The following is a 114112-nucleotide window of genomic DNA, read 5'->3' as shown; positions in this document are numbered from 1 at the left end:
TATCGAACGTCCAGCCCGGAATCAAAAACTGCATCGCCACGCTGTCATCCCGCGCACCGAGGCCCATGCCTTTGTACAGTTCGTGGGCCTTGGCCACTTGATCCATGTCCAGTTCCACGCCCAGCCCCGGCTTGTTCGGCACTTGAACGCAGCCGTCGACAATTTGCAGCGGTGCCTTGGTCAGGCGCTGGCCGTCCTGCCAGATCCAGTGGGTGTCGATGGCGGTGATGTCGCCTGGCGCCGCCGCCGCGACATGGGTGAACATCGCCAGAGAGATATCGAAGTGGTTGTTGGAGTGCGATCCCCAGGTCAGCCCCCACTCATGGCACAACTGCGCGACACGCACCGAACCCTGCATGGTCCAGAAGTGCGGGTCGGCCAACGGGATGTCCACCGACTGCAACTGGATGGCGTGGCCCATCTCGCGCCAGTCGGTGGCGATCATGTTGGTGGCCGTCTTCAGTCCGGTGGCGCGGCGGAATTCGGCCATGACTTCGCGTCCCGAGTAACCGTTTTCCGCACCGCAGGGGTCTTCGGCGTAAGCCAGCACGTGATGCTGGTCGCGGCACAGGCGGATCGCTTCTTTGAGTGACCAGGCGCCGTTCGGATCGAGGGTGATGCGCGCATCCGGGAAGCGTTCGGCGAGGGCGGTGACGGCTTCGATTTCCGCATCGCCGCTGAGCACGCCGCCCTTGAGTTTGAAGTCCTTGAAGCCGTATTTCGCCTGGGCCGCTTCGGCCAGGCGCACCACCGCTTCGGCGGTCATGGCCTTCTCGTGACGCACGCGGAACCAATCATTGTCGGCGTCCGGTTCGCTGCGGTAGGCGAGGCTGGTTTCGCGCGGGTCACCGACGTAGAACAGATAGCCGAGCATTTTCACTTGATCGCGTTGCTGGCCTTCGCCCAGCAGCGCCGCGACCGGGACGTCGAGGTGTTGCCCGAGCAGATCGAGCAGCGCGGCTTCGAGTCCGGTCACCGCGTGAATGGTGATCCGCAGGTCGAACGTCTGCAGGCCACGGCCGCCGGCATCACGTTCGGCGAAGGTCTGGCGCACCTGGTTGAGGATTTTCTGATAGTTGCCGATCGGGCTGCCGAGCACCAGGCTGCGGGCGTCTTCCAGGGTCTGGCGGATGCGCTCGCCACCCGGCACTTCACCGACGCCGGTGTGACCGGCGTTGTCCTTGAGGATGACGATGTTGCGGGTGAAAAACGGCCCGTGGGCGCCGCTCAGATTGAGCAGCATGCCGTCGTGGCCGGCCACTGGAATCACCTGAATGTCGGTGATGATCGGGGCTTTTGCAGTGTCGTGTGCGGTCATGTTCTTATCCTTGTCAGCATTCAGCAAAACGTCAGTCAGGCGTGTTTCGGCGCGGCTGCGGCCACGGCGAGGTCAGCAGCGGGTTTCGGTGTGGTGCGCGCGGCGAAGACGATGATTGCGGCGATGATCGAGGTCGCGGCCAAACCGTAGAGGCCGCCTTGAATCGAGCCGGTGTGTTCTTCGAGCAGGCCGAAGGTGGTCGGCGCGACGAAGCCGCCGAGGTTGCCCACCGAATTGATCAGCGCAATCACCGCCGCCGCGATCCGTGCATCCAGATAGGCCTGCGGAATCGGCCAGAACAGCGACGACGCGGATTTGAAGCCCAGCGCGGCAAAACAGATCGCGACGAAGGCGAAGATCGGTCCGCCCGTGGTGGACATGAACATCCCTGCCGCCGCGATCAGCAGTGCGGTCGCCACCCAGGCCTGCTGGTGCTTCCACTTGGCCGAGCAGGAGGCGAAGGCATACATGCCGACGATCGACAGCAACCATGGAATCGAATTGAACAACCCGACCTGCAAATCACTCATCTCGCCCATTTTCTTGATGATGCTCGGCAGCCAGAAGGTCGCGGCGTAGATGGTCAGCTGGATGAAAAAGTAGATCAGGCAAAACAGAATGATCTGGCGGTCCTTGAGCAGTTTGCCCATCGACGGCCGGATCGGCGTCGCGGCTTCGCGGGCCTTCTGTTCATCGTCGATGACCGTAACCAGCGCGTCCTGCTCGGCGCGGCTCAGCCATTTCGCGTCGTGGGGTTTGGCGTCGAGCCAGAACCAGACGAACACACAGAGCCCGACCGAGAACATCCCTTCGATGAAATACATCCATTGCCAGCCGTGCATGCCCAGGCCGTTGATCTGCAGGAGCAGGCCGGACAGCGGGCCGGAGATCAGCGAGGCCACCGCCGAACCACTGAGGAAGATCGCAATCGCCTTGCCGCGTTCGACACCGGGCAGCCAGCGAGTGAAGTAATAAATCACCCCGGGAAAGAACCCGGCCTCGGCCACACCGAGCAAAAAACGCAAAATGTAGAAGTGGGTCTCGGTCTGGATGAACGCCATGCCGGCGGCGACCAGGCCCCAGGTGAGCATGATGCGGGTCAGCCAGATACGCGCGCCGACTTTCTGCAGGAGCATGTTGGAAGGCACTTCGAACAGCGCGTAACCGATAAAGAACAGCCCGGCGCCGAAACCGTAGGCGGCGGCGCCGATGCCCAAGTCATGTTCCATGTGGGTGCGGACGAAACCGATGTTCACCCGGTCAATGTAATTGACGATGAACATGATCACGAAGAGTGGCAGGACGTGGCGTTTCACTTTCGAGATGGCGGACGCGAGTGTCGAGTCGACGCCCTCGTTCATCCCGGAGACGGAGGTTTTCACTTGGTTTTCTCCCACTGATTATTTTTATGCGGGGTAGGGCTGGGTGCTGCGTTGTTGATAGACATCATACAACTCAAATTTTTTGTCCTACAAGTGGGATGGGACGATTAAATTCGTCTTGGAAGCAGATTTTTTATGCCTTTTTATCGGAATGTGCCGCATTTGCGGCAGTTTACGGGCGGGGCTTGCTGTGCCGCATAGCTGTCAGCACGAGGCTTGTGATGGAGGCGTCATCTGCCGTAGGGATGATTTTTTTGATTTTATTGAGTGTTGTCATACAAGTTGACGGCTGTTTCAGCGCTAAAATCAAACTCGTCAGCCACCAAGCAGTGCTACGATCCGCAAGTCCCGACGAACGGAACCGACCATGCAAGAAGACCTCGACGCCCCCGCCCGCAAACGTGCGCACAACCTTGCGCATGATTTGGTGGAGAAGCTCACCCAGAGCATCCTGCTCGGCCAGTTGTCGCCCGGCGACAAGCTGCCGTCGGAGAACGCCATCGTTCAGGAACATGGCGTCAGCCGCACAGTGGTGCGCGAAGCCATTTCCAAATTGCAGGCTTCGGGCTTGGTGGAAACGCGGCACGGCATCGGCACCTTCGTCATCGCGCGCGCTGCCGAGCAGGGCTTGCGCCTGAATGTCGATACCGCACTCGGCGTGCGCAGCATCCTTGAATTGCGCATGGGCCTGGAGACGCAGGCCGCCGCGTTGGCCGCGCAACGGCGCAGCGAACAGCAATTGCTGCACATGCGCCAGGCGCTGGATGACTATCAGCGTCTGCTGGACAGCAACGACAGCTGCGTCGAGGCCGACCGACGTTTTCATCTGTTGATCGCCGAGGCCACCGGCAACGTCTGCTTCAGCGAAATCATGCAGCACCTGGGCAGCGCAATGATTCCGCGTCAGCGGCTCAATGCCGTCGAGCGGGGGGCAGCGGACTTGAGCAAGTTGGGGCAGTTGGCCCATCTGGAGCATGAAGCGATTTTGAACGCGATCAAGCGTCAGGATCCGGATGCGGCGCGCGCGGCGATGTGGCTGCACCTGACCAACAGCCGCGACCGCTTCGGGGCACAAGGCTGATTGCCATTGGTCCGTTCGATAGCACGTCGTACACAGGCACGCTTCCAACCTGTACGGCCCGGGTTTTCCGGACCTCCTGTGTGAGGTGTGTCATGGCGAATGATTTGCTGTTTCAGGGTGGTGTGCTACCGACCGATCCGACCCGTCCGGTGCCCGGTACGGATGAACCGACACTGGCCGATCACGATGCACCGCCGGGCATGAGCCCGGGACGTGATCCGTTGAGTGATGCCGACCGGCCGGAAGACTGGAAAGACCCGGCGCCGGACGATGATATGCCGCCGGCGGATGAGCCGACGCCGTTGTCGGATGATCGCAGATAGTGAAAACCCGGCCTTGGTGCCGTAATGCTGCTCACTTAAGCCCGACACTGTGACTGTGACTGTGACTGTGACTGTGACTGTGACTGTGACTGTGACGAGGGAGCTTGCTCCCGCTGGACTGCGTAGCAGTCTCGAAAATCCGTTGATTGCGAGTTTTGGGGTCGCTTCGCAACCGGGCGCGAGCAAGCTCGCTCGCCACAGTTTATCCACGTTCGTCAGCTCGATTGAGCGGCGACATCCCGCATCAACAGCCCAAAGCGCAAATCCACCGCATCCGGAATCGGCAGGTACACCGTGTGCCCATCCCCCGGTGCGACTTCGATCGCTTCACCCTTAACGTTCTGCAACTGGTGCAGATCGAAGTGGAAATTGCCCTTGGGCGTCATCAGTTCGAGATGGTCGCCCAGTGCAAAGCGGTTTTTCACCTTGACCTCGGCCAGCCGGTCGCGGCGTTCGCCGGTCAGCTCGCCGACGAACTGCTGGCGCTCCGACACCGAGCTACCGTTCTGATAGTTCTGGTATTCGTCATGCACATGCCGACGCAGGAAGCCCTCGGTGTAGCCGCGTTGGGCCAGTGATTCGAGATCGGTCATCAGGCTGCGATCGAAGGCGCGGCCGGCCACCGCATCGTCGATGGCCCGGCGATAGACCTGCGTGGTGCGCGCGCAATAGAAGTGCGACTTGGTGCGGCCTTCGATCTTCAGCGAATGCACGCCCATGCGGCTCAGGCGTTCGACGTGTTGCACCGCGCGCAGGTCCTTGGCGTTCATGATGTAGGTGCCGTGCTCGTCTTCGAACGCGGGCATCAACTCATCGGGGCGATTGGCTTCCTGCAGCAGGAACACCTGATCGGTCGGCGCGCCGATGCCCAGGGTCGGCTCCGGCTGGAAGCTCTGCACGATCTCGCCGAGCTGATTTTCGGTCGCCTCCTGCGCCGAGTATTTCCAGCGGCAGGCATTGGTGCAGGTGCCCTGGTTGGCGTCGCGCTTGTTCATGTAGCCCGACAGCAGGCAGCGCCCGGAGTAGGCCATGCACAACGCGCCATGGACGAACACTTCCAGCTCCATGCCCGGCACTTGCTCGCGGATTTCGCCGATCTCCTCCAGCGACAACTCCCGCGAGAGGATGATCCGGCTCAGCCCCTGTTGTTGCCAGAACTCGACGCTTGCCCAGTTCACCGTGTTGGCCTGCACCGAGAGATGGATCGGCATCTGCGGAAAATGCCGGCGCACCAGCATGATCAGGCCCGGGTCGGACATGATCAGCGCATCCGGCGCCATCTCGATCACGGGTGCCAGGTCCTTGAGGAAGGTCTTGAGCTTGGCGTTATGTGGGGCGATGTTGACCACCACGTAAAAGCGTTTGCCCTGAGCCTGGGCTTCGCGAATGCCAAGCGCGAGGTTGGCGTGGTCGAACTCGTTATTGCGCACCCGCAGGCTGTAGCGCGGCTGCCCGGCATAGACTGCATCGGCGCCGTAGGCGAAGGCATAGCGCATGTTCTTCAGGGTGCCGGCGGGGGCAAGCAGTTCCGGGGCGGCGAGGGGCAGTTCAGGGATCATGGCGGCATCGATCGCAAAAGCGCGGCAGGGTAGGGCAGTTGCAAGCGCGGTTTATTGATCTGGATCTACGTTTGAGTGGGTGGAGTTTATCTGTGCAGCTGATCTGTGCAGAACCGGCACAGATCATGTGCCAGTTTCACTGTGTTCGGTGTGGCAGTGGCTGCTTAACCTTGGCTGATCCACTCAACCGCAGCAGGAACTCCCCATGCAAAACTTCACCCGTCGTTTGCTGACCGCTTGTGCATTTTCCGGTGTATTGGCCAGCACCGCAGCGATTGCCGATAACCATCCGACCATTCGAGCGATGTCCGGTGCGATGCCGGTCGATCATCTACCGGCCGGCAAGTCGGCGCTGATCGTGATCGATTTTCAGAATGAATATATCAGCGGACGGATGCCGATCCCGGACGGCGCCGCTGCCTTGGCGAAAACCCGTGAGCTGATCACCTTTGCCGACAGCCACAAGATCCCGGTGTATCACGTGCAGCACGTTGCACCGGCCGGTTCGGCGGTGTTTGCCATTGATGGCGAGACAGTCAAATTCCATAGGGACATGCAGCCCCGGGCCAAGGATGTGGTGCTGCAAAAGAACACAGTCAGCGTGTTCGCCAGCACTGATCTTGACCAGCAGCTGAAAAAGGCCGGCATCCAGACGCTGATCATTTCCGGGCTGATGACCCACGCCTGTGTCGCCGGCGCGGCGCGTGATGCGGCGCCTTTGGGCTACAACGTGATCGTCGCCGCCGATGCCTCGGCGACCCGCGCCATCACCCGGGTCAACGGCGTGTCCATCGACAAGGACTCCCTGCACCGGGCCGCATTGGCGGAAGTCGAAGACACCTTCGGTGATGTCCTCAGCACTGAACAGATTGTGCAGTTGCCGGTGCGCTGACAGCGTCTGCCGTTCGGCAACTATGCTCCATGAACAAAGATGGCACTCGCGCGCGCCGCGGCGGACTAAGGTTCGGGGCGTGCGAGACGCCTGACTGACATGGATCGGACATGAACGAGAAAACCCTGCAATTCAAATCCCTCACCGTGTTGCTGCTGTTGGTGACGGTCGCCTTCATCTGGATTCTGCTGCCGTTCTACGGCGCGGTGTTCTGGGCGGTGATCCTCGGCATCCTGTTTGCGCCGATGCAGCGCCGTTTGCAGCAGAAATTCGGCTGGCGACGCAACCTGACAGCGCTTTGCACCTTGGGCATTTGTCTGGTCATCGCGATTTTGCCGGTGATCATCCTCAGCGTGTTGTTGGTCCAGGAAGGCGCGACGTTGTACAACAACATCGAAAGCGGCCAATTGGATATCGGCGCCTATCTGGCGCAGTTCAAGCACAGCCTGCCACCGTACTTTCAGCATTTGCTCGACCGTTTCGGCATGGGCGAACTCAACGGTTTGCGCGAGAAAATCGTCAAGGCGTCGATGCAGGGCAGCCAGGTGCTGGCCACTCAGGCCTTCAGTTTCGGCCAGGGCACGTTCGAGTTCGTGGTCAGCTTCGGCATCATGCTGTATTTGCTGTTTTTCTTTCTGCGCGACGGCGCTGAACTGGTGCGCAAAGTCCGCGCCGCGGTGCCACTGGAAGAGACTCACAAGCGCCGTTTGCAGCTGAAGTTCAACCGGGTGGTGCGCGCAACCGTGAAGGGCAACCTGGTGGTGGCGGTCACTCAGGGCGCATTGGGCGGGGCGATTTTCTGGTTTCTCGACATCCCCAGCGCGTTGCTGTGGGCGGTGTTGATGGGCTTTCTGTCGCTGTTGCCGGCGGTGGGCGCGGGGATCGTCTGGGCGCCGGTGGCGGCGTACTTCCTGCTTAGCGGGATGATCTGGCAGGGCGTGGTGCTGGCGCTGTTCGGGGTGTTTGTGATCGGCCTGGTCGACAACGTGCTGCGCCCGATTCTGGTGGGCAAGGACACGCGCATGCCGGACTATATGATCCTGATCTCGACCCTCGGCGGTCTCGCGGTGTTCGGCCTCAACGGTTTCGTCATCGGGCCGCTGATCGCGGCGCTGTTCATGTCGAGTTGGGCGCTGTTCATCGAGACCAAGCCGAAAGTCCAGTTGCCTTAAGCGTGGAACGGGGCGCTGACGAGTTTCTGCGACAGCGCCTGCGCCGCCGGCAAGGACGTGAGCGGGCCGCTGATCGGCTCGCCGTCGCGCACCAGATACCAGCAGGCGAGCAATCCCGTCGCTCTGAGGGATGCGGGAACCGCGCTGCCGACCACCGACATGATTTGAACCTGAGCCATGACATGTACCTCCATCAATCTATGGAGCTACCTTAGGGATTCGCTGCGCTCAGGGACAATCAACGCTTTTAATAGTGGTCATTGATAACAGTGAGGGCTGTTTCAGTCGACAACCTGATCGAGCATGTGCACCACTTCGCGCTCGTTGAGCAGGCCCTTGTGCACCAGATTCTCGGCCAATAGCGAAAGAAACTTGGCGCAGCGGTGGCCTTCCAGGTGCTTGAGTTCGGTCAGTGCGCTGTACACCTTGCTGGAGGTGCACAAGCCGACGATGCGGTGCGGATTCTGTGTAGGCATGAGTCGTCCTTGTTGTTATCAACCTGTTGTTTACGGACGGATTCAGATTGCGGTTCCGTCATGACAAATAGATGACCGTTCTGTGTTTGGCCCCGAACGGTCACGTCCATCATGCCGACTTTAACGGTTCGAACTGTCCCGACAGCGACCTTCAGCCGATTTTTTCAGACGTTGCCCGACCGACGGTCATAAAAAAGCCCCGCTATAAAAGCGGGGCTTTTTCTTGCTGTTACCAGCGACCACCGTAGTAGTGCGGGTGGCCGTAGTAGCCGCGTGGTGGACCGTAGTAGACCGGGCCAGGCACATAAACCGGTTGTTGCACGTAGACCGGCGCAGGCTGGTAGTAGACCGGTGGCGGCGGTTGTTGCACGTAAACCGGTGCCGGTTGAGCGTAAACAGGCTGTTGAACGTAGACCGGCCGGTCCTGATTGATCAATGCCGAGCCGATGATGGCCGAGCCGACGATCGCACCAAACACTGCCGGACCCTGCCAGCCACCGCCGTGGGCTTCTGCCTGACCTGTGATAGCAAATGCACCAATCAACAAGGCCACGATGGGGAGTTTACGAATCATGATAATTCCTCGGTTCTTCGACCCGGCGTCCGGGCCTGCACCAGGCCCAAAGTTGTCGCGGGGATACTTCTATGACAGCGAAATTCTGAAAATCAGCACAGCCGCTGGGTAAATTTTGTGTAAGGTCTGTACCGGCTTCTTTACCAGTGGGTCAAAGGGGCACGCAGCCCGTTGCAGACAAGTGCTTATGATCGTTCAGAACCCGATGGAATGGCTAACTCCGTCCATCCGAAAGTCCGTTTGAAGGAGAAGTTTCATGCAGATGAATCCCAACAAAGACACCCAGCTGTGCATGTCCCTGTCCGGGCGCCCCGGGAATTTCGGTCTGCGGTTTCACAACCATTTGTATGAGCAGTTGGGCCTGAACTTCTATTACAAGGCGTTCAGCAGTCACGACTTGCCGGGGGCGGTGGGTGGGATTCGTGCGCTGGGTATTCGCGGTTGCGGCGTGTCGATGCCGTTCAAGGAAGCGTGCATTGCGCTGGTCGATGAGCTGGATGCGTCGGCGGCGGCGATTCAGTCGATCAACACCATCGTCAACACTGACGGCCATCTCAAGGCCTACAACACCGACTACATCGCCATCGCGCAGTTGCTGCAAACCCACGCGGTGCCGCAAGAAACGACGTTCGCCCTGCGCGGCAGCGGCGGCATGGCCAAAGCGGTGGCCAGCGCCTTGCGCGATGGTGGCTATCAGAACGGTTTGATTGTGGCCCGTAACGAGCGCGCGGGCAGGGCACTGGCGGATTCGCTGGGCTATCGCTGGCAGGCCGAACTGGGCGAAGAACGCCCGCAGATGCTGATCAATGTCACGCCGGTGGGCATGGACGGCGGGCCGGAGGCGGGACAACTGGCGTTCGCGCCTGAGGTAATCCAGGCTGCCGATACCGTGTTCGATGTGGTGGCGATCCCGTCGGAAACGCCGCTGATCGTGCGCGGGCGTGCCGAGGGTAAAAAGGTCATCACCGGGCTGGAAGTGATTGCGATCCAGGCGCTGGAGCAGTTCGTGTTGTACACGGGCGTGCGCCCGAATGAGGCGCAATTTGCCGCGGCGGTGAATTTCGCCCGTAGTTAATGCTCAGAATGATCCAGTGAATGGTTGACCCCATAGCTGGCAAGCCAGCTCTCACAGGTATTGGGGCGGAGCATAAATATGTGAGCAGCCCCAGGCCCTGTGGGAGCTGGCTTGCCAGCGATGAATTCAACTCGATTATCCTGCTGCCTATACTGCGGCATCAGCAAGCAAAGACTTGCCCCTCATAAAAACCTGACCGAGGCCCCCCATGCATCCGCGCATCCTCAACCTGCACCAGGTCGAACTCGAACCCCTGCCCGAAGCCCTTGCTCCCGAAGGCGAAACCGCAGGCCGCTATCAACAGCGCATGGCGCGCATCGGCCAGCAGTTGGGCGCGCAGAAGCTCGGCTATCGGCTGTACGCACTGCCGCCGGGCATGCGCGGCAGTCCGTTTCACAGCCATCGGGTCAATGAAGAGATGTTCTATGTGGTGGGCGGCGAGGGCGAGGTGCGGCTGGGTGCCGAGCGCTTCGCGATCCGTGCGGGCGATGTGATTGCCTGCCCACCCGGCGGCCCCGAAACGGCGCATCAGATCATCAACACCAGCGACGCGGAGCTGCGTTATCTGGCGGTCAGCACCCAGCAGCAGCCGGACATCTGTGAATACCCGGATTCCAACAAATACGCGGTGATGGACAACTTCAAGGTCGACGCCGCGGGCAATGCGTCAGGATTCGTCGCCGTGGCGCGGCAGGCCGATGGGGTGGATTACTGGGATGGCGAATAGATCCCATGCAGGAGTGCGCGTGCTCGCGAGGGCGGCCTGCCAGGCAATGCATTTTTGAATGAATCACCGCCATCGCGAGCAGGCTCACTCCTACAAGGGGTTGTGGTGATCATTCGAGGCGCGCCAGGCGCTCTTCCAGCGCGGCAATCCGTGCTTCCAGCTCTTCGATACGCTCAACCGAAACAGCGCCGCTCGCCCGCTCGCCGGGATTGTGCCGCGCTGCCAGAATCGCCTCGATGTCCGCCGGGTCACCCAGCGCATGGGTGTAGCGGTCTTCGCGCTGCCCGGCCTGACGCGGGATCAGCACCGCCAACCCGCGCGCGATCAGGCGCTCAAGCTGATGCACCACTTGCTCGGCATCTTCGAAGTCATGCATGCGCCCGCTGCGGGTCAGCAACTCGTTGACGGTCTGCGGCCCGCGCAGAAACATCAATCCGGTAAGAATCACCTGGGCCGGCACCAGTTCCAGCGCCTTGTCGATCTTGTGCTCCCAGCGATCGGCGCGACTGCCCATGACCAGCTTGGCGTAACCGTGGCTTTCCAGCGCCCGCAGGCTCTGGCCGACCTGGCCCTGGGTCAGGTTCATCACCGGCTCGCGGCTGGTTTTCTGATTGCAGGCCAGCACCAGCGCATTGAGGGTCAGCGGATAGGTTTCCGGGCTGGTCGCCTGTTTTTCGATCAGCGAACCCAGAATACGGATTTCCGTGGCATTGAGCCGGGGTTCGTCGGTAGTGGTTTCAAGTTCGGTGGTCATCGCGCGTTCCCTCTGCAGTCGAAGGCGCCTAGCCTAATCCTTGGCTAATAAAAGGCAAGCCGTGTGGTCATCAAGCATGGCTATAATCGCCTCCACGATCCACCCCGCCACCACACGAGACTGCCATGACCATTTCCCTGTACGCCGCATCCGTCCCGGTTTTTCAACAAATGCTCAACGCCCTGAGCGATGTCCTGAAAAAGGCTGAAGCCCACGCCACCGAGAAAAACATCGACCCGAACGCCTTCCTGCAAGCGCGCCTGTACCCGGACATGTTCCCGCTGGTGCGTCAGGTGCAGATCGCCGTTGACTTCGCCAAGGGCGTTTCCTCGCGTCTGGCCGAAGTCGAAATCCCGAAATATGACGACACCGAAACTACTTTCGCCGAACTGCAGGCGCTGATCGCCAAGGTCCTGGCCTTCATCGGCGAGATCAAACCGGAGCAGATCAACGGCAAGGAAGGCATCGAGATCGTCACCCGTCCGGGCACTCCGAAAGAGAAGCGCTTCAGCGGCCAGGCTTACCTGCTGAGCTACGGTCTGCCGCAGTTCTTCTTCCACGTCACCACCACCTACGCGCTGCTGCGCCACAACGGTGTTGAAGTGGGTAAACGCGATTACATGGGCGCGTACTAAAACACCCGGCAACAAAAAAGCCCGCCAAGGTTTGCGCCTTGGCGGGCTTTTTATCGCTTTTTTGTAGGAGTGAGCCTGCTCGCGATAGCGATGTGTCATTCAAAGGTGAGTTTGCAGATCAGACGCCATCGCGAGCGGGCTCACTCCTGCAGGGGTTATGCGGTGCGTTGGGCCTTTGCTTCTTCACCCAGGCAAGCCGCCGCCGTGAACAACACGTCAGTGGACGAATTCAGCGCGGTTTCCGCCGAGTCCTGCAACACGCCGATGATGAAGCCGACTGCCACCACCTGCATGGCAATCTCGCTCGGGATGCCGAACAGGCTGCACGCCAGCGGGATCAGCAGCAGCGAACCGCCGGCCACGCCAGAAGCGCCACAGGCGCAGATCGCCGCGACGACGCTGAGCAGGATGGCCGTCGGAATGTCCACGGCAATGCCCAGCGTGTGCACGGCGGCCAGGGTCAATACGGTGATGGTGATCGCCGCGCCGGCCATGTCGATGGTCGCGCCCAGCGGGATCGATACCGAGTAGGTGTCTTCATGCAGACCCAGGCGTTTGCTCAGTTCCAGGTTGACCGGAATGTTCGCCGCCGAGCTACGGGTGAAGAACGCGGTGATACCGCTTTCGCGCAGGCACTTGAGGGTCAGCGGGTACGGGTTGCGGCGCAGTTTCCAGAACACGATCAGCGGGTTCATCACCAACGCCACGAACAGCATGCAGCCCAGTAGCACCGCCAGCAGGTGCGCATAACCGATCAGCGCGCCGAAGCCCGAGGTGGCGAGGGTCGAGGCCACCAGACCGAAAATGCCCAGCGGGGCGAAGCGAATCACCACCCGCACAATCACGGTCACGCCGTTGGACAGGTCGCCCAGCACCTCACGCGTGGTGTCGCCGGCGTGGCGAATGGCAACGCCCATGCCGATCGCCCAGGCCAGAATGCCGATGAAGTTGGCGTTCATCAGTGCGCTGACCGGGTTGTCGACCACGCTCAGCAGCAGGCTTTGCAGCACCTCGGCAATCCCGCCCGGCGCGGTGACGGCCACGTTATCGGTGGACAACACCAGATGGGACGGAAACGCCATGCTGGCGATAACCGCCACCACTGCCGCGGCAAAGGTGCCGAGCAGGTACAGGAACAGGATCGGCCGGATGTGGGTTTCCTGACCGTGCTTGTGGTTGGCAATCGAGGCCATCACCAGCACGAACACCAGGATCGGTGCCACGGCTTTCAACGCCGAGACGAACACTTTACCGATGAACGCCGAGCCTTTCGCCGCTTCCGGCGCAAACAGCGCCAGGGCGATACCGGCGATCAGGCCGATCAGGATCTGCGTGACCAGGCTGAGGTTTTTCAGGCGTTGCAATAGAGAAGGGGATGAAGCGGTCATAACGGCATCTCTGGTTTTTTATAGGGTGCAAGGTTGCGTGAAACCGGTGGTATATCGGGGGCAGGTCACCGGTACGAACCGAAGGGGCTGACGCGCAATCAACGCTGTTAAACAGTGCGCTGAACAGGCTGTACGTTTTTCAGGGCGCGGACTTTATCACAGCGCGGGCTTTATCCTTCAGGCGTGTGACGATCTGCCACCCGATTGATCGGCAACTCGGCAGGTTTGTGCAAGTCAGTGCCGAAACACTCTGTTAAGATTCACCATCCTCATTTTAATAGTTGCCAGCGGGCCTTTCGGTCATCGCTGGTGTCGTCGTTTTGCTGGAGTTGCTCATGCTGTTGCCCATCCTTCTGTTGTCCGCCGCCGGGTTCACGGTGCTGACCACGGAATTCATCATTGTCGGCCTGCTGCCGGCGATTGCCCGCGACCTGGCGGTGACCATCCCGCAAGCCGGTCTGCTGGTCACTCTATTCGCTTTCACGGTGGCGATGTTCGGCCCATTCTTGACCGCGTATTTCGCCCGCTTCGAGCGGCGCAAGCTGTTCATCACCATCCTGATCATGTTCGGCCTGGCCAACACCGTGGCGGCGCTGGCGCCGAACATCTGGGTGATGGCCATCGCCCGGCTGATCCCGGCGCTCGGCCTGCCGGTGTTCTGGGCGCTGGCCAGTGAGACCGCGGTGGACATTGTCGGCCCGGATTACGCCGGTCGCGCAATCGCCAAGATCGGCTTCGGCATCGTCTGCGCCACCGTGTTCGGCATTCCGGTGGGCACATTGATTTCCGATGCCTTCGGCTGGCGCAGCGCGTTCGCGATTCTGGCAGTGATTGCCTTTGCCAAGGCTTTGCTGTTGTTCGTCTATCTGCCGAAAACCAGCCTGCACCAGCATCAGGTCAGCTTCGCCTCGCAGTTCAAGATCCTGCGCAGCCCGCTGATGCTCGGCCATGTGCTGCTGTCGATTCTGGTGTTCAGCGGCATGTTCACTGCCTACACCTATCTGGCCGACATCCTCGAGCGGCTGGCCGGATTCAACGGCACCGTGGTCGGCTGGTGCCTGATGGCCTTCGGCGCGGTCGGGCTGATCGGCAACTCGCTGGGCGGTCGTGCGGTGGATCGTCATCCGCTGGGCGCGTCGGTGTTGTTCTGTGCGTTCATGATTGCCGGCATGGTCTCGCTGGTGCCGAACATCCATTCGCCGCTGGGCCTGGCGGTGGCCATGGGGATCTGGGGCGTGACCCAGGCGGCGTTGTTCCTGGTCAGCCATGTGCGCCTGATGAAGGCTGCGCCAGAAGCGCCAGCCTTTGCCGCGTCGTTGAATATCGCCGGGGCCAATCTCGGGATCGGCCTGGGCGCGATGGTCGGTGGTCGCGTCATCGACAGTGCGGGGCTTGGCTTCCTGGGGTTCGCCGCCGCCGGGTTCATTTTGCTGTCGGTGTTCCTCGCCATGGTGCTGATGACGCTCAAGCCGCGTGAAACCTGCGCCCAGGCGTCATAACGCGGTAAACAGCTCACGCCTTGCACCTTCGGTAATCGCAACGATGCCGGGGTGCTTGACCTTGCGCTCCACGGAAATGGCGTAGAACGACTCGGTCACGGCGTCGGTCTGGCCGATCACCTCGACGCCGTATTGGCGTTTGACTTCATCGGCGATCACGCTCGGGCCGATGAAGATTCCGCTGCCCGATTGGCCGAAGGCCTGCATCAGGGCGCTGTCATCGAACTCCCCGACGATTTGCGGCTGGATCTGCTGCTCGGCGAACCAGCGCTGCAAACGGCTGCGAACCACGGTTTCCGCACCGGGAATCAACAACGGTGCGCCATTGAGGCTGCGCGGGAAGTCCTGCCCGTATCGCGCCGCCAATTGTGCGGTGGCGAAGAAACTGATCCCGCATTCGCCCAGTTTCTGGCTGTAGCCCTTGATGTCGAGGTGCGACGGCATCGGGCTGTCGGAAATCACCAGGTCCAGGCGCTGGATCGCCAGGTCCGCCAGCAGGCGTTCGAGTTTGTCCTCGCGGCAGGTGATGCGCAGCGGCTCGTTGAGCTCCATGGTCGGCGCGATCAGGCGATAGACGATCGACTTGGGCACCACGTCCGCTACGCCGACCCGGAACAGGATCTGCTGTTCATTGGGCTGGGCGCGCAGCATCAACTCCAGTTCACCGCCCAACTGAAACATCTGCTCGGCATAGGGCAGGGCCTGGCGCCCGGCTTCGGTCAGTTCAAGTTGGCGGCCGACCCGCTGAAACAACTCTATGCCGTAGGTTTGTTCGAGCAGCGAGATCTGCCCGCTGATGGTTTGCGGCGTGAGGTTCAGCTGTTCGCAGGCGCGCACGATGCTGCCGGTCTTGGCGACCACCCAGAAGTAATGCAGTTGTCGGTAATTGAGCACTCTACGGTTCCCCCTGTAGGCGCTGCCGCAGGCTGCGATCTTTTGATTTTTTAGAGCGAGATCAAAAGATCGCAGCCTTGGGCAGCTCCTGCACTGACTGTCATAGTTCGTTAGCGCCGAAGTATAGACGCTAAAAATACGAATTTTCCTGAAGTGTTTGTCTCCCTAGAATGCCCAGCCATCGACGTGTGGTCTGTGACCCGGTCTGTTCATTCGAAGGGAGCCTCATGAAATACACAATTCCAGCACTGATGTTTACGTCTTTACTGCTTATGGCCGGTTGTGATCAGGCCGAGAAAAGCGCCCAGCAGTTGATGGGCAAGGCCGCCGAAAGCGCCAAGCAGGCGATCGATGACACGCATAAAGCCGCAGAACAAGCGCTCAGCGACGCCACTGGCGGCCTGATCGAGAAAAAAGAAGCACCGGAAAAAGATGCGGAAAAACCCGAATCTTCCTCCAAGACCATCTAAACCGTCTTACAACGAGTCAGGACTGACCCATGGAATATCTGTTAGAACTCGCCGCCAGCCCCGCCGCCTGGGTTGCTTTGGCCACACTGGTGGTGATGGAGATCGTGCTCGGCATCGATAACCTGATCTTTATTTCGATCCTGACCAACAAGCTGCCCGTGCAGCATCGGCAAAAGGCCCGGCGGATCGGTATCGGCATGGCGCTGATCCTGCGTCTGGCCCTGTTGAGCACCATCGCCTTCATCGTGCAGTTGACCGCCCCGGTGCTCGAAATCATGGGTCAGGCGTTCTCCTGGAAGGACATGATCCTGATCGCCGGTGGTCTGTTCCTGGTGTGGAAAGCCACGACCGAGATCCATCACAGCATGGACCCGGCGCCGGAAGACCCGAAAAGCGCGACATCGACCGTGACCCTGGGCTTTGCTGCCGCGATCGGTCAGATCCTGATGCTGGACATGGTGTTCTCCATCGACAGCATCATTACCGCGGTGGGCATGACTGAGCACTTGCCGATCATGGTGATCGCAGTGGTGGTATCGGTGATGGTGATGCTGTTCGCGGCCGAGCCGCTGGCCAAGTTCATCAACGACAACCCGACGGTGGTGATGCTGGCCCTGGGCTTCCTGATTATGATCGGCATGACGCTGATCGCCGAAGGCTTCGGCGCCCACGTACCGAAAGGTTATGTGTACGCAGCCATGGCCTTCTCGGCAGCGATTGAAGTGCTGAACATGATGTCGCGCCGGGCGAAGCAGAGGAAATTGGCTCAGCAGGCGTAAACCGTAACAAATGAAAAGGCCGGCTGGACTTCAGGAGTCCAGCCGGCCTTTTTGCTGTATGCCTTTTGTTTTATGTAGGAGCTGCCGAAGGCTGCGATCTTTTGACTTCAAAGATCACAAGATCGCAGCCTTCGGCAGCTCAGATTTTTATATCAACTGACCTGTCAGTGCGCAGGCGCATGGCGCACACGTAGTTTTTCCGGCTTATGAATCGGGGCCGATTCGACCGGGTGATGGTGGCGCCGGGCAATGCGCAGCACCCCCCACAGCATGGCGGTGGCGACGGCCAGCCAGCCGGCGATCAACATTACGATGGTCATGGTCAGGCTCATTAATGCCTCCTCTTTGCCCTGCATCGGGCACTCACTTTTTCAATTCGCTCTGTTTCAGTGACAGTCTAGTCAACGTGGTGTTTCAGACTATTGACCAAAGGTCGGTGATGACCAATCAGTTCGCTCTATGCAATCGCTCGGTCTGCGGTTTAAGGCTATACCGCAGACGTGCGTCGCCCTATGATCGCAAGGGTTGCCGGAACACGATGACCGGTGTCTGATCAGAGAGTGACGATGGTGCAGGTATTGACGCGATTGCGAGGGGCGTTGCTGGTGGCCGGATGCGCGGCCGTATTGGCGGGGTGTGCAGGCAGTGTGGCACCGCAGGTCAAGCGCCTGCCGGAGCGGGTCGAACTCAGCGGCACGTTCTATCGAGGTGAAGCCAACCAGAGTGGCCCGCAAGTGCTCGCCAGTCTGTTGTCGCAGCAGGGCGTCATGATCACGCCGGGGCTGCTGGAAAAGCCGTTGCACCTGCCGGGTGCACAGGATCAGTTGCAGCAGAACCTGCAGAACCTTGCGCGCGAGTACGGCATGGTGGTCTATCCGTTGGACAGCAACCTGCCAGCCTTGCTGACCCAGGTGGCGGCCGGTTATCCGGTGATGGTGCGCTTCAGCGAAGGCTCGGCGTTCTGGGCGGAACCGCGTTACGCGATTCTTTCCGGTTACGACCGGCGCAAGCAGAAAGTGCTGTTGCGCGCCGGCATGAACCATCGTGAACTGATGAGCTTCAGCTCTTTTGAATCGGCATTCGAAAAGTCTGGCGGCTGGGCGGTGCTGATCCAGAAGCCGTCGCAGATTCCCGCTGAGGTCGATCGTCAACGCTGGCTGAAGGCTGCGGACGAGTTGGCGCAGGCCGGGCAGGAGCGTGAGGCGGCACAAGCGAAAAAGGCCTTGGCGGCACAGTAGGCGCCGTTCGTCATCTGCCGGGCACCCTCACGCCCGGCAGGCCTCCTACTGATAGAGCCCGAATGTGCGGGTGAATCAGGAGGCGAGCATGGCAGATTCCCCATCCCCGAAAGGCCCACACTCAAGCGAGCATTCGTCCGGTCATGATCTGGGCTTCGATCCGGATTCACCGGACCTCGACGATCCGCAGGTTGACCCGGTCGGCCCGGCCAAGGCGCCGAAAGACGTTGAACCCGGCGAAGACAGCAAGCGCCCGGCCAAGCCTTATGACCCCTTAGCCGATCTGAAACCCTGAAGTGAGGTGCGTATGAGTACCGATTCCAGCTTCGATGATAAACATCCGGACAGTGTGCCGACCACGCCTGAAGAGGAGGTGGACCCTGTGCTGGATCCGGACAGCCCGCTGCGTGATCCGATGGCTCGGCCCAACGTGCTGACCCCTGAGATTCATCGTGATCCGAGTGCCGGTGATGGCATTCCCGATGACGATAAAATGCCGTTACCCAATGATTGAGTAACGGCTATTTAACGGCTGGCTCATGACCACTGTGGCGAGGGAGCTTGCTCCCGCTGGACTGCGCAGCAGGCCTTTCTGGTTAAAAAAGAAGATCTGCTACGCGCCCTCGCCATCGTTGGCTATTTCGAGCTACTTCGAAGCTTCGACCACGCCGCTCTGGCGACTCTTGAGGTTTTTCTCGGCCTTGTATTGCTGTGCGACTGCCGGGACGCTGGCGCTGCGGCCGGTTTCCACCCAACTGCGGATACGGCTGGCATCGGCGAAATGGGTGAACTTGCCGAACGCGTCGAGAATCACCAGCGCAACCGGGCGGTTGCCCATCCTCGTGACCAATACCAGGCAATGCCCGGCCGGATTGGTAAAGCCGGTTTTGGTGATCTTGATGTCCCAGTCGGCCTTGTTCACCAAGTGATCGGTATTGCGGAAACCCAGGGTGTAATTGGGTTTACGGAACGACACGGTTTTTTCCTTGGTGGTGGTCAGCTCGCTGAGGATCGGGTGCTTGCTCGCGGCCACCAACAGTTTGCTCAGGTCTCGGGCGGTGGAGACGTTGCGTTCCGACAAACCAGTGGGTTCAACATAGTGGGTGTTGGTCATGCCCAAAGCCTTGGCCTTGGCATTCATCGCCGCGATAAACGCCGCATAGCCCCCCGGATAATGGTGGGCGAGGCTGGCGGCAGCGCGGTTTTCCGAAGACATCAGGGCGATCAGCAGCATCTCGCGGCGCGGCAGTTCACTCTTCAATTTGACTCGGGAGAACACGCCTTTCATTTCTGGCGTGTGGCTGATGTCGACGTCGATCCATTCGTCCATGTTCTGGTGCGCTTCAACCACGACCAGTCCGGTCATCAGCTTGCTCACCGAAGCGATCGGCACGATCACGTCCGGGTTGCTCGAATAAATGACTTTATTGGTCTGCAAATCCATAAGCAGGGCGCTGCCGGAGGCGATCTTCAGTTGCGAGGCGTCTCGAGGCGCGGCGGTGGTTTCAGCGGCGTTGACGGTTGGCGTGACGAATGTGCCTGTAACAGCAAAAACCAGGCTCAGGATCGAAAGACGAATTTTCACGCGGGCGAACTCATAAAAGTTGGATATTCCGTTAGTTTGTAACGGGTTATTTCTTCAAAGCGTCGCATTCTAGGAGTATGGCTGAAGATCTGTCGATGGTTGTTTGACTGACCTGAAAATCTCGTGAAAAGGCCTGTAAAAAGAGGGGTTTCCGGCGAACGGTTAGTGTTTTTTCTCAGAAATGAAAAACCCCGCACAAGGCGGGGTTCTTTCACCGGCGAAAAACGCCTCAGGCGTGCAGGGTTTCTGCCGCGTAGAGGGTGTTTTCCAGCAGGCAGGCACGGGTCATCGGGCCGACGCCGCCCGGCACTGGCGTGATCCAGCCGGCTCGGGGCAGGGCGGTCTCGTACACTACGTCACCCACCAGTTTGCCGTCGTCCTGGCGGTTGATGCCGACGTCGATCACGATCGCGCCTTCCTTGATCCACTCGCCTTTGACCAGGCCCGGCTTGCCGGCGGCCACCACCACCAGGTCAGCGCGGCCGACGTGGCCTGCCAGATCCTTGGTGAAGCGGTGCGTCACGGTCACTGTGCAACCGGCCAGCAACAGTTCCATTGCCATCGGGCGACCGACGATGTTGGACGCGCCAACTACCACTGCATCCAGACCATAAAGATCCACGCCGGTACTTTCCAGCAAGGTCATGATGCCTTTCGGGGTGCACGGACGCAGCAGCGGGATGCGCTGGGCCAGACGGCCGACGTTATAAGGATGGAAGCCGTCGACGTCTTTGTCCGGGCGGATGCGTTCCAGCAATTTGGAAGCGTCCAGGTGCTCGGGCAGCGGCAATTGCAGCAGCACGCCGTCGATGGCCGGGTCGTCGTTGAGGCGATCGATCAGATCGGTCAGCGCTTCTTGAGTGGTTTCGGAAGGCAGGTCGTAGGCTTGAGAGAGGAAGCCGACCTCTTCACAGTCTTTACGCTTGTGCGAGACATAAACCTGAGAGGCAGGATCGCTGCCGACCAGGATCACCGCGAGGCCGGGAGTGCGCAGGCCTTGCTGGCGACGCTCGGCAACTCGTTGGGCGATCTGCTGGCGCAGGCTGGCGGCGATCGATTTGCCGTCGATTAGTTGTGCAGTCATTGCGCGTGATTAACCATCGAGAGGGGAAAAAAAGAGAACGCATTCTCGCATGTCAGGCGGTGAGGGCAAAGGCGCTTGGTCAGCAAATTCCCCTAACTCCTTTAATTAAATGAATTTTTTTCAAAAAGGATTTGACGACCTTGGGAGCGCTCTATACTATTCGTCGCACTTGTCGGGCACAGCCTAGCACTGGTTAAGAAGGTCGAGCGGAATTAGCGTTCTGCGAGACTGGAAAGCATTTAGTTTGTAGTCCTCCAAGAGTACAGATTAATAAGGCGCCCGTAGCTCAGCTGGATAGAGCATCCGCCTTCTAAGCGGATGGTCGCAGGTTCGAGTCCTGCCGGGTGCGCCATTAGGCAGCATTGGCACAAGTAACGCGATATGGTGGGCGTAGCTCAGTTGGTAGAGCACGGGATTGTGACTCCCGTTGTCGTGGGTTCGATCCCCATCGTCCACCCCATATTTCGAAGGGCGCCAGATGTAACAGTCTGGCGCCTTTGCTTTAAAAAGCTTCATCTGCGGATGTGGTGGAATTGGTAGACACACTGGATTTAGGTTCCAGCGCCGCGAGGCGTAAGAGTTCGAGTCTCTTCATCCGCACCAATTAAAGCTTCATTCTTGCCGCGGGCCGGATGAAGTTCAGCAAAGAAGTTGAATGGCTTTTTTGTGACGCAATATGGTGGGCGTAGCTCAGTTGGTAGAGCACGGGATTGTGACTCCCGTTGTCGTGGGTTCGATCCCCATCGTCCACCCCATATTTCGAAAGGCGCCAGATTTAACAGTCTGGCGCCTTTTTTGTTTTACGGCTTGTGGTTGGGTTGCGCAGGGTTTCGGGTTGCAAGGGCAGGGCGTTTCGTCCTGTTTTCGGGCTTGAGGCGGGCGTGCCGACCGCCGGCCATGTTCGCGGGATCGGCCGTCAGGGAGATGGCTCGCAGTCTCTTCTATATATAGAAGCGGTTGAAGCAGAGCCCTGGCGTGATGGTCTTTATTCGTCTTCGGGGTGGAGTGCATTGATGCATTCACACCTATAAATGGCCTGCTGTTTTTTTACCCGTTTTCAGTAGGGTGACTTCTTGAGTTTGACCCACTAGAATGCATGCCCTTGATTCTGGGGTCGGAAACGGCCGGCTAACGTCTGTGCAACGAGGAATATCCATGCAAGTTTCTGTTGAAAATACTACTGCTCTTGAGCGCCGCATGAGCGTCACCGTGCCGGCTGAGCGCATTGAGAGCCAGGTCAACAAGCGTCTGCAGCAGACTGCCCAAAAGGCCAAGATTGCTGGCTTCCGTCCAGGCAAAGTGCCAATGAGCGAAATCAAGCGCCGTTTCGGTGCTGACGCTCGTCAGGAAGCTGTTGGTGATGTTATCCAGTCCTCCTTCTACGAAGCTGTGGTTGAGCAAAAGCTGAACCCTGCCGGTTCGCCTTCGATCGAGCCGAAGTCGCTGGAAGCTGGCAAGGACCTGGAATACGTAGCCGTATTCGAAGTGTTCCCTGAGTTCACCGTTGCCGGTTTCGACGGCATCACTGTCGAGCGCCTGAGCGCTGACGTGGCTGACGCCGATCTGGACAAGATGCTGGACATCCTGCGCAAGCAGAACACCCGTTTCGAAGTGGCCGATCGCGCTGCTCAGAACGAAGACCAGCTGAACATCGATTTCGTTGGCAAGGTTGACGGCGAAGCATTCGCTGGCGGCTCCGCCAAAGGCACTCAGCTGGTGCTGGGTTCCGGTCGCATGATCCCGGGCTTCGAAGAAGGCCTGGTTGGCGCCAAAGCAGGCGAAGAGCGCGTTCTGAACCTGACCTTCCCTGAGGACTATCAGAACCTGGACCTGGCTGGCAAAACCGCCGAGTTCACCGTGACTGTGAACACCGTTTCCGAGCCAAAACTGCCAGAGCTGAACGAAGAGTTCTTCGCTCAATTCGGCATCAAGGAAACCGGTCTGGAAGGCTTCCGCACCGAAGTTCGCAAGAACATGGAGCGTGAACTGCGTCAGGCCATCAAGTCCAAGGTCAAGAATCAGGTGATGGATGGTCTGCTGGCCACCAACCCGATCGAAGTGCCTAAGGCTCTGCTGTCCAGCGAAGTTGACCGTCTGCGCGTGCAGGCTGTTCAGCAGTTCGGTGGCAACATCAAGCCTGACCAGCTGCCGGCCGAGCTGTTCGAAGAGCAAGCCAAGCGCCGTGTAGTGCTGGGTCTGATCGTGGCTGAAGTGGTCAAGCAATTCGACCTGAAGCCTGATGAAGCTCGCGTTCGTGAAATGATCCAGGAAATGGCTTCGGCTTACCAAGAGCCTGAGCAGGTTGTGTCCTGGTACTACAAGAACGAGCAGCAACTGAACGAAGTTCGTTCGGTTGTGCTGGAAGAACAAGTTGTGGATACTGTTCTGCAGAAAGCTAGCGTGACCGACAAATCGGTCTCTTACGAAGAAGCGGTCAAGCCGGTAGAAGCTCCACAAGCCGACTGATTGTTTTTGCGTTAAGAAGTACACACATAAGCCAGCCTTCGAGCTGGCTTATGCGTATTCAAGACATAACTATTTGGGAGTGACTGCAGAGCATGTTCCGTAATTCGTATATTCAGCAGAACTCTGATATCCAGGCCGCAGGCGGCCTGGTCCCGATGGTTGTCGAGCAATCTGCTCGTGGCGAGCGCGCCTATGACATCTACTCGCGCCTTTTGAAGGAGCGCGTAATCTTTCTGGTGGGTCCTGTAGAGGACTACATGGCCAACCTGATCTGTGCGCAATTGCTGTTCCTTGAAGCGGAAAACCCGGACAAGGACATCCATCTTTATATCAACTCCCCGGGCGGTTCGGTGACAGCGGGCATGTCGATCTACGACACCATGCAGTTCATCAAGCCAAACGTATCGACAACCTGCATTGGCCAGGCGTGCAGCATGGGTGCATTCCTGCTGACGGCCGGTGCACCTGGCAAGCGTTTCTGCCTGCCAAACTCGCGCGTGATGATTCACCAGCCACTGGGCGGTTTCCAGGGCCAGGCGTCGGATATCGAAATCCATGCCAAGGAAATCCTCTTCATTCGCGAGCGCCTGAACACGCTGATGGCCAAGCACAGCGGGCGTACGCTTGAAGAAATCGAGCGTGACACCAATCGTGACAACTTCATGAGTGCAGAAGCTGCGAAGGAATACGGCCTGATCGACGAAGTCATCAACCAGCGTCCTGCGTAAAATAAGCAGCTCAAAATAAGGCAGGTCGGCAAGTCCGACCACCAGCGGGCTTGAAAAAGCCCGCAATAGCCTTCATCTTGTGTTGCAAGCCTATCGGATTTGGATCGAACGAATGACTGACACCCGCAACGGCGAGGACAACGGCAAGCTGCTCTATTGCTCCTTCTGTGGCAAAAGCCAGCATGAAGTGCGCAAATTGATTGCCGGCCCCTCGGTCTTTATCTGCGACGAGTGCGTCGACCTGTGCAATGACATCATCCGCGAGGAGGTGCAGGAAGCCCAGGCCGAAAGCAGCGCGCATAAATTGCCTTCGCCTAAAGAAATCAGCGGCATCCTTGACCAGTATGTGATTGGTCAGGAGCGTGCGAAAAAGGTTTTGGCCGTAGCGGTGTACAACCACTACAAGCGCCTGAACCAGCGTGACAAAAAGGCTGACGACGTCGAACTCGGCAAGAGCAACATCCTGCTGATCGGCCCGACCGGCTCTGGCAAGACCCTGCTGGCCGAAACACTGGCCCGCCTGCTGAACGTTCCGTTCACCATCGCCGACGCAACCACCCTCACCGAGGCCGGTTACGTAGGTGAAGATGTCGAGAACATCATTCAGAAACTGCTGCAAAAGTGCGATTACGATGTGGAAAAGGCCCAGATGGGCATTGTCTACATCGATGAAATCGACAAGATTTCCCGCAAGTCCGACAACCCGTCGATCACCCGCGATGTTTCCGGTGAAGGCGTGCAGCAGGCCTTGCTGAAGTTGATCGAAGGCACGGTCGCTTCCGTTCCACCGCAAGGTGGCCGCAAGCATCCGCAGCAGGAATTCCTGCAGGTCGACACCCGTAACATCCTGTTCATCTGCGGTGGTGCGTTCTCCGGTCTGGAAAAGGTTATTCAAAACCGTTCCACCAAGGGCGGCATCGGTTTCAACGCAGAAGTGCGCAGCAAGGAAGAAGGCAAGAAAGTCGGTGAATCCCTGCGTGAAGTCGAGCCTGACGATCTGGTCAAGTTCGGTCTGATCCCGGAATTCGTCGGTCGTCTGCCGGTCCTCGCCACGCTGGACGAGCTGGATGAGGCTGCGCTGATGCAGATCCTCACCGAGCCGAAAAATGCTCTGACCAAGCAGTATGCCAAGCTGTTCGAGATGGAAGGCGTGGATCTGGAGTTCCGGACCGACGCATTGAAATCGGTCGCCAAGCGTGCCCTGGAACGTAAAACCGGTGCCCGTGGCCTGCGTTCGATTCTCGAAGGTGTGCTGCTCGACACGATGTACGAAATCCCCTCGCAGTCCGAGGTGAGCAAAGTCGTCATCGATGAAAGCGTGATTGAAGGCAAGTCCAAGCCACTGTATATCTACGAAAACAGTGAGCCGACGGCCAAGGCAGCGCCGGACGCGTAAGCGTCCACACTGCCGGAACAAAGAAGGGGCCTTCGGGCCTCTTTTTTTTTATGTCGTTTTTTACATCCGCTTTGCGCTTGTTTTTTTTCAAGGCAGCCCCCATCTTGTTTTCAAGCTTAATTCCATCTGATTACGGCCATATGGCCGCCGTAGAGGCGAAATCATGAAGACAACCATCGAATTGCCTCTCCTGCCATTGCGTGATGTCGTGGTTTATCCGCACATGGTTATCCCGCTGTTCGTGGGGCGCGAGAAATCCATCGAAGCCCTCGAGGCTGCGATGACGGGCGACAAGCAGATCCTGCTGTTGGCCCAGAGAAACCCGGCTGACGATGATCCCGGTGAAGACGCTCTCTATCGCGTAGGTACTATCGCGACTGTCCTGCAGTTGCTGAAGCTGCCGGACGGCACCGTCAAGGTCTTGGTCGAGGGCGAGCAGCGTGGTGCTGTAGAACGCTTCAGCGAAGTCGACGGGCATTGCCGCGCCGAGGTCTCGCTGATCGACGAAGTCGACGCCGCCGAACGCGAGTCGGAAGTTTTCGTGCGCAGCCTGCTGTCGCAGTTTGAACAATATGTGCAGTTGGGCAAGAAAGTCCCGGCTGAAGTCCTGTCGTCGCTCAACAGCATCGATGAGCCTGGCCGCCTGGTCGACACCATGGCCGCGCACATGGCGCTGAAAATCGAACAGAAGCAGGAAATCCTCGAAATCATTGATCTGTCGGCCCGGGTCGAGCACGTGCTCGCCTTGCTGGATGCCGAGATCGATCTGCTGCAAGTTGAAAAACGCATTCGCGGCCGCGTCAAAAAGCAAATGGAGCGCAGCCAGCGCGAGTACTACCTGAATGAGCAGATGAAGGCCATTCAGAAAGAGCTCGGTGACGGTGACGAAGGTCACAACGAGATCGAAGAGCTGAAAAAGCGCATCGATGCTGCCGGCCTGCCGAAAGATGCTCTGGCCAAGGCCACTGCCGAACTGAACAAGCTCAAGCAAATGTCGCCGATGTCCGCTGAGGCCACCGTGGTGCGCTCCTACATCGACTGGCTGGTGCAGGTGCCGTGGAAGGCACAGAGCAAGGTACGCCTCGATCTGGCGCGTGCTGAAGACATTCTCGACGCTGATCACTACGGCCTTGAAGAGGTCAAGGAGCGCATCCTTGAATACCTCGCCGTGCAAAAGCGCGTGAAGAAGATCCGTGGCCCGGTGTTGTGCCTGGTCGGTCCTCCGGGTGTAGGTAAAACCTCGCTGGCGGAGTCGATCGCCCATGCCACCAACCGTAAATTCGTGCGTATGGCCTTGGGTGGCGTGCGTGACGAGGCGGAAATCCGTGGTCACCGCCGGACCTACATCGGTTCGATGCCGGGAAGATTGATTCAAAAGATGACAAAAGTGGGCGTGCGCAACCCGCTGTTCCTGCTCGATGAAATCGACAAGATGGGCAGCGACATGCGTGGCGACCCGGCGTCGGCGTTGCTGGAAGTGCTCGATCCGGAGCAGAACCACAACTTCAACGATCACTATCTGGAAGTCGATTACGACCTGTCCGATGTGATGTTCCTGTGCACCTCGAACTCGATGAACATCCCGCCGGCGCTGCTGGACCGGATGGAAGTCATTCGCCTGCCGGGCTACACCGAAGACGAAAAGATCAACATCGCCGTCAAGTATCTGTCGCCAAAGCAGATCGCCGCCAATGGTCTGAAGAAGGGCGAGCTGGAATTCGACGAAGAAGCGATCCGCGACATCATCCGCTACTACACCCGTGAAGCCGGTGTGCGTGGTCTCGAACGTCAGATCGCCAAGGTCTGCCGCAAGGCCGTGAAAGAGCATGCGTTGGAAAAACGCTTCTCGGTAAAAGTGACAGCTGACCTGCTGGAGCATTTCCTCGGTGTGCGTAAATTCCGCTACGGTCTGGCAGAGCAACAGGATCAGATCGGACAGGTAACTGGCCTGGCCTGGACGCAGGTGGGCGGCGAATTGCTGACCATCGAAGCGGCTGTGGTGCCGGGTAAAGGTCAACTGATCAAGACCGGGTCGCTGGGCGATGTAATGGTCGAATCGATCACTGCTGCGCTGACCGTTGTGCGCAGCCGTGCGAAGAGCCTGGGGATTCCACTGGACTTCCACGAGAAGCGCGACACGCACATTCACATGCCGGAAGGGGCGACGCCGAAAGACGGTCCGAGCGCTGGTGTAGGCATGTGCACCGCACTGGTTTCGGCATTGACCGGGATTCCGGTGCGCGCCGATGTTGCCATGACCGGTGAGATCACCCTGCGGGGTCAGGTGCTGGCAATTGGTGGTCTGAAGGAAAAACTGCTGGCGGCTCATCGCGGCGGAATCAAGATTGTGATTATTCCGGAAGAGAACGTGCGTGATTTGAAGGAGATTCCTGACAATATCAAGCAGGATCTGCAGATTAAACCGGTTAAATGGATTGACGAGGTCCTGCAAATTGCGCTGCAATACGCGCCGGAGCCCTTGCCGGATGTGGCTCCGGAGATAGTTTCCAAGGACGAAAAACGTGAGTCTGATTCAAAGGAAAGAATTAGCACGCATTAATACGTTTTTGCCTGGGGGGCTTCCTTGACAGCTTTTTAGAGCCCTTGTTATAAAGCGGCTCTTAAGTGTCTGTAGGCCATTCAGCACTCGTTTTTGCTTTCACCAAAAAACTTAGAATCATCTCAAAATAGATATAAGGGGACTTAGAGTGAACAAGTCGGAACTGATTGATGCTATCGCTGCATCCGCTGATATCCCGAAAGCTGCTGCTGGCCGTGCGCTGGACGCTGTAATCGAATCCGTCACTGGCGCTCTCAAGGCTGGCGACTCCGTTGTTCTGGTTGGTTTCGGCACTTTCTCCGTGACTGATCGTCCAGCTCGCGTTGGTCGTAACCCACAGACCGGCAAGACGCTGCAAATCGCTGCTGCTAAAAAGCCAGGTTTCAAAGCCGGTAAAGCACTGAAAGAAGCTGTCAACTAAGTTAGTTTGTTTCAGGTTTTTACCCATCCGGGTCGGGGTCATGCCTGACTTGGCAGCGGAGCGGTAGAGCAGGTCGCTGAAGCAGTGGCCTGTAACGCCGGGATCGAGGGTTCGAGCCCTGTCCGCTCCGCCAGTTACGAGAAGGCGCATCCTCGGATGCGCCTTTCTTCTATCCGGATTCTACCCACGCTCCACGGTTGCCAAATTTTTGAAGTTCAACCGTTTCTGGGGGACGCATGCTGCAGAATATCAGGGACAATTCACAAGGCTGGATTGCCAAGACCATTATCGGGGTCATCGTTGCACTGATGGCTCTGACCGGTTTCGATGCCATTTTCAAAGCCACGACGCACACCAACGATGCGGCCAAGGTCAATGGTGAAGAAATCAGCCAGAACGAGCTGAGCCAGGCCGTTGACATGCAACGCCGTCAGCTGATGCAACAGCTGGGCAAGGACTTCGATGCTTCCTTGCTTGACGAAAAAATGCTCCGCGAATCGGCCCTCAAGGGTCTGATCGATCGCAAGCTGCTGCTGCAAGGCGCAGAACAATCGAAATTCGCTTTCTCCGAAGGTGCACTGGATCAGGTGATCCTGCAGACCCCTGAATTCCAGGTGGACGGCAAGTTCAGCTCCGAGCGCTTCGACCAGGTGATTCGTCAACTGGGCTACACCCGTATGCAATTCCGCCAAATGCTGGCTCAGGAAATGCTGATCGGTCAGTTGCGTGCCGGCGTTGCTGGCAGCGGTTTCGTCACCGACGCCGAAGTCTTGGCTTTCGCCCGTCTGGAAAAACAGACCCGCGATTTCGCCTCGCTGAACGTCAAGGCCGATCCGGCGGCGATCAAGCTGACCGACGATGAGGTCAAGGCCTACTACGACGAGCACGCCAAGGAGTTCATGACGCCTGAGCAGGTGGTTGTCGATTACGTCGAGCTGAAGAAGTCGTCGTTCTTCGATCAGGTTGCCGTCAAGGACGAAGACCTGCAGGCGGCGTATCAGAAAGAGATCGCCAACCTGTCGGAGCAGCGTCGCGCGGCGCACATCCTGATCGAAGTCAACGACAAGACCACCGACGCTCAGGCCAAGGCGAAGATCGAAGAAGTCCAGGCGCGTCTGGCCAAGGGCGAGAAATTCGAAGCGCTGGCCAAAGAGTTTTCGCAGGATCCGGGTTCGGCCAACAATGGCGGTGACCTCGGTTTCGCCGGTCCTGGCGTCTACGATCCAGCCTTCGAGAAAGCTCTGTACTCGTTGAACAAAGACCAGGTGTCCGAGCCGGTGCGTACCGACTTCGGTTACCACCTGATCAAGCTGCTGGGTGTCGAAGCACCGGAAGTACCGACCCTGGCCAGCCTGAAAGACAAGCTGACCCGCGAGCTGAAGACTCAACAGGTCGAGCAGCGCTTCGTCGAGGCGACCAAGCAACTGGAAGACTCGGCTTTCGAAGCGTCTGACCTGGCTCAGCCAGCAGCGGATCTGAAACTGACCGTGCACACCTCCAAGCCGTTCGGCCGTGAAGGTGGCGAAGGCATCGCAGCCAACCGTGCTGTGGTGACTGCCGCGTTCAGCCAGGAAGTGCTGGAAGAAAACGCTAACAGCACCGGCATCGAGCTGGACCCGGAAACCGTGGTCGTGCTGCGCGCCAAGGAACACTTGAAGCCTGAGCAGTTGCCGCTGGAAGCCGTGAACACGGCGATCCGTGCGCAGTTGACCAAAGAGCACGCCAGTGCTGCGGCCAAGACCAAGGCTGATCAGTTGATCGCCAGCCTGCGTGATGGCAAGACACCGCTGGACAAGGCGGTTGATGGTCAGAGCTGGAAGGTTGTCGCTGCGGCGACTCGCGCTCAGGAAGGGGTTGACCCGACTGTGCTGCAGGCGCTGTTCCGCATGCCGAAACCGGCGGCCAAGGGCAAGCCGACGTTCAGCAGCGTGACGTTGCAGGACGGTAGTCTGATGATTGTGCGTCTGGACGGTGTCAACGAGGCCGTTGCGCCGACGGATGAAGAGAAGGCGCAGTACCGTCGTTTCCTTGCTTCCCGTGAAGGGCAGCAGGACTTCGCGGCGTTCCGCAAGCAGTTGGAGAGTCAGGCGGACATCAAGCGGTATTGATGTTGACTGATGGGTAACAGAGAAGCCCCGATCTTATGGTCGGGGCTTTTTTTTGCGTCTGGCTTTTTGGGCGTGGCGGGCCGTGCAGAGCAAGCGCTGCAGCCGAGCTAACGCTCCTCCTGTTGAGTGGTGAGAGGGTTGTTGATTTCTTGGGCCGTGGTTTGCCAGCGATGGCGCCCGGGCGCCTGCAACGGGGTCTGGCGGCGCATCCGCAGCATGTCGGGCAATTCTGGGTGTTATGGCCCTCAAATCGCCATGCAGCCGCGAAATTGCGGGTATTTATCGATCATTTATCGACGTGGCTTTTTCCAGACGCCCATCATCGGTAAAGTTGTAACTGTTTTAAGACACTAATCCGTACGCCGCGGCGCCGCGATCTGTTGCACAATACGCCCCGGACCGTTTTCCCTCAGGATGTTTAATGTTGATTTCAACTCCCATGCGTGTCGTTGGGTTGGCGCTGTTGTTGACCGCTGTTGCCGGCTGTTCGAAAGACAAGCCGATCTATGAGCATGAGAATTTCGACGATTCCGGTACGTATTCTCGCAATTACCCGGTGGCCGATGTCGCCAGTTGCGAGGCGGCCCGTCGTGCGCTGCTCAGCCAGGGCTACATCATCACCAGCAGTGACCCGAAACTGGTCAGTGGCCACAAGAGCTTCCAGCAGACCGGTGAAACTCATCTGGAAATCAGCTTCAACGTAGTGTGTGCCGAAGACGGCAGTGCCAAGCACCATGCCACGGTGTTCGCCAACGCCTTGCAGGACCGCTATGCGCTGAAGAAGACCAACAACTCCGCCAGCCTCGGCGTTGGCGTGTTGGGTTCGGTGTCGATGCCGATTGGCTCGTCGGACGATTCGATGGTCAAGGTCGCCAGTGAGACCGTGACTTCGCAGAAGTTCTACGAGCGTTTCTTCACCCTGGTGGAGCTGTTCCTGCCGGCGGATGCGAAGAAAGCCGCGCACATCGAAGAAAAGCCCAAGACCGATCTGGGTGTGCCGGAGCCGAAGCCTGCCGCTGTAGCGCCGACAACTCCCGCCACACCTGCACCGGCCGTAGAGACAGCGCCGGCGCCACCACCGGCCGGGATTGTCGAGCCAGCCCAGACCACCACTCCGACAGCGACGCCAGTGACACCTGTGCCGGCTCCGGTTGCGCCGACGCCAGCAGGCTCCGAGCCGGTGGTGCCGCCGGCCGAGTCCGCGCCGATCACTCCGGCACCGAGCGCAGAGCCTGCGCCGGCCACCGAAACGATCACGCCGCCGGCCAACCCGACCAATATCCCGCCACCGTCCGAGCCGATTCCGGCGATGCAGTAATCCGGGCAGTGAAACCGGTGGGAGCCAGATGGCTCCCATCGTTGTTTCTGCGCTAGGTGAAATCTTGTTACATTCCCCCGACAAAACTCCTGCGATAAATTCCTGACCACCTGCTACGTTTTATTCATGAAGGCGGGGTTTCACTTTTCCTTCATACGGGCACGATATGCTCGAGGCGCTGGTCATTTGACCGGGCTATTTTTCATATGGGCAGCAGGGGGATGACACGATGGACGACTATCAAGAAGAACTGCTCGAATACCAGGCGTATGAACTGGATCAGCCAGAGCCGGCCGAAGACGCCACCGAGTTGTAAGGGCTCAGGCGGTTTTGCGGTGACTGCGGCGAAATTCGCCGGGCGTCTGGCCGCTCCAGCGTTTGAAGGCGCGTTGAAACGCCTCGGCTGAGGCAAAGCCCAGCAGATAGGCAATTTCGCCGAACGCCAGTTCGGTGTCGCGGATGTAGGTCATTGCCAGGTCGCGGCGGGTGTCATTGAGGATCGCGCGAAATTGCGTGCCTTCCTCGGCGAGTTTGCGGCGCAAGGTCCAGGTCGGCAGCTTCAGGCGCGCCGCCACTTCTTCCAGGTCGGGTTCCCGGCCACCATTGAGCAACGGCCCCAATAGCTGAGTGATGCGTTCACGCAGGCTGCGGGTGCGGGTCAATTGCTCCAGTTCCCGTTCACACAACGCAAGCAAGTGCTTCCAGGTGCTTGGGCAGTGTTCCGGGTTGCGCAAGGCGAGGCTGTTCAGGCTCAGGCGCAGTTGATTGCGTTCGGCGCCGAACTGGATCGGAGCGTCGCCGAGCACGCTGTAGGCGTCGCGGTAGTCCGGTTCGTCGAACTCGATTTCGATGCGTTCGGCCCGCAGAGGCTCGCGGCCGACGCTGGACAATTGATGCAGCCAGCCGGCGATGATCGAATCCACCACAAAGCGGTTATAGGCGTTGTACGGGCTGATCGAGTAGAAGCGTAGCCAGGCGCCGTGAGCGTCTTCGTGAAAGCTCGACTGCCCGCGATAGTTGGAGCCGTACAGCGGCTCGAAACGGATCAGGCAACGGGCCGCTTCGCGCACGGTCGGCGCCTGTGCGGCGGTGACCCCGGCCAGTCCGGCCTGGCTCAGACGGCTGAGCTGACCCATGCGCAGGCCCAGCGCCGGATCGCCGGTCAACTGGATCGCGCTATGCCCCAGGCGCATGTAGCGCGGGATCGACAGTCGCGCACCGGCCTCGGCGAGTCGCGCCGCGTCCAGGCCATATTGTTCGAGCAGCGGTTGCGGATCGGCGCCATGGCCGCGCACCGCATCGGCGAGGCTGTGAACGAAGCCGACCGACAGATCCCCAAGACGCATCGGCAGTGGCTTCATGGCTTACAACCAGATGTTCAGCAGACGCGCGCCACGGGCTTCGCCATCGGCAAATTGCTGACCGTTGCTGCTGAGGAAACTTTGCCCCGAACTTGGCTTGTCCCAGAACTGCCCGCGCAGGAACACACTCATGCCGGCAAGCGCGCGACTGCTCGGCGGCTGCGCGGTCAGGGTCAGGCGATGCCAGGCCTGGCCTTCACTGATTTCCCCGGGCTTGAGGCTGATCGACCCCGGCGTACTCGAGCCCTTGTAGCCACCCCACGGTTGATTCCACGCACCGTGACCGACCACAAACGCCGGCACTGCCACCAATTGCGCGCCGAGCTCGTCGAGTTGGCGATAGTTGTCCGGGTACCAGCTGTCGCTGCCGATCAGCACACCGAGACGCCCGGCCGGGGTGTCGACCACGGTGATTGCGTGCTCGTTTTCGCTTTCAATCACGTCACGTTGTTCGAAAATCGGGTGCATCTGCCGTTGTGGCTGACCCAGCGGCACGCCATCACGGCCAAACACCACGCTGCTGTTGAACAGCGCGCCGCTGCCGGGTTTGAGTTGGCCGTCGCGAACGCTCGGTTCGGGCAGCACGATCGAGCCGGCCACCAGCGTCACATGGAATTCCTTGGCCAGCCCGCCGAACAGCGCCTGGTAGTCCTTGGCCATGGCCTTGGACTTCATGCGCAAGTGTGCGTCATCGAGACGATTCTCGCCCTTGGCAGTGAGCCAGGCGCAGGCGAACAGCAGCGGATTGCTTGCCGCCAGCCAGTTCATCGCTTCGGCGAGGGTCGGCGCCTGATACAGCTCGTCTTTCTCGCCGCTGATCATCAGCCAGGTGCCGACATGCTCGGGCAGCACCACCACGGTTTTTTCGTTCAGCAGCCCCTGATCCTGCGCCTGTTGCAGATAGGCCGCGAGTTTGCGGTGCAGGCGTTGCGGGCTCTGGTAGTCGGTGGGGAACAGTTCCGGCTGAATCCCCAGCAGGTTGCCACGGTCGCCCGGTGTGCCCTGATCGACCGCCAGTTTGATGCGCAGGTCCGACAGGTAATGCCCCGCGGGCCGGTCCGCCGCCCACATGGCGTAGGTGGTGAGGGCGGCAACGATGGCCATGGAAAAAAACAGGTACAGAAGTTTGCGCATGAAAACCAACAACAACCGGGTACAGAGTGTGGCGACTAGGGTAGGGCGCATGGTCGTGCTTGCCAAGGGGCGCTGCGCATTTGGATCAAGAACTTGTCAGTTTCGATCATTGGGTGGCGATGGCAACGGCACGGGCCATTGTCCCCGGATGTCGTTCCCGGACTTCATTGCACTCTTCGCTGCCTGTCTACAATGGTTTATGTCGACAGTAAATTCAGGGAAGAGCCCGTGTCTGCACCGAATGAAAAAAAGACCGGACCGGCCGTTGTGCCGGCAGCCAATTTTCTGCGCAACATCATAGAGCGCGATCTTGAAGAGGGGGTTTATGCGCAGCGCCGTTGGGGTGGGACCCCGGGTGACGCGGCGCATCATCTGGCGGGGGCAACCGATCCGGCGCGGATACGCACGCGGTTTCCGCCCGAGCCCAACGGCTATCTACACGTCGGTCATGCCAAAAGTATTTGTCTGAACTTCGGTCTGGCACAGGATTACGGCGGCGTTTGCCATATGCGTTTCGACGATACCAATCCTGAAAAGGAAGAACAGGAGTACGTCGATTCGATGCTCGACGTCATTCGCTGGCTGGGTTTCTCATGGGAGAACAACGCAACGTCACACCTCTACCATGCGAGCAATTATTTCGACTATATGTTCCGCGCCGCGCAGTTGTTGATCGAGCGCGGTCTGGCCTATGTTGATCAGCAATCGGCCGAACAGATGCGCGACAATCGCGGCACGCTGACCGAGCCGGGCAAGGATTCGATCTGGCGTGAGCGCTCGGTGGAAGAGAATCTGCGGCTCTTCCAGGAGATGCGCGAAGGCCGGCACGCCGAAGGGAGCATGGTCCTGCGCGCGAAGATCGATATGAGCTCGCCCAACATAAACCTGCGCGACCCGGCGATCTATCGCATCCGTTTTGCCGAGCACCACAACACCGGCAACCTCTGGTGTATTTATCCGATGTACACCTTTGCCCATCCGATCGAAGATGCGCTGGAGCAGATTACCCACTCCATCTGCACCTTGGAATTCGAAGCTCAGCGGCCGTTTTACGACTGGCTGTTGAACCACCTCGCCGACGCCGGGCTGTTCTCCCGCCCGCTGCCGCGCCAGTACGAGTTCGCGCGCCTTAATCTCACCTACATCGTCACCAGTAAACGCAAACTCAAACAGTTGGTGGATGAAAAACGCGTGGACGGTTGGGACGATCCGCGGATGCCCACGCTTGTCGGCCTGCGTCGTCGCGGGTACACCCCTGAAAGCTTGCGTCTGTTGGCAGAACGTACAGGCGCCTCTAAGGCCAACAGCTGGATCGATTACAGCTGGCTCGAGATTGCGCTGCGTGACGATCTGGAAGAAAAGGTTCCCCGCGCCATGGCGGTGATCGACCCGGTCAAGGTGAAACTCATCAACTGGGCGGCGGTTTTCGGCAATGAGTCCAGGGATGCCAGCGTGGCTCCAGCCCATCCGCATCATCCGCAAATGGGCAGCAGACACTTTCACCTCACACCGGAACTCTGGATCGAGAGGGATGATTTCCAGGAGGTTCCGCCCAAAGGCTATCGCCGTCTGTACCCCGGCAACATGGCGCGGTTGAAGTACAGCTACGTCATCCAGTGCATTGGTTGCGAGAAGGACGTTGATGGCAATGTCACCACAGTGCTCGCCGAACTGATACCTGACACCAAGAGCGGCACGCCGGGGGCCGACAGTGTGAAGGTCAAGAGCGCCATCACCTGGGTTTCCGCCAGCGATTGCCTGCGCGCGCAAGTGCGTCTTTACGACCGGCTGTTCGTCGACGCCCAGCCGGACAGCCGAACGCGCAATTTCATCGACTCACTCAACCCGAACAGCAAGCGGGTGATCAATGCGTATCTGGAGCCAGGCCTGGCGAATGCGAAGCCCGACGACAGGTTCCAGTTCGAACGACATGGTTATTTCGTCGCCGATCGCAAGGACTCCGTCGAGGGCGCGCCAGTGTTCAATCTGGCAGTTGAGCTGAAGGACAGCTGGACGAAATGAAAGGAGGCTTAACATGCAGGACTGGCAGGTTGCTACTGACTATTTGAAGGTCCATGAATGGCTTTGCGCCTCTGACCGGTACCACGCGACGGCGACCAGCCCGGCACCCCAACGCAACCCGGAAACAACCCGCAGGCACGTGCTGGCCGGCGTGGTGCACGAGCTATATCAGGGCGGTGCGCTGGTCGGTACGTTTACCCTGACCGACGCTGCGCCCCATGGCATGGACCCACAGGTTTTCGGCGACGAGCGTCCGGCGGTCTACCTGCAACGGCTGGTGGTGGCGCCGGACTCACTCGAGCAAGGTGCGCTGGTGGGCTTGCGTTGCGTAACACGTGCCTGCGAGCTGGCGCGTAGCAGGCAGGCAGAGGTTATCCGGGCGGAAGTCAATCCGGCCTTGCAGCATGTGTACAAGCTTCTGCTGGCGCTGGGGTTCAAGCAGGTCGGCACGATTCTGCACGATGCAGAGCACCGGCAGCGGGTGAACATGCAGCGGGTTCTTGTGTGAGCGGCGAAAGTTCCGAGCCGTTCGTCGTTAAGTCGTAGGCAAGGGCTCTGACAGAATCACGCAACGCCTTGTATTACGTAGGGTTCACGGTTTTCAGGCGCTTTCGGCTTTCTTGACAGAAGTAATGACCGATACCACGCTGAATTTCGCGTCACCCATGTAATTCCACAATATGAGAGAGAACGAAAATGGATAGTCGCGATCTGTTGAGCCGTATCAGTGATCTGGAAAAAACAATGCCTGAGTTCAGGGCTTTAGAGAGCAAGGTAAAGTCTCAGAAAGCCGCCGTAGCAAAAGCTCAGATTGAGCAGGCACTTTCGAACTCCGACAGAGTGAGTCCGGACGAGTTGAGCCGGCATCTCAATAATTATCTGATGGCTTGGTAACACTCGATAGCATCGAGTAGATTCGTGCCGCGCATGATTCCGAGCAACAAGACGTAAGCTTTTCGGTTTCATGCGCCGGCATGTTGCACGCAATTTCAAGTTCTGGATTGGAGCAATGCGCGTCGTGCGACACCTTATCGCTATGGACAGTGTGGATCGCGCCGTCGTCGGACTCGCTGCGAAAATATGGAAAGCAGAGGAGATCAACGGCCAGATTCATGACACGGATACACTGCTGCTACTCTTCGATCCCCTTCATACCACCCCACCGACGTTTATCGAAACCCTGACCCGCGCGAGTACTCTGGGGGTGCCAGTGGGCGTTATCCCGGTCTTCCCTGGTGATGACCCGCAAACCAGTCTGACGCGTTTGCTGGGCAACGACCGGCTTGAAGTCGATTTTTCATTCAGCAGGTTTCACCTTTCAGGTTCCCCTCAGGCACCTGGTGTCCCGTCCGTCTTGAGTCGAGCGGATCAAGGCAGCCCACAGGTCGTGGACGACGATATCGAACAGGCTGACCTGCTGTTTCTTCAGGGTCATTCAGGGCCCATGGATGGATCGTTCGGCCGTTGGCTGACCTTGTGCAGCAGAGGCCTGCACATTGCGGGCACACCTGCGCTGTATCCCTGCGCCGGCACTGAACGCTGCTTTCGGCAGTCATCACAAGGGCGCGCCGATACTTCGCTGGACGGCCTGATCGACCCCCGGCGGCTCAAATCGTCGCTGGTCGTCGTCGATGGTTGCGGGACGTTTCCCGTCCCGGGTTCGCTATATCCATACGAGCAGAGCATTTTGCGCGGGTTGATGCTGAGCCAGGTGGGGGCGTCAGTACTTTCCGTGGGCATCAGCGCCACGCCGTTCTCGGCCATCGTCCTGTTCCTGGCGCTGTTGGCACGTGGCAATACGCTGGGGCAGGCGATCTTGCAAGCCAACCTGCACCGTCGCGACATGGGCAGCCCCGCCTCGATCGAAGGCATTGCCGCCGCGCCGTGGTTGCTGGTTGGCAACCCGGCGGCGGTGGTCGCGGGCATTCCGATACTCGAGTGTGTAGCCGAGCGCATGCCTGACGCCAGCCTGCAGCTCTTATTGCCGGCGGCCCCTGCTTCTGCGAACACGGGACGACTTGTGTCGGTCGAGTATCCGACGGCAATCGAGGGGCCGCGAGATGTGTCGTGTAGCCCGCATGCCTGGGCCCACGGCGGCGTGCACAAGGGGCATGCGTACCTTTGGCTGGGCTCCTCGGTCGAAAACGCCACCACCGAGGCAACCCGCGTCGTGCTGTCGGTGCGGCCGGCGTTGGATCCTGAGGTCTGGAGAGCATGTTTCTTCTGGTTGAATGCGGGTTCTCAGTGGCTGAGCGGTATGGCGGAGGGTCTGGCCAGGCGCGAACAGGACAGCAGCGCTCTGCTGGAGATCATTGCCTTTCGCAAGGAGCTGGCGCTCAGCGTTGAACAGGTCGCTTATGCCGAGACACCCTATCGGAATCTGGAGATCGTTTCGGGACTGGATGCCGCCACCGAGCACCTGGTGCATGCGCTGGGTCGACTCGACCGTCTTACCGCCATGGCCGTGGCCGAGTCGATACGATTCGCTGGCGCCAGGCTGGCGCACCTCTGGTCGCCACCCTGGCTGCACAGTGGTTTTGCGGACGTTGACCAACGCTGTCTTTGCGGCTGCGCGATGGTCGGGCATGTGCGTCGACATCCTTTGCACGACTTGCTGCGCATCGAACTCAGTTGCCCGACCTGCAGCCTGATCGGTGATGCGGCAGTCGAACTCAATGGTTCGTCTGCCGCAGCAGCACCGCGCGCGATGCTCAAGGCATCCATGCGTGAGCGCTCGCTGGTGTGCGGGCAGCCGCTTCAGTGGACGGTAGAAGCAAGTGCGCAGGATCGATTCGAGGGTTTCGCCTGTGCCACGCTGTTCGACCCGTTTCGTGCTCGGCAGGCTGTCAGTCAGACGCTGGAAATCCGCACCGGGTGTGCCACGACTGTCGAACTGGATGTCCCGGTTGACTGGCCCGCAGGCCTGGCTTGGGCCACCCTCATATTCACCGCGGGCGGCAGGGTTTGCCTGTTCGCATTCGATGTCGAAGTTCAAGCCACACCCGCAAGGAGAATCCCGCTGATCGCATGATCCCCGCCTGCGCGTCGGGTCCCATCTGGTAACAAGGAGGTATTGGATGAGTTTTCGAATCGAGGATGTACTGCAACAGAGCTTCAATCGACACAGGGACGCCATCGCCATCGTCGATGGTGATCAGACGTTGAGCTATCAGCAACTCGATGAGCGCAGCAGTCAGGTTGCAGATGTACTGCGCGTCGCCGGGCTCAGGCGCGATGACCGGGTTTGTCTGTTGACGCCCAAGTCAGCTGACAGCATCTCGGTCGTGCTTGGCGTTCTGAAGGCAGGCGGGGTGTATATCCCGCTTGACTGCGCAAGTCCGGCCGAGCGTATTTCTTCCATGCTCGTGTCCTGCACCCCGTGCTGGCTGGTCATCGATGAGCTCCACATGGCGTTGGCCACGCAAATATTTGAGCGTTCGCCGCAGGTCATGCTTCAGGGCACCTTCGAGTTGCAACATCCGTTCGCCTTCACTGCGAGCGGGCGCATTTCCAGCCGCGCGCCACGCGGCGTTGAGGCGGATGACCCGGGTCCGGGCGATCTTGCCTATATCCTGTTTACGTCGGGATCGACGGGACAGCCAAAGGGTGTGCCGATCACGCATCGCAACGTCGTGGAGTACATCGCCTGGACGAATGATCACTTTCAGGTCAAACCCGAAGACCGCATATCCAGCCATTCGCCACTGCACTTCGATATGTCGGTATGGGACGTGTTTGGCACGCTGGCAGCGGGGGCGACGTTGTATCTGGTCCCCGCCGAGGCCAATCTCACCCCGACGCTGACGGCTGAGTTCATCCGCAAATCAGCGCTGACCCAATGGTATTCAGTGCCGTCAGTGCTGGTCGCCATCGCCAGTCGTGACGTACTCGAACAGGCTGACCTGCGGCACTTGAAACGGGTGATCTGGGGCGGTGAAGCGCTGCCGGTACGCACACTGCAATACTGGATGGAACGACTGCCCCACACGGTATTCACCAACGTCTATGGTCCGACGGAAACCACCGTCAACTGCACGTACTACACCGTGCAGAAAGTGCCTGATGACCCCGCCGGGAAAATTCCGATCGGCTATCCGATACCGGGCCGGGCGCTGCGCATTCTCGATGACGACAGACAAGAGGTGGCGCCGGGGCAGATCGGCACGCTGTACAGCGGCGGCCAGGGTTTGAGTCCCGGATATTGGCGCGACGCGGCGAAGACCGACGCGGCGTTTTTCAACATCCCGCCGGGTTCGACAGAGCGCTGGTATCGGACCGGTGATCTGGCACACGTCGATGAGCAGGGCGTTTATCACTTCCATGGCCGTGCGGATCGCCAGGTCAAGGCGTGTGGTCATCGTATTGAGCTGGACGAGGTCGCGGCGGCGTTGAGTCGGTTACCACAGATCGCGGACAGCGCCGTTGTTGCGATAGCGGTGGGGGGATTCGAAGGTGCGCGCATCTGCGCCGCCTATGTCAGCACCCCGGGCAGCAGGGTTTCAGCGGCAAGCCTGCGGGGCGAACTGGGGCAGCTATTACCGGCCTACATGTTGCCGCGACGCTGGATCGAGCTGGAAAAACTGCCGACGAATGTCAACGGCAAGACCGACCTGACGCGCTTGAAGGATCTGTTCACTGATGAATAACGACTTTATTCAACGGCGTATTCGCTTTTTGCTTGAAACGGATCTGTTAGTGCCTGCGGAATGCATCGACATGGATCTGGTCGAGAGTGGTGTCATTGATTCCGTCGGGTTCATGGAGCTTTTCTTCTTGCTCGAGAGGGAGTTCGGCGTCGAGGTCAAGGCGGTGGACCTTGTGCTTGATAACTTTCGCTCGGTCACCCGCATGACCGATTTTGTGCTGTGCAAACGTGTCGGCCAGCCAGCGGACATGAGTGAAAACGACGGAGGTTTTCATACCACAGCCGCACGGGTCGCGGATTTATGACCTGGACGATTACTGCCTATTCCCCCTCTGATGAAGTGGCTGTCGGCCAGTTGCAACAATTGCTCTGGCAGGGCGGGCCACTGGGCAATGCCCGATACCTGCACTGGAAGTATTTTCGCAACCCCTACCTCGATGGCCGATATCTGGTACTGGCCTGGGAGGCGGAGGAACTGGTGGGAATGATTGGGGCCTTTGGTGCCTGTTGGGAAATCCCAGGCGCGGACAACACCCTGTTGCCCTGTCTGGCGGATACGGTCATTGCTCCAGGCCATCGCGGGACGGCGCTGTTCAGGCAGATGCTCAACGTGTTGACCGAACGCTTGGCTGCAGATGGTGTTCCGTGGTTGCTGGACTTTGGCGATCAACCGGCCGGTCCAGCCATGCTCATGTGGGGGTGGAAGGCGATCGGGCCGTGGGCCATTGCGAGCTCCAGCGTCAGACCTGCTGCTGACAGTCTTTGCCGGGATTGGACGTTCGATCGAACCACCACAGGGCCTCGGTCGGGGCTGCCAATCGATGGATCCTCGATGGTCGACACTGGCGCGCTGGCCAATCTGATTGCTCGTACCGAGCCCGCCACCCGTGTCCGCCATGTGCGGGACCGGGCGTATTTCGATTGGCGCTTTCAGAATCCACTGGCCAGTTATTACCACCTCACGGCCGGCAAAGGGGCGCTGCAGGGTTATCTGGCAGGACATCGCGCCGGCGCTGAAAGCGTCTGGGGCGATACGCCCACCACCATCATGGACTGTGAGGCGGTAAGCGACGAAATCTGGGCCGATCTCATCGAACAGGCGCTCGAGTGGCTGCCCGGCAAGGAGGTGCTCATGTGGGCCCGGGATTTGTCGCCTGCGCGGCTGGCCTTGCTGGAGCGATTGAGCATGACCGTCAAACGCGCAAGCGGAAGACTGACGGCTGACATCGATCTGCCCAATCTGTTGATCTGCGCGACCGGGGCGCCATTTGCCAACGAAGCGCTGGCACGATTGAGCGAACCGTCTGTGTGGGATCTGCGATCGATCTGCGGCCGAAGCTGGAGATAAGAGGACTGGCAATGAAGATTCGTCAACTCAAGGTGTCGGAGTGGCGCATTTATCGGGATCTGCGGCTTTGTGCGTTGGCCGAATCCCCCGATGCGTTTGGCAGCACCCTGGCGGCGGAGCAGATCCGAGCCGATGCCGCATGGCGGGAGCGAGTTGGCGCAGGGGTCCTTTCAGACCTGGATCTACCGCTGGTCGCAGAAATCGATCAGCGGCTGGTGGGCCTGGTCTGGGCAAAAATCAGCCCTGCGGATACGTCGCTCGCGCACATTTACCAGATGTGGGTTGCCCCGGATTTTCGGGGGCGGGGTGTGGGCCGTGCCTTGCTTGGACGGGTCATTGAATGGGCCAGGGAGCGCGGAGCGCAAGCTGTTCATCTGGGCGTTACCGTGTCCGACACACCGGCGATGAAACTGTATCTCGCGCAAGGATTCATCTGCAGCGGACCGGTCGAGGCGTTGCGCGAGGGTTCGCTGTTGCAGGTACAACCGATGGCGCTGAGGCTTTAGTCAAAGGCGCACGGAGTCTGCAGTCCGGTGGTCCGTCGAGGTTTGCCCACACAAACATCGTGGTCTAGTGTGTGGATGCACCTTAAGGAAAAGTTGCCGTATTCACTTCGGCAGGTGAGAGACCAAGGAGTCAGGACCGTGAATGGAACATTCGTGGAGAGCATTGCCGATGCCCATGTCGAACTGCGGGCCGCAATGCTCAGTTCAAGGCATCATCCGTCCCCAGATATTCCCATCATCAACCATCCCTCGGCATCTGGCCTCGACCCGGCCTTTGCATTGCTCGAGGCTTCACTGACCGCGCACGGCTTGGCGATCGTGCAAATGGACGAACCGCTCAGCACCGAGCAGTTTGCGTGTTATGCCAGGCGCCTGGGTCTGCTGGTTCCCGAACACGACGAAGATGTTCAACCGTTTGTCGAGCAGGGCGATATTCTCCACCTGCGCACCCGTTTCGGCCCCACCGACCGGGTGGGGTTGCAACCGTTTTCTTCCAGCCCGCTTTCCATGCATTCGGAGAGCAGTGGCAATGCGCTCGCCGATCAGCCGCGCTACCTGGCCTTTCAGTGCCTGGAACCTGGCGAGTTTGCCTATGCTCCGCAGACGCTGCTGATCGACATGGCAACCATTGTTGCGCGTCTTTCGCCCTATAACATCAACATCCTGGCGCGGACTTATTACGACTCGAAGCGCAACAGTCCGCCGTTGCTGCGCTACGACGGCCAGCGCTGGGTGATCAGCTTCCGTGACTTCCAGCAACAACCTCTGTCTTGGGTGCATGAGGGGCCGACGCCTGCTGGCGATGTTCTGAGTGCGATCCGCGATCTGCTGGCCTGCATGTACACGGCGCAGGCCAGCGCTGTGCGTTGGGCTCGCGGCATGTTCATGGTTTTCGACAACCAGAGGTACATGCATGCACGAAGCAAGGGGCACTTTGTCCCGGATCAGCAGGACCGGCATCTGGTGCGCGCGCGCATCCGGTCACGCACGCCTGACCTGAATGTGCCGGCAGCGGTCGATGACGGCGATTCAAGGGTGTTGTTCGCCCGCCCGGCATCCGGGCGCATACCGCAGCTGTCGGAAGATTTTCGACAGGCGCCTGCGGTTGAACCGAACCGGGCCGAGGAGACACCGGACACGTTCATCGACGAGCGTACGCTTGACGTGTTTTCCCGTGCTTTGAACCCCACGAACCCGATGGAATTGCGCGACCTCTGGCTGGGACGCGTCGAAGCCGAACTGGGGGGTAATGCCCTGCGTCCCGAGTATGCCGATCTGTGGCGCCGCTCCCGGGTGCGCCGCGCCGTTTCGGCAGAGGAAGTCCTGCGGTCCACCGCGACGGTGGGAATGGTGAAGGAGCTGTTCAACGCGTTTTTTCGCGATGACCTGTACGGCGCCCTGAGTTCGAAGCGGAACATTATTCTGTCCAGCGGGGCGGTCGATGAAGATGAGTATGGGTTGCCGGCGGCCTTGAAAGAGACCCTGCGCTTTGCCCTGGCGAGAAATTTCTACGGCTATTCGGACTCTCTGGGCCGTCAGCCGGCGCGAGAGGCGGTGGCGGCCATGGAGTCGGCCAGCATGCAGCAAGGCCACTATGAGGCCGCGTCTGTGGCCTTGACGATGGGGGCCACGCACACGATTTCCTCACTGGCCGATTTTATTTTTCGCGACAGTCGGTACGCCGACGCGGCGATCTGCGCGATTCCCAACTATCCACCGTTGGTTCAGTCCATTGTCTGGCGCCATCCGGTTCGGCTGGTGCCGACACCGTCGTACGGTGGCACGACTTCGCTTCAGGCGTTGAGCCAGGCCGTTACGCCGAACACGCCCATGGTGCTGTTGCAGACCGGGACCAACCCGTGCGGTTCTTTGGTCGATGAGCTTGAACTGGAGCGCTTCATTCAGTCGACGAGCCTGAGCACCCTGATCATTCTTGATGAATGCCATGAGTGGCTGGGCGCGCCACGCCACTTCAGCCCGGCGCGCCAGCGCGCGAACGTCATTCGCGTGAGCAGTCTGTCGAAGAACTGGTCGGTGCCAGGATTGAAAGTGGGGTGGTTTCTTGCCGATCCCGCCTTCGTCTCTCGCTACTACGAATTTGCTTCGACCTCCTACGGTGGCCCGCAATCGTTTGTGTACACCCTGGTGGAGGTTCTCGCGCGCTTTGAACGCTGGATCATTGAAGGTCGGACCAGCATTGACCAGCAGCAGTTGCGCGAATTTTCCGCCAGCTATGGACTGCAGTTGGGCAGTCTGTCGCAGACCTATGAACACTACGTCGCCGAGCGCCGGGCGCGCGAGCGGGTCCTGCTCGGGTTGAGAGGAGAGGCGACAAGTTGCCTGCGGCGCGCGTCGATGATCGTCAAGACACCCAGATGCTCGATCAATGTGTTTGCGCAGATACCGGGTTCGGAAGACTCCTATCTGTCGTTCAGAAGCGTGCTGCGAGAAACGGGCGTGTCGGTTTACCCCGGCATCTTGAGTTTTTACCTTGCTGGCGGCGGCTTCCGGGTGACCACCGCGCGCAAGTGGGGCGATCTGCACAGGGGCCTTGAGCGGCTGAGCGCGGGGGCCTGGAATGCTTGAATCTCAACGGGGAGTTACCAGTGCATGAACACTGAGATCACCGAGCGCGTTTTCGCCATCGTCAGGAATCATCTGCCTGCCGATTCGTTTGCAACGGCATTCGACACCGAGACAGAACTGCAGACGCTGGGGCTTGATTCGTTAGCGGTGGCGGGGGTCATCGTCAGCCTGGAAGAGACGTTCGGGTTGAGGTTTCCTTCGCAGAGCATCACCAGGCAGACATTCGAGTCGGTACGCACGATCTGCGCGGCCATCGAGGATCTGGTAGTTGCCGCGCCAGCGGCGAGCCTGCCATAACAGAGCAACGTTCATGCGCATTCTCATTATTGGCGGTACAGGATTCATTGGCCGCGAAGTCTGTCGCACCCTGGCAGACCATGACCTGTGGGTCTTGCATCGAGGGCAGACGAACGCCGATCTGGCCGGGGTCAGGCACATTCAGGGTGACCGTCAGGCGTTGGGTGCACAGCGGCATTTGTTAAGCAGTATCCGAGCGGATGTGGTGCTCGACATGACCTCGATAAACGGTGGCGATGCGAAAGATGTCATCGATTGTCTGGCGGGGTTGGTCGGGCGTGCGGTGGTGGTCAGCAGCGGCAGCGTCTATCGCAGTTTCGGCATTCTGGCAGGCGTCGAATCTGCCGGGGTGATTGCCACGCCTTCGCAAGAAGACTCGCCATTGCGCCAGCGGCTTTTTCCCTATCGCCATCGGTTGCTGCGTGCAGAGGACGACCCCTGGCGCTGGTTTGACCACTACGAAAAGATTCTCGTGGAGCGTGCCTACCTGCAGCAACAGACACTGCCTGCCACCATCATTCGCCTGCCCATGGTCTACGGTCCGGGAGATCCGGATTCGCGGCTTTCTTTCTACCTGCGGCGGATGCTGGATCAGCGTGAGTCGATTGTCCTTCACCAGTCCGGTGCGGCCTGGCGAAACTCGCGCGCTTTCGTCAGCAATGTCGCTCAAGCGATCGCCACGCTGGTGCTGCATGAAAGTCCCGGATCGGTTTACAACGTGGCCGAACCGGGCGACTGGTCCGAGGCCGACTGGATCAGGGCATTGGGACGGGAGGTGGGCTGGACGGGGACCGTGCGTACCCTCGCCGATGGCGTGGACTGGCGCGCACGTCCCAGCATCAGTGAACTGCCGGAGCACAGCAACTTCGCTCAACACCTGAGGCTGGACAGTTCATGCATCCGCGATGAGCTGGGGTATGCCGAGCGTGTGACGCCCGAAGAGGCATTGCGGCTGACCGTTCAAGACCTGCTGTCGCGGCCAATGCCTGCGGCCGACTATCGTCTCGACGATGCGTTGCTGCAGGCGCTGGAAGCCGGTGGATCCGCATCGCAGCGGGTCCGTGCAATGCCGGGCCGACGCTGATCGTGCAGCGCTCGTTCATAGGGTTGACCCGCGCGACGGACGGGCCGCAGGAAGCCGTTCATGCCTACGAGATGAGGTGCGCGGCGGGTGTTTCGATTGTCGTCTGGACCTATGGGGCGACGCTGGTTGAGGTCAATCTGGCAGACGAAAACGGTCAATCGGACAACGTCATTTTGCGCTTGCCACAGCTGGCCGATTACGAGAACCCGCTGACCAATCCTGCCTACCTCGGTGCGACGCTGGGACGCTTCTCCCGTTGCGTCAGCCACGCAACGTTTGCGATAGAGGGAGAGGCGCAGCACCTTTCGCGAAACCTCGGTGCGCATCATTTTCATGGCGGCCACCGGGGATTTTCGCATCGGGTCTGGAGCGTGCAGACGGACGAAGAGGGCGGTGAATCAGTGCTGCGCTTGAGTCACACCAGCAGCAGTGGTGACGAGGGTTACCCGGGGCAGGTTCAAGCCACGGTCGAGTATCGCCTGGCGCCAGACGGTGAGCTCAGCATCACTTTTCTGGCGGTGACCGATGCGCCGACCATCGTCGGGCTGGCGAACCACGCTTATTGGAATCTGAGTGGGGCGGGGTTGATTGATCGACATCAGCTGCAGCTCAACTGCGCCAACTATGTCGAGTCTGATTCCGAGTACATTCCTACCGGGCGACTCGCCGATGTGACGGACACCAATCTGGATTTTCGAATGATGCGCACCCTCGGCGCGCAAGCACTGGACAACTGTTTCGTGCTCAACGACAGGCACTGGTGCCTGCGGATCGAGGATCCGCTCAGCGGGCGAGTGATGGAAGTCCAGACCGATCAACCAGCACTTGCCCTGCACACCGGAGAAAATCTTCCTCTGCGCCGGGGAGGTATCGCCATACAGACGACGGACTTTCCAGATGCCCCCAACCGGCCAGAGTTTCCCAGCGCCGTGCTCAGGCCCGGTGAGCAGTATCGGCGCGTGACGCGCTACCGATTCGGTAGAAGAGCCTGCCGCTATTGATCCCCCAGAGAGTCGAGCTGTCTGGCGATGACCGACGCGCTCTGATGCTCTGCCGTCGAGTTGTCCATTTTGCTGCCATTGACCCAGGTCCGATTGATCATCGGGTGTTCTCGATCGGTCGGGCCCCAGTCGCTGTCCGGGTGGTAGGCAATGACGTCCATGTGGTTATCTTCGGTGCAGAACCTGTGGCGGGCGCCATCGGGAATGTAGAAGATATTCCCCGCCAACAGCTCTGACTTGCCCGACGGCGTTTCGCAAATGCCTTTGCCGCGTGCAACTGCACCAAAGCGTCCCGAAGGATGCGTATGTTCGGTTTGCGAGATGTCGGTGGGGAAGTGCAGGTGATTCAGGCAGGGGTCGCCCAGCAGGGGTGGGCACATCAACAAGGTGTCCGAGCAACGGTCGATGTAGCGCAGACGACCGACGGTTTCTATTGGCCCGCCCAGTGCCGCCAGGCCCTTGAACGCCAGGCTTTGCGCGACCATCGCCCGCGAATCCGCGCCCAGGCGCAACGACACGCCGTCCGGCAGCGAGAACCACTGCCCTTCGCTGAGCGAACCATAGAGTGTGGTGGTGCCGGGCAAACGAAGCTCGACGGTACCCTGCATGACGAAACCGAATGTGGCGCCGCCCGCCGGCACGATACCTCTGTCCGCAGTCGGATCACTGACCGTCTCGAAACCATACAGTCGGGTAATCATCGGTTCGTTGGTGAGGACGTTGCGCTCATTCGCTTCGCACAGAAGGCCATGGTAGGTGCGCCAGGATTTGAAATAAGTCGAGTCTGCTTCCATTCGCTTAAGGTCCATATTGGTATCCATCCTATATGTCACAACAGTTCCAGTTTTTCGGGGATAGCTAACCCGTTTGACGCTAGCAGCAAGATCCCGATAGATCAAAAACCGATTTGACGCTAACCGAACCGTCTAATCCCGAAGGCCCTTTATTGCTGGGTCTGAAAGGGCCCTCGGCCCAGACGAACGGCAGTGAAGTGCGCAAGCAGCGGTGCAAAGACTGCGTACACCAGTGGAGAAAACGCCTCGCAGACGTCATCGGCAATGTGCACACAGGGAAGTGCTTTCAAACTGTCAGGAATCGATTCTTCTGCGCTGATCAGAATCACATTGCGTCCTGCCTGACAGGCTTGTTCTGCCAGCCTGAATGCGCGCGATCGCGATTCGCCGGGCGGGGCCAGAATGCACATTGGCGTAGTCACCGGGTAGGCGAAGCGCTCGACGTGCCACCACTCTTCCAGATCCTGCGCGACCGCCAACACGCCACACGCTTCGACCATCTTGGCGGCACTGAACAGTGCTGTTCCCAGGCTCGGCCCGCTCCCCAGGAAGTACAGCGCGGGGCTCGCCGCGATGGTTGCGCTTAGCTCTGCGCAGGTCGACGCCAGGCGTGGTCCGAGCGCTTGCAGAGTGTTCGCGAGTCGGGCCAGTCTGGCTCGCCAGTTGGCTGCCTGGGTGGCTGTCAGATGGCCATTGGATTCGCCCAGCGCGATGGCCAGCAGCAGCATACCGACGAGGCTGGCCTGGAACGTGCGAACGCCCGGCGCAGGCCAGGTGTCGCGAAGCGTGACCAGCAGACGTGGGTGCGCGCCTCTGCCCAGGGCGCTGTCTGGATGGCCGGTGATCGCCACCATCGGCATCTCATGCGCTTGTGCATGCACGATGGCTTCGAGCACCCGCGGAGTGTTGCCTGAGGCCGAGGTGCAAATGACCAGGACACGCTCGCCCGCAGCCCTGTGCTGTGGCAATGCGCTGTAGCCGACGAACTCCTGAGCACCGAGTGGCGTGCACTGAACCCCGGCCAGCGTCTGGAACGCCATTCGCGCGGCATATCCGGCATGCAGCGAATCACCGCATCCCACCAGATAGACCGTTCTGGCGCGCGGGCAGTCGGAGGCGGCTATCGCCTGTCTGGCCTGATCATCAAAGGCATCGAGGTTCTCGCTCAGGTCACGAGCCAGGTACTCGACCTGGCGCAACATCACATCAGCTGTCATGGGGCGGCGGCACTCCCATCGTTGGGTGGATTGGCGTCACTTGAGTGTTCACATCGACATCAGCGCCGTCTGGAGTTGTTCGGTGAGTTGCGGCCGGAGCAGTTTGCCGGTTCGTGTACGGGGAATTTTCTCGACGCGCAGGATTCGTCTCGGCAGCAGCGCCTCGCTGAAGTGCCCGCGTAGTCTGGTAAGCACCTGCGCGTCTTCGACGTGGGCCTCGGCGTCCAGCGCAATGACTATGCTTTCACCGAGAAGCCGGTCCGGGAGTGCAGAGCAGGCGACATCCCTGACCCCGGCGATGGTTTGCAGGATGCGCTCCATCTCCTCCAGAGAAACCGACTCGCCGCGGATCTTCGCAATATTCTTTTCGCGTCCGGTGATCACCACGAAGTCTGCTCCTGCCTCGGCGTCTTCGCGGGTATGCCCGATGTCACCGGTATGAAACCAGCCGTGCTGGAACGCCTGCGCGGTAGCCTCGCGGTTGCCGACATAACGCGCCATGACATTGTGGCCCCTGACACAGATTTCGCCGTTCTCGCCAGACGCTGCCGGGGTGCCGTCAGGCCTGAGAATCCCGACCTCGTTGCCGGCCACCTGGACGCCGATGCTCGGTATGTCGGGCTCCAGCATCTGGCGCGCATAGGCAGCCCGGCTCAACCCGGTTGGCAGGGTGGTGGAAAAGTTGATTGTCTCGGTCAGGCCATAGCCCTGCAGCACTGGCAAGCCCCAGCGGTTCCACACGGATTCGGCGGTTTTACGCGTCAGTGGAGCGGCAGCCGAGACAAAATACTCAAAGCCCTCGGGCACCTCGGCGTCACGCCAGGTGTCGACCAGGGCCTGGAGAATACTGGGCACCACACTGGCGATCCGCGGAGAGAAATCAGCCAGCATCTTCGGGTACTGGAACGGGTCGAACCCGCGCAGCAATATGGCGTGTGAGCCACAGAACACCGTGGCCATGACGGAAAAATGCAGGCCGTTGACGTGGTGAATGGGCAGGCACCCAAGGAACCGGTCACCCGGTTGCAATCGATGGTGCTGTTTGACTGCGAGGGCATTGGCGGTGATTGCCCGGTACGTCTGCGCAACGATCTTCGACGCGGCGGTCGAGCCAGACGTCGGAAAGTAAAAGACTTCCCCATTAGATTCCGTCGCAAGCGGCATATTGCCCGGGGCGGGCAGGTCGGCGAGTCGCGGGAACACTCGAGCGTCGACACCCTGTTTATCCTGCTCGCTGCGAATCACCAAGGTGACCCCGAGCTGGTTCATGATCGCCAGGTGGCGGGCGGGCGGCGCATAGGGGTCGAGAAAGGCAATTCGGGCGCCCAGGCGCATGGCCGAGAAGATTGCCACAATACTGCGCAAATCGTTCAAGGGCACCAGCCCGAACACCTGCTGGCGGCGAATGCCCGCAGACTCATGAAGCCACGCGGCACCGGCCTGGCTCAGGGTGTCGAGCTGGCGGAAGGTCAGGGTGTGGCGCCTTCCGCCAGCATCGACCTCGGTAAAAACCGGCGCCTGGGGAAAACGCAGCGCCTGGGATGCCAACGCTTGCAGGACCGTGAGTTGACACTGCGCGGCGGAGTCGACATGGCGACCCTTGTAACAATGGGCCTGCCAGGCGTCCTGGCTTTGTTCAGGGGAAATGGACGGCATTCGTTCAGTGCTCATCGGGTTGCGCGGGCAGAGAGCGAACGATGTCGAGATAGGCGCGAACCTTGTCGACATCGATCACGCCGCCCCAACCGTCGCGTTCAAGACAGGTCCCGACAAACGCACCATCGGCCCGCGCCAGGAGTTTTTGCGCATTGGCCAGGTTTGTGTACCCGGCGAGGAAAATCGGCAATCCGGGCTCGGCAGCTCGCACCGACTCGATCAGACCGAGGGTGATTTCGTCGTCCCGGTCGCCCAGTGCCACGGCGTCAGCGCCGGCGAGTCTGGCGGCATGGGCAACGTATGCAACCGGTTTGGCCTCGCCGAACCAGTTGAAATGCATCGAGTGAATGTCGGCGATGACGGCAATGTCCCAGGCATCAATCTTGCGGCGGTATTCGGCGAGCGCGTGGGGATTGGCTTCGATCAGTCCGCTGGCTGTCTGCGTCGAGCCAACCATCGCTGCGACCCGGATGAAATCGCCTTTGGCAACCTTGGCAACGGCCAGCGAAGCCTGTAAGGCGTTGCGCATCAACTGGCACCCGACCTTGAAACTGTCGCTCGTCGCCCGCGCCACGGCGTCGACGATCATGCCCATGGCGACTGTTCGCGCGGGGTCGGATTCGTCCTTGGCGGTATAGGTGCGATCAACGGTCTGGATCAGGCATCCATCTGCGCCGCCGGCCTGCAAGGCCAATGCTGAAGAAACGGCGGTATCGAGGATCCGGTCGAGGCTCCCGGCTTCGAAAAACGGCGTTCCCGGTAGCGGCTGAAGATGAATCATGCCGATGATTTTTTTGTGCCTTGCGCGAATGTCTGTGATGGACATGGCTTTTCCCTGGTAACCGAACATCTCCATTTGCGTGAATCAGCGTAGCAGCCGGTTGCGATCCTGCCATGAGTGAGCCTGATCCGTGTTGCGCATTTGGATCATTAACTTGTCAGTTTCGGTCATTGAGTGACAGCAGTGCGACTCTTAGTCTGTCGAACATGACTGACGGGGGACGCAGAGCTCCCGCAATTTCCGTGATTGCTCGTTGTGGAGTTACCGATGACCGCCGCTCACTACCCGCACCTGTTGGCCCCGCTGGACCTGGGATTCACCACGCTGCGCAACCGCACCCTGATGGGCTCGATGCACACGGGCCTTGAAGAAAAACCGGGCGGTTTCGAACGCATGGCGGCGTACTTCGCCGAGCGTGCCCGCGGCGGCGTCGGCCTGATGGTCACCGGCGGTATCGGCCCGAACGACGAGGGCGGGGTGTACTCCGGCGCAGCCAAGCTGACCACCGAGGAAGAAGCGCTCAAGCACCGCATCGTCACCCGCGCGGTGCACGAGGCGGGCGGCAAGATCTGCATGCAGATCCTCCACGCCGGACGTTATGCCTACAGCCCGAAACAGGTCGCGCCGAGTGCGATCCAGGCGCCGATCAACCCGTTCAAGCCCAAAGAGCTGGACGAGGAAGGCATCGAGAAGCAGATCAGCGACTTCGTCACCTGCTCGGTGCTGGCGCAGACTGCCGAGTATGACGGTGTCGAAATCATGGGCTCGGAAGGTTATTTCATTAACCAGTTCCTCGCCGCGCACACCAACCACCGTACCGACCGCTGGGGCGGCAGCTACGAAAACCGCATGCGCCTGCCGGTCGAGATCGTGCGCCGTGTGCGAGAAGCCGTGGGCCCGAACTTCATCATCATTTTCCGCCTGTCGATGCTCGATCTGGTCGAGGGTGGCAGCACCTGGGATGAGATCGTGAGCCTGGCCAAAGCCATCGAGCAGGCCGGTGCGACCATCATCAACACCGGTATCGGCTGGCACGAAGCGCGGATCCCGACCATCGCCACCAAAGTGCCGCGCGCCGCCTTCAGCAAGGTCACCGCCAAGCTGCGCGGTTCGGTGAGCATCCCGCTGATCACCACCAACCGTATCAACACCCCGGAAATCGCCGAGCAGATTCTCGCCGAGGGCGACGCCGACATGGTCTCGATGGCCCGGCCGTTCCTCGCCGACCCGGACTTCGTCAACAAGGCCGCTGAAGGCCGTGCCGATGAAATCAACACCTGCATCGGCTGCAACCAGGCGTGCCTCGATCACACCTTCGGCGGCAAGCTCACCAGTTGCCTGGTCAACCCGCGTGCCTGCCACGAAACCGAGCTCAACTACCTGCCGGTGCAGCAGATCAAGAAGATCGCCGTGGTCGGTGCCGGGCCTGCCGGTCTGGCCGCCGCGACCGTGGCAGCCGAGCGCGGCCATCAGGTGACTCTGTTCGATTCGGCCAGCGAGATTGGCGGCCAGTTCAACATTGCCAAGCGCGTGCCGGGCAAGGAAGAGTTTTTCGAAACCCTGCGTTACTTCAAGCGCAAGCTGCAGACCACGAATGTCGAGGTGTGCCTGAACACCCGCGTCGACGTGGCGAAACTGGTAGACGGCGGCTACGACGAAATCATCCTCGCCACCGGCATCGCGCCGCGTGTGCCGGCGATTCCGGGCGTGGAGAACGCCAAGGTGTTGAGCTACCTGGACGTGATCCTCGAGCGCAAGCCGGTGGGCAAACGGGTTGCCGTGATTGGCGCGGGTGGTATCGGTTTCGACGTCTCGGAATTCCTTGTGCACCAAGGCGTGGCCACCAGTCTGGATCGCACCGCGTTCTGGAAAGAGTGGGGCATCGACACCCATCTGGAAGCCCGTGGTGGCGTGGCCGGGATCAAAGCCGCGCCGCACGCGCCGGCGCGGGAAGTGTTTCTGTTGCAGCGCAAGAAAACCAAGGTCGGCGATGGCCTGGGCAAGACCACCGGCTGGATTCACCGCACGGGCCTGAAGAACAAACAGGTGCAGATGCTCAACAGCGTTGAATACCTGAAGATCGACGACGAAGGCCTGCACATCCGCATTGGCGAAACCGGCGAGCCGCAAGTGCTGGCGGTGGACAACATCGTGATCTGCGCCGGCCAGGATCCACTGCGTGAGCTGCAGGAAGGCCTGGTGGCGGCGGGGCAGAACGTGCACCTGATCGGTGGCGCGGATGTGGCGGCGGAGCTGGATGCCAAACGCGCAATCAATCAGGGATCGCGTCTGGCGGCTGAACTGTAAGCCCCCCTGTAGGAGCTGCCGCAGGCTGCGATCTTTTGATTTTGCTTTTAAGACCGAGATCAAAAGATCGCAGCCTGCGGCAGCTCCTACAGGATGTTTTGCTGCTGTTAGAATTGGTTTTTTCTGATGCTGTTGCGCCCATGCTTCTTCCCCCCGCCCACTGGCTACCCAAAGCCCCCCTCGAACCGCTGCAACTCGACTGGCTCACCCGCGCCGGAATCGACGTCGCGATCCTGCGTCTGGACCGGATCGACCCGCTGATCAGCGGCAACAAATGGTTCAAGCTCGTCGAACACCTCAAGGCCGCCGACCGTGCCGGCGCGCGTGGCATCATCAGCCTCGGTGGTGCGCATTCCAATCATCTGCATGCCCTGGCCGCTGCCGGCAAGCGTCTGGGTTTCGAAACGGTCGGCCTGTTGCGCGGGCATCCACAGCAGACGCCCACGGTGGCGGATTTGCAGGCATTCGGCATGCAACTGCACTGGCTTGGCTACGGCGGCTATCGGGCGCGGCATGAACCCGGCTTTTGGGAGCCGTGGCTGGCGCAGTTCCCGAATCTGCATGCGGTGCCCGAGGGCGGCGGTGGAATGGCCGGTGCACTGGGCTGCAAAACGCTCAAGGAACACGTGAGCGCACAACTGAGCAAGCTGGGCTGGTGCGATTACCACGGCTGGTGGCTGGCCTGCGGCACCGGGACGACGCTGGCGGGGCTGGTGCTCGCCGAGGCCGGTGAGCACCCGGCGTACGGCGCGCTGGCGGTGCCCGAGGATCACGGCGTGGCGCCGCAGGTGCAGGCAATTGTTCGGGAGGCGGGGCTGGCGGCGGCGGACTACACGTTGTTTGACGCGAGTCGGGGTGGTTTTGCCAAGGTTGATGAGCAGTTACTTGAGTTCATCGACAACACCGAACAAAGCAGCGGCATCCCGTTGGAGCCGCTGTATACCGGCAAGGCGTTATTGGCGCTGAAGCAGCAAATCGAGGCGGGCAGATTCGAGCAAGGCTCGCGGCTGATCTTCGTGCACACCGGTGGCTTGCAGGGAAGCCGCGGATTCAGTGCCTACCGTTGAACTTATGTGGCGAGGGAGCTTGCTCCCGCTCGGCGGCGCAGCCGTCGTAAGTCCAGCGACAGCGCTCTGCCTGGCTGTCCGCATATTCAGAATTCAGGTCTGCTGCGCCGCCCGGCGGGAGCAAGCTCCCTCGCCACAGGGGTATTTCACCGGGGCAATGTTCAACCGCGCTTGGGCATCATCCGCAACAACGTGTTATCGCCCACCACATAGTGGTGATACAGCCCTGCCAGCGCATGCAGGCCGATCAGCCAGTAGCCGATGTTGCCGATCAGCACGTGCCAGTGTTCCACCTGCTTGGCCAGCGCCTTGTCCTCGTGGACCAGCAGCGGCAGATCGAAGCCGTAGAACATCACCTGATGCCCCTCGGCGCTGGTGATCAGCCAGCCGAGAATCGGCATGCTGATCATGAACAGGTACAACAGCCAGTGCATCACCCGCGCCAGCACGGTTTGCCATTGCGGTGATGCCGGGAAGATCTTCGGTGCCGGGCCGATACTGCGCGCCACCAGGCGAAACCACACCAGCACGAACACGGTCAGGCCGAGCATGTAGTGCACTTCGCGGATCAGCGAGCGGCCGCCACTGCCTTTGGGAAAGATCCCGCGCAACTCCATGCTGGCGTACACCAGCGCCAACAGGACCAGCATCAGCCAGTGCAACAGGACGGACACGGTGCTGTAGCGTGATTCGGAACTTGTCCACGGCATACGGTGTTTCCTCACAGATCAGGGTCGCCACGTGCCGTTGTTGTGCGACGGCATGCTTTAACTGTAATCCGCTTTGGCGGATTTGCCTGATGCCGCGCGGAGTTTCACTGCGCTGACTCAGAGCAATGCCCATAAAAAACGCCAGTGTCGCGACGACCCTGGCGTTTTTTGTGGTTTACGTAAAAGGCACGATCAGCTCGATTGCGGCATCTCGCCGTTGGCCAGGCGCTTGTTGATGTCGGCAATCACTTCCGGCAGGTCGCTGATGGTGTCGATCATGTAGTGCGGGCGCGAACCGGCGAACAGCGCGTGGATGCGCTCGCGTTCGCTGGCCAGTTCGTCGCTGCCCAGCGCCCGGTAACCGGCGTAATCCAGGCCCAGCGCGTTGCCCGAGCAGATCAGCGCCACGGTCCACATCCCGGCGCGACGGCCTTCGAGGATGCCCGGCACGGTGTCGTCGATCTTCACGCAGGCCGCGACGTCGTCGATGCCCAGCGCAATCACGTTGGCCAGGGCCTGAGCCGGCCATGGGCGACCGTTCGGCACCTCGTCGGTGGCGACCACGTGGTCGGCGACGTAGCCGTTGCTGGCGGCGAGGGCCACGACCTTGTCCATCACCTGTTTCGGGTAGCCGGAGCAGGAACCGATCTTGATCCCTTGCTGGCGCAGGTTGGCGATGGTGTCTAGCGCGCCGGGAATCAGCGCCGAGTGTTCGGCGATCTTCTCGATCTGCAGCGGCATGAAGCGGTTGTAGATCGCGGTGACGTCATCGTCGGTCGGGGTGCGGCCGAACGCTTTGCGATAGCGCTCGGCGACCTGCGGCTGATCGCACAGGGTGCGGATGTGGTCCCACTTGCCCATGCCCATCGGGCCACGGGCCTCTTCGATGGAGACCTGAACGTCGAACTCGGCGAAGGCCTCGACGAAGATCTGCGTCGGGGCGAACGAGCCGAAATCGACCACGGTGCCGGCCCAGTCGAGGATGGCGGCTTGCAGCTGGGTTGGGTTGGTGTAGTTCATGGCAAAAATTCCTGAGTTGAAATGCAATTCAATGTAGGAGTGAGCCTGCTCGCGATAGCGGATGGTCATTAAACATCTTGGTCGACTGACACGACCTCATCGCGAGCAGGCTCACTCCTACAGGGGGATTTGTGGTGTGGTTTAGATATCGAGCACTTCCATCTCGCGCAGCACTTCGCCCACGGCGGCCACAGCCTGGCGCATGTCGTCCGGGCTGACGTGGCCGATGCAGCCGACGCGGAAGGTTTCGACTTGGGTCAGTTTGCCGGGGTAGAGGATGTAGCCCTTGGCCTTGACCCGTTCGTAGAAGTCCTTGAACTGATAGCGCGGGTCTTGCGGCGCATGGAAGGTGGCGATGATCGGCGCCTGGATCGCCGCCGGCAGGAAGCTGCGCAGCCCGAGCTTGCCCATCTCCTCCATCAGCGCCTGACAGTTGGCGGCGTACCGTGCATGGCGGGCCGGCAGGCCACCTTCTTCGTTGTACTGCAGCAGCGCTTCGTGCAGCGCCGCGACCACGTGGGTCGGCGGGGTGAAACGCCACTGGCCGGTCTTCTGCATATAAGCGTGTTGGTCATACAGGTCCATCGCCAGCGAATGCGAATGGCCGGCGGCTGCGGCCAGTGATTCTTTGCGAGCAAACACGAAGCCCATCCCCGGTACGCCTTCCAGGCATTTGCCGGAGGCAGCGATCAGCGCGTCGAACGGCACCTTTTGCGCATCCACCGGCAATGCGCCGAACGAGCTCATGGCATCGATGATCAGGCGCTTGCCGTGTTGTGCCACGACATCGGCGATTTCCGCCAGCGGGTTGAGGATGCCGGTGCTGGTTTCGCAGTGGATCAGCGCGACGTGGGTAATGTCGCCATCGGCGCGCAACAGACGATCGACGTCGGCGGCGGTGGTCGGTTCGTCCTCGGCGGTTTCGAAGGTGCTGAACGCGCGCCCCAAGACTTCGCAGATTTTCGCCAGACGCTTGCCGTAGGCGCCGTTGATCAGCACCAGGATTTTGCCGTCACGCGGCACCAACGTGCCGATGGCGGCTTCGACGGCGAAGGTGCCGCTGCCCTGCAACGGCACGCAATGGTGGCTGGCGGCACCGTTGATGATCGCCAGCAGTTGTTCGCAGAGGCTGGCGGTCAGTTGATTGAAGCGGTCATCCCATGACCCCCAGTCGACCATCATCGCCTGGCGGGTGCGGGCCGAAGTGGTCAACGGGCCGGGAGTGAGCAGGATGGGTTCGGCGATACTCATTCGTGTGTCCTCGGGAAGCGCTGTGGGATGAAGCTACGGGGCATACGTTGCAATTCGGCGGTGCATCAATCAAATTGTTTGTTGTTATGCCAGCCATCAGTGAGGGTTATTCATGAATCTGTTCCAGCTGCGCGCCTTCGACGCCGTGGCCCGGGAAGGCAGCTTCACCCGTGCCGCCGCGCGGTTGTTCATTAGCCAGCCAGCGGTCACCGGACACATCAAGGCGCTGGAGGAGCACTACCAGATCACCTTGCTGCGGCGCACCGCGCGACGGGTGGAGCTGACCGAGGAGGGCACCAAACTGGCGGCGATCACTCGGGCGATGTTCGGTCTCGCGGAAGAGGCGCAGACCCTGCTCGAAGCCAACCGCCAATTGCTCACCGGGCGTCTCGAAGTGGCGGCGGACGGCCCGCACATGGTCATGCCGATGCTCGCCAGCCTGCGCGCGCGGTATCCGGGAATCACGGTCAATCTGCGCTTGGGCAATGCCCAGGAAACCCTCGCCGCGCTGTTGTCCGAGCACGCCGATGTGGCGGTGCTGACCGAAGTCGAACCGCGCAAGGGCCTGCATCTGCAAGCGTTGAGCGAGTCGCGGATCTGCGCGCTGGTGCCCGCCGGGCATGGGTGGGCGCAGCGTGCCGGCGAGGTGCAGCTCAAGGAGCTGGATCAGGTGATCATGGTCTTGCGCGAGCCGACCTCGATTACCCGCCGCACCTTCGATCAGGCGTGCGCGCAGGCGGCGGTGAATCCGCGGGTGCTGCTGGAATTGGACAGCCGCGAGGCCGTGACCGAGGCGGTTGCTGCTGAACTGGGGGTGGGCGTGGTGTCATCGGTGGAAGTCAGCCATGACCCGCGGGTGGTGGCGATTCCGATTGTCGGGGAGGGGCTGGTGAACCGGCACATGATCGGTTGCATGGAGCGGCGGCGGGAGTTGCGCTTGATTCAGGCGTTCTTTGGTCTGGCGCCGGCCTGATACACCGTGGTACCCCAATCGCGAGCAGGCTCACTCCTACATGGGACTTGCGGTGAAATCAAATCCCCCTGTAGGAGTGAGCCTGCTCGCGATGAGGTCGGACCTGTCTTACACCAGGCTCTCGCGAACCATATCGAGAAACGTCGCCACCACCCGCCGCGAACTCTGCTCGCGCAAGCACACCAGGGTCTCGGTCAAACGCCGGGTGCAATCGGTGATCGGCAGCGCGCACACCCGCGAGTCCGCGCCGAACTCCGCCGCCGATACCACGCCCACACCAATCCCCACCACCACCGCCTCACGCGCGGCTTCCCGGCCTTCGACCTGAATCGCCGGGCGAATGCGAAACCCGGCGCGCGCCATTTCTTCTTCCAGAGTCTGTCGGGTCACCGAACCGTGTTCGCGCAACACCAGTGGCGTGTCATCCAGATCCGCCAGGCAGATCGACTCACGTTCGGACCAGGGATGATTGCGCGACACGAACGCCACCATCGGGTCGTTGCGCAGCGGCACGCACAGCAAACGCTCATCACTGACATCACGCCCCAGCAGCGCCAGATCGGCCTGATAGTTGAACAGGCGAAACAGCGATTCGTCGGTGTTGCCGGTTTCGATCTTCACGCTGATCCCCGGGTAGCGCTCGCAGAACCGGGCGATCTGCGGCAGCACATGGACCGGGGCATCGACCGCGAGAATCAGGCTGCCGGTCTGCAACGCCTGGGATTCCTGCAACAACTCCTGGGCTTCAGCCTCAATCACAAACAGGCGCTGGGTGATTGCCAGCAGGCGCTCGCCAAGATCGGTCAGGCGCACGGAACGTTTATTGCGATGAAAGAGTAAAACGCCGAAGCGCTCTTCGAGTTTGCGCACCTGGTCGGAAATCGCCGGTTGCGTGAGAAAAAGCCGTTCGGCGGCTTTGGTGAAGCTTCCATGAACGGCCACGGCGTGGAAGGCTTTGAGCTGGGCGTGAGACACCGACATGTAGCCTCCAGAAACAAGCTGAGCTTATGTGTGAAATACGATAAATCGATTTTATTTATTAAACAGTAATTGCTTTGATCCGCTCACGCCATCGCTGACTGCCGCTCGGGCAGCAACGCTGGCGATGAGCCTGTGCGTGCATCAACAGGACTCATCTGACCGCCAGCGCTATAGGGAAAAGGCGCTGGCGCAGTGCTCAACAATAAAAAACACAGGCGTTTACTTAACGATTCTGCCGGCACACTCACACCCTGAGGTCAGAACCACAATGAACAAGCACATCGGCACCCTTGCGCGTTGGCGCATGCAGATCTTCGCTATCACCTGGCTCGCGTACGCCGCTTTCTACTTCACCCGCAAAGCCTTTTCGGTGGCCAAACTGGGCATCGCCGAAGACCCGACCTTCATGCTCGACAAGATGGCCATGGCCAACCTCGACGCGATCTATCTGGCGGCCTACGCCATCGGCCAATTCACCTGGGGCATGCTCGCCGACCGCTTTGGCCCGCGGGTCGTGGTGCTGGGCGGCTTGCTGATTTCCGCCGGTGCCGCGCTGGTGATGGGCAGCTTCGCCACGCTGCCGATCTTCGCCACCTGCATGCTGATTCAGGGGCTGGCGCAGTCCACCGGTTGGTCGGGGTTATGCAAGAACCTCGGCAGTTTCTTCCCGGCGCAGCAGCGTGGCCGGGTGCTCGGATTGTGGAGCTCCTGCTATGCGTTCGGCGGTCTGGTCGCCTCGCCGTTCGCCGGCTGGTGGGCGTATACGCTGATGGGCACCTGGCACGCGGCGTTCATTTCCAGCGCGGCGGTCGTGGCGGTGGTCGCGGTGCTGTTCTTTATCTTTCAGCGCAACAAACCGGAAGATGTCGGTTTGCCGGCGGTAGAGCCGGAGCCGGAACTGAGCGCTGAAGAGACTGAAGCCAACAGCAAACTCAGCGTCTGGGAGCCATTGAAGGAAATCCTGCGCAACCGCACGGTGCTGGTACTGGGCCTCGCGTACTTCATGTTGAAACCGGCGCGTTACGCGATTCTGCTGTGGGGCCCGGTGATCGTCTTCGAACAGATGCCGAGCGTCGGCAAGGTCGGCGCGGCGATCATTCCCACCTCGTTCGAACTGGCCGGGCTGCTGGGGCCGATCATGATCGGCATGGCCTCGGACAAACTGTTCGGCGCCCGGCGCATGCCGGCCTGCGTGCTCAGCCTGCTGGCGCTGACCGTGACCCTGGCGCTGTTCATGGGCGCACTGCACACCGGCAGCGTGATGCTGGTGGTGGCGTTGCTGTTTGTCATGGGCCTGACGCTGTACGGACCGGATTCGATGATCAGCGGCGCCGCCGCCATCGATTTCGGCAAGGCCAAGGCCGGTGCCACGGCGGCCGGTTTCGTCAACGGTTGCGGCTCGGTCGGCGCGGTGCTCGGTGGATTGCTGCCGGGTTACTTCGATTCGGTGACCGTGTTTATCGTCTTCGCCGGCTGCGCGTTGTTCTCGGCACTGGTGTTGATTCCACACTGGAACAGCCGTCCGGTGGGGGTCATGGAACCGCGCGCGTCCATTCCCAATTGCCCGCTGACCATCAAACCTCTGCGTAACTGAAAACCCTTGCCTCGCGGCCTGCTGCGGTGCTCGCGGCAGGCTGTGTCGTGGCCATTTGACTGGAGAATCCCATGCGACCGTTTTGGCTCGAGCAGGCCTTGCAGGCCGATCCATCCCCGACTTGCCCGCCGCTGCAGGGCGAAGTGCGCACCGATGTGTGCATCGTCGGCGGCGGCTACACCGGGCTGTGGACAGCGATCATGCTTAAGCAGCAGAACCCGGAACTCGATGTGCTGTTGATCGAAGCCGACATCTGCGGCGCCGGCGCCAGTGGGCGTAACGGTGGCTGCGCGCTGTCGTGGTCGGCCAAGTACTTCACCCTCGAGCGCCTGTTCGGCGTCGAGGAGGCGGTGCGCCTGGTCAAGGAGTCCGAACGCAGCATTCATGCGATCGGCGAGTTCTGCGAACAGTACGGTGTCGATGCCGATTACCGCCTCGACGGCACGCTGTACACCGCCACCAACCGGGCGCAGGTCGGTTCGACCGACGCGGTGATCGCGGCGCTGGAGCGTAATGGCATCAACTCCTTCACCCAGCGTCCGCTGGCCGATGTGCAGCGCATGGCCGGATCGAGCAAGCATCTGGAAGGCTGGTTCTCCCCGGCAGCAGCCAGTGTGCAACCGGGCAAACTGGTGCGCGGGCTGCGCCGGGTGGCGTTGCAGCTGGGCGTGAAGATCCACGAAAACACGGCGATGACCGGGCTGGAAGGAGGCCGCCCGGCGCGTATCCACACGGCCACCGGCAGCGTGATCGCCGACCGTGTGGTGCTGGCGATGAACGCGTGGATGGCCCGGGCGTTCCCGCAGTTCGAACGCAGCGTGGCGATTGTTTCCAGCGACATGCTGATCACCGAACCGCGCCCGGATCTGCTGCAGGACATCGGTTTGACCAGTGGCGTCACCGTGCTCGACTCGCGGATTTTCGTGCACTACTACCACAACACCCCGGACGGCCGGATCATGCTCGGCAAGGGCGGCAATACCTTCGCCTATGGCGGGCGGATGCTGCCAGTGTTCGATCAGCCTTCGCCGTACGCCGGGTTGCTCAAACGCAGCCTCGGCGACTTCTTCCCGGCCTTTGCCGAGGTAAAAGTCGACGCGACGTGGAACGGGCCGTCGGATCGCTCGGTCACCGGGTTACCGTTTTTCGGGCAGATGAGCGCCAGCGGCAATGTGTTTTACGGCTTCGGTTATTCCGGCAGCGGCGTCGGCCCGTGTCACATGGGCGGGCAGATTCTTGCGTCGCTGGTGCAAGGCCTCGACAACCCGTGGACCCGCTCGCCACTGGTCAACGGGCCGCTGGGTTATTTTCCGCCGGAACCGATCCGTTACCTCGGCTCGCTGATGGTGCGCAACGCCATCCGCCGCAAGGAGCGCGCCGAGGATCACGGTCGCCGGCCACGGCATCTGGACGTGCGCCTGGCGAAGTTCGCCGCAGCGGCGGGCAAGGCCGACAAGGGCTGAGTGCTACGGATCGGCGCTGTTGAGCAGCCAGTCGAGCAGCAGGCTGCTGTCGCTCGTCGGCGCCGGTTCACTCGGCGCGGGAGGGCGCGAGTTGGCGAGGCACAGGATCGGTCGATCCGGATCACTGTCGAGAAAACTCACCCATACCTCACTGCCGGCGCGGGGCAGTTCATGGGCGGCGAGGCGGCCACTGGCGCCGGTCAGTGCAATCGGTAGCCACAGACAAACCGTTTCCACGTCCGGCGCCGGCCACAGGCTGACCGCGATGCGCCCCCGCTCATCCAGTTGCGCCGGCTGACCGGGCGCGCCCAGTACCCGCGCCAGATGATAGCCCGCGATGTTCGGACGCGGTTGCACCAGGGGCGGGCGAAACTCGGTGGACCAGGGCAGGGCGCTGAAGTCATTGCGATAGCGATGCACGTCGCTCGCCGGATCGAGGATCGACGGGTGTTGGCCTTGATGCTGCAGCTCGGTGATCAGCCATTGTTCGTTGAACGCATTGATCGGGTGCCCGCTGATCTGTAGCAGCTGCCCGCTGCGCAGTGCGCTGCAATCGCTGCGTCCGTGGATCGAGCGGGACTGGCAGCGCTGGCGCTGCAAATGGCGCCGGCTGCGTTGTTCGGCGTGGCGCTGCTCGCCCGACAGCTGCAAGGGATTGAGCGTGGGCAGGGGGTGATTGGCCGCGTCATCGGCGATGACCTGCTGGCCACGATTGCGAATGCCTGGCGCGGTCACCAGCGGTGTCGCGTCATGCCGCTGAAACAGGCTGCTGAGGCGCGGTGAAGGGCTGTCGTCCGCTACGGCGAAGGGCACCGGCAGCGGTTCCTGCGGCAGGCTGAGGTTGTCATCGGCAAACACCACGACATGCCCGTGCGGCCGGTGTTCGAAGTGATAGTGGATGCCTTCTTCCTCGCACAGGCGTTGCAGCACGTCCAGATCGCTTTCCTCGTACTGAATGCAAAACGGCCGCGGCGGGTAGTGGCCGACGCTCATCTCGATCCGGTAAGTGTCTGCCGCCAACCCGTGTTCGCCGAGCAATTGCGCGAGGATGGCCGGGACGCTCGCCTGCACGAAGACCCGGCGCCGCGGCGCCTGCGCCAGGTTCAGCAGCTGCGGGACCAGGCTCAGCCGATAGCCGATCCGGTGGCTGGCGCGGTGCTCGCAACTGACGCTGTGGATCAGCCCGTGAATCCCGTGATCGGCACCCAGACGCAAATACGCCGGTTGGCGCAGCAGGCTGCTCGGGGGGAGTGCCGGGGCCAGGCCGATCACGTCAACCTCGAAACGAAAAGGTTGATTGAGGGCTTCCTTGCCACTGAAACGCAGCACCGGCAGGCACAACGGGCCGTCGGTCAGGGTCAGGGTGAACGGGGTTTCCTGGTCGTTGAGCATGCGTAAGGGCTCTGTGGGGCAATTCGGGCGGCAGAGGGTACGAAAACGCGAGCACGAATGGTCATGGCCAGTGGGATTTTCAGAATCGCCCTACAAGGTCTGGTGAAGATGTCGATTCAACAATGCATTTTTTTGGTCGATTGCCGACTTTAGGCCGTATAAACTTGGCGCCACGCGTCGGCCAATAGATGTCTCGGCGCCACAGATCAAGAGAGTGAGTAATGGGCGCACAGTGGAAGGTTAAACACAAAGAAGCGGCAGCCAACGCCAAGGGCAAGATCTTCGGCAAACTGGTGAAAGAAATCACCATCGCTGCCCGCAACGGTGCCGATACCGCCACCAACGCACACCTGCGTCTGGTGGTCGAGCAGGCCAAGAAAGCCTCGATGCCCAAGGAAACCCTGGACCGCGCCATCAAGAAAGGCGCCGGCCTGCTGGGCGAAACCGTGCAGTACCACCGTGTGACGTACGAAGGTTTTGCGCCGCATCAGGTTCCGTTGATCGTCGAGTGCGTTACCGACAACATCAACCGCACCGTTGCAGAAATCCGCGTGGCTTTCCGCAAGGGTCAACTCGGCGCTTCCGGTTCGGTGGCCTGGGACTTCAACCATGTCGGCATGATCGAAGCGTCGCCGGACAGCCCGGACGCCGATCCGGAAATGGCCGCGATCGAGGCCGGTGCCCAGGACTTCGAGCCGGGTGAAGAGGGCGCGACCCTGTTCCTGACCGATCCGACCGACCTCGACGCGGTGCAGAAAGCCCTGCCTGAGCAAGGCTTCACCGTGCTGTCGGCCAAACTCGGCTACCAGCCGAAAAACCCGGTCAGCGGTTTGAGTGCCGAGCAGATGGCTGAAGTCGAAGCCTTCCTCGAAGGCCTCGACAACCACGATGACGTGCAGGACATGTTTGTCGGTCTGGCGGGCTGATCTGTTGCAAAGATAACTGTGGCGAGGGAGCTTGCTCCCGCTCGGCTGCGCAGCAGTCGTTGTTTTCGGGATGGCTTTGCGTCCAGCGGGAGCAAGCTCCCTCGCCACAGGATTTGCGTCAGTTACAGCTTTTCCAGCACCTCGATCACTTCGCCAAACCCCGGTCGCGCCAGCACATCCGCCTGACAGCAACGCTGTTCCAGCGCTTGCAGACGCTCGCGCCGCTCATCGCTCAACCCCGAGTCGATGCGCGCCAGCAATTCCCCAAGCAGAATCCCGAACGCCCGCACTTCGATGCGTTGCAGCGCCCGTGTTTCCGGGTTGTCGGTGGTGGCATGGAACGACGCCGCGCCGAAATCCCCCAGCAGGCAATCGCCCTGATCGTTCAACAAAATGTTGTGGCCATAGAGGTCACCGTGGGTGATGCCCTGTTGATGCAGGTGTTCGGCCGCTGAAGCGATGCCTCGGGCAATGTTCAACGCCACCTCGGCACTGAACCGGCAATCCTCGCTGTAAACATCCCGCGAGCAACTGGCCAGGCTCGGCAATGCCGCGAGGTTGCGGAAGCTCGGGTCGATCAGTTGCATCACCAGACCTTGTTGGCCGTCAGGATGACCGTGAATGCGGCCCTCGACGCGAATCAGGTTGGGGTGCAGGCCGGCAGTGATGCAGGCGTTCATCTCGTGCAGCGGCGAACCGTCGCTGGTCATCTCGCCTTTGTACAGTTTTACCGCGACCGGCGTGGGCGAGCGGTCGGCGCGTTGCCACAGCGCCCGGGATATCACCCCGGAAGCGCCTTCGCCCAGGCGCTCTTGCAGACGCAGCGCCGACCAGTCGATCAACGGCGTGGCCTCCAGCGCGGCGGCGTCGGCTTCGGTTTCCAGCGGGTTGCCGGCATACGCCAGCCAGGTCAGGCTCGGCAGGGTCAGCAGCCACTGCGGCAGTTCGCGCAGGCGGTTGGCGGCGATGCGGATCAGTTCCAGACGATGACATTGGCGCATCGACACCGGCAGCGCTTGCAGGCGATTGCCGGCCAACAGCAGTTTTTGCAGGTACGGGCGCTCGCCCAGTTCATTCGGCAGGCTTTCGAGGCAGTTGTCGGTCAGGATCAACCAGCGCAACAGCGGCGGCAGTGCAGCGCCCGCCACGTGGCTGATGCGGTTGGCCTTGAAACCGATCATGGTCAGCGCCGCGCATTGACCGACGCAGGCCGGCACCTCGGTGAAGCGGTTGTCCGAGCAGAACAGAATGCGCATTCTGGTCAGCCGATGCAGATCGTCAGGCAGGCTGCTCAAGGCGTTGCCGCTGAGGTTGAGCACCTCCAGCGTATCGGCCAGCTCGAAAATTTCCCGGGGGAACTCGGTCAGTCCGCAAGACAGATCTAGCCGGGTAATGCCCGACAACTCGCCGGCGCGCAATTGAGCAAGGGTGTGCATGGAGTGGGTCACTGTCCAGGAAGAGAAGCGCCAAGCGCTCGGAATGGGCGACATGATAACGGCAAAGCCGGGGTTTGGCCTGACCTGAACCTGAAGAACGCCCTGATCCCGGTAGGATCTGTGCAGGTCAGTGCACTTCCTGCAATTGTCCCAAACGGCTGCGGGTGCGGGCCAGGTCGATGGCGTTGCCGCCGAGGGCCTCGCGCAGCGGCAAGCGGCTGAGCAGGGTCAGGTGTTTGTCCTGGTCGTAGAGCACGTCGATCAGGTTGATGAAGCGTTGTTGCGCGGCCATCGAGCACTCGTCCAGTTCCGGCAGATCGTCGATGATCCACTGGTCGAAGCGCCGGCACAGCTCCAGATAGTCCATCACCGCTGTCGGTTGCTCGCACACATCGTTGAACGTGAAAGCGACCCGACGCCCCTCACACAGGCGCGCCTGGACGTGTCGGCTGCCCACGGGCAAGGCAATGGCGGGCACCTCCTCGGGCGGCAGGTTCAGGCTCTGGCGCTGAGTCGGTGTGGCCGGCCACACATAGTGGCCCTGGGTGAACAGCTGATGCGCGTGGTTGCTCGGGTGACTGCGGTAATCGTGCGGGCCGCCGACTTCCATCACTTGCATCCGTGCATTGATCAGATCGATCACCGGTTTGAACCGGGCGTGATACAGCGGATTGGGCAGCAGGCCTTCCGGCGGATAATTGGAGGTCACCAGCAACAGGATGCCGCGCTGGAACAAGGCCTTGAACAGGCGGGTGATGAGCATCGCATCGCCGATGTCATGCACATGAAACTCGTCGAAACACAGGACCCGGCAATCGTCCAACAGCTCGTCGAGGGTCACGCCGAGGGCGTCGTCGTGTTGACGATGGTTGAACATGCCCTGATGCAGCCGGGCAAAGAATTCATGGAAATGCACGCGCTGTTTTTGCGCGGTCGGCAGCGCCTGGAAAAAACCGTCCAGCAACCAGCTCTTGCCGCGTCCGACTGCGCCATGCAGGTACAGGCTCGGCGGTGTTTGCGGGTTGGCGCCGAACAACAGGCTGGCCTGCTGCGCCATGCAATCGATGACTCGCTGTTGGCTGTGGCTGAGGGTGTACCCCTGGCCCAGGGCCTTGTGCCGGAAGTAATCGCGAATCGACTGGGCATTGGCGTCATGCCCGGCATTGGCTGGCCGGCCCTTGGCGAACCAGCGGCGCAACGCCGACCAGCGCAGGGTCAGTGGCGATCGTTTGGGCGCTCGAGAGGGCACTGTGCAGTCACTCCGTATTCATCGAACCGGCGCCCGGGAGCGCGGCGCCGTAGTGTAACCAGAGCTCGCGGCAACCTGCCATCGCGGCTCGTCGACAGTGGGCGATCACGGAACAAAACCGTGCGGGCCGTCCAGTTATTTTCAGCGATGTCTTTCGCTTTGTTGCCAATCTTTCGAAACATATCCCGGCAAATCAATGGATCCAATCGACTGGCAGATTCGTCGACCGTTGCTAACCTGAAACACAATAACGTCATCTAAGTGTTCGCTCACAAGGAATGGGCCAGTGATTGCACGTGTGGTGGTGGGCCTGCTCGGGTTACTGGCCAGCGCGGTGTTCGCGGCGGATCTTCAGGTTGAAGTCCGCGTTGACGTGCAGCGCGGTTGCCAACTGGTCGGCCAGCAGCGTGAGGCCGGCATCGAACAACTGGGCGTGCTGGATTTCGGCAGCACCGCGCGTCTCGACGATCCGGCCGGGCCACTGGGCGCGGCGTTGACCAATCAACGCTTGCCGCGCCTGGAATGCAACCCCGACACGCCGTATCAATTGCGTGTCGACGGCGGCCTGCACGGTGGCGTCGGTGAGGTTCGCTACCTGGCGGGAGCGGCTGGCAGTAAACCGATTCCGTATCGCCTGTATCAGGATGCGGCGCGGCGGGTGCCACTGGTAGTGGACGTGCCGGTCAGTGGCCGGGTGCCGGACACCGGCACCGTGGAACTGCCGCTGTACGCGCGGATCGAGCGTCTGGCGCAGGTGCCGCAGGTCAGTCGGTATTCGGATCTGCTGAAGGTCACCGTGACCTGGTGAGTGCAGGGTTTCAGGCAATCCGCTGGAGGCGGGTTGCGCAGGGAAGGGGCGTTCAATGATGAACGCAAGGTAAGCAGGCATCCTGAAGGAGTAGGGACGGGCGCAATGACAGGCAAGCACTGGATGGTCATCGCCACAGGTACGCTGCTGTTGCTCGCTGACGACGCACGGGCGGTGGTCAGTGGGCAGATACAGGCGCGGCTGATCCTGATGGCCGGCTGCGAAGTCACCAACAGTGCAACCCCCGCGATCCCGGTGAGCAACCTGGGTACGCTCGATTTCGGTCAGCAGGGGCCGACCTGGAACGCGCCGATCAAGGCCGCACTCGACGGTGACAGCAGCGGCAAACTGAATGTCGCCTGCAATCCTTCGGTCACCGGGTTTACCGTCACCATTGACGGCGGCACCCACGGTGACGGCACCACCCGCCGCCTGAGCAACGGGCGCCAGACCCTGCCTTATCAGCTGTTCCTGGATGCCTCCGGGAGCCAGCGCTACAGCATCGGCCAACAACACAATTTCGCTGTCACCAGCGGTGCGCAGATACCCATTCCGGTATTTGGCTCGGTGGTGGCGAATACCCGCGCGGTACCGGCAGGTGTCTATACCGACACGCTGACGGTGACGCTCGACTGGTAACCCCGTAGAGGACGGACACCATGCGCAAGTTTGCATCAAGGATAGGTTTGTCGTTGCTCGGCCTGACGCTGGTTTCCAGTGCCCACGCCGCCACCACTGTCACCGGCCAGATCACCGCCAGCCTGACCCTGATCAGCAGCTGTCAGGTCAACGGCGCCGGCGGCTCCACCGGGCTGAACTTCGGTGCGCTGAACTTCGGCACCGCCAACAGCCTGTTTACCACCGCCAGCGGCCAGGTGCTGGGCGGCGGTGGCGGGGCGCTGTCGATTCTCTGCTCCAGTGGTACGACACCGGTGGTCAAGGTGCGCGCGGGTGCCCACGACGGGCAATCGCCAGGCGGCGCGCGCGCGTTGTACGACGGTGTCGCCAACTACGTGCCGTACGATTTCTACACCGATGCCGGCCACTCGCAGCTGCTGCCGATTGACGGCACGATCAACCTGGCGACCAGCACCGGCGTGGCGCAGACGGTGAACATCTACGGTCAGGCAGTGGGCAAGGCCGGGCTGCCGGCGGGGACGTACACCGACACCGTCGCTGTCGAACTGACGTTCTGATGCCATGCGCCGCCAAGGCTGCGCCGCGCTGCTCCTGCTCTGTGCGGGCAGTGTGCCGCTGCCGCTGGGGGCGGCGACCAGCCAGAGCTTTCAGGTCAGCGCCACCATCACCCCGGGGTGCCTGGTGGTGGGCGGAGTGTCGAATTACGGCGGGCTGAATTTCGGTTCCAGTTCGGCGCTGGCCACCGGCACGGTGCAAGTGGCGTTGACCGGCGGCGTGCAGTTGCAATGCACACCGGGGGTGGCACTGAACATGACGGTCGATGGCGGCCAGTACAACAGCAGCGGCCGCCATATGCAGATCAACAGCGGCAGCGCGCGTGTGGCTTATGCGCTGTTCCGCGATGCGGCTTACAGCCAGAGCCTGGGCATCGGCCAGAGCGTGGCGGTGGCCTATAGCGATGCAAACAACATCAGCCTGCCGATTTACGGCCGGGTGCAATTGCCGGGCAATCAGTCTGGGGGTACGTACAGCGACGTGTTGCAGGTGCAGCTGTCGTGGTAAGGCGACGTTTGAATGGCCGACAAGGAGCAGGTTCATGGGGGCAGTTACGTCACGGCATTCGTGGTTGCAGTACGCAATGCTGGCACTGGTCATGCTCGGGGCCGGCCCTGCGCAGGCCGCCAGTTCGGTGCTGATCTGGCCGATCGATCCGGTGCTGGAGGCCGATCAACAAGCCAGTGCGTTGTGGCTGGAAAATCGCGGCACGGAAACCGCCAATCTGCAGATCCGAGTGTTCGGCTGGAGCCAGAGCGGCTTTGCAGAGCAATACCAGAACCAGCGCGAGGTGATCGGCAGCCCGCCGGTGGCGAAGATCGAGCCGGGTCAGAAACAACTGGTGCGTCTGACTCGAACTAAGGACGTGCCGCCGGGGCAGGAGCTGGCTTACCGGATCATCATCGACGAAATCCCTGCCGCCCAGCCGCCGGCTGCCGAGGGCGGCAAAACCGCCGCAGCGATTCGCTTCCAGATGCGTTATTCGGTGCCGCTCTTTGCCTACGGCGCGGGGCTGTGGAGCAAGGAAGACAGCACCCGTGCGCGTGATCCCAAAGGTATCGGTGTGCCGCAATTGAGCTGGCGCACGGTGGCGGTGGACGGTCGGCCGTATGTCGAAGTGCGCAACCAGGGCGCGGTGCATGCGCGGCTGACTGACGTAATGATCAAACAGGGCGGGCAGAGCAGACCACTGGCCGAGGGCCTGCTGGGTTACGTGCTGCCGGGCGCGGTGATGCGCTGGCCGGCACCGGGACCTTTGGCGAGCGAGTCGGCGCTGCATGTGCGGGTCAATGGCGGGGCGCAGATGCAGAGTATTGCGCCGGGACGGTGAACCAAGACCCTGTGTTGAGTGGATGACTGTGGCGAGGGAGCTTGCTCCCGCTGGGTTGCGAAGCAGCCCCAAGCCCTGTCAGGCAGTCCGCATAAACAGTTCCAACAACGGTTGCACCGCCGAGCGGGAGCAAGCTCCCTCGCCACAATGATTGCATTGTGTCGTCAATAAACCAGAGAAAGATAACTGGCTCAGGCAAGAGTGGCATCAGGAGGATCAGGTCCATTGACGGACGTAAAGCGTGTATGAGCCCAGGATGGGCTCGTCGTATTCAGCGTCCGTTGTGGCTCATGACCGGCGCGTGGTGCCTGATGTTCGTGCAACCATCCGGGGCCGGAGAACTGCCGCCGCCGCCCAGCGGCATGGAGGCTGTGAGTGATGCACAGTTGTTTCTGGAACTGGTGGTCAATCAGATGAACACCGGGCGGGTGGTGGCGGTGCAGCAGCGCGACGGGCATCTGTTCCTGCCGGCCAGCGTCTTGACTGAAACCGGGATGACGCTGCCGGGCAGTACCGGTGCGGAAGTCGACCTCGACGGCCTGCCGGGGCTGCACAGCGAGTACGACAGCGTCGGCCAGCGCCTGCTGCTGGAGGTGCCGCCGCAGTGGCTGCCGGACCAGTTCATCGGCAACCGCGAGAACTATCCGCGCACCCCGGCGCTGAGCAGTTTCGGCGCACTGTTCAACTACGACCTGTACCTCAACGACACCGACGACGCCGGCACTTATCTGGCGGCCTGGAACGAAGTGCGGCTGTTTGACAGCTGGGGCACGCTTTCCAACACCGGACAGTACCGGCGCACCCTGTCAGGCGATTCGGTCAGTACGCTCGACAACGGCTACCTGCGCTACGACACCACCTGGCGTTACTCAGATGACGAACGCATGCTCACCTACGAGGGTGGCGACGTGATCAGCGGCGCGTTGCCCTGGAGCAACTCGGTGCGTCTGGGCGGCGTGCAGCTCTCGCGGGATTTTGCCGTGCGCCCGGACCTGGTGACCTATCCGTTGCCGCAGTTTGCCGGTGAAGCGGCAGTGCCATCATCGGTGGATCTGTTCATCAACGGCTACAAGTCCAGCAGCGCCGACCTGCAACCGGGGCCATACACCTTGACCAACATTCCGTTCATCAACGGGGCAGGGGAGGCAGTGGTGGTGACCACCGATGCGCTGGGGCGGCAGGTGTCGACCACGGTGCCGTTCTATGTCACCAGCAGTCTGCTGCAAAAAGGCCTGAGCGATTTTTCCGTGGCGGCCGGTACGTTGCGCCGCGATTACGGTTTGAAGGATTTCAGCTACGGCACCGGGGTCACCTCCGGCAGCCTGCGTTACGGCGTCAGTGACAGCTTCACCCTGGAAAGCCACGCCGAAGCGGCGGACTCGTTGACCCTCGGCGGGATTGGCGGCAACCTGCGCCTGGGCAACTTCGGCGTGCTCAACAGCGCCATCAGTCAGAGCCGCTTCGAGGGTGACGGTGGCGACCAGTTGAGCCTCGGTTATCAGTACAGCAGTCAGCGCTACAGCTTTTCCTATCAACGCCTGCAACGCCGCGACCAGTACGCCGACCTGAGCGTGGTCGACACCCCCTACGTCAGCCTCAGCCGCCGCAGCGAGCAGGCGACCCTGAGCGTCAACCTCGACCGCTGGGGCAGCCTCGGTGTCGGCTATTTCGACGTGCGCGCCGCGGACGATTCGCGCACGCGCCTGCTCAACCTGAGCTGGAGCAAACCGCTGTGGCGCAACAGCAGTTTTTATCTGTCGGCCAACCGCGAGATCGGCGACAGCAACTGGGCGGTGCAGGCGCAACTGGTGATCCCGTTCGATCTGCGCGGCAGCCTGGCGCTCAGCAGTGAACGCAGCAAGAGCGGGCAGAGTCAGCAGCGGGTCAATTACAGCCGCTCGGTGCCGACCGAGGGCGGCGTCGGTTTCAATCTGGGTTACGCCAAGGGGGATGGTCCTGATTATCGTCAGGCCGACGTGACCTGGCGCCTGCAATCAGTGCAATTGCAGGCCGGGGTCTACGGCACGTCCGACGCCGAAACGCGCTGGGCCGATGCCAGTGGCTCGCTGGTGTGGATGGATCGCCAGGTGTTCGCCGCCAATCGTATCGATGATGCGTTTGTGGTGGTCAGCACCGATGGTTTCGCCGACATTCCGGTGCGCTACGAAAACCAGCAGGTCGGTCAGACCGACAAGAACGGCCACCTGCTGGTGCCGTGGAGCAGCGCTTACTATCGCGGCAAATACGAAATCGATCCGTTGAATCTGCCGGCCAACGTACGCAGCCCCAACGTCGAGCAGCGCGTTGCCGTGCGCCGGGGCAGCGGTTATTTGCTGGAGTTTCCCCTGACCCGGGTGATCGCCGCGAGCATTGTGCTGGTGGACGCACAACAGCGCGAGCTGCCGCTGGGCGCCGGTGTGCTGCACGAGCAGAGTGGCGCGCGCACGGTGGTGGGTTGGGATGGCCTGGTCTATCTGGAAAACCTGCAGGCGCAGAATTCATTAGAGGTGTCGCTGGCAGACGGCAAGACCTGCAAGGCGCAGTTCAGTGTAGATATGCAGCAAAGCCAGGTGCCGTTGATCGGCCCGTTGGTGTGTCAGTGATCGCGGCCCGGATCTGCCTGTGCCTGGCGTTGCTGTTGCCGGGTGCGGCGCAGGCCTTGTGCTCGGTGGTCAGCACCACGCCGGCGGCGTTCGGCTCGCTCAGTTCGATTGCCGTGCGCACCACGACCCAGCCCAGTTCCACGCTGAATGCCGGGTTGAGCTGCACCGGCTCGCTATTGTCCCTGCTGACCAGCAACGACCACTTCTACGCCACCATCTCCTCGACGCAGAGCGGGCTGCTCGGACCGACCGGCGACGTCATCGGCTACACGATCTACGCCAACAACAGCACCAGCTACCCGGTCACCCGTGGCACGGCTTTCGACTTCGCCCGCAACGGCATCATCGACGCCTTGGGGCTACTCAACGGCACCACGCCGAAAACCGTGCCGCTGTACCTGGGCACGACCATTGGCAGTAACGTCGCCGCCGGGGTCTATACGGAAACCCTGAGTATTTTCTGGAACTGGAATTACTGCTCCGGGCTCGGTGTCGGCAGCATCTGCCTCGGGCGCGATATCAACAGCGGTACCGCGACGCTGACGGTGAACCTGACCGTGTCCAACGATTGCACGATTACTGCGCCGAACATCGCCTTCGGCAGCGCGCCGGTGATCAGCGCGTTTACCCCGGTGACCGGGCAGACGATCAATCTGGCCTGCACCAAGGGCAGCGCCTACACCGTCGGCTTGAGCGACGGACAGAACCCGGTGAGTGTCGGCGGCCGGCGGCGGATGATTTCCGGGAGCAATTACCTGGCCTACGACATTTTCAAAAGCGCCGGCACCACCCGGTGGGGCAGCGTGGGCAGTGCGCGCCGGTCCAGCACGGATGCCGAGGTCAATCCGGGGAATGGGCTGGGCACCGGGAGCCAGATCTTCAATTACAACGCGAAGATCTACACCGACCAGACCACGCCGCCGGCGGGGACGTATCTGGATAATGTGGTGCTCGACGTGGGGTTCTGAATTTACACGGGCCTTGTAGGAGTGAGCCTGCTCACGATAGCGGTGTATCAGTCCGATCTGATGTAACTGACCGAAAGCTATCGCGAGCAGGCTCACTCCTACAGGGAATGGTGGGGTTTTCAGAATGGCATTGATTGCTTCAGTTGCTGCGCCGCCGGCGAGTCAGTCGGGCTGACCATCGCATAGTTGTACCCGCCACCGGACCAGTAATCGGCCTGCAAATCACCATCGCTGCGACTGCCCCGTGGCAGGAAGGTGTTCTTCGGCCCCGGTGGGCGCACGTAGAAACTGACCTTGTGGCCGCTGCGATCCTCGTACATCACCATCGCCGCCGGGCCTTCGTCGGTGCTCAGCAGGCGACCGCTGACCGGTTCGAACCCGGCGGACCTCAGGTCCGGCAAACGACTGGCCTGAGTGAAGTAACGGTCGAGCCAGCGCTGCATGTCTCCGTCAGTGTCGACTTTGTAGTCCGCCGGCAAAATCCCTTGCTGGGCAATCAGCCGATAGGCCTGCAAGGCATCGGTCATCGGTAGCACGGAGGCACGCACCAGCGTCATTTCCCGTGCCTGCCAGCCACTGAAACCGCCGATGCCGACGGCGATCAGCAACACCGCCGCGCTGGCCAGGTGCCGCCGCGACTGACGCTTGAGGCGCTGGCGAATCAGTGCCGGATCGAGCGCCGGATTGGCCGGTTGCTGCAAGGCACCGCCCAGCGCCGCCCGCAATTGCTGGGCGTCCTGTTGCCAGGCGCGCACCTGCGCGGCGGCTTCCGGGTGGTTGGCCAGCCAGGCGTCGAGGACGCGCCGGTCGGCCGCGCTGAGTTGGTGATCGACGTACGCGTGCAGGTCGCGCTCGCTGGGGGGCATGCTGATCATTTGAGTATCCGCAAAGAAGGGCTGCTGATTTCGCCGTCGCTCAGTTGGCGCAACGCCTGGCGCGCGCGGGACAGACGTGACATCACGGTGCCGGTGGGCACGTTGAGGATGTCGGCGACTTCCTGGTAGCTCAGGCCTTCCACCGAGACCATCAGCAACAGGGCGCGCTGCTCGGTGGGCAGATGATCGAAGGCTTGCAGGGTCGATTGAGCGATCACCGTGCGCTCGGCCGACGGCTCGGCGTCATCGCGACCGGTGAAGAATTCGAGCATTCGCGCATAACGACGGGAGCGCCGATGGGCGTCGAGAAACTGCCGATAGAGTATCGAAAACAGCCACGCGCGCACGTCGCCCTCGGCGCGTTTACTGCCCCAGGCGGACAGAGCCCGCTCGAGGCTGGCCTGCACCAGATCGTCGGCGCTGCTGCTGTTGCGGGTCAGCGACAGGGCAAAGCGGCGCAATCTGGGAATGATTTCTTTCAACTGTTCGTCGAATTCGCTCATGAATTTCTGCTAGTCACTACGCTGTGGACTAGGGAGACGTCTGCCGTTCGAGGTTATTCCACGTTCGGAAAAATAAATACCGGGTCATGGAATAAATCCCGTTGGGGTGCGTCTTGCTGATTCTTCCTACTTGTGGCCGATGGCCCTGGAGTTATTCATGGTTGATCGCACTTCACCGCCGGGTAGGCCGCCGCGTCCGCCCTTGAGTGCCGCGAGCACAGTGCTGCGCCTGACGGCCATTGCCGTGGTAGTTGGCGCAGTGGCCGGGGCGTTTGCCTACGTGCACGGTAATCTTGACCCACAACGTCTGACGCCCAAGGCGCTGGTCGATGTGCTGGAGAAAAACAACGGCTTGCACCCCGGGTTTCGTCGCAATCACGCCAAGGGCGTATGCGTGATCGGGCATTTCGAGAGCAGCGGCGAGGCGCGGGCGTTTTCTTCCGCGCAGGTGTTCAACGAGGCGCAGACCCCGGTGGTCGGGCGTTTCGCTTTGCCGGCCGGCAACCCATACGCGCCGGACAGCAGCGTGCCGATCCGCAGTCTGGCGCTGCGGTTCACTCAGGCCAACGGTCAGCAATGGCGCACCGGGATGAACAGCATGCCGGTGTTCCCGGTCGGCACCCCGCAGGCGTTCTACCAATTGCAACAGGCGCAGTCGCCGGACCCGGCCACGGGTAAACCGGACCCGTCGAAAGTCCCGGCGTTCTTCGCCGCGCACCCGGAAGCCGTGCCGTTCCTGACCTGGGTGAAGACCGCCAAACCGTCGGCCAGCTACGCCACCGAAACCTACAACAGCGTGAATGCGTTCTATCTGGTCAACGCCAGTGGCCAGAAACAGGCGGTGCGCTGGAGTGTGACGCCACTGGCGCGTGATGCCGCCGGTGCCACGGCGCCGGAGGGCGCGGATTTTCTGGAGAAGGACCTGGTGCAGCGGCTGGCCGAAGGACCGTTGCGCTGGCAGTTGAACATCACCCTGGCCAATCCCGGTGATCCGGTGAACGACGCCAGCAAAAGCTGGCCCGAGGGACGCAAGGTGATTAACGCCGGCACGCTGGTGCTGGAGAAGACTCAGCCGCAGCTCAGCGGCGAATGCCGTGACATCAATTACGATCCGCTGGTGCTGCCCGCCGGCATCGAAGGCTCCGACGACCCATTGCTCGCCGCACGTTCTGCCGGTTACGCCGATTCCTACCTGCGACGCACCAGTGAGGTCAGCCAATTGCCCGCCGCCCGACAGGAGGCTCGCCCATGAGCACGCAACCGACTCATTTCGCGCTGTTGGCGCGGCTGCTGCACTGGCTGATGGCGCTGATGATCATCGCCATGTTGTTCATTGGCGCCGGCATGGTCACTTCGGTTTCGCAACGGCATGAATGGCTGATTCATCTGCACAAACCGCTGGGTATCGCGATTCTGTTGCTGGTGGTGGTGCGCCTGTTGGTGCGGTTTTCCACCCGACAGCCGCCGCTGCCAGCCGATCTGCCGGGCTGGCAGGTGATGGCAGCCAAGGCGTCGCATGTGTTGTTGTACGCCTTGATGCTGGTGCTGCCGCTACTCGGTTGGGCGATGATCAGTGCGTCGGGCGAGCCGGTGATGCTCAGCGCTACGTTGCAGTTACCGTCGATCTTGCCGGCCGATGCGCAGCTGTTTGCCGTGCTGCGCAAGGCGCATGGTTATCTGGCGTATCTGTTGTTCCTGACGGTGCTGTTGCACCTCGCGGCGGCGTTGTTCCACGGTTGGGTACGTCGCGATGAGGTGCTCGACAGCATGCTGCGCGGTCGGGATCGCGGCTAGTCTGCCTGGGTGGCGCATCGCTGGATGCGCCACTTTCCAAGGCAGCCACCCGTCGCCCGGCGGGGCAGGGATCAGCGCAGGGTATCGACCATGTCGGCGATGGTGGTCAGCACGTCTTTGCCCAACTGTTTGGAGCGCTTGCCTGACCAGCCTGTTTCTTTGTCGGGATGGTCGTCGTGGTCCTTGAACGGCATTTCCAGGGTCAGCGACAGGCAGTCGTATTTCTGACCGACAGCGTTGCAGGCCAGGGTCATGTTGGCCTGACCGGGTTCGTCGCGGGTGTAGCCGTATTTGGTCTGGAAGTCTTTGGTGGTGTGCTTGAGATGCGTGCGGAAATGCTCTTCGAGCTTCTCGATGCGCGGCGTGTACCCCGGGTTGCCTTCGCAACCGGCGGTGAATACGTGGGGGATTTCCTCGTCACCGTGTACGTCGAGGAACAGATCGACGCCGTACTTTTCCATCTGCTGCTGTACGAAAAGTACTTCAGGGCTGACTTCCTGACTGGCGCTCTGCCAGGCACGGTTCAAGTCCTGGCCCATGGCGTTGGTGCGCAGGTGACCGTGGAAGGCGCCGTCCGGGTTCATGTTCGGCACCAGATACAGGTCGGCGCTGGCGAGCAGTTTGTTCAGCACCGGGTCTTCGTGGCGTTCCAGACGCTCGATCACGCCTTCCATGAACCATTCGGCCATGTGTTCGCCGGGGTGCTGCTGGGCGATGATCCAGACTTTGCGCTGGCCTTCGGCGCCGCTGCCCTTGCGCAGCAGTTGAATGTCTCGCCCCTCGACGCTCTTGCCGGTGGCCAGCAGTTCGGTGCCGGCTTTGGTCAGCGCCTGCTCGATCAGCCAGTCATGACGACCGCGGCTGTAGGGTTCGAAGTAGGCGAACCAGGCGTGGGTCTGCTCGGCTTCGAGGCAAAAGCGCAGGCTGTCGCCTTCGAAACTGGTAGGAATACGGAACCAGTTGACGTGGTCGTAGGAGGCTACCGCCTGATAGCCGGTCCAGGCCTTGTTATAGGAGGACTGGCTAGCGTTGACCAGGCGAAACCAGTGTTCCTGATGAACATGCAGGCCGCTGGCCTTGAAGTGGAACCACTGGAAATGGGCGCTGCGGGTGTCCGGGCGAATGGCCAGAACCGGGTTGAGCGGATTGGAGATGTCGATGACTTGAATGTTGCCGCTGTCGAAATTGGCGCTGATGTCGAACGAAGATTTGGCCACGGTCATAATCGCTTCCTGAATATGATTTTTATGGCGGCTACTTTACACGCAAGACAGCGCTGAAACCGAGGGAAATTGCGGCTTGCGCTGGGGGGCGTCTTCCATGACGCGCAAGCAGCTTAGAGACTGTGCAATTGATTCTCAAGTGCTAATTGCCATAAGTTTGCCCCAATGCGGCCGGGCTTCGCTTGCCAAGCGATATTCTTTTGATATTATCCGCGCCATCGAATTTGCAGCACCCAAAGACTTCATTAGCCTGAAGACATAAGCCCGAAAAACGGGCAAAAAAAGACCCGGCAAAAATGCCGGGTCAAAAACCGTGATTAGCCTGATGAGGAGATAGTCCAGAAGACCGACCTAAGGTCTCTGGTCCATCGACTGATCTCGCGACCAGCTGCTTGCAATAATAATCATTATCATTTGCAAGTCAAATGTTTTTATCTGCGCGATGGGGAAAATCTTTCCTGTCCGTCTGTTGCCCGTACGCGTCAGAGCTGTTCGCCATCGATTGAATGGTCGACCATCGCCCGCGCCATATCCACCATATGCACCACCGAAAAGGCCAGGTCGCGGCTCGCGCCTTGCAGGTTTTCGGCTGCTTTGAACGCGGTCGCCGCTGCACAGCGCAGCAGATCGGACGCGTGCACCAGGGCTTCTTCGCCACTGAGATGGCGTTTCACATCGAAAAAACGCTCTTCGACGTCGGCTTCTGACACAGCTGGTTTCAAGTAATAGTCCAGTGCCCGCTGCGCTGCCGCGTTGCCTTGCGGGGAGGTGAACGTGGTGTCCATGTGCAGATCGGGCAAGTCTTTGCTGCTGATATTCATGGTGAAGGGTCACTCCTTGTTCGATTGAAAGTCCGTGCTTTCAGGATAGTACGATGCGTAGTTGTGACCAGAATTTAAATACTACAATATGTGTTTTGCCGGCCGAAGGCGTCGACGTAAGGTGCCCCACATGGATAAATGGATTGAGTTGGTCAAGGCCAAGATGAGTGAACTCAAAGTCACTCAAACAGAGCTCGGAGAGCGCGTCGGCATGTCCCAGGGCGGCATCGGCCATTGGCTGAACAAACGTCGCGAGCCGGGCATTACCCAAATGAACCGCGTGCTGCAGGCACTGGGCATGGACTTCCTGGAAGTGGTGCTGGTGATCCGCGAACCGCAGGAGTCCGCGGATAACGAGATGCCACTGGCGCAGAAGTACAACCCGTACTTCCGTTACCCGGTCAGTGACTGGCGCACGTCATGCGAAACGCGCGAGAGCGCAACCACAACGTATGCCCCGACGAAGGACAAGCAGCGCTTCGAACTGACGGATTATCACGCCCGTGGTGCGGCGTTCTGGCTGACGGTGGCGGGGGATTCGATGACCGCCCCCACCGGTCAGAGCATTGCCGAAGGCATGCTGATCCTGGTGGATCCGGAAGTGGAAGCGGTGCCGGGCAAACTGGTGATCGCCCAGTGGCAGGACAGCGAAGAGGCGATATTCCGCAAACTGGACGAAGAGGGCGGCCAGCGTTACCTGGTACCGCTCAATCCAACCTGGCCGAAGGCCCTGTTCACCGACGAATGTCGAATCATCGGTGTGGTGGTTCAGGCTACGGCGCGTTTCTAGTCAGATCGATCCTCGCCAGGCGTAGGATCGATCCCCTCACTTACACGGCTTCCAGTTCAATCAAGGCGCTGCCTTCACCGACCATTTCGCCTTCCTGGCAATACAGCGCCTTGATCACCCCCGCGTGGGGCGCGCGGATGCTGTGCTCCATCTTCATCGCCTCCAGCACCACCAGTTGCGCGCCGGCCTCGACCGATTGCCCGGCCTCCACCAACACCCGCACGATGCTGCCGTTCATCGGTGCCGTCAGACCGCCCTGGTGACTGTGGCTGGCGTCAACGGCGCCGATCGGGTCGTAGGGCTCGATGCGGCGCAGCTCGCCATCCCATTGCAGATACAGTGAATCGCCCTGGCGAATGGCGCGCAGGCTTCGGCGCACACCGTCGTGCTCGACCACCAGCGCTTCGCCCGACAGTTTGGCGTTGTCGGCCGTGCTCAGGGTCAGCGCGCGATCCTGGCCTTCGCAGCTCAAGTGCAAGGTGATTTCCGCCGGCAGACCTGCGCGCAAACCACTGCTCGATGCCCACGGCGAGCTCAAGTCATCGGCGCGCACCACGCCCGGCAAACTTTGCGCGAACGCCTGCGCGGCGGCCTGCCAGAACCCGTCGCTCAATTCACCCGGCGCCGGCAACAGTTGTGCCTGATATCGCGGAATAAACCCGGTATCCAGCTCCGCAGCGGCAAAGGCCGGATGCGCGATGATCCGCCGCAGAAAGTTGATGTTGGTCTTCAAACCACCTATCGCGAACTCGTCGAGCATGCTCAACAGGCGCAGGCGCGCCTGCTCGCGATCTTCGCCCCAAGCGATCAGCTTGCCGAGCATCGGGTCGTAGAACGGCGAAATCTCGTCGCCTTCTTCAACCCCGCTGTCCACCCGACGTCCGGGTCCTTCAGCCGATTCGCGATACAAATCCAGACGCCCGGTGGCGGGCAGGAAATCATTCGCCGGGTCTTCGGCATACAGCCGCACTTCAATTGCGTGCCCTTTGAGCGGCACCTGATCCTGGGTGATCGGCAGCGCTTCACCGCGCGCCACACGAATCTGCCACGCCACCAGATCGAGGCCGGTAATTGCCTCGGTCACCGGGTGCTCGACCTGCAGGCGCGTGTTCATTTCCATGAAGAAGAACTCGCCGCGCGCATCCAGCAGGAACTCCACGGTGCCCGCGCCGACATAACCGATCGCCTGCGCCGAACGCACCGCCGCTTCGCCCATGGCGCGGCGCAGTTCCGGCGTCAGGCCCGGCGCCGGCGCCTCTTCGACGACTTTCTGGTGACGGCGCTGGATCGAGCAATCACGTTCGTTGAGGTACAGGCAGTTGCCGTGTTGGTCGGCGAATACCTGGATTTCCACATGGCGTGGCTTGAGCAGGTATTTCTCCACCAGCATCCGCGCATCGCCGAACGACGACTGCGCTTCACGCTGGGCCGAGGCCAGGGCTTCAGCCAGCTGGCTGACGTCCTCGACCACTTTCATGCCTTTGCCACCGCCACCGGCAGTGGCCTTGAGCAGCACCGGATAGCCGATGCGCTCGCACGCGTCACGGAAGGTTTCCAGATCCTGCGCCTCGCCGTGATAGCCCGGCACCAGCGGTACGCCGGCGGTTTCCATCAAGGCCTTGGCCGCCGACTTGCTGCCCATGGCGTCGATGGCCGAAGCGGGTGGGCCGAGAAAAATCAGCCCAGCCTGTTCAATGGCGCGGGCGAAACCGGCGTTTTCCGAAAGAAAGCCATAACCTGGATGAATCGCCTGCGCGCCGCTGGCCTTGGCCGCGGCAATCAGTTTGTCGATTTGCAAATAGCTGTCAGCGGCTTTGCTGCCACCCAGGTCGACGCGGATATCCGCTTCACGGCTGTGCCGCGCCTCGCGGTCGATGGCGCTGTGCACGGCGACGGTGGTCAGGCCCAGGGCCTTGGCGGTACGCATGACCCGGCAAGCGATTTCGCCACGGTTGGCCACCAGCAGGGTGGTGAGAACAGGTGCGCTCATCAACGCGGCTCCTTGGTGGTGGTTGCGGCCTGCCAGTTCGGCGCACGCTTCTGCAGAAAGGCCCGCAGACCTTCCTGGCCTTCCGGACTGACGCGGATGCGCGCGATGGCATTTTCGGTGTAGCGGCGCAGGGCCGGGGTCAGTGCGCCGTTACCGACTTCGCGCAGCAGATCTTTGCTGGCGCGCATCGCGGCGGGGCTGTTGAGCAGCAGGTTGTCGATCCATTGCTCGACGGCTTGATCAAGCTCGGCGGCCGGATAGCTCTCGGACAACAAGCCGATTTCCCGCGCGCGCTGCCCGCCGAAGCGTTCGGCGGTCAACGCGTAGCGACGTGCCGCACGTTCGCCGATGGCCTGCACCACGAATGGACTGATCACCGCCGGCGCCAGGCCGATGCGCACTTCCGACAGACAGAATTGCGCGTCATCGGCGCCAATCGCCATGTCGCAGCAACTGATCAGCCCCAGCGCGCCACCGAACGCCGCACCTTGCACCACGGCCAGGGTCGGGATTTTCAGCTTGGCGAGGTTGTACATCAGCTCCGCCAGTTCGCGGGCGTCGTCGAGGTTGGTGTGGTAATCGAGCTCGGCCGATTGCTGCATCCACGCCAGATCGGCGCCGGCGCTGAAGTGTTTGCCACGCCCGCGCACCAACAGGAACCGCAGGCTGGCGTCGCTGGCGACCTTGTCCAGCGCCAGAATCAGCTCGCGGATCATCTCGGCGTTGAACGCGTTGTTCTTTTCAGCGCGGTTGAGCCACAGGGTGGCGAAACCCCGTGGGTCGTTCTGCAGTTCGAGGGTGTTGAAATCGCTCATGAGATTCTCCCGATCACATCCGGAACACGCCGAAGCGGCTCGGTTCGATAGGCGCGTTCAACGACGCGGACAAGGCCAGGGCCAGCACATCACGGGTCTGCGCCGGGTCGATGACGCCGTCGTCCCACAGCCGTGCGCTGGAATAGTAGGGATGACCCTGCTCTTCGTACTGGTCGAGGATCGGTTGCTTGATCTCGGCTTCCTGCTCGGCGCTGAAAACCTGGCCGCTGCGCTCAGCCTGTTCACGCTTGACCTGCACCAGCACACCGGCGGCCTGTTCGGCGCCCATCACGCCGATGCGCGCGTTCGGCCACATCCACAGGAAGCGCGGATCGTAAGCCCGCCCGCACATGCCGTAGTTGCCGGCGCCGAAGCTGCCGCCGATGATCACGGTGAATTTCGGCACCTTGGCGCAGGCCACCGCCGTCACCAGCTTCGCGCCGTGCTTGGCGATGCCGCCGGCCTCGTATTTCTGCCCGACCATGAAGCCAGTGATGTTCTGCAAGAACAGCAGCGGAATACCGCGCTGGCAGGCCAGTTCGATGAAGTGCGCGCCTTTTTGCGCGGCTTCGGCGAACAGGATGCCATTGTTGGCGAGGATCGCGATCGGGTAGCCATGCAGGTGAGCAAAGCCGCACACCAGCGTGCTGCCGAACAGCGCCTTGAATTCATCGAACACCGAACCGTCGACCAGTCGCGCAATCACTTCGCGCACATCGAACGGCTGCTTGGCGTCCGCCGACACCACACCGTACAACTCGTCGCTGGCGTACAGCGGCGCAATCGGTGTGCGCTGTTGCACCTCGCCGAGCTTGCGCCAGTTGAGGTTGGCGACGCTGCGGCGGGCGAGGGCGAGGGCGTGTTCGTCGCTCTCGGCGTAATGGTCGGCCACCCCGGAAATCTTGCAGTGCACATCGGCACCGCCGAGGTCTTCAGCGCTGACCACTTCACCGGTCGCCGCCTTCACCAGCGGTGGGCCGGCGAGGAAGATCGTCGCCTGATTGCGCACCATGATCGCTTCGTCGGCCATTGCCGGCACATACGCACCGCCCGCGGTACAGGAGCCCATGACCACGGCGATCTGCGGAATGCCCATCGCGCTCATGTTGGCCTGATTGAAGAAGATCCGGCCGAAGTGTTCGCGATCCGGGAACACCTCGTCCTGACGTGGCAGGTTGGCGCCGCCAGAGTCCACCAGGTAGATGCAGGGCAGGCGGTTCTGCTGGGCGATGGTCTGCGCGCGCAGGTGTTTTTTCACGGTCAGCGGGTAGTACGAGCCGCCTTTCACCGTCGCGTCGTTGGCGACAATCATGCACTCGACGCCTTCGACCCGGCCGATCCCGGCAATCACGCCCGCCGCCGGTACGTCTTCGCCATACACCGCATGCGCGGCGAGCTGGCTGATTTCCAGAAACGGCGAGCCGGGATCGAGCAAGCGATTGATCCGCTCGCGGGGCAGCAGTTTGCCCCGCGACGTGTGCCGTTCCTGGGCTTTGTCGCCGCCACCGCGCGCCACTTGGGCGAGCAGGGTGTGCAGGGCGTCGACCTGCTCAAGCATCGCTGCGCTGTTGGCGGCGAACTCCGCTGAACGGGGATTGAGCTGAGTGTGCAGAATAGCCATGTGCAGCTCCGTTTAGCGGGTTTCGTTGAACAGTTCACGGCCGATCAGCATGCGGCGGATCTCACTGGTGCCGGCGCCGATTTCGTACAGCTTGGCGTCACGCAGCAGGCGCCCGGCCGGGAATTCGTTGATGTAACCGTTGCCGCCGAGAATCTGGATCGCGTCGAGGGCCATTTGCGTGGCGCGCTCGGCGGTGTAGAGGATCACCCCGGCGGCGTCTTTACGGGTGGTTTCGCCGCGTTCGCAAGCCTGGGCCACCGCATACAGGTAGGCGCGGCTGGCGTTGAGCTGGGTGTACATGTCGGCGACTTTGCCCTGGATCAGCTGGAATTCGCCGATGCTCTGGCCGAATTGCTTGCGGTCGTGGATGTACGGCACGATCAGGTCCATGCACGACTGCATGATCCCGGTCGGGCCGCCGGACAGCACCACGCGTTCGTAATCGAGGCCGCTCATCAGCACTTTTACGCCGCCATTGAGCACACCAAGGATATTTTCTTCCGGCACTTCGACGTCATCGAAAAACAGCTCGCAGGTGTTGGAGCCACGCATGCCGAGCTTGTCGAACTTGTTGCTGCGGCTGAAGCCCTTCCAGTCGCGCTCGACGATGAACGCGGTGATGCCGTGCGGACCTTTTTCCAGGTCAGTCTTGGCGTAGATCACATAGGTGTTGGCGTCAGGGCCGTTGGTGATCCAGGTCTTGCTGCCGTTGAGCACGAAACGGTCGCCGCGCTTGTCGGCACGCAGTTTCATCGAGACCACGTCGGAACCGGCGTTCGGCTCGCTCATGGCGAGGGCGCCGACGTGTTCGCCGCTGATCAGCTTCGGCAGGTATTTGGATTTCTGTTCGTGGTTGCCGTTGCGGTTGATCTGGTTGACGCAGAGGTTGGAGTGCGCGCCGTAGGACAGCGCCACCGAGGCCGACCCGCGGCTGATTTCTTCCATCGCCACCACGTGCGCCAGATAACCCAGGCCCGCACCGCCGTACTCCTCCGGCACGGTGATACCGAGCAGGCCCATGTCGCCGAATTTGCGCCACATGTCCGCCGGGAACAGGTTGTCGCGGTCGATCTGCGCGGCACGTGGGGCGATCTGATCGGCGACGAAGGACTGAACCTGATCGCGCAGCATGTCGATGGTTTCACCGAGGGCGAAGTTCAGGGATGGGTAGCTCATGGGTCACCTTTTGGCTTTTTTGTAGGGTGGGGAGGGCGGTCGAACGGCTCTCACCTTTACGTTAACGTAAGCTTGCGCTGGATGGCTGTCAATCACCCTTTACGTTAACGTCAACTTGAGCGAGAGTAGGGGCAGTTCTGAAAGACCAGCGTCGCTCTATGTGGCGAGGGAGCTTGCTCCCGCTCGAGCGCGAAGCGGTCGTAAAATCGGTGTTCGCGGTGTGTCAGTTTGCACTGGATCACTGATTTGAAGACTGCTACGCAGCCGGGCGGGACGGTGCGACGATTCGACAAGCTCCCTCGCCACAAGAAGAACCTCGCTCCTACAAAAAAGACAATAGGGGTCGTCATGGATCAACCCAGTGCAAACCCGCAACGCAGCTACACCCGCGGTTCTCAGGACCAGGCCTTGCTGGCGCTGACCATCGGGCAGCAGTTCGACCAGACGGTGGCGCGACACCCGGACGGCGAGGCGCTGGTGGTGCGTCATCAGCAGTTGCGCTATTCCTGGCGGCAACTGGCCGACGCGGTGGATCTGCACGCCAGAGCCTTGCTGGCGTTGGGTTTGCAGGCGGGGGACCGGCTCGGTATTTGGGCGCCGAACTGTGCGCAGTGGTGCATCACGCAAATCGCCACGGCGAAGATCGGCGTGATCCTGGTCAACATCAACCCGGCCTACCGCAGCTCCGAACTGGAATACGTGCTCAAGCAGTCCGGCTGTCAGTGGCTGGTGTGCGCCGGGGCGTTCAAGTCTTCCAACTACCACAGCATGCTGCAGGGGCTGCTGCCGGAACTGGCGCAGCAATCCATCGGCCAGTTGCGCAGTGAGCGCCTGCCGGACTTGCGCGGGGTGATCAGCCTCGACGCACAGCCGCCGTCAGGCTTCCTGCCGTGGTCGCAACTGGCGGATCTCGCCGCCGGAGTCTCAGCGACACAGTTGCGCGAACGCAGTGACAGCTTGCACTTCGACCAACCGGTGAACATCCAGTACACCTCCGGCACTACCGGTTTCCCCAAGGGCGCCACCCTCAGTCACTACAACATCCTCAACAACGGTTACATGGTCGGCGAAAGCATCGGCCTGATCCCGAGCGATCGCCTGGTGATCCCGGTGCCGCTGTATCACTGCTTCGGCATGGTCATGGGCAACCTCGGCTGCATCACCCACGCCAGCACCATGATCTACCCCAACGACGCGTTCGACCCGCTGCTGACCCTGCAAACCGTCGCCGAAGAACAGGCCACGGGCCTCTATGGCGTACCGACCATGTTCATCGCCATGCTCGATCAACCCCAGCGCGCCGAATTTGATCTGTCGAGCCTGCGCACCGGAATCATGGCCGGTGCCACCTGCCCGATCGAGGTGATGCGCCGAGTTATCAGCGAGATGCACATGAGTGAAGTGCAAATTGCTTACGGCATGACCGAAACCAGTCCGGTGTCGCTGCAAACCGGGCCAAACGACGAACTGGAACTGCGCGTGACCACCGTCGGCCGCACCCAGCCGCAACTGGAAAGCAAGATCATCGACGAAGCCGGCAACCTAGTGCCGCGCGGCACCATCGGCGAGTTGTGCACCCGCGGTTACAGCGTGATGCTCGGTTACTGGAATAACCCGCAGGCCACCGCCGAGGCCATCGACGAGGCCGGCTGGATGCACACCGGTGACCTGGCGAGCATGAATGATGAGGGTTACGTGAACATCGCCGGGCGCAACAAGGACATGATCATCCGGGGTGGCGAGAACATTTACCCGCGTGAGCTGGAAGAGTTCTTCTTCACCCATCCGGCGGTGGCCGACGTGCAAGTGATCGGCATTCCCTGTTCGCGTTACGGCGAGGAGATCGTCGCCTGGATCAAATTCCACCCCGGCCACAAGGCCAACGAACAAGAGCTGCAAGCGTGGTGCAAGGAGCGCATCGCGCACTTCAAGACGCCGCGTTACTTCAGGTTCGTCGAAGAGTTTCCGATGACGGTGACGGGCAAGATCCAGAAATTCCGGATGCGTGAGATCAGTATCGAGGAGCTGAAGGCGCTGCATTGAAGATCAAAAGATCGCAGTCTTCGGCAGCTCCTACAGGGGATCGGTGCAGGAGCTGCCGAAGGCTGCGATCTTTTAAAAACACAAATCACAGAAAGCACAAAGGGGAGCCGAAGCTCCCCTTTAATTTTGTCGTCGCGTGCTCTTTCTTATTATTGAGGGGCGGTCTGTTGTTGTTTTTGGCAACCGTGGCCCTTTACCGCTGTTTTTGGCGACCCCCATCCGGGGTCAAGAGCAAACGTATTTTTTTGAGCGCTGATCTGCTTTCTCGCTAAGCGATCCAACCGATTCGGGAGCTACCTGAAGGTAGTTTTATTGTTCTCTGCCCGGTTGCGGGTCATTCCGAGGAACACCCTGAAAAGCACACCTTCTCCAAAAAAATCTGTTAGCTGCGTCTCTGCCGTGTTGTTTTTGTTATGTCAGAGTCGGTACGTCTTATTTTTATTGGTTTGCTGCTTTTTATTCTTGTTATGCCATAGAGATAGCAGAAGCCATGCCAACTTTTTAAAACCCTTGTAAATCAATGGCTTGAGTTTTTTGAAGGATTTTTCCTTCAGGGCAAACCAGACAATTTGTTTCCGTGTTACTCGTCTATGCCCACGTTTCGGACACAGCGGTAACACCTTTGCCCTCACTGGGCGTTACGGGCCTTGGCCACACGCGAACCGCTCGGCCGACCAAGCACCGCGCTGATCTGCTGACCCGCGGCAATCAAGGCGTCCAGGTCGATACCGGTCTCGATGCCCAGGCCATTGAGCAGGTACACGACGTCTTCGGTGGCGACGTTACCGCTCGCGCCTTTGGCGTACGGGCAACCGCCGAGGCCGGCGATAGAGCTGTCGAACACCGCAATGCCTTCCAGCAGACTGGCATAGATGTTGGCCATCGCCTGGCCATAGGTGTCGTGGAAGTGCCCCGCGAGCTTGTCCCGCGGTACTTGTGCCGACACCACCTCGAACAGCCGCCGCGTCGCGCCAGCGGTGCCGGTGCCGATGGTGTCGCCCAGGGACACTTCGTAGCAGCCCATCGCGTACAGCTCGCGGGCGACCAGCGCCACTTGCTCCGGGGCGACCGTGCCTTCATACGGGCAGCCGAGCACGCAGGACACGTAACCGCGCACGGTAACGCCATGTTGCTTCGCGGCTTCCATGATCGGAGCGAAGCGCGCCAGGCTTTCGCTGATCGAGCAGTTGATGTTGCGCTGCGAGAACGCTTCGGACGCGGCGGCGAACACCGCGACTTCCTTCACGCCGGCCGCCACGGCATCTTCAAAGCCGCGCAGGTTTGGCGCCAGTGCACCGTAGGTCACTCCGGGCTTGCGCTGGATTTGCGCGAACACCTCGGCCGAACCGGCCATTTGCGGCACCCATTTGGGTGAAACGAAACTGCCGACTTCGATGTAACCCAAACCAGCGGCGCTCAGCGCGTCGACCAGTTGCACCTTGTCAGCCACGCTGATCGGCTGGGCTTCGTTCTGCAGGCCATCGCGCGGGCCGACTTCGATCAGGCGTACTTGGGAGGGGAGGGACATGGGCTGACCTGCTGTTTTGAAATCGTTGAGAACCCTTGTAGGAGTGAGCCTGCTCGCGATAGCCATTTCACATTCAGCAGTGATGTTGACTGACCCACCGCTATCGCGAGCAGGCTCACTCCTACAAGGGGATTTGTGTGGGTTACTGAACCGCCTGCTGACCCTTGAGCGTCTGCTCCAGCGCCTGCACGCAGCGCTCTTCAGCGGTATCGAGTTCCAGTTTCATCTGTTCGATGTCGAGCAACTGCTGCTCGAGCTGTTCGCGACGCTCGCTGATTTTCGCCAGCATGCTGTTGAGCTGTTTGGTGTTACCGCTGGACGGGTCGTAGAGTTCGATCAATTCGCGGCATTCGGCCAGCGAGAAACCGATGCGTTTGCCGCGCAGGATCAGCTTCAGGCTGACCTTGTCGCGCGGTGAGTAGATGCGTTCCTGGCCACGGCGTTCGGGGCTGAGCAGGCCTTGCTCTTCATAAAAGCGGATCGCCCGGGTGGTGATGTCCAGCTCGCGCGCGAGGTCGGAAATGCTGTAGGTCTGGCTGCTCATGAAAGCGCTCGGAAAAAGGTCTTGGCGCTAAGCTAATGGCAGGTTGACGTTTACGTCAAGCAAGAAAAAGATCGCAGCCTTCGGCAGCTACTACAGGAAAATGCATTCCAGTTGTAGGCGCTGCCGAAGGCTGCGATCTTTTGATCTTTCCTCAAACCACCTGCTTATCGAGTTTCTTCTCCTGCGCCGCCACCTGCTGGCACAACTCGATGATCTGCTCGCGCATCCAGCGGTTGGCCGGGTCCTGGTCGGTGCTTTCGTGCCAGTACAGGTGAGTCTCCAGCGGCGGCACGTCGTTGACCGGCAGGTTGAACGCATGCAGGTCGTTACGCCGGGCAAAACGCTCGGGCACCGTCATCACCATGTCGGTCTGCTGCATCACCTGGGACGCCATCAGGTAATGCTGGGAGCGCAGGGCGATCTTGCGCTGGATGCCCATTTTGCCCAGGGACAGATCGACGTAACCCAGACCGCTGCGGCGGCTGGAAATGTGGATATGGGTCAGCGCCAGGTAATCGTCGAGGCTGAGTTTTTCCTTGCCCGCCAGCGGATGGCCCTTGCGCATCGCGCAGACGTAACGGTCTTCCATCAGCTTGACGTGACGCACCTGCGGGTCGGTGTTGAGCGGCGCATCGACGGCGAAATCCAGGCGTCCGGCGGCCAGTTCCTTGGTGGTCTCGCGGCGTTTGGACAGGAAGCTTTCGATAATCACCGTCGGCGCCAGACGCCGCAAACGCTGGAACAGCGGCGGCAGAATCACCGCTTCCGTGAGGTCGGTCATGCTGATGCGATAGGTCTTGACTGCCTGGGCCGGGTTGAAGATCCGGCTCTCCTGCACCGACACCCGCAGCAGTGACAGCGCGTTGCGCACCGGGCCGATGATGTTCTGCGCCATCGGCGTCGGCACCATGCCCTGGGCGGTGCGCACGAACAGCGGATCGTTGAAGGTCTCACGCAACCGCGCCAGCGCGTTGGACACTGCCGGCTGAGTGATGCCGACAATCTGCCCGGCACGGGTCAGGTTGGCTTCGGTATAGATCGCGTCGAAGACAATGAAAAGGTTGAGGTCGACCTTGCTCAGATTCATAACGCGGCTTCTCTTGTTCTAAGGGCTGACGATCAGCGGATCATATATCGGTGATGAATGTTTATACACGCCGAGAATAGGCTAGGTAAATTATCAGCGCTGTTCTAGCATCGATTGCATGATCTGAACAACCTCTGCCGAAAGAAGGTAATTGCTCATGGATTTCGCTTATTCGCCCAAGGTGCAAGAACTGCGTGAGCGCGTGACCGCGTTCATGGACACTTACGTTTATCCGGCCGAAGCCGTGTTCGAACGCCAGGTTGCCGAGGGCGATCGCTGGCAGCCGACCGCGATCATGGAAGAGCTCAAGGCCAAGGCCAAGGTCGAAGGGCTGTGGAATCTGTTCCTGCCGGAGTCGGAGCTCGGCGCCGGGCTGACCAACCTCGAATACGCGCCGCTGGCGGAAATCATGGGCCGCTCGTTGCTCGGGCCGGAGCCGTTCAACTGCTCGGCACCAGACACCGGCAACATGGAAGTGCTGGTGCGCTACGCCAACGAAGAACAGAAACAGCGCTGGCTCGAACCGTTGCTGCGTGGCGAGATCCGCTCGGCGTTCGCCATGACCGAACCGGACGTGGCCTCGTCCGACGCCACCAACATGGCCGCCCGCGCCGTGCGTGACGGCGACGAGTGGGTGATCAACGGCAAGAAATGGTGGACGTCCGGCGCGTGCGATCCGCGCTGCAAGATCCTCATCTTCATGGGCCTGAGCAACCCCGACGCACCGCGCCACGCGCAGCACTCGATGATCCTCGTGCCGGTCGACACCCCGGGGGTGAAAATCGTCCGTCCATTGCCAGTGTTCGGTTACGACGACGCCCCGCACGGTCACGCTGAAGTGTTGTTCGAGAATGTGCGGGTGCCGTACGAAAACGTCCTGCTGGGCGAGGGCCGCGGTTTCGAGATCGCCCAAGGTCGCCTGGGGCCAGGGCGGATTCACCACTGCATGCGTTCGGTCGGCATGGCCGAGCGGGCACTGGAATTGATGTGCAAACGTTCGGTGAGCCGCACCGCATTTGGCAAACCGCTGGCGCGTCTGGGCGGTAACGTCGACAAGATTGCCGACTCGCGCATGGAAATCGACATGGCGCGTCTGCTGACCCTGAAAGCGGCGTACATGATGGACACCGTGGGCAACAAAGTGGCGAAGAGCGAGATCGCCCAGATCAAGGTCGTCGCACCGAATGTCGCCCTGCGGGTGATCGACCGGGCGATCCAGATGCACGGCGGGGCCGGGGTGTCGAACGACTTCCCGCTGGCCTACATGTACGCCATGCAACGCACCCTGCGCCTGGCCGACGGCCCGGACGAAGTGCACCGCGCGGCGATCGGCAAGTTCGAGATCGGCAAGTATGTGCCGAAGGAGATGTTGCGGAGCGAGCGCTGATTTCACACAGATTTACTTTGAACGCTGACTGTGGCGAGGGAGCTTGCTCCCGCTCGGCTGCGCAGCAGTCGTAAATCCTGATAACCCGGTATTGCTGTTGATCCCGGGTTGTGTAGTTTAGGGCCGCTCCGCAGCCCAGCGGGAGCAAGCTCCCTCGCCACAACAGCAGTTCAGTCTGGAAGGTTCAGTACACCCACACCTCAACCCGTCGATTTTTGATCCTGCCTTCATCCCCGCTGTTCGCCGCCACCGGCATCAGCGCACCAAAGCCGCGCACCTCGCGCAACACCACACCGTTCTTCACCAGCTCGCGCCGCACCGCCATGGCCCGCAACTTGGACAGCAGGTCGGCCCGCGCCGGATCGTCTTTCTCGTCGCCAAAGCCCACCAGCGTCACCGCGCGCTCGGTCTTGTCGTGGCGCTCTATATAGTCGAACACCCGCGCCAGATCCTGTCGTGCCTTGTTATCCAGGCTGGCGCTGCCTTCTTCGAAGCGGAAGTTCACCGTCAGACGCTGGGCGTGACGGCTGAGGGATTGATAACCCTCGGGCATCAGCGCATTCGGCGTGACGGTCATCGCATGCACGGTCTGGCTGATGAAACCGTTGGCCGCGACAATCTTCTGGCCTTGTGGACTTTGCGCAAACGCCACCAGCGCTGATGCCCAGGGATTCTGGCTGGTGGGCGGCAGATAAAAGAACAGCCGTCGGGACAGCGGATAATCTTCCGTCGCGATCAGGCTGTTGAGCGGCAACATCGATTGCGACGCGCCGTCAGCGATGGCCACGGCTTTGGCCTGGCGCACATACGGCAGGCCGATGAAACCGATGCCTTGCCGATCGCTGCTCACCGCGTCGGACAATTGCTCACTGGATTCAAACCGTTTCGCGATTGGGCTCAGACTTTTCCCACGGCGAGACAGCACCAGCTCCTTGAACGTGTCGTAGGTGCCGGACTGATCATCCCGCGCATATAAATGAATCGCACCGCCGCGACCGCCGAGGTCTTCCCAGGTTTTCACCTCACCGGCGAAGATCCGTGCCAGTTGTTCGGTGTCCAGCTGCTGCAGCGGATTGTCGGGGTGCAGGATGATTGCCAGGCCATCGATGGCAATGACTTGCTCGGCCTCAGGACTCTTCATGTCGCCGAGCGCTTGCAAACTGAGCAACTCGCCGTCCTTGATCGGGCGCGAGGACGCGGCGAGGTCGGCACTGGCGTTTTTCAGTGCGCTGAAACCGGTGCTGGAGCCGTGGGCGGCGACTTCCACCACGACCCGTTTACCTTGCGCTGTCTGGCCGACGATGTGTTGTTCGTTGGCGCTGTCGGGGTTTTCGCGGTGGATCTTCAGCAGACCCTGTTCCTGCAGGAAGCCTTCGACCAGCGCCGGGCCGAGATCGGCACCGATGGTGTTGGAGCCCTGAATGCGCAATGCCGGGCCGTTTTCAGGGATGGGCAGGGCAGCGGCAGACACCGACAGCCATGCACTCAACGCAAAGACGAACAGAACACGCAGGGTCATGCCGGCACCGAATCAAGCCAAGGGGATTGCCGGGGAGATTAAGTCGGGCGCATGACCAAAACATGACAGAGAGCCCTTGTAGGAGTGAGCCTGCTCTCGATGGCGGAGTGTCAGCCAACAAATATATTGACTGATCCACCGCTATCGCGAGCAGGCTCACTCCTACAGGGATTGTGCAAGGCTTGAGATCAGGCCAGTTCCAGCCAGATCGGCGCATGATCCGACGGTTTTTCCATGCCGCGCAGTTCATAGTCCACGCCCGCGTCCTTCACCCGAGGCAACAGGCCATGGGAGGCGAGGATCACGTCGATGCGCAGGCCACGCTTCGGTTCGTCTTCAAACCCACGGCTGCGGTAGTCGAACCAGCTGAACCGGTCGGTCACGTCCGGGTTCAGGTGGCGGAAGCTGTCGGTCAGACCCCAGTTCTTCAGGCGGGCCATCCACTCACGCTCTTCCGGCAGGAAGCTGCATTTGCCGGTTTTCAGCCAGCGTTTCATGTTGTCCGGGCCGATGCCGATGTCGCTGTCTTCCGGGGAGATGTTCACATCGCCCATCACCACCAGCGGTTGTTCGTTGTGGAACTGGCTTTCCAGCAAAGTCTGCAGGTCGCTGTAAAAGCGTTGCTTGGCCGGGAACTTGGTCGGGTGGTCGCGGCTTTCGCCCTGCGGGAAGTAGCCGTTCATGATGGTCACCGGCACGCCATTGGCGTCGGCGAAGGTGCCCCAGATGAAGCGGCGCTGGGCGTCTTCTTCATCGGTGGCGAAACCTTTGTGAATGGCGATCGGCTCATTGCGCGAGAGCAGGGCGACGCCGTAATGGCCTTTCTGGCCGTGGAAATAAACGTGATAGCCCAGCGCACGGACTTCTTCCAGCGGGAACTGGTCGTCGTGAACCTTGGTTTCCTGCAGGCCGATCACGTCCGGCTGATGCTTTTCAATCAGCGCTGCCAGCTGATGCGGACGGGCGCGCAGTCCGTTGATGTTGAAGGAAACGATCTTCATGGGTGGCAGTCCTGGCAAAAGGGCGATGCTAGCTGACATGTGGGATGGGGGCCAGTGTGGGGTGGGAGAAATCATTTTCATCTGTGGGATGTGGGTTGCCCGAGCTGACGCCATCGCGAGCAGGCTCACTCCTACAATTTGGAATGCGTACCCCTGTAGGAGTGAGCCTGCTCGCGATTGACGGCCACCCGGTCGATGAAGAGCCTGGCTTGGTCTATACCTGTGGGGAACTGCGCCACCCGTAAAAGGTTCGTACCAAAAGAGCGCGGCCCTTTGCCCGCGCCTCGGGGAGAATCACCGTCATGCCTGAAACCCAGACTGCCATCGCCGACATCCACATGCTCGACCGCGGTTACTCGCGCGAAGCCCGATCGCTGCTGTATCAGGCCTATCGCCACGAGCCGACCTTCGGTTACCTGTTCGAGGCCGAGCGGCCCGGCTATGAGCAGCGCGTGCGGGCGACAGTGCGCGAACTGGTCAAGCAGCATTTCCTGCAGGATCAGCCGGCCATCGGCTTGTTGGTCAACGACCGGCTGATCGGCATCGCCCTGATCGCGCCGCCGCAGCGTCGTCTTGGGATCACCGAAAGCTGGGCATGGCGCCTGCGTATGGTGCTCAGCACCGGTTTCCGTTGCACCCGGCGTTATCTGGAATACCACGATGCGGTGACCGCCTGCGTACCGAGCGATTCGGTGCACATGCTGCCGCTGTTGGGGATTCATCCGCAGTTTCAGGGCAAACACTTCGGCGAGCAGTTGCTGACGGCGGTGCACAACTGGTGCGCGGTGGACGAAACTTCGCAAGGCGTGGTGCTCGACACCGGCAACCCGCGTTACCTGGAATTCTATAAACGCCAGGGCTACGAAGAGATCGGCGAAGTCGCCGTCGGCCCGGTGCGTGAGCACGTGTTTTTCCACGCCAATCCGCAGGTGTTACAAACTGCAACGGCTTAGCCATAGAACTTTTTGGGAAATTTCCTGTTCTATCACGCTCCCAAGCCCGTGATAGCATCCGCGCCTATGAAGTTTCCAGGAAGATTTACCAGTGGCGTGCTCATGCTGTTAACCAGCTGCGCGGCGCTGGCGCAAAGTGAATTGGACGTGCGGATCAAACCGTCCAACGACGAACTCAAGGCTAATATAGAAGGCTATATCGGCAGCCTCGGCGATCGTGACGAACAAGCTTTGTTACGCTTCAGTCGCGGCGCCGAAGAGCAGGCGCGCAAAGCCGCGCAGGCCTTGGGCTACTACCAGCCGCAGATCGACAGTGACGTGAAGGGCGGCGAAAAACCGCGCCTGGTGCTGAACATCGATCCCGGCGAACCCATTCGCCTGCGCAACGTCACCATCCGCGTCGACGGGCCTGCTGCCTCCCTCAAATCCTTTCGCGTGCCGAGCAGTGACACGCTCAAGTCCGGCGCCGTGCTCAATCATGGGCGTTATGAAGACGCCAAACGCCTGATCCAGAACCAGGCCTCACGCTTCGGCTTTTTCAGCGGTCGGTTCACCAGCCAGAAACTGCTGGTCGACCCGCGCGCCGGGGTGGCCGATGTTGAATTGATCTACGAGAGCGGCCCGCGTTATGCGCTGGGCAAAGTCAGTTTCGAGGGCGATACGCCGTTCGACGAAGACCTGCTGCAACGCATGGTGCCGTTCAAGGCTGGCGACCCGTATGACTCCGAGCTGATCGCCGAACTCAACCGCGACCTGCAATCGAGCGGCTACTTCGAAGGCGTGCGCGTCGATGCCGCGCCGACGGCGGCGAAGAACGACGTGATTCCGGTGGACGTCAAACTCGACACGCGCAAGCCGCGCACCATGGGCCTGGGCCTCGGTTATTCCACCGACGTCGGCCCACGGATCAAGGCCAACTGGACTCGCCACTGGGTCAACCCGCAGGGCGACAGCTACGGTTGGGAAGCCGAGCTGTCGGCGCCTCGGCAGAACGTCGGGCTGTTCTATGACATCCCGCTCGACCCCCCGCTGACCGACAAACTGCGCTGGGCCGGTGGTTATCAATACGAAGACATCGACGGCTCCGACACCCTGAGCAAGCTGCTGACGTTCGGCCCGGAATGGCACAGCAAGCTGCCCAGCGGCTGGCAACGGGTGATCTCGCTGAAATGGCAGCGTGAGGAATACCAGCTCGGCGACGACTCCGGTCTCAGCACCTTGTTGATGCCCGGTATCAGCTATTCGTACCTGAAAAGCGACAACCGCATCGACCCGCACAACGGCTATCGCCTGACCTTTGAAAGCAAGGTGGCGAAGGAAGGTCTCGGCTCGGACAACAACCTTTTATATGGCACGGCACTGATCAAAGGCCTGACCACCGTATTCGACAACCACCGCTTCCTTGGTCGGGTGCAGGTCGGCGGCAGCGCCACCAACGGTTATAACTCGGTGCCGCCGTCGCTGCGCTTCTTCGCCGGTGGCGATCAGAGCGTGCGCGGTTACGACTACCAGAGCCTGTCGCCGGAAAACGACAAGGGCGACCGCATCGGCGGGCGCTACATGGTGGCTGGCAGCGTCGAGTATCAATATTCGATTGCCGAGAAATGGCGGATCGCGACGTTTGTCGACCAAGGCAACTCCTTCAACAAACTTGAACTGCCGAACCTCAAGACCGGGGTCGGTATCGGTGTGCGCTGGGTTTCGCCGGTGGGGCCGATCCGCCTCGACCTGGCCCACGCGCTGGACGACGACGGCGGCATCCGGCTGCACTTTTCCATGGGGCCTGAGCTGTGAAGCGTGGTTTGAAAATGGCTGCACTGGCGTTGTTGGCGCTGGTGCTGTTGCTGGTATTGAGCATCAGCGCGGTACTCGGAACGCAGGCGGGCAGCCGTTGGGCGCTGGGCCTGGTGCCGGGCTTGAGCGTGGAGAATTTCCAGGGTCGCCTCGGCGGGCAGTGGAGCGCCGATCATCTGCTGTGGCAGCAGGACAGCAGCCGGGTCGAGCTGAGCCAGCCGATCTTCGCCTGGTCGCCGCTGTGTTTGACCCGCATGACCTTGTGCATCGAACAGCTCAAGGCTGATCAGGTCATCCTGCAATTCCCGCCGAGTGAAGAAACCACTGAAAGCGGCCCGATCAAACTGCCGGACCTGCAATTGCCGGTGGCGATCGAGCTGGGCGACGTGCAAGTCGGCAGCCTGCTGTTCAACGGCAGCGAGCAGCTCAAGGGCCTGCAACTGGCGGCGCACTGGACCGCCCAGGGCATGCAGATCGACAGCGTGAAACTGCAGCGCGACGATCTCAGCCTGAACCTCTCCGGCCTGTTGCAACCGACCGGCAACTGGCCGCTGAACATTGCCGGTGACCTGACCCTGCCGTCGGTGGGCACCAGCCCCTGGACGCTGGCGCTGAAGGTGGACGGCGATCTGCTGAAAACCCTCAACCTGCACGCCGACAGCCATGGCTACCTCGACGGCCAGTTGAGCGGCGAGCTGCAGCCACTGGCGGAAAACCTGCCGGCCAAGGTGCGGATCACCTCGGACGCGTTCAAGCCGAGCGCCGATCTGCCGGACACCCTGCAATTCAATCAACTGGTATTGACCGCCGCCGGCGACCTGAAAAACGGTTACCTGTTAGACGGCAACGCCACGCTGCCCGCTGATAAGGGCCCGGTGGCGCTGCTGCTCAAAGGCAAGGTTGACGCCAGTGGCGCGCAGATCGCCGGCCTCGACCTGACGGCCAACGACAAGCAAAGCCTCAAACTCACCGGCAGCGTCGACTGGAGCAAAGGCCTCACCGCGCAAGCCAACATCAACTGGCAGGATTTTCCGTGGCACCGGCTCTATAACGAAATCGACGAGCCACAAGTCGCCTTGCGCACCTTCACTGGCGAAGTCTCCTACACCGACGGTCAATACCTCGGTAACTTCGCCGCCGACCTCGATGGTCCGGCGGGGGCGTTCAGCCTGAGCAGCCCGTTCAGCGGCAGCCTGAAACAGATCGCCTTGCCGCAACTGAAAATGCAAGCCGGGCAGGGCAAGGCTGAAGGCCATGTGAACGTACAGTTCGCCGACGGCATCGCCTGGGACACCGCGCTGGAGCTGTCGGCGCTGAACCCGGCGTACTGGGTCGCGGAGTTGCCGGGCTCTTTGGCCGGGCCGCTGAACAGTAAAGGCGAGATGAAGAACGAGCGCCTGAGCCTGACTGCCGACCTCGACCTCAAAGGCAAGCTGCGCGGGCAACCGGCGGTGCTGCAAGCCAAGGCTGACGGCGCCGGTGAACAGTGGAACCTCAACGCCCTGCAAATCCGCCTCGGCGACAACAGCATCAGCGGCAAGGGCAGCCTGCAACAGAAACTCAGCGGCCAGATCGACATCAAGCTGGCGCGTCTGGCCCAGCTCTGGCCGCAGCTGCGCGGGCAGATCAATGGTCAGGTCAACGTCGCCGGTACGTTGAAGGCGCCGCAAGGCAAACTTGGCCTGCAAGGTTCGCAACTGGCGTTCCAGGACAATCGCCTGCAAAGCCTCAACCTCGATGCCAGCCTCGACAGTGCACAACGGGCGAAGATCGATCTGAAGGGCAGCGGGATTCAGGCCGGCGACACCAACCTCGGTGTGTTGACCGCCAGCGCTCAGGGCGACATCAAGAGCCAGAAACTCAACCTCGATCTGCTCGGGCCGAAGCTGAAACTGGCCCTCGGTCTGGATGGCAATCTGGACAAGGGCAATTGGCGCGGACGTCTGGCCAGCGGCGACATTCAGGCCGGCGGTCAGGACTGGAAACTGCAGAGCCCGGCCAAACTCGAACGCCTGGCCGACGGCAAGATCAACTTCGGCGCGCATTGCTGGATGTCCGGCAACGCCAGCCTGTGCGGTGAAGACCAGCGGCTGCTGCCTGAGCCGAAACTGCGCTACCACCTCAAGCAATTCCCGATTGAAAGCCTTGCACAATGGCTGCCAAAGGATTTCGCCTGGCAGGGCAAGCTCAACGCCGACCTGCAACTGGACTTGCCGGCCAGCGGCCCCAATGGCGTGGTCAGCATCGACGCCAGCGGCGGCACCTTGCGCATGAAGGAAAAGGATCAGTGGCTGGATTTCCCGTACCAGACGCTGAAACTCACCAGCAAACTCACACCGAAGCGGATCGACACCGACCTCAACTTCGCCGGTGGCAAACTCGGCGAACTGATGGTGCAGGCGCAGCTCAATCCGCTGCCGAAAAACAAACCGTTGAACGGCTCGTTCCGCCTCAGCGGCCTGGACCTCTCGGTGGCGCGGCCGTTTGTGCCGATGGTCGAAAAACTCACCGGGCGCCTGAACGGCAGCGGCACGATTTCCGGCGGGCTGCTGGCGCCGCTGATCAACGGCACGGTCAAACTCAGTGACGGGGAAGTGTCCGGCGCCGAGCTGCCGATGGAGCTCAAGGACCTGCAACTGCAAGCGGTGATTGCCGGGGAATCGGTACGTCTGGACGGCGGCTGGAAAAGCGGCCAGACCGGCCAGGGCAGCCTCAACGGCAATGTCGCCTGGGGTCAGGCGCTGATGGTTGATCTGGCGCTCAAGGGCACGCAACTGCCAGTCACTGTCGAGCCGTACGCCAAACTCGAAGTGGCGCCGGACCTGAAGATTTCCATGGCCGGCGATGAACTGAAGATTGCCGGCAAGGTGCAGGTGCCGCGAGGCGAAATCACCGTGCGCGAACTGCCGCCATCGACGGTAAAAGTCTCCGACGACACGATCATCGTCGGCGCGCAGACGGAGGAGGGTAAACCGCCGATGGCCATGAAAATGGACATCGACGTGGTGGTCGGTGAAGACAAACTGAGTTTCGCCGGCTTCGGCCTGACCGCCAACCTGCAAGGTCATGTGCACATCGGCGACAACCTCGATACCCGCGGTGAGCTGTGGCTCAACGACGGCCGATACCGCGCCTATGGCCAGCGCCTGAACGTGCGCCGGGCGCGCCTGTTGTTTGCCGGTCCCATCGATCAGCCGTACCTGGACATCGAAGCGATTCGCCAGACGGATGACGTGATCGCCGGTATTCGCCTGAGCGGCAGCGCCGAGCAGCCGACCACGCAGATCTTCTCCGAGCCGGCCATGAGTCAGGAGCAGGCGTTGTCCTATCTGGTGCTGGGGCGTCCGCTGAGCACCAACGGCGAAGACAACAACATGCTCGCGCAAGCGGCGTTGGGGCTGGGCCTGATGGGCAGTTCCGGGGTGACCAGCGGTCTGGCCAAGGACCTGGGAATTCAGGACTTCCAGCTCGACACCCAGGGCAGCGGCAATACCACCAGCGTGGTCGCCAGCGGCAACATTTCCGAGAAGCTCAGTCTGCGCTATGGCGTCGGTGTGTTTGAACCGGCCAACACCATTGCGCTGCGTTACAAGCTGAGCAAGAAGGTGTATGTCGAAGCGGCCAGTGGCGTCGCCAGTTCGCTGGATATCTTCTACAAGCGCGATTTTTAGGTTGCGCCATCAATAGCCGGATCGCACCGCCGCGATCCGGCTTTTCCAGAATGAATTAGACTCACCGCAGTTCAAGCGCTGCGCGGTTGGCGGCTGCCCGAAGAGAACAGGGGCGCATATGGTTCGCTTGAGTATGGTCTTGCTCGGTCACGACTTTGTCCGCAAGCGTTGGTCTGCGCTGGCGCTGACCGGCATTGTCTGGGGCGCGGCCGGGGTCGCCATTTTCATCGATGCGCTGGACGGCGTGCTGTATTTTCCGCTGCATGTCTTCGGCTATCTGTTGTTGCTCGAGGCCCTGATCATTCTGCTGGTGCCGGCACCGCAAACCGGGACGGCGGCGGCGCTGCGCAAGGTGCGGGGGCTGGCGTTCCTGGTGCTCGGGCTGCTGATCGTCGACCGGCAACATGCCGCCAGCCTGATTCTGGCGGTGCTGTTTGGTGTGGCGTTTCTGCTCGACGGCGGCTTTCGGCTGGCGGCGGCGGTGGTGGTGCGCTTTGTCGGTTGGCAGGTGTCGCTGCTGACCGGGCTTTTCGAAATCGGCTTCGGTCTGTTCATCCTTGAACCGTACCCGACGCTGTATAAGGGCACGGTGCCGTTCTGCATTGGCATGAGCATTTTCCTCTCCGGTTGTGCCTTGTTGCAGCAGGCCGTGCGCTTCAAAAAACAGCCATCGCCCGCAAACCCTTCCCCGGTCAGTGGGCCGGCAGATGGCACCGCGCTGGTGATCCATGTCTGGACACCCAGCGGCACCGTTGATGACACCCTGGTGCGCAACCGCCTCCTCAACCGCTATATCGCGGCGGTCGACATCAACGGCGTGATCTCCGCCGGCCATGCGGCGCTGGAATGCGGTCCGGACATTTACATCAGCCATTACCCGCTGGACGACATTGACCGGTCGGCCGGGGATTTCGTGCGCTTGCTGCGGGCGACGCCGAACAACGACGTCCCAGGGCGGTTTCTGCCGGATTATGCCGGTGAGGTCGCGGACTGGTGTCCGTCTTCGGTCCAGGTCAGTTTTGCCCACTACGACGCCCGGCGGTTGCAGGCGTTCTGGGCGGAGTATCGGCAGAACAACACCTACAACCTCACCAGCCGCAACTGTTCGAGTGCTGTCGCCCATAGCCTCGAAGCAGCGCTTGAAGGGGCGATGAATCACGGGCATTCGAGCATGCGCGATTTCGCCCGAGTGATCTTCAGCCCCGAGTTCTGGGTCGCGGCGCAGGTGCGCAAGCGTGCCGAGGCGATGGCCTGGACACCCGGTCTGGTGCTCGACTACGCGCGGGCGTTGCATGCGGCCATCGAGCCGGCTCCGCCGGGCTGGCACAGCATCTATGCGGTGATCAAACGCGCCTGTGGTTATGCGCTGACTGCGTTGCGCGGGCGGGAGGTGCATCCTGTTCAGCCGCCATCTGCGCATCCTTCCGACGAATCCTGACCGACGTTACACCGAGTCGCTGCCTTCGCGAGCAGGCTCGCTCCCACAGGTTTTGGGTCCTTGCCAATATTGTTTGGCTGACGCGTGACCCTGTGGGAGCGAGCCTGCTCGCGAAAGCGTCAGTGCGGGCAACACAAAAACCCAGTCCACTGGTCAACTAATTACAAAGCAACCTAACTATTACGTTGACATTCGCTGCCTAGGCAGTAACATCTCGACATACATTCACTGCCTAGGCAGTTATTAGGTGAGTACATGAAGCATTTCACCCCGGACGAATTCAAACACTGCCATCTCGGCCTGTTACTGGGCCGTGCCGCGCTGCTCAAGGACCGGATCATCGACACCCACATGGAACCCCATGGCATCACCGCCGCGCAGTTCAAGGTGTTGATCATCATGGCCCAGTTCGGCGTCGACACCCCGGCCGAGCTGTGCCGGCACTTGTCGCTGGACAGCGGTTCGATGACGCGCATGCTCGATCGTCTGGAGCAGAAAGGTTTCCTGGCTCGCCAACGCAGCGAAGGCGATCGCCGCCAGGTCCAGCTCAAGCTCACCGAGCAGGGCCAGCAACTGGCCGATCGCCTGCCGCACATCGGCGCCGATGCAATGAATGAACTGGCCGGCGCCGTCACTACGGACGAGTTGAAGACCCTGGAATACATCCTCAAGAAAATCCTGCTGGCAGCCGGTGACCCGATCACTATCCAGCGGTTAGGTGAACACAATGAGCGGTAAAACCTTGCGCAGCAGCCTGACTCTGGTGCTGTCGGCGATGATCCTCGCCGGCTGCGCCAACTACAGTGGCCTCAATACTCAGGGCCAAAGCCTTGATGCGAAAAGCCTCAACGCCCGTCAGTCCCTCAGCGGCGTGACCCTGTCGCCGGCCGCGTGGCCGAAAAGCGACTGGTGGACCAGCCTTGGCGATCCGCAACTCGATGGCCTGATTCGCGAAGCCCTGCACGACAGCCCGGACATGCAGATCGCCGAAGCGCGTGCGCATCAAGCCAGCGCCGCCGCGTACGCCGCCGATGCCGAACGTTATCCGACCCTCGACGCCAGCGCCGGCATCAGCCGTTCGCGCCTGGCCAAGGATCAAGACCCGCGGGGGCAGGGCGATGCCTACGCCACCGTGCGTAACGTCAGCGCCGGTTTCAATTACAACTTCGACCTGTGGGGCGGCCAGCGCGATGCCTGGGAAGCCGCACTCGGTCAGGCCCGCGCCGCCGAAGTCGACCGCCAGGCTGCACAGTTGACCCTCGCCGCCGACGTGGCCCGGGCCTACAGCGACCTGGGGCAGGCGCACATCGTTTACGACCTGGCCAACGAAGACCTCAAGCGTACCAGGCAGATGCTTGATCTGAGCCAGCGCCGCTTGAGTGCCGGGATCGACAGCCAGTACCAGTTCCAGCAGACCCAAAGCCTTGAGGCCAGCTCCGAAGCCAGCCTGATCGATGCGGAAAAACGCTTGAACAGCGCCAGGATCGCCCTGGCGGTGCTGCTCGGTAAAGGCCCGGATCGCGGCAACGAAATCGCCCGGCCGAAAGTCCTGCAAGCCAGCGCCGTGGCGGTGCCGTCGGTATTGCCGGCGGAACTGCTCGGTCGGCGTCCGGATCTGGTCGCCGCGCGCTGGCGCGTGGAAGCGGCGAGCAAGGACATCGACTCGGCGAAAACCCGCTTCTATCCCAACCTGAACCTTACGGCGTCCGCCGGTGCCGAATCCTTGTTGGGTGACGCGATGTTCGGGTCGGCCAGCCGTTTCTTCAGCATCGCCCCGACCATTTCGGTGCCGATCTTCGATGGCGGGCGCCTGCGCGCCAACCTCGATGCGCGCGACGCCGATTACGACCTGGCCGTGGCGCAATACAACAAAAACCTGGTGAAGGCACTGGGTGATGTCAGCGACACGATCAACCAGCTGCGCGATATCGGCCGGCAGATCGGCGCGCAGCAACACGCCACCGACATTGCTCAGGATTCTTACAACACCGTCGTCCAGCGTTACGGTTCCGGCATCGGCAACTACCTGGACGTGCTCAGCATCGAGCAGCAATTGCTGCAGGCCCAGCGTCAGCTGGCCAACCTCAATGCCGAGCAGATCGACCTGTCGATTCAACTGATGCAAGCGCTGGGCGGCGGCTTCCAGGGTGAAACCCTGACCGCAGCCAACGCCACCCCAGCCACGCCGCACAACTAATTCAGGTATTTGTCATGGCCACTGCCGAAAACACTCAAACCCAAGCCAACACCCCGGACACCGGCAATCCGCGCAAGCGCAAATTGATGCTGCTGGTGCTGGTCGTCGTGGTCCTGCTCGCCGGTGCCGGCGTCTGGGCGTATCACGAATTCATCGGGCGCTTCAACGAGAGCACCGACGACGCCTACGTCAACGGCAACGTGGTGGAAATCACCCCGTTGGTCACCGGCACCGTGGTCAGCATTGGTGCTGACGATGGTGATCTGGTTCACGAAGGTCAGGTGCTGATCAACTTCGACCCGAACGATGCCGAAGTCGGCCTGCAAAGCGCCCAGGCGAAACTGGCGCGCACCGTGCGTCAGGTGCGCGGCCTGTACAGCAACGTTGACGGCATGAAAGCCCAGGTCAATGCGCAACAGGCGGAAGTGCAGAAAGCCCAGGACAACTACAACCGCCGGAAAAACCTCGCCGCTGGCGGGGCGATTTCCCAGGAAGAACTGTCCCACGCTCGCGACGACCTGACCTCGGCGCAAAACGCCCTGGCCAACGCCAAACAGCAACTGAAAACCACCAGTGCACTGGTCGATGACACCGTGGTCTCGTCGCACCCGGACGTGATGCAGGCCGCCGCCGAATTGCGTCAGGCCTATCTGACCAATGCGCGCAGCACGCTGATCGCGCCGGTCACCGGTTATGTCGCCAAGCGCACCGTGCAACTCGGTCAGCGAGTCCAGCCGGGTACCGCGCTGATGGCGGTGATCCCGCTGGATCAGTTGTGGATCGACGCCAACTTCAAGGAAACCCAGCTGCGTGACATGCGCATCGGCCAACCGGTGGATATCGAGGCCGACATCTACGGCAGCAGCGTGAAGTACAGCGGCACCGTCGACAGCCTCGGTGCCGGTACCGGCAGTGCGTTTGCCTTGTTGCCTGCGCAGAACGCCACCGGTAACTGGATCAAGATCGTGCAGCGTGTGCCGGTGCGGATTCACGTCAACGCCGAAGAACTGGCCAAGCACCCGCTGCGGGTCGGTCTGTCGACCAACGTCGAGGTCAATCTGCACGACCAGAGCGGTCCGGTCCTGGCCCAGCAACCGCCGCAAAAGGCTTCGTTCAGCACCAACGTCTATGACCAGCAACTGGCCGAAGCCGACGCGATGATTGCGCAACTGATCCACGACAACAGCGCTGCGGTGAGCAAGACCGCGCAACGCTGAGATAACACCCTTCAGGTGCGGGCTTTTGTGGCGAGGGAGCTTGCTCCCGCTGGGGCGCGCAGCGGCCCCAAAAGCTTGCGACTGCTTCGCAGTCGAGCGGGAGCAAGCTCCCTCGCCACAAAGGCCCGCTCCATGGCGTCAACTTGGCTTCATAGGATTCACAATGAGCAATAACGCCTCTTTCACGCCGCCCAGCCTGTTGCTCAGCACCATCGGCCTGTCGCTGGCGACTTTCATGCAAGTGCTCGACACCACCATCGCCAACGTGGCGCTGCCGACGATTTCCGGCAACCTGGGGGTGAGTTCAGAGCAGGGCACCTGGGTGATCACCTCGTTTGCCGTGAGCAACGCGATTGCGCTGCCGCTGACCGGTTGGCTCAGTCGCCGTTTCGGTGAGGTGAAGCTGTTTCTCTGGGCGACCATTCTGTTTGTGCTGGCCTCGTTTCTCTGCGGTATCTCCACCTCGATGCCCGAGTTGATCGGTTTCCGCGTGCTGCAAGGCCTGGTTGCCGGGCCGCTGTACCCGATGACGCAAACCCTGTTGATTGCGGTTTATCCGCCCGCGAGGCGCGGCATGGCCCTGGCGTTACTGGCGATGGTCACGGTGGTGGCGCCGATTGCCGGACCGATTCTCGGTGGCTGGATTACTGACAGCTACAGCTGGCCGTGGATCTTCTTCATCAACGTGCCGATCGGCATCTTTGCGGTGATGGTGGTGCGCTCGCAACTGGCCAAGCGGCCGGTGGAAACCAGTCGCCAACCGATGGATTACGTCGGTCTGATCTCGCTGATCATCGGCGTCGGCGCGTTGCAGGTGATCCTCGACAAGGGCAACGACCTCGATTGGTTCGAATCGAACTTCATCATCATCGGCGCGGCGATTTCGGTGATCGCGCTGGCGGTGTTCGTGATCTGGGAAATGACCGATCAGCACCCGGTGGTCAACTTGCGGCTGTTTGCTTACCGCAACTTCCGTATCGGTACGCTGGTGCTGGTGCTGGGTTACGCCGGGTTCTTCGGCATCAACCTGATCCTGCCGCAATGGCTGCAAACCCAGATGGGCTACACCGCGACCTGGGCCGGTCTGGCCGTGGCACCGATCGGCATCCTGCCGGTGCTGCTGTCGCCGTTTGTCGGCAAGTACGCGAACAAGTTCGACCTGCGCCTGCTGGCCGGGCTGGCGTTCCTGGCGATTGGCCTGAGCTGCTTCATGCGCGCCGGGTTCACCAATGAGGTGGACTTCCAGCACATCGCTCTGGTGCAGCTGTTCATGGGTATCGGTGTGGCACTGTTCTTCATGCCGACGTTGAGCATCCTGATGTCGGACTTGCCGCCAAGCCAGATTGCCGATGGCGCAGGCCTGGCGACCTTCCTGCGGACCCTGGGCGGCAGCTTCGCCGCGTCGCTGACCACCTGGATCTGGATTCGCCGCGCCAACCAGCACCATGCGTACATGAGCGAAAGCATCAGCACCTATGAGCCGGCGACCCGCGAGACCTTGAATCATTTAGGCGGTGCGAGCCAGTCGGCTTACGCGCAGATGGATCAGATCCTGACCAGTCAGGCGTACATGCTCTCCACCGTGGATTACTTCACGCTGCTTGGGTGGGGGTTCATGGGGTTGATTCTGATTGTGTGGCTGGCGAAACCGCCGTTTGCGGCCAAGGCCGGCCCGGCTGCTTCCGGGCACTGATCCGAAGCGCGGTCAAATTGTAGGAGTGAGCCTGCTCGCGATAGCGGTGTATCAGTCAACAGAGATGTTGAATGTGATATCGCCATCGCGAGCAGGCTCACTCCTACATTGGTTTTGTGTTTCGTCAGTTAGCAGGTGCTGCCAGTTGAGGTGGCGGAGCGAAGTCGAACGGTGCCAGGGCAAACCCGTTGTCATCCACCTGCAACGCCCACCCTTGACGATCCCAATCCCCCAGCACAATCCGCTTCGCCGCCTGCTCGCCGAGCTGCAGCTTGTGGATCGCCGGACGATGGGTGTGGCCGTGAATCAGGGTTTTCACCCCGTATTCCTGCATGATTCGCGGAATCTCTTCCGGCGTGACATCGACAATGTCGTTGGCCTTCATCCGCGTCTGCGCGCGGCTCTCGCTGCGCAGCTTGCGCGCCAGTTTATGCCGCGTGCTCAGCGGCAGATGGCGCAGGACGAACAGGGTGACCGGATTGCGCAGGTAGCGGCGCAACTTCATATAGCCGACGTCGCGGGTGCACAGGCTGTCCCCGTGCATCAACAGCACCGGCTCGCCGTAAAACTGCACGACACTCGGATCTTTCAACAGCGTACAGCCGGCCTCCTTGCAGAAAGCCTTGCCGAGCAGAAAGTCGCGATTGCCATGCATCAGAAAAATCGCCGTACCGCTGTCGCTCAATGCGCGCAGGGCCTGGCAGATGGAACGCTGGAAGGGCGTCATGGCATCGTCGCCAATCCACGCCTCGAAAAAGTCGCCAAGGATGTACAACGCACTCGCCGAGCGGGCGCGTCCGGCGAGCAAATCCAGAAACGCCCGGGTAATGTCCGGGCGCTCCTCTTCCAGATGCAAGTCTGAAATCAGCAATATCACGCTTCGATGATCTCGGCTTTCTCGATGATCACGTCGTCTTTTGGCACGTCCTGGTGACCGGCCTTGGAAGTGGTGGCAACGCCTTCGATCTTGTCGACGACGTCGGTACCGGCAACAACTTTACCGAACACTGCGTAGCCCCAGCCCTGAGGGGTCTTGGCGGTGTGGTTGAGGAAGCTGTTGTTGGTGGCGTTGATGAAGAACTGCGCCGAGGCCGAATGCGGCTCCATGGTGCGAGCCATGGCCAGGGTGTACTTCTCGTTCTTCAGGCCGTTGTCGGCTTCGTTCTGGATGCTTGGGCGCTTGTCTTTCTTTTCCTGCATGCCCGGCTCGAAACCGCCGCCCTGGATCATGAAGCCCTTGATCACGCGGTGGAAAACCACGTTTTCGTAGTGACCGGCCTTAACATATTCGAGGAAGTTGGCAACGGTGATTGGCGCTTTTTCCGCGTCCAGTTCGATGACGATGTCGCCATGGTTGGTGGTCAGTTTGACTTGAGTCATGATCGGTGCTCTTTTTCAATGAAGCGTTTTATAAGGAATTCGTGGTTTTCGGACACTGCGTCCCGAAACCGGTTCAGCCTGCTTCGGCCAAGGTGCGCAGTTTAGCGTGACAGGCGCGAATTTCGAGGCTGTTTTTCAAATCCCGGCGATTAAATGCACTCCTTTATAGGCCGTGCTCTGTCAGCCCCTTGACAGCATCGGCTATGATAGCGGCTTTGTTTTGTCTGGCCCCTCTGCGGCCGCGCACCTGTAAGTCAAGGATCCTATGAGCAAGCCCACTGTCGACCCTACCTCGAATGCCAAGTCCGGCCCTGCCGTGCCGGTCAATTTCCTGCGGCCGATCATCCAGGCAGACCTGGACTCGGGCAAGCACACCCAGATCGTCACCCGTTTCCCGCCTGAGCCCAACGGCTACCTGCACATCGGCCACGCCAAGTCGATCTGCGTCAACTTCGGCCTGGCCGAGGAGTTTGGTGGCGTCACGCACCTGCGTTTCGACGACACCAACCCGGCCAAGGAAGATCAGGAGTTCATCGACGCGATCCAGAGCGACATCAAGTGGCTGGGCTTTGAATGGTCCGGCGAAGTGCGCTACGCCTCGCAATACTTCGATCAGTTGCACGACTGGGCGGTGGAGCTGATCAAGGCCGGCAAGGCTTACGTCGACGACCTGACCCCTGAGCAAGCCAAAGAATACCGTGGCAGCCTGACCGAGCCGGGCAAGAACAGCCCGTTCCGCGACCGTTCGGTCGAAGAGAACCTCGACTGGTTCGCCCGCATGCGCGCCGGTGAGTTCCCGGACGGCGCCCGTGTGCTGCGCGCGAAGATCGACATGGCTTCGCCGAACATGAACCTGCGCGACCCGATCATGTACCGCATCCGCCACGCCCATCACCACCAGACGGGCGACAAGTGGTGCATCTACCCGAACTACGATTTCACCCACGGCCAGTCGGACGCCATCGAAGGCATCACCCACTCGATCTGCACCCTGGAGTTCGAAAGCCATCGTCCGCTGTATGAGTGGTTCCTCGACCACCTGCCAGTACAGGCCCACCCGCGCCAGTACGAGTTCAGCCGCATGAACCTGAACTACACGATCACCAGCAAGCGCAAGCTCAGGCTGCTGGTCGAAGAGAAACACGTCAACGGCTGGGATGACCCACGCATGTCGACGTTGTCGGGTTTCCGTCGTCGTGGCTACACGCCAAAATCGATCCGTAACCTGTGCGAGATGGTTGGCACCAACCGTTCCGACGGCGTGGTCGACTTCGGCATGCTGGAATTCAGCATTCGCGAAGACCTTGACCAAACCGCTCCGCGCGCCATGTGCGTGCTGCGTCCGCTGAAAGTCGTGATCACCAACTACCCGGAAGGTCAGGTCGAGAACCTCGAACTGCCGCGCCATCCGAAAGAAGACATGGGCGTGCGCGTTCTGCCGTTCGCCCGGGAAATCTACATCGACCGTGAAGATTTCATGGAAGAGCCGCCGAAGGGTTACAAACGTCTGGAAGCGGGCGGCGAAGTGCGTCTGCGCGGCAGCTACGTGATCCGCGCTGACGAAGCGATCAAGGACGCCGATGGCAACATCGTCGAGCTGCGTTGCTCGTACGACCCGGACACCCTGGGCAAGAACCCTGAAGGCCGCAAGGTCAAAGGCGTGATCCACTGGGTGCCGGCCGCCGCCAGCATCGAGTGCGAAGTGCGTCTGTACGATCGCCTGTTCCGCTCTCCGAACCCGGAGAAGGCCGAAGACAGCGCCAGTTTCCTCGACAACATCAACCCTGACTCACTGCAAGTGCTGACCGGTTGTCGTGCAGAACCCTCGCTGGGCAATGCACAGCCGGAAGACCGGTTCCAGTTCGAGCGCGAAGGTTACTTCGTCGCGGATATCAAGGACTCGAAACCAGGTCAGCCGGTATTCAACCGTACCGTGACCCTGCGTGATTCGTGGGGCCAGTGATTTAGCGTCAAGGAAATTAACGTGCTGACGATCTACAACACGCTCACCAAGAGCAAAGAAGTCTTCAAGCCGCTGGATGGCAACAAGGTGCGCATGTACGTGTGCGGCATGACCGTGTACGACTACTGCCACCTCGGCCACGGCCGCAGCATGGTCGCGTTCGACCTGGTGACCCGCTGGTTGCGGTTCAGCGGCTACGACCTGACCTACGTGCGCAACATCACTGACATCGACGACAAGATCATCAACCGGGCCAACGAGAACGGTGAGTCGTTCGAAGCGTTGACCGAGCGCATGATCGCCGCGATGCACGAAGACGAAGCGCGCCTGAACATCAAGAAGCCGGACATGGAGCCGCGTGCCACGGATCACATTCCGGGCATGCACGCGATGATCCAGACCCTGATCGACAAGGGTTACGCCTACGCACCGGGCAATGGCGACGTGTACTACCGCGTCGGCAAGTTCATGGGCTACGGCAAGCTGTCGCGCAAGAAGATCGAAGACCTGCGCATCGGTGCGCGGATCGAGGTCGACGAAGCGAAGGAAGATCCGCTGGACTTCGTGCTGTGGAAAGGCGTCAAGCCGGGCGAGCCGAGCTGGGAATCACCGTGGGGCGCCGGGCGTCCGGGCTGGCACATCGAGTGCTCGGTGATGTCCACCTGCTGCCTCGGCGAGACCTTCGACATTCATGGCGGCGGCAGTGACCTCGAGTTCCCGCACCACGAAAACGAAATCGCCCAGAGCGAAGCGGCCACCGGCAAGACCTACGCCAACGCGTGGATGCATTGCGGCATGATCCGTATCAATGGCGAGAAGATGTCCAAGTCCTTGAACAACTTCTTCACCATTCGCGACGTGCTCGACAAGTATCACCCGGAAGTCGTGCGTTACCTGCTGGTGTCGAGCCACTACCGCAGCGCGATCAACTACTCGGAAGACAACCTCAAGGACGCCAAGGGCGCTCTCGAGCGTTTCTATCACGCGTTGAAAGGCCTGCCGAGCGTTGCGCCGGCTGGCGGCGAAGCCTTCGTCGAGCGATTCACCACGGTGATGAACGACGACTTCGGCACGCCGGAAGCCTGCGCCGTGCTGTTCGAGATGGTCCGTGAGATCAACCGCCTGCGCGAGAGCGATCTCGACGCGGCGGCAGGTCTGGCGGCACGTCTGAAAGAACTGGCAAGCGTGCTGGGTGTGTTGCAGCTCGAAGCCGATGACTTCCTGCAGGCCGGCGCCGAAGGGCGTGTCGATGCGGCTGAAGTTGATGCGCTGATCGCTGCGCGTCTGGCAGCACGGGCCGGCAAGGACTGGGCCGAATCCGACCGCATCCGCGACCAGCTCACCGCCATGGGCGTGGTGCTGGAAGACGGCAAGGGCGGCACGACCTGGCGTCTGGCTGACTGATTGCTTGATCCGCTTAAAACAAAACCCGCCTTGTGCGGGTTTTGTTTTTTCTGGCGAGTGTCAGCTCAAGACCCCGGTG

The 114112-nt window shown here is 61.0% G+C and carries 101 protein-coding genes, 4 tRNA genes and 1 pseudogene (2 of these 106 running past the window's edge); 65 read left to right on the top strand and 41 right to left on the bottom strand.

Features of this window, described 5'->3' with window-relative positions:
• On the bottom strand, window positions 1–1318 hold the 5' portion of the coding sequence (gene gudD, locus J5M57_RS14755) for a glucarate dehydratase (protein ID WP_207849710.1). 26 nt of this gene lie to the left of the window's left edge; only the first 1318 of its 1344 coding nucleotides appear in the window; the start codon lies at window positions 1316–1318; the stop codon falls past the left edge of the window.
• Window positions 1319–1353: 35 nt separating this feature from the next.
• The gene (locus J5M57_RS14750) at window positions 1354–2700 is read right to left on the bottom strand and encodes an MFS transporter (protein WP_207849709.1); all 1347 of its coding nucleotides are present in this window, start codon (window positions 2698–2700) and stop codon (window positions 1354–1356) included.
• A gap of 367 nt (window positions 2701–3067) precedes the next feature.
• On the opposite strand from J5M57_RS14750, the gene J5M57_RS14745 reads away from it, so the two are divergent.
• Window positions 3068–3781, top strand: coding sequence for a FadR/GntR family transcriptional regulator (locus J5M57_RS14745; protein ID WP_207849708.1), 714 nt, complete (start codon window positions 3068–3070; stop codon window positions 3779–3781).
• Between the two features lie 92 nt (window positions 3782–3873).
• The gene (locus J5M57_RS14740; RefSeq protein ID WP_207849707.1) at window positions 3874–4104 is read left to right on the top strand and encodes a hypothetical protein; all 231 of its coding nucleotides are present in this window, start codon (window positions 3874–3876) and stop codon (window positions 4102–4104) included.
• Window positions 4105–4319: 215 nt separating this feature from the next.
• Here the strand turns inward: J5M57_RS14740 and yegQ are convergent, their stop codons facing one another.
• Window positions 4320–5663: a tRNA 5-hydroxyuridine modification protein YegQ gene (gene yegQ / locus J5M57_RS14735; RefSeq protein WP_207849706.1), complete on the bottom strand. Its 1344-nt coding sequence runs from the start codon at window positions 5661–5663 to the stop codon at window positions 4320–4322.
• Between the two features lie 205 nt (window positions 5664–5868).
• On the opposite strand from yegQ, the gene J5M57_RS14730 reads away from it, so the two are divergent.
• Together J5M57_RS14730 and J5M57_RS14725 are read left to right on the top strand one after the other, a co-directional pair.
• Window positions 5869–6555 carry an isochorismatase family protein gene (locus J5M57_RS14730; RefSeq protein ID WP_207849705.1) on the top strand — a complete coding sequence of 229 codons (687 nt, stop codon included), beginning with the start codon at window positions 5869–5871 and terminating at the stop codon, window positions 6553–6555.
• Between the two features lie 110 nt (window positions 6556–6665).
• Window positions 6666–7727, top strand: a complete 1062-nt coding sequence (locus J5M57_RS14725) for an AI-2E family transporter (protein ID WP_169840680.1) — start codon at window positions 6666–6668, stop codon at window positions 7725–7727.
• On the opposite strand, the gene J5M57_RS14720 is transcribed toward J5M57_RS14725, so the two are convergent.
• The 3 genes from J5M57_RS14720 to J5M57_RS14710 form a co-directional block, all read right to left on the bottom strand.
• Window positions 7724–7906, bottom strand: coding sequence for a hypothetical protein (locus J5M57_RS14720; protein ID WP_064586913.1), 183 nt, complete (start codon window positions 7904–7906; stop codon window positions 7724–7726). The genes J5M57_RS14725 and J5M57_RS14720 overlap by 4 nt on opposite strands.
• Before the next feature lie 102 nt (window positions 7907–8008).
• Entirely contained in the window at window positions 8009–8203 is a 195-nt protein-coding gene (locus J5M57_RS14715) for a hypothetical protein (RefSeq protein ID WP_025108897.1), read from the bottom strand.
• Between the two features lie 229 nt (window positions 8204–8432).
• A complete protein-coding gene (locus J5M57_RS14710; RefSeq protein ID WP_025108898.1) occupies window positions 8433–8777 on the bottom strand; it encodes a hypothetical protein in 345 nt (114 codons plus the stop codon).
• Between the two features lie 256 nt (window positions 8778–9033).
• Between J5M57_RS14710 and J5M57_RS14705 the strand changes: the two genes are divergently transcribed.
• Window positions 9034–9852 (top strand): shikimate 5-dehydrogenase, encoded by an 819-nt coding sequence (locus J5M57_RS14705; RefSeq protein ID WP_207849704.1) that lies wholly within the window; start codon window positions 9034–9036, stop codon window positions 9850–9852.
• Between the two features lie 208 nt (window positions 9853–10060).
• Entirely contained in the window at window positions 10061–10579 is a 519-nt protein-coding gene (locus tag J5M57_RS14700; RefSeq protein WP_169840678.1) for a cupin domain-containing protein, read from the top strand.
• Window positions 10580–10688: 109 nt separating this feature from the next.
• On the opposite strand, the gene J5M57_RS14695 is transcribed toward J5M57_RS14700, so the two are convergent.
• Window positions 10689–11333, bottom strand: a complete 645-nt coding sequence (locus J5M57_RS14695; protein ID WP_207849703.1) for a DUF480 domain-containing protein — start codon at window positions 11331–11333, stop codon at window positions 10689–10691.
• Between the two features lie 125 nt (window positions 11334–11458).
• On the opposite strand from J5M57_RS14695, the gene J5M57_RS14690 reads away from it, so the two are divergent.
• Complete coding sequence (locus J5M57_RS14690; RefSeq protein ID WP_064586917.1) at window positions 11459–11968, top strand: DUF1993 domain-containing protein; 510 nt, start codon at window positions 11459–11461, stop codon at window positions 11966–11968.
• 155 nt (window positions 11969–12123) lie between these two features.
• On the opposite strand, the gene sstT is transcribed toward J5M57_RS14690, so the two are convergent.
• Window positions 12124–13356: a serine/threonine transporter SstT gene (gene sstT, locus J5M57_RS14685; protein ID WP_207849702.1), complete on the bottom strand. Its 1233-nt coding sequence runs from the start codon at window positions 13354–13356 to the stop codon at window positions 12124–12126.
• Window positions 13357–13691: 335 nt separating this feature from the next.
• On the opposite strand from sstT, the gene J5M57_RS14680 reads away from it, so the two are divergent.
• Window positions 13692–14855 carry an MFS transporter gene (locus tag J5M57_RS14680; protein ID WP_083366366.1) on the top strand — a complete coding sequence of 388 codons (1164 nt, stop codon included), beginning with the start codon at window positions 13692–13694 and terminating at the stop codon, window positions 14853–14855.
• On the opposite strand, the gene nhaR is transcribed toward J5M57_RS14680, so the two are convergent.
• Window positions 14850–15749 (bottom strand): transcriptional activator NhaR, encoded by a 900-nt coding sequence (gene nhaR, locus J5M57_RS14675; protein WP_127652121.1) that lies wholly within the window; start codon window positions 15747–15749, stop codon window positions 14850–14852. The two genes, J5M57_RS14680 and nhaR, sit on opposite strands and share 6 nt — an antisense overlap.
• Before the next feature lie 227 nt (window positions 15750–15976).
• Between nhaR and J5M57_RS14670 the strand changes: the two genes are divergently transcribed.
• Window positions 15977–16219: a hypothetical protein gene (locus tag J5M57_RS14670; RefSeq protein WP_207849701.1), complete on the top strand. Its 243-nt coding sequence runs from the start codon at window positions 15977–15979 to the stop codon at window positions 16217–16219.
• A 29-nt stretch (window positions 16220–16248) separates the two neighbouring features.
• The gene (locus tag J5M57_RS14665) at window positions 16249–16998 is read left to right on the top strand and encodes a TerC family protein (RefSeq protein ID WP_169840675.1); all 750 of its coding nucleotides are present in this window, start codon (window positions 16249–16251) and stop codon (window positions 16996–16998) included.
• Between the two features lie 164 nt (window positions 16999–17162).
• On the opposite strand, the gene J5M57_RS14660 is transcribed toward J5M57_RS14665, so the two are convergent.
• Window positions 17163–17354, bottom strand: coding sequence for a hypothetical protein (locus tag J5M57_RS14660; protein ID WP_207849700.1), 192 nt, complete (start codon window positions 17352–17354; stop codon window positions 17163–17165).
• A gap of 210 nt (window positions 17355–17564) precedes the next feature.
• Here J5M57_RS14660 and J5M57_RS14655 point away from each other — a divergent pair, with 210 nt between their 5' ends.
• The 3 genes from J5M57_RS14655 (at window position 17565) to J5M57_RS14645 (ending at window position 18750) form a co-directional block, all read left to right on the top strand.
• Window positions 17565–18236 (top strand): hypothetical protein, encoded by a 672-nt coding sequence (locus J5M57_RS14655; protein WP_064586923.1) that lies wholly within the window; start codon window positions 17565–17567, stop codon window positions 18234–18236.
• An 88-nt stretch (window positions 18237–18324) separates the two neighbouring features.
• A complete protein-coding gene (locus J5M57_RS14650) occupies window positions 18325–18531 on the top strand; it encodes a DUF6021 family protein (protein WP_007965370.1) in 207 nt (68 codons plus the stop codon).
• Between the two features lie 12 nt (window positions 18532–18543).
• Window positions 18544–18750: a hypothetical protein gene (locus J5M57_RS14645; protein ID WP_207849699.1), complete on the top strand. Its 207-nt coding sequence runs from the start codon at window positions 18544–18546 to the stop codon at window positions 18748–18750.
• Between the two features lie 132 nt (window positions 18751–18882).
• On the opposite strand, the gene pbpG is transcribed toward J5M57_RS14645, so the two are convergent.
• Window positions 18883–19821: a D-alanyl-D-alanine endopeptidase gene (gene pbpG, locus J5M57_RS14640; RefSeq protein ID WP_083366361.1), complete on the bottom strand. Its 939-nt coding sequence runs from the start codon at window positions 19819–19821 to the stop codon at window positions 18883–18885.
• 229 nt (window positions 19822–20050) lie between these two features.
• A complete protein-coding gene (folD, locus tag J5M57_RS14635) occupies window positions 20051–20905 on the bottom strand; it encodes a bifunctional methylenetetrahydrofolate dehydrogenase/methenyltetrahydrofolate cyclohydrolase FolD (protein WP_003223627.1) in 855 nt (284 codons plus the stop codon).
• A 275-nt stretch (window positions 20906–21180) separates the two neighbouring features.
• Here folD and J5M57_RS14630 point away from each other — a divergent pair.
• The 12 genes and pseudogenes from J5M57_RS14630 (at window position 21181) to J5M57_RS14580 (ending at window position 31902) form a co-directional block, all read left to right on the top strand.
• Window positions 21181–21257: transfer RNA gene (locus J5M57_RS14630), tRNA-Arg, on the top strand.
• Between the two features lie 32 nt (window positions 21258–21289).
• Window positions 21290–21365 (top strand) — tRNA-His (locus tag J5M57_RS14625).
• A gap of 58 nt (window positions 21366–21423) precedes the next feature.
• Window positions 21424–21508 (top strand) — tRNA-Leu (locus tag J5M57_RS14620).
• Window positions 21509–21584: 76 nt separating this feature from the next.
• Window positions 21585–21660: transfer RNA gene (locus tag J5M57_RS14615), tRNA-His, on the top strand.
• Window positions 21661–22060: 400 nt separating this feature from the next.
• Window positions 22061–23371 (top strand): trigger factor, encoded by a 1311-nt coding sequence (gene tig, locus J5M57_RS14610; RefSeq protein ID WP_207849698.1) that lies wholly within the window; start codon window positions 22061–22063, stop codon window positions 23369–23371.
• Window positions 23372–23463: 92 nt separating this feature from the next.
• On the top strand, window positions 23464–24099 hold the full coding sequence (gene clpP, locus J5M57_RS14605; protein ID WP_007951559.1) for an ATP-dependent Clp endopeptidase proteolytic subunit ClpP: 636 nt from the start codon (window positions 23464–23466) through the stop codon (window positions 24097–24099).
• 112 nt (window positions 24100–24211) lie between these two features.
• Entirely contained in the window at window positions 24212–25495 is a 1284-nt protein-coding gene (gene clpX / locus J5M57_RS14600; protein ID WP_003223632.1) for an ATP-dependent Clp protease ATP-binding subunit ClpX, read from the top strand.
• A gap of 163 nt (window positions 25496–25658) precedes the next feature.
• Window positions 25659–28055, top strand: coding sequence for an endopeptidase La (gene lon / locus J5M57_RS14595; RefSeq protein WP_003223634.1), 2397 nt, complete (start codon window positions 25659–25661; stop codon window positions 28053–28055).
• Between the two features lie 148 nt (window positions 28056–28203).
• Window positions 28204–28476 carry an HU family DNA-binding protein gene (locus J5M57_RS14590; protein WP_008077714.1) on the top strand — a complete coding sequence of 91 codons (273 nt, stop codon included), beginning with the start codon at window positions 28204–28206 and terminating at the stop codon, window positions 28474–28476.
• 236 nt (window positions 28477–28712) lie between these two features.
• Window positions 28713–30584, top strand: a complete 1872-nt coding sequence (locus J5M57_RS14585; RefSeq protein WP_207849697.1) for a SurA N-terminal domain-containing protein — start codon at window positions 28713–28715, stop codon at window positions 30582–30584.
• Window positions 30585–30751: 167 nt separating this feature from the next.
• Window positions 30752–30913 (top strand): annotated as a pseudogene (locus J5M57_RS28935) (LysR family transcriptional regulator); the annotation flags it as partial.
• Between the two features lie 92 nt (window positions 30914–31005).
• On the top strand, window positions 31006–31902 hold the full coding sequence (locus J5M57_RS14580) for a DUF2242 domain-containing protein (protein ID WP_169840673.1): 897 nt from the start codon (window positions 31006–31008) through the stop codon (window positions 31900–31902).
• A gap of 320 nt (window positions 31903–32222) precedes the next feature.
• On the opposite strand, the gene J5M57_RS14575 is transcribed toward J5M57_RS14580, so the two are convergent.
• Together J5M57_RS14575 and J5M57_RS14570 are read right to left on the bottom strand one after the other, a co-directional pair.
• On the bottom strand, window positions 32223–33263 hold the full coding sequence (locus J5M57_RS14575) for an AraC family transcriptional regulator (RefSeq protein ID WP_207849696.1): 1041 nt from the start codon (window positions 33261–33263) through the stop codon (window positions 32223–32225).
• Between the two features lie 3 nt (window positions 33264–33266).
• Entirely contained in the window at window positions 33267–34397 is a 1131-nt protein-coding gene (locus tag J5M57_RS14570; protein ID WP_207849695.1) for a nitrilase-related carbon-nitrogen hydrolase, read from the bottom strand.
• Window positions 34398–34589: 192 nt separating this feature from the next.
• Between J5M57_RS14570 and J5M57_RS14565 the strand changes: the two genes are divergently transcribed.
• The 12 genes from J5M57_RS14565 to J5M57_RS14510 all read left to right on the top strand — a co-directional run bounded on the left by J5M57_RS14565 (window position 34590) and on the right by J5M57_RS14510 (window position 47886).
• Window positions 34590–36419, top strand: coding sequence for a glutamine--tRNA ligase/YqeY domain fusion protein (locus J5M57_RS14565; protein WP_207849694.1), 1830 nt, complete (start codon window positions 34590–34592; stop codon window positions 36417–36419).
• 13 nt (window positions 36420–36432) lie between these two features.
• Window positions 36433–36927, top strand: a complete 495-nt coding sequence (locus tag J5M57_RS14560; protein ID WP_207849693.1) for a GNAT family N-acetyltransferase — start codon at window positions 36433–36435, stop codon at window positions 36925–36927.
• Window positions 36928–37115: 188 nt separating this feature from the next.
• A complete protein-coding gene (locus tag J5M57_RS14555) occupies window positions 37116–37313 on the top strand; it encodes a hypothetical protein (RefSeq protein ID WP_169840669.1) in 198 nt (65 codons plus the stop codon).
• A 115-nt stretch (window positions 37314–37428) separates the two neighbouring features.
• On the top strand, window positions 37429–39450 hold the full coding sequence (locus J5M57_RS14550) for a hypothetical protein (RefSeq protein ID WP_207849692.1): 2022 nt from the start codon (window positions 37429–37431) through the stop codon (window positions 39448–39450).
• A 46-nt stretch (window positions 39451–39496) separates the two neighbouring features.
• A complete protein-coding gene (locus tag J5M57_RS14545) occupies window positions 39497–41065 on the top strand; it encodes an amino acid adenylation domain-containing protein (RefSeq protein WP_207849691.1) in 1569 nt (522 codons plus the stop codon).
• Window positions 41058–41369, top strand: coding sequence for an acyl carrier protein (locus J5M57_RS14540; RefSeq protein WP_169840666.1), 312 nt, complete (start codon window positions 41058–41060; stop codon window positions 41367–41369). Before J5M57_RS14545 ends, J5M57_RS14540 begins: the two co-directional genes overlap by 8 nt.
• Window positions 41366–42412 (top strand): GNAT family N-acetyltransferase, encoded by a 1047-nt coding sequence (locus tag J5M57_RS14535; RefSeq protein WP_207849690.1) that lies wholly within the window; start codon window positions 41366–41368, stop codon window positions 42410–42412. The genes J5M57_RS14540 and J5M57_RS14535 overlap by 4 nt, the downstream gene beginning before the upstream one ends.
• Window positions 42413–42423: 11 nt before the next feature.
• Window positions 42424–42918, top strand: a complete 495-nt coding sequence (locus J5M57_RS14530) for a GNAT family N-acetyltransferase (RefSeq protein ID WP_207849689.1) — start codon at window positions 42424–42426, stop codon at window positions 42916–42918.
• Window positions 42919–43056: 138 nt separating this feature from the next.
• Window positions 43057–45504, top strand: coding sequence for an aminotransferase class I/II-fold pyridoxal phosphate-dependent enzyme (locus J5M57_RS14525; RefSeq protein ID WP_207849688.1), 2448 nt, complete (start codon window positions 43057–43059; stop codon window positions 45502–45504).
• Window positions 45505–45528: 24 nt separating this feature from the next.
• Entirely contained in the window at window positions 45529–45801 is a 273-nt protein-coding gene (locus tag J5M57_RS14520) for a phosphopantetheine-binding protein (RefSeq protein WP_169840662.1), read from the top strand.
• A 13-nt stretch (window positions 45802–45814) separates the two neighbouring features.
• Window positions 45815–46885 carry an NAD-dependent epimerase/dehydratase family protein gene (locus J5M57_RS14515; protein WP_207849687.1) on the top strand — a complete coding sequence of 357 codons (1071 nt, stop codon included), beginning with the start codon at window positions 45815–45817 and terminating at the stop codon, window positions 46883–46885.
• A 2-nt stretch (window positions 46886–46887) separates the two neighbouring features.
• A complete protein-coding gene (locus J5M57_RS14510; RefSeq protein WP_207849686.1) occupies window positions 46888–47886 on the top strand; it encodes an aldose epimerase family protein in 999 nt (332 codons plus the stop codon).
• On the opposite strand, the gene J5M57_RS14505 is transcribed toward J5M57_RS14510, so the two are convergent.
• The 4 genes from J5M57_RS14505 to J5M57_RS14490 form a co-directional block, all read right to left on the bottom strand.
• Window positions 47880–48695, bottom strand: a complete 816-nt coding sequence (locus J5M57_RS14505; protein WP_207849685.1) for a cupin domain-containing protein — start codon at window positions 48693–48695, stop codon at window positions 47880–47882. The two genes, J5M57_RS14510 and J5M57_RS14505, sit on opposite strands and share 7 nt — an antisense overlap.
• A gap of 134 nt (window positions 48696–48829) precedes the next feature.
• On the bottom strand, window positions 48830–49897 hold the full coding sequence (locus J5M57_RS14500) for an SIS domain-containing protein (protein WP_207849684.1): 1068 nt from the start codon (window positions 49895–49897) through the stop codon (window positions 48830–48832).
• Window positions 49898–49945: 48 nt separating this feature from the next.
• Entirely contained in the window at window positions 49946–51553 is a 1608-nt protein-coding gene (locus J5M57_RS14495) for a class I adenylate-forming enzyme family protein (protein WP_207849683.1), read from the bottom strand.
• A gap of 4 nt (window positions 51554–51557) precedes the next feature.
• Window positions 51558–52409 (bottom strand): BtpA/SgcQ family protein, encoded by an 852-nt coding sequence (locus J5M57_RS14490; RefSeq protein ID WP_207849682.1) that lies wholly within the window; start codon window positions 52407–52409, stop codon window positions 51558–51560.
• A 192-nt stretch (window positions 52410–52601) separates the two neighbouring features.
• On the opposite strand from J5M57_RS14490, the gene J5M57_RS14485 reads away from it, so the two are divergent.
• Window positions 52602–54641: an NADPH-dependent 2,4-dienoyl-CoA reductase gene (locus tag J5M57_RS14485; protein WP_207849681.1), complete on the top strand. Its 2040-nt coding sequence runs from the start codon at window positions 52602–52604 to the stop codon at window positions 54639–54641.
• Window positions 54642–54781: 140 nt separating this feature from the next.
• Window positions 54782–55708 (top strand): pyridoxal-phosphate dependent enzyme, encoded by a 927-nt coding sequence (locus J5M57_RS14480; protein ID WP_207849680.1) that lies wholly within the window; start codon window positions 54782–54784, stop codon window positions 55706–55708.
• Window positions 55709–55869: 161 nt separating this feature from the next.
• Here J5M57_RS14480 and J5M57_RS14475 read toward each other — a convergent pair whose 3' ends face one another.
• From J5M57_RS14475 to J5M57_RS14465, 3 genes are all read right to left on the bottom strand, one after another.
• Window positions 55870–56418, bottom strand: coding sequence for a cytochrome b (locus J5M57_RS14475; protein WP_207849679.1), 549 nt, complete (start codon window positions 56416–56418; stop codon window positions 55870–55872).
• A gap of 192 nt (window positions 56419–56610) precedes the next feature.
• Window positions 56611–57438 (bottom strand): phosphonoacetaldehyde hydrolase, encoded by an 828-nt coding sequence (phnX, locus tag J5M57_RS14470; protein WP_064586936.1) that lies wholly within the window; start codon window positions 57436–57438, stop codon window positions 56611–56613.
• A gap of 141 nt (window positions 57439–57579) precedes the next feature.
• Window positions 57580–58689: a 2-aminoethylphosphonate--pyruvate transaminase gene (locus tag J5M57_RS14465; protein ID WP_207849678.1), complete on the bottom strand. Its 1110-nt coding sequence runs from the start codon at window positions 58687–58689 to the stop codon at window positions 57580–57582.
• Between the two features lie 112 nt (window positions 58690–58801).
• On the opposite strand from J5M57_RS14465, the gene J5M57_RS14460 reads away from it, so the two are divergent.
• The gene (locus J5M57_RS14460; RefSeq protein ID WP_083366351.1) at window positions 58802–59662 is read left to right on the top strand and encodes a LysR substrate-binding domain-containing protein; all 861 of its coding nucleotides are present in this window, start codon (window positions 58802–58804) and stop codon (window positions 59660–59662) included.
• Between the two features lie 108 nt (window positions 59663–59770).
• Here J5M57_RS14460 and J5M57_RS14455 read toward each other — a convergent pair whose 3' ends face one another.
• Window positions 59771–60643 carry a LysR family transcriptional regulator gene (locus J5M57_RS14455; RefSeq protein ID WP_064586939.1) on the bottom strand — a complete coding sequence of 291 codons (873 nt, stop codon included), beginning with the start codon at window positions 60641–60643 and terminating at the stop codon, window positions 59771–59773.
• Window positions 60644–60911: 268 nt separating this feature from the next.
• Here J5M57_RS14455 and J5M57_RS14450 point away from each other — a divergent pair, with 268 nt between their 5' ends.
• Both J5M57_RS14450 and J5M57_RS14445 read left to right on the top strand, forming a co-directional pair.
• Window positions 60912–62237, top strand: coding sequence for an MFS transporter (locus J5M57_RS14450; protein ID WP_207849677.1), 1326 nt, complete (start codon window positions 60912–60914; stop codon window positions 62235–62237).
• Window positions 62238–62308: 71 nt separating this feature from the next.
• Window positions 62309–63700 (top strand): FAD-dependent oxidoreductase, encoded by a 1392-nt coding sequence (locus tag J5M57_RS14445; protein WP_207849676.1) that lies wholly within the window; start codon window positions 62309–62311, stop codon window positions 63698–63700.
• Window positions 63701–63703: 3 nt separating this feature from the next.
• On the opposite strand, the gene tssI is transcribed toward J5M57_RS14445, so the two are convergent.
• Window positions 63704–65092, bottom strand: coding sequence for a type VI secretion system tip protein TssI/VgrG (gene tssI, locus J5M57_RS14440; RefSeq protein WP_207849675.1), 1389 nt, complete (start codon window positions 65090–65092; stop codon window positions 63704–63706).
• Between the two features lie 221 nt (window positions 65093–65313).
• Here tssI and J5M57_RS14435 point away from each other — a divergent pair, with 221 nt between their 5' ends.
• Window positions 65314–66018, top strand: coding sequence for a YebC/PmpR family DNA-binding transcriptional regulator (locus tag J5M57_RS14435; protein WP_083366348.1), 705 nt, complete (start codon window positions 65314–65316; stop codon window positions 66016–66018).
• 122 nt (window positions 66019–66140) lie between these two features.
• Here J5M57_RS14435 and J5M57_RS14430 read toward each other — a convergent pair whose 3' ends face one another.
• The gene (locus J5M57_RS14430) at window positions 66141–67454 is read right to left on the bottom strand and encodes a leucine-rich repeat-containing protein kinase family protein (protein WP_169840648.1); all 1314 of its coding nucleotides are present in this window, start codon (window positions 67452–67454) and stop codon (window positions 66141–66143) included.
• Window positions 67455–67581: 127 nt separating this feature from the next.
• Window positions 67582–68703 (bottom strand): cell division protein ZapE, encoded by a 1122-nt coding sequence (gene zapE / locus J5M57_RS14425; protein WP_169840647.1) that lies wholly within the window; start codon window positions 68701–68703, stop codon window positions 67582–67584.
• A 286-nt stretch (window positions 68704–68989) separates the two neighbouring features.
• Here zapE and J5M57_RS14420 point away from each other — a divergent pair, with 286 nt between their 5' ends.
• From J5M57_RS14420 to J5M57_RS14390, 7 genes are all read left to right on the top strand, one after another.
• Window positions 68990–69511 (top strand): spore coat U domain-containing protein, encoded by a 522-nt coding sequence (locus J5M57_RS14420; protein WP_064586946.1) that lies wholly within the window; start codon window positions 68990–68992, stop codon window positions 69509–69511.
• Window positions 69512–69616: 105 nt separating this feature from the next.
• Window positions 69617–70150 carry a spore coat U domain-containing protein gene (locus J5M57_RS14415; protein ID WP_064586947.1) on the top strand — a complete coding sequence of 178 codons (534 nt, stop codon included), beginning with the start codon at window positions 69617–69619 and terminating at the stop codon, window positions 70148–70150.
• 20 nt (window positions 70151–70170) lie between these two features.
• Entirely contained in the window at window positions 70171–70707 is a 537-nt protein-coding gene (locus J5M57_RS14410) for a spore coat U domain-containing protein (protein WP_027614606.1), read from the top strand.
• A gap of 4 nt (window positions 70708–70711) precedes the next feature.
• Window positions 70712–71212, top strand: coding sequence for a spore coat U domain-containing protein (locus J5M57_RS14405; protein ID WP_207849674.1), 501 nt, complete (start codon window positions 70712–70714; stop codon window positions 71210–71212).
• A gap of 34 nt (window positions 71213–71246) precedes the next feature.
• Window positions 71247–72035 carry a molecular chaperone gene (locus J5M57_RS14400; RefSeq protein ID WP_207849673.1) on the top strand — a complete coding sequence of 263 codons (789 nt, stop codon included), beginning with the start codon at window positions 71247–71249 and terminating at the stop codon, window positions 72033–72035.
• 245 nt (window positions 72036–72280) lie between these two features.
• The gene (locus tag J5M57_RS14395) at window positions 72281–74638 is read left to right on the top strand and encodes a fimbria/pilus outer membrane usher protein (protein WP_169840643.1); all 2358 of its coding nucleotides are present in this window, start codon (window positions 72281–72283) and stop codon (window positions 74636–74638) included.
• The gene (locus J5M57_RS14390; RefSeq protein ID WP_207849672.1) at window positions 74635–75606 is read left to right on the top strand and encodes a spore coat U domain-containing protein; all 972 of its coding nucleotides are present in this window, start codon (window positions 74635–74637) and stop codon (window positions 75604–75606) included. The genes J5M57_RS14395 and J5M57_RS14390 overlap by 4 nt, the downstream gene beginning before the upstream one ends.
• Window positions 75607–75725: 119 nt before the next feature.
• Here the strand turns inward: J5M57_RS14390 and J5M57_RS14385 are convergent, their stop codons facing one another.
• Both J5M57_RS14385 and J5M57_RS14380 read right to left on the bottom strand, forming a co-directional pair.
• Window positions 75726–76481, bottom strand: coding sequence for an anti-sigma factor (locus J5M57_RS14385; protein WP_169840642.1), 756 nt, complete (start codon window positions 76479–76481; stop codon window positions 75726–75728).
• Complete coding sequence (locus tag J5M57_RS14380) at window positions 76478–76984, bottom strand: sigma-70 family RNA polymerase sigma factor (protein WP_207849671.1); 507 nt, start codon at window positions 76982–76984, stop codon at window positions 76478–76480. Before J5M57_RS14380 ends, J5M57_RS14385 begins: the two co-directional genes overlap by 4 nt.
• Window positions 76985–77141: 157 nt before the next feature.
• Here J5M57_RS14380 and J5M57_RS14375 point away from each other — a divergent pair, with 157 nt between their 5' ends.
• The gene (locus J5M57_RS14375; RefSeq protein ID WP_207849670.1) at window positions 77142–78236 is read left to right on the top strand and encodes a catalase family peroxidase; all 1095 of its coding nucleotides are present in this window, start codon (window positions 77142–77144) and stop codon (window positions 78234–78236) included.
• Window positions 78233–78778 (top strand): cytochrome b, encoded by a 546-nt coding sequence (locus J5M57_RS14370; RefSeq protein WP_207849669.1) that lies wholly within the window; start codon window positions 78233–78235, stop codon window positions 78776–78778. Before J5M57_RS14375 ends, J5M57_RS14370 begins: the two co-directional genes overlap by 4 nt.
• A gap of 71 nt (window positions 78779–78849) precedes the next feature.
• Here J5M57_RS14370 and J5M57_RS14365 read toward each other — a convergent pair whose 3' ends face one another.
• Both J5M57_RS14365 and J5M57_RS14360 read right to left on the bottom strand, forming a co-directional pair.
• Window positions 78850–80001: a M14-type cytosolic carboxypeptidase gene (locus tag J5M57_RS14365; protein WP_207849668.1), complete on the bottom strand. Its 1152-nt coding sequence runs from the start codon at window positions 79999–80001 to the stop codon at window positions 78850–78852.
• A 482-nt stretch (window positions 80002–80483) separates the two neighbouring features.
• On the bottom strand, window positions 80484–80822 hold the full coding sequence (locus tag J5M57_RS14360) for a DUF3077 domain-containing protein (protein WP_207849667.1): 339 nt from the start codon (window positions 80820–80822) through the stop codon (window positions 80484–80486).
• Between the two features lie 130 nt (window positions 80823–80952).
• Here J5M57_RS14360 and J5M57_RS14355 point away from each other — a divergent pair, with 130 nt between their 5' ends.
• Complete coding sequence (locus J5M57_RS14355; protein ID WP_064586958.1) at window positions 80953–81612, top strand: S24 family peptidase; 660 nt, start codon at window positions 80953–80955, stop codon at window positions 81610–81612.
• A gap of 40 nt (window positions 81613–81652) precedes the next feature.
• On the opposite strand, the gene J5M57_RS14350 is transcribed toward J5M57_RS14355, so the two are convergent.
• From J5M57_RS14350 to J5M57_RS14335, 4 genes are read right to left on the bottom strand one after another with little or no spacing between them, the layout of a single operon-like run.
• Window positions 81653–83602 (bottom strand): acetyl/propionyl/methylcrotonyl-CoA carboxylase subunit alpha, encoded by a 1950-nt coding sequence (locus J5M57_RS14350; RefSeq protein WP_207849666.1) that lies wholly within the window; start codon window positions 83600–83602, stop codon window positions 81653–81655.
• Window positions 83602–84417 carry a gamma-carboxygeranoyl-CoA hydratase gene (locus tag J5M57_RS14345; protein ID WP_064586960.1) on the bottom strand — a complete coding sequence of 272 codons (816 nt, stop codon included), beginning with the start codon at window positions 84415–84417 and terminating at the stop codon, window positions 83602–83604. Before J5M57_RS14345 ends, J5M57_RS14350 begins: the two co-directional genes overlap by 1 nt.
• Before the next feature lie 13 nt (window positions 84418–84430).
• The gene (locus tag J5M57_RS14340) at window positions 84431–86038 is read right to left on the bottom strand and encodes a carboxyl transferase domain-containing protein (protein WP_169840634.1); all 1608 of its coding nucleotides are present in this window, start codon (window positions 86036–86038) and stop codon (window positions 84431–84433) included.
• 12 nt (window positions 86039–86050) lie between these two features.
• Window positions 86051–87214, bottom strand: coding sequence for an isovaleryl-CoA dehydrogenase (locus tag J5M57_RS14335; protein ID WP_007961115.1), 1164 nt, complete (start codon window positions 87212–87214; stop codon window positions 86051–86053).
• A 348-nt stretch (window positions 87215–87562) separates the two neighbouring features.
• Between J5M57_RS14335 and J5M57_RS14330 the strand changes: the two genes are divergently transcribed.
• Window positions 87563–89257 carry an AMP-binding protein gene (locus J5M57_RS14330; protein WP_207849665.1) on the top strand — a complete coding sequence of 565 codons (1695 nt, stop codon included), beginning with the start codon at window positions 87563–87565 and terminating at the stop codon, window positions 89255–89257.
• Window positions 89258–89885: 628 nt separating this feature from the next.
• Here J5M57_RS14330 and J5M57_RS14325 read toward each other — a convergent pair.
• The 3 genes from J5M57_RS14325 to J5M57_RS14315 all read right to left on the bottom strand — a co-directional run bounded on the left by J5M57_RS14325 (window position 89886) and on the right by J5M57_RS14315 (window position 92416).
• Window positions 89886–90785: a hydroxymethylglutaryl-CoA lyase gene (locus J5M57_RS14325; RefSeq protein ID WP_207849664.1), complete on the bottom strand. Its 900-nt coding sequence runs from the start codon at window positions 90783–90785 to the stop codon at window positions 89886–89888.
• Window positions 90786–90927: 142 nt separating this feature from the next.
• Window positions 90928–91329, bottom strand: a complete 402-nt coding sequence (locus J5M57_RS14320) for a MerR family DNA-binding transcriptional regulator (protein ID WP_064586965.1) — start codon at window positions 91327–91329, stop codon at window positions 90928–90930.
• 151 nt (window positions 91330–91480) lie between these two features.
• Window positions 91481–92416 carry a LysR family transcriptional regulator gene (locus J5M57_RS14315; RefSeq protein WP_064586966.1) on the bottom strand — a complete coding sequence of 312 codons (936 nt, stop codon included), beginning with the start codon at window positions 92414–92416 and terminating at the stop codon, window positions 91481–91483.
• Between the two features lie 157 nt (window positions 92417–92573).
• On the opposite strand from J5M57_RS14315, the gene J5M57_RS14310 reads away from it, so the two are divergent.
• On the top strand, window positions 92574–93803 hold the full coding sequence (locus J5M57_RS14310; RefSeq protein ID WP_169840631.1) for an acyl-CoA dehydrogenase: 1230 nt from the start codon (window positions 92574–92576) through the stop codon (window positions 93801–93803).
• A 184-nt stretch (window positions 93804–93987) separates the two neighbouring features.
• Here J5M57_RS14310 and J5M57_RS14305 read toward each other — a convergent pair whose 3' ends face one another.
• Entirely contained in the window at window positions 93988–95322 is a 1335-nt protein-coding gene (locus tag J5M57_RS14305) for a phosphate ABC transporter substrate-binding/OmpA family protein (RefSeq protein ID WP_207849663.1), read from the bottom strand.
• Between the two features lie 188 nt (window positions 95323–95510).
• Window positions 95511–96323, bottom strand: a complete 813-nt coding sequence (gene xthA / locus J5M57_RS14300) for an exodeoxyribonuclease III (protein WP_064586969.1) — start codon at window positions 96321–96323, stop codon at window positions 95511–95513.
• Between the two features lie 302 nt (window positions 96324–96625).
• On the opposite strand from xthA, the gene J5M57_RS14295 reads away from it, so the two are divergent.
• The 8 genes from J5M57_RS14295 to J5M57_RS14260 all read left to right on the top strand — a co-directional run bounded on the left by J5M57_RS14295 (window position 96626) and on the right by J5M57_RS14260 (window position 109286).
• Entirely contained in the window at window positions 96626–97276 is a 651-nt protein-coding gene (locus tag J5M57_RS14295; RefSeq protein WP_207849662.1) for a GNAT family N-acetyltransferase, read from the top strand.
• 66 nt (window positions 97277–97342) lie between these two features.
• A complete protein-coding gene (locus tag J5M57_RS14290) occupies window positions 97343–99070 on the top strand; it encodes an autotransporter assembly complex family protein (RefSeq protein ID WP_169840629.1) in 1728 nt (575 codons plus the stop codon).
• On the top strand, window positions 99067–102741 hold the full coding sequence (locus J5M57_RS14285) for a translocation/assembly module TamB domain-containing protein (protein ID WP_207849661.1): 3675 nt from the start codon (window positions 99067–99069) through the stop codon (window positions 102739–102741). Before J5M57_RS14290 ends, J5M57_RS14285 begins: the two co-directional genes overlap by 4 nt.
• A gap of 118 nt (window positions 102742–102859) precedes the next feature.
• Complete coding sequence (locus J5M57_RS14280) at window positions 102860–104179, top strand: DUF308 domain-containing protein (RefSeq protein ID WP_207849660.1); 1320 nt, start codon at window positions 102860–102862, stop codon at window positions 104177–104179.
• A 255-nt stretch (window positions 104180–104434) separates the two neighbouring features.
• Complete coding sequence (locus J5M57_RS14275) at window positions 104435–104917, top strand: MarR family transcriptional regulator (RefSeq protein ID WP_064586973.1); 483 nt, start codon at window positions 104435–104437, stop codon at window positions 104915–104917.
• The gene (locus J5M57_RS14270) at window positions 104907–106376 is read left to right on the top strand and encodes an efflux transporter outer membrane subunit (protein ID WP_207849659.1); all 1470 of its coding nucleotides are present in this window, start codon (window positions 104907–104909) and stop codon (window positions 106374–106376) included. The genes J5M57_RS14275 and J5M57_RS14270 overlap by 11 nt, the downstream gene beginning before the upstream one ends.
• Window positions 106377–106390: 14 nt before the next feature.
• Window positions 106391–107593, top strand: a complete 1203-nt coding sequence (locus J5M57_RS14265; protein WP_207849658.1) for an HlyD family efflux transporter periplasmic adaptor subunit — start codon at window positions 106391–106393, stop codon at window positions 107591–107593.
• A 163-nt stretch (window positions 107594–107756) separates the two neighbouring features.
• Entirely contained in the window at window positions 107757–109286 is a 1530-nt protein-coding gene (locus tag J5M57_RS14260) for a DHA2 family efflux MFS transporter permease subunit (protein ID WP_207849657.1), read from the top strand.
• Window positions 109287–109410: 124 nt separating this feature from the next.
• Here J5M57_RS14260 and lpxH read toward each other — a convergent pair whose 3' ends face one another.
• Together lpxH and J5M57_RS14250 are read right to left on the bottom strand one after the other, a co-directional pair.
• Window positions 109411–110163 (bottom strand): UDP-2,3-diacylglucosamine diphosphatase, encoded by a 753-nt coding sequence (lpxH, locus tag J5M57_RS14255; RefSeq protein WP_207849656.1) that lies wholly within the window; start codon window positions 110161–110163, stop codon window positions 109411–109413.
• Window positions 110160–110666 carry a peptidylprolyl isomerase gene (locus J5M57_RS14250; RefSeq protein ID WP_169840623.1) on the bottom strand — a complete coding sequence of 169 codons (507 nt, stop codon included), beginning with the start codon at window positions 110664–110666 and terminating at the stop codon, window positions 110160–110162. The genes lpxH and J5M57_RS14250 overlap by 4 nt, the downstream gene beginning before the upstream one ends.
• A 265-nt stretch (window positions 110667–110931) precedes the next feature.
• Here J5M57_RS14250 and J5M57_RS14245 point away from each other — a divergent pair, with 265 nt between their 5' ends.
• Window positions 110932–112629: a glutamine--tRNA ligase/YqeY domain fusion protein gene (locus tag J5M57_RS14245; protein WP_169840622.1), complete on the top strand. Its 1698-nt coding sequence runs from the start codon at window positions 110932–110934 to the stop codon at window positions 112627–112629.
• A 21-nt stretch (window positions 112630–112650) separates the two neighbouring features.
• Window positions 112651–114033, top strand: coding sequence for a cysteine--tRNA ligase (cysS, locus tag J5M57_RS14240; RefSeq protein ID WP_064586980.1), 1383 nt, complete (start codon window positions 112651–112653; stop codon window positions 114031–114033).
• Between the two features lie 60 nt (window positions 114034–114093).
• On the opposite strand, the gene J5M57_RS14235 is transcribed toward cysS, so the two are convergent.
• A protein-coding gene (locus J5M57_RS14235; RefSeq protein WP_207849655.1) for an undecaprenyl-diphosphate phosphatase crosses the window boundary here: on the bottom strand, window positions 114094–114112 show its 3' portion. Its footprint extends 854 nt past the window's final position; 19 of the gene's 873 nt are visible here — the last part of the coding sequence; its start codon lies beyond the right edge, outside the window; it ends in the stop codon at window positions 114094–114096.

The organism is Pseudomonas sp. 86_A, from assembly GCF_017491705.1.
Classification (GTDB): Bacteria; Pseudomonadota; Gammaproteobacteria; order Pseudomonadales; family Pseudomonadaceae; genus Aquipseudomonas; species Aquipseudomonas koreensis.
This window is presented reverse-complemented; position numbering and strand designations above follow the sequence as displayed.

What these genes read in the sequence shown, in the direction of transcription:
- J5M57_RS14745 (WP_207849708.1), top strand. Translation starts at nt 3,068, where the DNA reads ATGCAAGAAGACCTCGACGCCCCCGCCCGCAAACGTGCGCACAACCTT.
- J5M57_RS14520 (WP_169840662.1), top strand. Translation starts at nt 45,529, where the DNA reads ATGAACACTGAGATCACCGAGCGCGTTTTCGCCATCGTCAGGAATCAT.
- J5M57_RS14725 (WP_169840680.1), top strand. Translation starts at nt 6,666, where the DNA reads ATGAACGAGAAAACCCTGCAATTCAAATCCCTCACCGTGTTGCTGCTG.
- J5M57_RS14565 (WP_207849694.1), top strand. Translation starts at nt 34,590, where the DNA reads ATGGTTTATGTCGACAGTAAATTCAGGGAAGAGCCCGTGTCTGCACCG.
- J5M57_RS14490 (WP_207849682.1), bottom strand. Translation starts at nt 52,409, where the DNA reads ATGGAGATGTTCGGTTACCAGGGAAAAGCCATGTCCATCACAGACATT.
- J5M57_RS14720 (WP_064586913.1), bottom strand. Translation starts at nt 7,906, where the DNA reads ATGGCTCAGGTTCAAATCATGTCGGTGGTCGGCAGCGCGGTTCCCGCA.
- J5M57_RS14645 (WP_207849699.1), top strand. Translation starts at nt 18,544, where the DNA reads ATGAGTACCGATTCCAGCTTCGATGATAAACATCCGGACAGTGTGCCG.
- J5M57_RS14740 (WP_207849707.1), top strand. Translation starts at nt 3,874, where the DNA reads ATGGCGAATGATTTGCTGTTTCAGGGTGGTGTGCTACCGACCGATCCG.
- tssI (WP_207849675.1), bottom strand. Translation starts at nt 65,092, where the DNA reads ATGCTCAACGACCAGGAAACCCCGTTCACCCTGACCCTGACCGACGGC.
- J5M57_RS14375 (WP_207849670.1), top strand. Translation starts at nt 77,142, where the DNA reads ATGGTTGATCGCACTTCACCGCCGGGTAGGCCGCCGCGTCCGCCCTTG.
- J5M57_RS14260 (WP_207849657.1), top strand. Translation starts at nt 107,757, where the DNA reads ATGAGCAATAACGCCTCTTTCACGCCGCCCAGCCTGTTGCTCAGCACC.
- J5M57_RS14305 (WP_207849663.1), bottom strand. Translation starts at nt 95,322, where the DNA reads ATGACCCTGCGTGTTCTGTTCGTCTTTGCGTTGAGTGCATGGCTGTCG.
- lon (WP_003223634.1), top strand. Translation starts at nt 25,659, where the DNA reads ATGAAGACAACCATCGAATTGCCTCTCCTGCCATTGCGTGATGTCGTG.
- J5M57_RS14395 (WP_169840643.1), top strand. Translation starts at nt 72,281, where the DNA reads ATGAGCCCAGGATGGGCTCGTCGTATTCAGCGTCCGTTGTGGCTCATG.
- J5M57_RS14475 (WP_207849679.1), bottom strand. Translation starts at nt 56,418, where the DNA reads ATGCCGTGGACAAGTTCCGAATCACGCTACAGCACCGTGTCCGTCCTG.
- J5M57_RS14690 (WP_064586917.1), top strand. Translation starts at nt 11,459, where the DNA reads ATGACCATTTCCCTGTACGCCGCATCCGTCCCGGTTTTTCAACAAATG.
- J5M57_RS14705 (WP_207849704.1), top strand. Translation starts at nt 9,034, where the DNA reads ATGCAGATGAATCCCAACAAAGACACCCAGCTGTGCATGTCCCTGTCC.
- J5M57_RS14550 (WP_207849692.1), top strand. Translation starts at nt 37,429, where the DNA reads ATGCGCGTCGTGCGACACCTTATCGCTATGGACAGTGTGGATCGCGCC.
- J5M57_RS14310 (WP_169840631.1), top strand. Translation starts at nt 92,574, where the DNA reads ATGGATTTCGCTTATTCGCCCAAGGTGCAAGAACTGCGTGAGCGCGTG.
- J5M57_RS14700 (WP_169840678.1), top strand. Translation starts at nt 10,061, where the DNA reads ATGCATCCGCGCATCCTCAACCTGCACCAGGTCGAACTCGAACCCCTG.
- J5M57_RS14680 (WP_083366366.1), top strand. Translation starts at nt 13,692, where the DNA reads ATGCTGTTGCCCATCCTTCTGTTGTCCGCCGCCGGGTTCACGGTGCTG.
- J5M57_RS14540 (WP_169840666.1), top strand. Translation starts at nt 41,058, where the DNA reads ATGAATAACGACTTTATTCAACGGCGTATTCGCTTTTTGCTTGAAACG.
- clpP (WP_007951559.1), top strand. Translation starts at nt 23,464, where the DNA reads ATGTTCCGTAATTCGTATATTCAGCAGAACTCTGATATCCAGGCCGCA.
- J5M57_RS14715 (WP_025108897.1), bottom strand. Translation starts at nt 8,203, where the DNA reads ATGCCTACACAGAATCCGCACCGCATCGTCGGCTTGTGCACCTCCAGC.
- J5M57_RS14380 (WP_207849671.1), bottom strand. Translation starts at nt 76,984, where the DNA reads ATGAGCGAATTCGACGAACAGTTGAAAGAAATCATTCCCAGATTGCGC.
- J5M57_RS14365 (WP_207849668.1), bottom strand. Translation starts at nt 80,001, where the DNA reads ATGACCGTGGCCAAATCTTCGTTCGACATCAGCGCCAATTTCGACAGC.
- phnX (WP_064586936.1), bottom strand. Translation starts at nt 57,438, where the DNA reads ATGAACTACACCAACCCAACCCAGCTGCAAGCCGCCATCCTCGACTGG.
- J5M57_RS14370 (WP_207849669.1), top strand. Translation starts at nt 78,233, where the DNA reads ATGAGCACGCAACCGACTCATTTCGCGCTGTTGGCGCGGCTGCTGCAC.
- J5M57_RS14320 (WP_064586965.1), bottom strand. Translation starts at nt 91,329, where the DNA reads ATGAGCAGCCAGACCTACAGCATTTCCGACCTCGCGCGCGAGCTGGAC.
- J5M57_RS14585 (WP_207849697.1), top strand. Translation starts at nt 28,713, where the DNA reads ATGCTGCAGAATATCAGGGACAATTCACAAGGCTGGATTGCCAAGACC.
- yegQ (WP_207849706.1), bottom strand. Translation starts at nt 5,663, where the DNA reads ATGATCCCTGAACTGCCCCTCGCCGCCCCGGAACTGCTTGCCCCCGCC.
- J5M57_RS14360 (WP_207849667.1), bottom strand. Translation starts at nt 80,822, where the DNA reads ATGAATATCAGCAGCAAAGACTTGCCCGATCTGCACATGGACACCACG.
- J5M57_RS14335 (WP_007961115.1), bottom strand. Translation starts at nt 87,214, where the DNA reads ATGAGCTACCCATCCCTGAACTTCGCCCTCGGTGAAACCATCGACATG.
- J5M57_RS14275 (WP_064586973.1), top strand. Translation starts at nt 104,435, where the DNA reads ATGAAGCATTTCACCCCGGACGAATTCAAACACTGCCATCTCGGCCTG.
- J5M57_RS14710 (WP_025108898.1), bottom strand. Translation starts at nt 8,777, where the DNA reads ATGATTCGTAAACTCCCCATCGTGGCCTTGTTGATTGGTGCATTTGCT.
- sstT (WP_207849702.1), bottom strand. Translation starts at nt 13,356, where the DNA reads ATGACCGCTTCATCCCCTTCTCTATTGCAACGCCTGAAAAACCTCAGC.
- J5M57_RS14535 (WP_207849690.1), top strand. Translation starts at nt 41,366, where the DNA reads ATGACCTGGACGATTACTGCCTATTCCCCCTCTGATGAAGTGGCTGTC.
- J5M57_RS14560 (WP_207849693.1), top strand. Translation starts at nt 36,433, where the DNA reads ATGCAGGACTGGCAGGTTGCTACTGACTATTTGAAGGTCCATGAATGG.
- J5M57_RS14505 (WP_207849685.1), bottom strand. Translation starts at nt 48,695, where the DNA reads ATGGACCTTAAGCGAATGGAAGCAGACTCGACTTATTTCAAATCCTGG.
- J5M57_RS14245 (WP_169840622.1), top strand. Translation starts at nt 110,932, where the DNA reads ATGAGCAAGCCCACTGTCGACCCTACCTCGAATGCCAAGTCCGGCCCT.
- xthA (WP_064586969.1), bottom strand. Translation starts at nt 96,323, where the DNA reads ATGAAGATCGTTTCCTTCAACATCAACGGACTGCGCGCCCGTCCGCAT.
- J5M57_RS14330 (WP_207849665.1), top strand. Translation starts at nt 87,563, where the DNA reads ATGGATCAACCCAGTGCAAACCCGCAACGCAGCTACACCCGCGGTTCT.
- J5M57_RS14465 (WP_207849678.1), bottom strand. Translation starts at nt 58,689, where the DNA reads ATGAGTATCGCCGAACCCATCCTGCTCACTCCCGGCCCGTTGACCACT.
- J5M57_RS14545 (WP_207849691.1), top strand. Translation starts at nt 39,497, where the DNA reads ATGAGTTTTCGAATCGAGGATGTACTGCAACAGAGCTTCAATCGACAC.
- J5M57_RS14270 (WP_207849659.1), top strand. Translation starts at nt 104,907, where the DNA reads ATGAGCGGTAAAACCTTGCGCAGCAGCCTGACTCTGGTGCTGTCGGCG.
- J5M57_RS14730 (WP_207849705.1), top strand. Translation starts at nt 5,869, where the DNA reads ATGCAAAACTTCACCCGTCGTTTGCTGACCGCTTGTGCATTTTCCGGT.
- J5M57_RS14655 (WP_064586923.1), top strand. Translation starts at nt 17,565, where the DNA reads ATGGTGCAGGTATTGACGCGATTGCGAGGGGCGTTGCTGGTGGCCGGA.
- J5M57_RS14315 (WP_064586966.1), bottom strand. Translation starts at nt 92,416, where the DNA reads ATGAATCTGAGCAAGGTCGACCTCAACCTTTTCATTGTCTTCGACGCG.
- J5M57_RS14695 (WP_207849703.1), bottom strand. Translation starts at nt 11,333, where the DNA reads ATGACCACCGAACTTGAAACCACTACCGACGAACCCCGGCTCAATGCC.
- J5M57_RS14355 (WP_064586958.1), top strand. Translation starts at nt 80,953, where the DNA reads ATGGATAAATGGATTGAGTTGGTCAAGGCCAAGATGAGTGAACTCAAA.
- J5M57_RS14450 (WP_207849677.1), top strand. Translation starts at nt 60,912, where the DNA reads ATGAACAAGCACATCGGCACCCTTGCGCGTTGGCGCATGCAGATCTTC.
- J5M57_RS14250 (WP_169840623.1), bottom strand. Translation starts at nt 110,666, where the DNA reads ATGACTCAAGTCAAACTGACCACCAACCATGGCGACATCGTCATCGAA.
- J5M57_RS14265 (WP_207849658.1), top strand. Translation starts at nt 106,391, where the DNA reads ATGGCCACTGCCGAAAACACTCAAACCCAAGCCAACACCCCGGACACC.
- J5M57_RS14670 (WP_207849701.1), top strand. Translation starts at nt 15,977, where the DNA reads ATGAAATACACAATTCCAGCACTGATGTTTACGTCTTTACTGCTTATG.
- J5M57_RS14455 (WP_064586939.1), bottom strand. Translation starts at nt 60,643, where the DNA reads ATGTCGGTGTCTCACGCCCAGCTCAAAGCCTTCCACGCCGTGGCCGTT.
- J5M57_RS14435 (WP_083366348.1), top strand. Translation starts at nt 65,314, where the DNA reads ATGGGCGCACAGTGGAAGGTTAAACACAAAGAAGCGGCAGCCAACGCC.
- J5M57_RS14405 (WP_207849674.1), top strand. Translation starts at nt 70,712, where the DNA reads ATGCGCCGCCAAGGCTGCGCCGCGCTGCTCCTGCTCTGTGCGGGCAGT.
- J5M57_RS14495 (WP_207849683.1), bottom strand. Translation starts at nt 51,553, where the DNA reads ATGCCGTCCATTTCCCCTGAACAAAGCCAGGACGCCTGGCAGGCCCAT.
- J5M57_RS14500 (WP_207849684.1), bottom strand. Translation starts at nt 49,897, where the DNA reads ATGACAGCTGATGTGATGTTGCGCCAGGTCGAGTACCTGGCTCGTGAC.
- J5M57_RS14340 (WP_169840634.1), bottom strand. Translation starts at nt 86,038, where the DNA reads ATGGCTATTCTGCACACTCAGCTCAATCCCCGTTCAGCGGAGTTCGCC.
- J5M57_RS14665 (WP_169840675.1), top strand. Translation starts at nt 16,249, where the DNA reads ATGGAATATCTGTTAGAACTCGCCGCCAGCCCCGCCGCCTGGGTTGCT.
- J5M57_RS14480 (WP_207849680.1), top strand. Translation starts at nt 54,782, where the DNA reads ATGCTTCTTCCCCCCGCCCACTGGCTACCCAAAGCCCCCCTCGAACCG.
- J5M57_RS14290 (WP_169840629.1), top strand. Translation starts at nt 97,343, where the DNA reads ATGAAGTTTCCAGGAAGATTTACCAGTGGCGTGCTCATGCTGTTAACC.
- J5M57_RS14280 (WP_207849660.1), top strand. Translation starts at nt 102,860, where the DNA reads ATGGTTCGCTTGAGTATGGTCTTGCTCGGTCACGACTTTGTCCGCAAG.
- J5M57_RS14295 (WP_207849662.1), top strand. Translation starts at nt 96,626, where the DNA reads ATGCCTGAAACCCAGACTGCCATCGCCGACATCCACATGCTCGACCGC.
- tig (WP_207849698.1), top strand. Translation starts at nt 22,061, where the DNA reads ATGCAAGTTTCTGTTGAAAATACTACTGCTCTTGAGCGCCGCATGAGC.
- J5M57_RS14530 (WP_207849689.1), top strand. Translation starts at nt 42,424, where the DNA reads ATGAAGATTCGTCAACTCAAGGTGTCGGAGTGGCGCATTTATCGGGAT.
- J5M57_RS14555 (WP_169840669.1), top strand. Translation starts at nt 37,116, where the DNA reads ATGGATAGTCGCGATCTGTTGAGCCGTATCAGTGATCTGGAAAAAACA.
- J5M57_RS14410 (WP_027614606.1), top strand. Translation starts at nt 70,171, where the DNA reads ATGCGCAAGTTTGCATCAAGGATAGGTTTGTCGTTGCTCGGCCTGACG.
- J5M57_RS14385 (WP_169840642.1), bottom strand. Translation starts at nt 76,481, where the DNA reads ATGATCAGCATGCCCCCCAGCGAGCGCGACCTGCACGCGTACGTCGAT.
- J5M57_RS14515 (WP_207849687.1), top strand. Translation starts at nt 45,815, where the DNA reads ATGCGCATTCTCATTATTGGCGGTACAGGATTCATTGGCCGCGAAGTC.
- J5M57_RS14350 (WP_207849666.1), bottom strand. Translation starts at nt 83,602, where the DNA reads ATGAGCGCACCTGTTCTCACCACCCTGCTGGTGGCCAACCGTGGCGAA.
- J5M57_RS14485 (WP_207849681.1), top strand. Translation starts at nt 52,602, where the DNA reads ATGACCGCCGCTCACTACCCGCACCTGTTGGCCCCGCTGGACCTGGGA.
- J5M57_RS14650 (WP_007965370.1), top strand. Translation starts at nt 18,325, where the DNA reads ATGGCAGATTCCCCATCCCCGAAAGGCCCACACTCAAGCGAGCATTCG.
- J5M57_RS14460 (WP_083366351.1), top strand. Translation starts at nt 58,802, where the DNA reads ATGAATCTGTTCCAGCTGCGCGCCTTCGACGCCGTGGCCCGGGAAGGC.
- J5M57_RS14345 (WP_064586960.1), bottom strand. Translation starts at nt 84,417, where the DNA reads ATGAGCGATTTCAACACCCTCGAACTGCAGAACGACCCACGGGGTTTC.
- J5M57_RS14400 (WP_207849673.1), top strand. Translation starts at nt 71,247, where the DNA reads ATGGGGGCAGTTACGTCACGGCATTCGTGGTTGCAGTACGCAATGCTG.
- J5M57_RS14445 (WP_207849676.1), top strand. Translation starts at nt 62,309, where the DNA reads ATGCGACCGTTTTGGCTCGAGCAGGCCTTGCAGGCCGATCCATCCCCG.
- folD (WP_003223627.1), bottom strand. Translation starts at nt 20,905, where the DNA reads ATGACTGCACAACTAATCGACGGCAAATCGATCGCCGCCAGCCTGCGC.
- J5M57_RS14415 (WP_064586947.1), top strand. Translation starts at nt 69,617, where the DNA reads ATGACAGGCAAGCACTGGATGGTCATCGCCACAGGTACGCTGCTGTTG.
- J5M57_RS14325 (WP_207849664.1), bottom strand. Translation starts at nt 90,785, where the DNA reads ATGTCCCTCCCCTCCCAAGTACGCCTGATCGAAGTCGGCCCGCGCGAT.
- J5M57_RS14660 (WP_207849700.1), bottom strand. Translation starts at nt 17,354, where the DNA reads ATGCAGGGCAAAGAGGAGGCATTAATGAGCCTGACCATGACCATCGTA.
- clpX (WP_003223632.1), top strand. Translation starts at nt 24,212, where the DNA reads ATGACTGACACCCGCAACGGCGAGGACAACGGCAAGCTGCTCTATTGC.
- J5M57_RS14575 (WP_207849696.1), bottom strand. Translation starts at nt 33,263, where the DNA reads ATGAAGCCACTGCCGATGCGTCTTGGGGATCTGTCGGTCGGCTTCGTT.
- J5M57_RS14430 (WP_169840648.1), bottom strand. Translation starts at nt 67,454, where the DNA reads ATGCACACCCTTGCTCAATTGCGCGCCGGCGAGTTGTCGGGCATTACC.
- J5M57_RS14580 (WP_169840673.1), top strand. Translation starts at nt 31,006, where the DNA reads ATGTTGATTTCAACTCCCATGCGTGTCGTTGGGTTGGCGCTGTTGTTG.
- J5M57_RS14570 (WP_207849695.1), bottom strand. Translation starts at nt 34,397, where the DNA reads ATGCGCAAACTTCTGTACCTGTTTTTTTCCATGGCCATCGTTGCCGCC.